Genomic DNA, 107,598 nt, shown 5'->3' with positions numbered 1-107,598 from the left:
CAGCATCGACTGGGCGGCTTCGGGGTGCTGCCAGTCCAGCGCCAGAGTGCGCAGGTCCCAATTCCACCAGGGGCAGGCGCGGATGCGCTCGACCAGTGTGTCGGGAAAGCGCTGGCGGATCACCTTGGCGGGCACGCCGCCCACCACGGTGAAGGGCGCCACGTCGCGCGTCACCACCGCGCCCGCGCCGATCACCGCGCCGTCGCCGATGGTGATGCCGCTCTTGAGGCTGACGCGCGAGCCGATCCACACGTCGTTGCCGATGGTCACCGGCGAGTGCGACGGAAACTGCCCGACGGACTGATGCCGGTACGGCTCCGGAAAATTCGGCGCATAGGCCAGCATGTGCGTGGTGAACCAGTCGGCCGGATGGTCCGACAGGGTCTGCACGCCGTCGCCGATGGAGCAATAGCGCCCCATGCGCACGTCGACGAGCAGCGCGCCGGGCGAGATGCTCGTATACGCACCCACGGAGCAACTCGCATGCAGCTGGGCCGAGTGCCAGATGCGCACCGGAGTCTCGAAGCGGAACGGCGTCGGCAGAAGGCAGCCGTCGGACAGGAAGAGCCCGTAGCTTTCGAGCCCCTTCGACAGTTCGGCGTTGATCGGCAGGCTCATGGGCTGGGCGCTCGGTTGCGTTGCTCAGGCCTCGGGCGCGATGGCCTCGGCGTATTCGTAAAGCGCGCCGAGGATCTCTTCTCCACGCTCGTCGGCGTTCTCGGAGAGCGCGTCGACTTCGCTGAACAGCATCTCGATTGTGCGCGCCCCGCCCTCGCCCTTGAAGAGCTTCGCGACACGCAGTGATTCCCAGCGCTCGGTCTCGTCCTCGTTCAGCAGCTGCGGCCAGTTGCGCGCGCGATAGCGGAAGAGGATTTCTTCCAGACGGCCATCGTCGAAGCCCGTGCGATCCTTGGCCAGCTCCTCGGGCGACAAGCCGCGCAGCTGGTTCAGGCGCCGCCGGTCGGCGTTGCCGACGAAGCCGCCGTACAGGTCTTCGTCGACATCGGGCGTGGCCTCCCTGGGCCGGGCGTAGACCTGCGACCAGATCGCGCTCATGTCGGGCAGGTCGCGCGCAATGGCCGCGTGGCGCATCGCCGCTTCGAGATCGACGCCCCAGCGCTCGGCCATGGGCGCCGCGAGCGTGCGCAGGTTGCCGACCACCATCGGCGACTTGTTGAGGTGCACGCCCTTGATCGGCAGGCGCACCACGCCCTCGGGCAGGTCGACCGTGCGGGTGAAGAGGCGCAGCCGCAGCGTCTCGACGTCGATGTCGCGCAGCTCGCTGGGGTCGTGGGCCAGGTCCCAGGCCAGCAGTTCGTTCTTGTTGGTGGGGTGGCTGGCCAGCGGCCACATCACTGCAAGGCAGCCGCGCTCGACCGGGAACATGCCCGAGACGTGCAGGAAGGGCTTGGCGGTCTCGCGCGTCGCGGGCAGGCCCAGCTCGGTGGCGACGCGGTCCTTCCTGTGCAGGCCGAAGGCGAAGTCGAACAGCTTGGGCTGCTTGCTGCGGATGAGGCGCGCCAGCGCGATGGTGGCGCGCACGTCCGACAGCGCATCGTGCGCCGATTCGTGCAGCAGGCCGTTGGCGCGCGCCAGGTCTTCGAGCTTGAAGCTGGGCTTGCCGTCTTCCTTCTTCGGCCACTCGATGCCCTCTGGGCGCAGCGCATAAGTGAGGCGCACCACGTCCAGCAGGTCCCATCGGCCGCATTCGTTCTGCCATTCGCGCGCGTACGGGTCGATCAGGTTGCGCCAGAACAGGAAGCGCGTGACTTCGTCGTCGAAGCGGATGGTGTTGTAGCCCACGCCGATGGTGCCGGGCTGCGAGAACGCCTTCTCGATACGGGCGGCGAACTCATGCTCGGGAATGCCGCGCTCCAGGCACAGCTGCGGCGTGATGCCGGTGATGAGGCAGGCCTCGGGGCTGGGCAAGTAGTCCGGCGCGGGCTTGCAGTAAATCATCAGCGGCTCGCCGACTTCGTTGAGCTCGGCGTCCGTGCGGATGGCCGCGAACTGCGAGGGACGGTCGCGGCGCGGCACCGCGCCGAAGGTTTCGTAGTCGTGCCAGAGAAAGGTGTGGTTCATTCAGAGCAAGGGTGAAAACAGGCGCGCGATGGCGTCGCCGAGGCGGCGCCAGAAACCCTGGCGCCGGTTGGCGCGCACCGCGCCGGAGCTGTGCAGGTCGGTCTCGAACTGCGCCGCCAGCGGGCGGGTCAGCTCGGGGCCGTAGACCACCGCGCAGACCTCGAAGTTGAGGCGGAAGCTGCGGTTGTCGAAATTGGCGGTGCCGATCATCGCGCAATGGTCGTCCACCACCAGGGTCTTGGAATGGAGCATGCGCGCCTTGTATTCCCAGACCTTCACGCCGGCGGCGATCAGCTCGTCGAAGTACGAACGCGCGGCGGCGCTCACGACGGCCGAGTCGCTTCGGCGCGGCACCAGCAGGCGCACGTCGACACCGCGCAGCGCGGCGCTCGTGAGCGCCATCAGCGCCGGCTCGCCGGGCACGAAGTACGGCGTGGTGAGCCAGGCGCGGTGCGTGGCCGAATGGATGGCCTCGACGTGCATGCGGTGGATGGCTTCCATCGGGCTGTCGGGGCCGCTGGTGACGATCTGCACCGGGATGTCGCCGGCCTCGAGCTGCGGCAGCATGGCGTTCAGCGCGTCGTCCATGCCGCGCGGATCTTCGCCTGTGGCGTAGGTCCAGTCTTCGAGGAAGGTGGTCTGCAGCCAGCGCACCGCGCTGCCTTCGACGCGCAGGTGCACGTCGTGATACGCGTCGGGGTTGGTGCGCTTGTCTTCCTCGTCGGTGATGTTCACGCCGCCGGTGAAGCCTACGCGGCCGTCGCACACCACGATCTTGCGGTGGGTGCGGTAGTTGGTCACAGGGCGCAGGCGGCGTCCGATCTTGGTGTCGTGGAACAGCGCCACCTTGACGCCCGCGTCGAGCATCGGCGCCATGAACTTGCGGCCTATGCGCTTGGAGCCCAGCGCGTCGATCAGCAGGCGCACTGCCACGCCCTCCTTCGCGCGTTCGATCAGAAGGTCGCGCAGCGCGGTGCCGATGCGGTCGGGCTCGAAGATGTAGTACTCGAGGTGGATGTGGTTCCGCGCGGCGCGCACGGCGTCGAAGATCGCGTCGAAGGTGCGCGCGCCGCCGGAGAGCAGTTCGACATCGAGCGCGCTGGACACTGGCAGGCCGCAGGTCGCGGTGCCCAGCTTGGCCATCTGTTGCAGCGCTGGAGGAGCGTCGCGCGCCGCGTCGCGCAGCCGCGCCACGTCGGCCTGGGCGAAGGCACTGGCGCGGCTGCGCAGGCGCTTCAGGCGTTGCTTCTTCAGCCGCTGCGGCCCGAGGAAGTAGTAGACGACGAAGCCCGCGAACGGCAGCAGCGCCAGCGAGAGGATCCAGCTCATCGTCGAGACCGGCGCGCGCTTCTGCATCACGATCCAGACCGACAACACCGCGATGTAGCCGCTCCATGCCAGGGAGAGGCCGGTTTTCCATTCGTGGCTGAGTTCGGGGAGGATCAAGGCGGAAAAACGGTTGGTGCTGGTGCGCGGTTCGATACGCGTGGCCGCAAAGAAAAAGGCCGGTAGCGATGCTACCGGCCTTTGACTTCATTGCAGAAACCGCTGCGGGCTCATTCAGCCTGCCGCTGCTTCCTCTGCTTCGGGTTTCTGCTTGCCTTCCTTCTTCGGAAGGGGCTGGATGTCCAGAAGCACTTCGTCCTTGTCGTCGAGGTCGACTTCGAGGCGGCCACCGTCGGTCAGGCGTCCGAACAGCAGCTCGTCGGCCAGCGCACGGCGGATCGTGTCCTGGATCAGGCGCTGCATCGGGCGTGCGCCCATCAGCGGATCGAAGCCCTTCTTCGCCAGGTGCTTGCGCAGCTTGTCGCTGAAGGTGACTTCCACCTTCTTCTCGCCGAGCTGGGTTTCCAGCTGCAGCAGGAACTTGTCGACCACGCGCAGGATGACCTGTTCGTCGAGCGCCTTGAAGTTGACGATGGCGTCCAGCCGGTTACGGAACTCGGGCGAGAACAGGCGCTTGATGTCGCCCATTTCGTCGCCGGCCTGCCTCGGGTTAGTGAAGCCGATGGTCGCCTTGTTCATGGTCTCGGCACCCGCGTTCGTCGTCATGATGATGATGACGTTGCGGAAGTCGGCCTTGCGCCCGTTGTTGTCGGTCAGCGTGCCATGGTCCATGACCTGCAGCAGCACGTTGAAGATGTCCGGGTGCGCCTTTTCGATCTCGTCGAGCAGCAGCACCGCGTGCGGCTTCTTCGTAATGGCCTCGGTCAGCAGCCCGCCCTGGTCGAAACCGACGTAGCCAGGAGGCGCGCCGATCAGGCGGCTCACCGCATGGCGCTCCATGTATTCCGACATGTCGAAGCGGATCAGCTCGATGCCCATGATGTAGGCAAGCTGCTTCGCGGCTTCGGTCTTGCCCACACCGGTGGGGCCGGAGAACAGGAACGAGCCGATCGGCTTGTCGCCCTTGCCCAGGCCAGAGCGCGCCATCTTGACCGCCGAGGCGAGCACTTCGAGCGCCTTGTCCTGGCCGAACACCACGCTCTTGAGGTCGCGCTCGATGGTCTGCAGCTTGCTGCGGTCGTCGTTGCTGACGTTGGCCGGGGGAATGCGCGCGATCTTCGCGACGATTTCCTCGACCTCGGTCTTGCTGATGGTCTTCTTGCGCTTGCTCGGCGGCAGGATGCGCTGGGCGGCGCCGGCTTCGTCGATGACGTCGATCGCCTTGTCGGGCAGGTGACGGTCATTGATGTACTTGGCGCTGAGCTCGGCCGCGGCCTGCAGGGCCGCCACGGCGTACTTCACGCCATGGTGCTCCTCGAAGCGCGACTTCAGGCCCTTCAGGATGTCGACGGTTTCCTGCACCGACGGCTCAACCACGTCGACCTTCTGGAAACGGCGCGACAGGGCCGCGTCCTTCTCGAAGATGCCGCGGTATTCGGTGAAGGTGGTCGCGCCGATGCACTTGAGCTGGCCGCTGGAAAGCGCCGGCTTGAGCAGGTTCGACGCGTCGAGCGTGCCGCCCGAGGCTGCGCCCGCACCGATCAGGGTGTGGATCTCGTCGATGAAGAGGATGGCGTTCGGCTTGTCCTTGAGCGACTTGAGCACGCCCTTCAGGCGCTGCTCGAAATCGCCGCGGTACTTGGTGCCGGCCAGCAGCGCGCCCATGTCGAGCGAGAACACGTTGGACTCGGCCAGGATCTCCGGCACGTCGCCCTGCGTGATGCGCCATGCGAGGCCCTCGGCGATGGCGGTCTTGCCCACGCCGGCTTCGCCCACCAGCAGCGGGTTGTTCTTGCGCCGGCGGCACAGGATCTGGATGACGCGCTCGACCTCGTACTCGCGGCCGATCAGCGGGTCGATCTTGCCGTCCTTGGCCATCTGGTTGAGGTTCTGGGTGAACTGCTCGAGCGGCGAAGCCTTCTCGTTGCGCTCGCCGCCGCCCTCTTCACCTTCGCCCGAGGGAGCTTCGCCGCTGCCCTTGACGGCTTCGGGCGGATCGCTCTTCTTGATGCCGTGGGCGATGAAGTTGACCACGTCGAGCCGGGTGACGCCCTGCTGGTGCAGGTAGTACACGGCGTGCGAGTCCTTCTCGCCGAAGATCGCGACCAGCACGTTGGCGCCGGTGACTTCCTTCTTGCCGTTGCCGGTGGACTGCACATGCATGATGGCGCGCTGGATCACGCGCTGGAAACCCAGGGTGGGCTGGGTGTCGACATCGTCGGTACCCGCCACCTGGGGCGTGTTGTCCTTGATGAAGTTGGTGAGCGACGCCCGCAGGTCGTCGACGTTGGCCGAGCAGGCGCGCAGAACTTCCGCGGCGCTCGGGTTGTCCAGCAAAGCGAGCAGCAGATGTTCCACGGTGATGAACTCGTGGCGTTGCTGCCGGGCCTCTACGAAGGCCATGTGCAAGCTGACTTCCAGTTCCTGGGCAATCATGTGATTTCCTTTTGCCTTGCTGTAAATAAGTTCTCAGATGGGTTGGAGCTTGCGCAATTCAACTGGTTCATGCAACAGGTTCACTGACGCACTGGAGTGGATGCCCCGCCTGCTGGGCGGCTTCCATTACCTGGTTGACCTTGGTGGCCGCCATGTCGCGGGAATAGACCCCACAGACGCCCCGGCCATCGAGGTGGATCTTGAGCATGATCTGGGTCGCGGTTTCGCGATCCTTGCTGAAATATTCCTGGAGCACGACGATCACGAACTCCATGGGCGTGTAGTCGTCGTTCAGCATCACCACCTGGTACATCTGGGGCGGCGCGGTTTTCTGCGGCCGGCGCTCCAGGACGACCGAATCCCCGTCGTCCCCAGCCGGTTTCTGGGCCGGTGGAGCGCTGGGAGTTTTTGGAATTCTCGTTGCCATGAAAATCATTCTATAGAGCGTGCCAGCGCCGTGCCGAGCGAAAAAAACGTGGTGGCGCGTATCCGACAATTCAAGGGGTTTGCGGCCGTTGCGACAGTATTTCCGCAACGGTGCCCCAGGCAGGAGTTTTAGGCAAAAAAGTCCGCAGCAATTGACTGAAGAAGCAGCAAAAAGCCCTTGAATTCCTTCCGGAAAGTTCAAGGGCTCCTCGTTTACCGCAACGCCGCCATGGACGTCGAAGCGCAGCAATTACATGTTGTCGATCATCACCTGGCCGAAGCCCGAGCAGCTCACCTGCGTGGCGCCGTCCATCAGGCGGGCGAAGTCGTAGGTGACCTTCTTGCTGGCGATGGATTTTTCCATCGAACTGATGATCAGGTCGGCGGCTTCCTTCCAGCCCATGTGACGCAGCATCATCTCGGCCGAGAGGATCTCTGAGCCGGGGTTCACATAGTCCTTGCCAGCGTACTTGGGGGCCGTGCCGTGGGTGGCCTCGAACATGGCGACGGTGTCGCTCAGGTTCGCGCCCGGGGCGATGCCGATGCCGCCGACCTGCGCGGCCAGGGCGTCGGAAACGTAGTCGCCGTTGAGGTTGAGCGTGGCGATCACGCTGTATTCGGCGGGACGCAGCAGGATCTGCTGCAGGAATGCATCGGCGATGCTGTCCTTGACGGTGATCTCCTTGCCCGTCTTCGGGTTCTTGAATTTCATCCACGGACCGCCGTCGATCAGTTCGGCACCGAACTCCTTGGCCGCGAGGCCGTAGCCCCAGTCACGGAAGCCACCTTCGGTGAACTTCATGATGTTGCCCTTGTGAACCAGGGTGACGCTGGGCTTGTCGTTGTCGATTGCGTACTGCAGCGCCTTGCGCACGAGGCGCTCGGTGCCTTCCCGCGATACGGGCTTGACGCCGATGCCAGAGGTGTTCGGGAAGCGGATCTTCTTGACGCCCATCTCGTCCTGCAGGAACTTGATGAGCTTCTTCGCCTTCTCGCTTTCGGCCTCGAACTCGATGCCGGCGTAGATGTCTTCCGAGTTCTCGCGGAAGATCACCATGTTGGTCTTGTGCGGCTCGCGCACCGGGCTGGGAACGCCCTCGAAGTACTGGATGGGGCGCAGGCAGACGTAGAGGTCGAGCTCCTGCCGCAGCGCGACGTTCAGGGAGCGGATGCCGCCGCCGACCGGCGTGGTCAGCGGGCCCTTGATGGAAACAACGTAGTCGCGCACGGCGTGCAGCGTTTCCTCGGGAAGCCAGACGTCGGGGCCGTAGACCTTGGTCGACTTCTCGCCGGCGTAGACCTCCATCCAGTGGATCTTCTTCTTGCCGCCGTAGGCCTTGGCCACGGCGGCGTCCACCACTTTCAGCATCACCGGGGTGATATCCAGTCCGGTACCGTCGCCCTCGATGAAGGGGATGATCGGTTGGTCAGGCACATTGAGGGAGTTGTCGGCGTTGACCGTGATCTTCTGGCCTTCGGTCGGGACTTTGATGTGCTGATAACTGGTCATGAGAGGGGACGGCTCCGGGATTGACGTACTTTTGACGACTGTCAGCGAATTCAGACACGGCGCGTATTCAGCTGTACAGCCGGCGAACAAATCGCTGTACATTTTAGACGCAACCCATCAGCAAGCGTTTGTCAACCGGCGGCCCGACGGCGTCGTTAGTGGCTGACCTTCTGCTCGCCGGGAGGCGTTTCCAACCAATTCTCGATAGAGGAATCATCAATGAGCAAAATTCTCGCAGTCATGATCGCCGGCCTGTTCGCCGCTGGCGCCTACGCCCAGAACCCGGCCGGTACGACGCCCGAGCAAGGCAACGCCACCAACAGCAAGTCGCAGCAACGCGCCGAAGCCAAGAAGGCTGCCAAGCCCGCTGGCCAGGTCAAGGCCCCGGCTGGCGACGAAGCCAAGACCCCCGAAGGCGGCGCCATCGGTGCCGACAAGGCTGCTGCCTCTGGCGAGAAGCGTGCCGAAACCCGCGACCAGCGTCGTCGCAACAAGGACGGCAGCGTCAAGCGCAAGTCGACCCAAGGCGGCACCCCGAAGTAATTCGGCCTGCTCCGCAAAAGAAGCGCTCTTCGGAGCGCTTTTTTTCGCCCGAGGCTCCCTCGTTGCTGTCAACCGGGTGCAGTGGCCTCCGTTGAATGTCTACCTTCCGCAGGGAGGGCAATCCAGATCAACGAATTTCAAAGGATATGTTCATGAACAAGCTGCTCGCAGCCCTGGTCGCCGGTCTCTTCGCAGTCGGCGCTTTCGCTCAACAAGCCGAACCCGCTCCGGCTGCTCCCGCTCCCGCCGCCAAGGCTGCCAAGCACGCTTCGGCCAAGAAGCACGCAGCCGCCAAGAAGCACAAGGTTCGCCACGTGGCCAAGGCCCACACGGCCGCTGCCAAGAAGGTGTAAGCTTCCACGCTCACCGGCAATGCCCGCATCAGCGGGCATTTTTATTGGTATTTTTAAATCCAGGCCGGGCCCTGGCCCCGCCCTGAAAGAGTCGTCCGATGCTCAAGCGCCTCGCCGCCCTGCTCCCCCTGCTCCTTGCATCCGCGTCGTTCATGATGCCGGCGCATGCCCAGCAGCAACCCCAGACCGATCTGTCGCGCACGCAGCTGTCGATCGGGCTGTACAAGATCGACGCGCAGGTCGCGCAAACCCCTCTGCAACGTGAAATCGGCCTGATGTTCCGTAAGGAAATGCCACAGGCCGAGGGCATGATCTTCGTGTTCGAGCAACCCGCCACGCAGTGCTTCTGGATGCGCAACACGATCCTGCCGCTGACCGCCGCCTTCGTTGCCGACGACGGCCGCATCGTCAACCTCGCGGACATGCAGCCCATGACCGAGAACACGCATTGCTCCCAAGAACCGGTGCGCTACGTGCTCGAGATGAACCAGGGGTGGTTCGCCAAGAAGAACATCAAGAAGGGCGCGAAGCTCGGCGGCGAGCTTTTCGCGGCCGGCAAACGATGAGCACCTGCCGTCCATAGCCAGCAAAAAGCCAAAAAAAGAGCCGACCCATGGTCGGCTTTTTCGTTTTCGGCAGAACGCGGGATCAGCCGAAGTTCTTCGCTGCGAAGTCCCAGTTGACCAGCTTGGCCAGGAAGGTCTCGACGAACTTCGGGCGCAGATTGCGGTAATCGATGTAGTAGGCGTGTTCCCAGACGTCCACCGTCAGCAGCGCGGTGTCGGCGGTGGTCAGCGGCGTGCCGGCTGCGCCCGTGTTCACGATGTCCACCGAGCCGTCGGCCTTCTTCACCAGCCAGGTCCAGCCCGAACCGAAGTTGCCCACGGCCGACTTCACGAAGGCTTCCTTGAAGGCGTCGTAGCTGCCCCACTTGGCGTCGATGGCCTTGGCCAGCGCACCGGTGGGAGCACCGCCGCCTTGCGGCTTCATGCAGTTCCAGAAGAAGGTGTGGTTCCAGATCTGGGCGGCGTTGTTGTAGATGCCGCCGCTGGACTTCTTGACGATCTCTTCGAGCGTCATCGACTCGAACTCGGTGCCCTTCTGCAGGTTGTTGAGGTTCACCACGTAGGCGTTGTGGTGCTTGCCGTAGTGGTACTCGAGGGTTTCCTTCGAATACTCGGGTGCCAGTGCGTCGAGTGCGTACGGCAGGGGTGGGAGCACATGTTCCATGGTTTTTTCTCGTGGGTTGGTTGTGGGAATGAAGGATTCTAGGAAGTAATTATTGGGGCGACGTCGGACGCGTTCCCGTCGCGCCGCCCGGTGCGACGGTCAGGTCGACTTCACCGTCGGCCAATCGCGCCTTCACTGCATCGCCAGGCGCAAGTTGCTTTGCGCTGACGATCGCATGACCGTCTGTATCGGTCAGCCATGCATAGCCGCGCTGCAAGACCAGTGCCGGATCGAGCAGCCGCATACGAAGAGCCACACGTTCCAGCCGATCTCGCCGCTGCACAACCGCGCGGCCCAGCTTCTGCGGAAAGTCGGCGGCGATCAGGCGCGGCGCCTGCGTGAGGCGCTCCCTTCTGGCCAGCACCATGTAGCGAAGACGCTGCGCATGGTGTGCCAGGCGCAGTTGTTGCCGATTCACGAGGCCCGAAGGCCGGCCAAGGCGCCCCGCAGCCTGGTCCAGACGTTGCCCGAGCACATCGAGGCGTCCGCCCAGCGCCTCGCCCAGCCGCTCCTCGATCAGATCGAGCGCGCCCAGCCACACGTCGCGTGGCGCGCTCACCAACTCCGCTGCGGCAGTCGGCGTGGGTGCGCGCAGGTCGGCGCAGAAGTCGGCGATGGTGAAGTCGGTTTCGTGCCCCACGCCGCTGACCAGCGGCACCGGGCTCTGCACGATGGTGCGCGCCAGCGCCTCGTCGTTGAAGGCCCAGAGGTCCTCGATGGAGCCGCCTCCGCGCACCAGAAGAATCACGTCGACGGCAGGCGTGAGCTCATACAGCGACTGCAGCGCCCGCACCAGCTCACCCGGTGCGTTGACTCCCTGCACAGCCGCGGGGGCCAGTACGACCGGAATGTGTGGAACACGCCTTCGCAGCGCGGTGACTACGTCGTGCAATGCGGCGGCGCCGAGCGAAGTGACGATGCCGATCGAGCGCGGCATGGTCGGCAGCGCCCGCTTGCGCGCAGGATCGAAGAGGCCTTCGGCTTCCAGGCGCGCCTTGCGCTGCAGGAACTGCTCGAACAGGGCCCCCTGCCCAGCCCGGCGCAGGCTTTCGACCACCAGTTGCAGATCGCCGCGCGGCTCGTAGACGGCAAGGCGCCCGCGCACCTCGACCTGGTCACCATCGCGCGGCGAAAAATCGAGAAGGCCGGCGGCCCGGCGGAACATCGCGCAGCGCAGCTGGCCCGACTCGTCCTTGAGCGCGAAGTAACAATGTCCACTTGAGGCGCGCGAAAAGCCGGAGATCTCGCCACGCACGGACACCGGATTGAAGCGCGCGTCGAGCGCGTCGGCCACCGCCCGGCACAAGGCGCCGACGGCCCAGACGCGCGGCCCCGGCGCGGAATTCTGTTCACGCACGCTCACAAAATGCACGCTCGGCCAGATGCCACTCTTCCACAACACGCGGCAAGGCCCCGGCCCTGGCCCCCCGAGGCGAGACAGGCGCACGGTTTCTCGTGCAACCCATTGATTTCATTGAAAAAAGTGCTGCTCAAAATTCAGTCGATCCAGCGAAAAGGCCGTCCCATGCGGGTCCGGACGCGTTGCGCAGCGGGTTAATCACAAAGTTATCCACAGAATCTGTGCGTCCTTGCTGACACAAAAACAAGGCGCGTGACGATGGTGACCTCAGTGGATAATCGCCGCGCATTTGCAGTCTACGGGCCGGAGGATTTTCTTGTTTTCCATCATAGTTGCCGCGGGTTGGCCGATCTGGCCCTTGCTTGCTTGTTCGATCATTGCGCTCGCGCTGGTTATAGAACGTTTCACGAGTCTCAAGACCGTGAGGGTACTTCCGCCGAAGCTGCTCGACGAAACCATCACAGCGTCGCACGGAGCCATTCCCGGTCCGGATGTCGTGACCAAACTCGAACGCAACTCGATGCTCGGCCAGGTCCTGGCCGCCGGCCTGCGCGCGCTGAACGCCAATCCGCGCTGCACCGAAGACGACCTGCGCGCCGCCATGGAAGCCTCGGGCCGCACCGTCGCCCACAAGCTCGAGCGCTACCTGCCCGCGCTGGCCACCATCGCTTCGGCAGCCCCTCTGCTGGGCCTGCTCGGCACCGTGATCGGCATGATCGAGATCTTCGGCTCGCAATCGCCCGGTAGCGGCGCGGTGGGCTCGGGCAACCCGGCGCAGCTGGCGCACGGCATCTCGATCGCGCTCTACAACACCGCCTTCGGCCTGATCGTGGCCATCCCGACACTGATCTTCTGGCGCTATTTCCGCAGCCGGGTCGACGAGTACCTGCTGAACCTCGAACTCTCCGGCGAGCGCTTCGCCCGCCATCTCAACGCACTGCGCAAATGAGCCGCGCCCGCATGCAGTTCCGCCACGGCGCGCGCGACGAGCCGGAGATCAACCTGATCCCGTTCATCGACGTGCTGCTGGTGATCCTGATCTTCCTGATGCTGTCGACCACCTACAGCAAGTTCACCGAGATGCAGCTGCGGCTGCCCACGGCTGACGTCGACGCCCAGCGCGACTATCCGAAGGAAGTGATCGTGGCGGTGTCGGCGGACGGCCGCTATTCGGTCAACAAGAATGCCGTGGCCGACCGCAGCGTGGAAACCGTGACGGCCGCCCTCGCCGCCGCGGCCACCGGGGGCAAGGACAGCGTGGTGATCATCAGCGCCGACGCGACGAGCCCGCACCAGGCCGTGGTGACGGTGATGGAAGCCGCGCGCCGCGCCGGCCTGATGCAGATCACCTTCGCGGCCCAGTCGACGGCGCAAGCCGGGCACTGAGTGCCTTCGGACGGCGGCAGCAACAGCGGCAACCCGGGTTCGCGCCTGCAGGAGGCCTGGCTGCACCGCGGCCTCCTGGCCTGCATGCTGTGGCCGCTGTCGCGCGTCTACGCCGCGCTGTTCGCCGTGCGCGGCTTGTTCTATCGCATGGGATGGCTGCGGACCGAGCGCGTGCGCGTACCTGTGATCGTGGTCGGCAACGTGATCGCTGGCGGCGCGGGCAAGACGCCGGTCGTGATGGCCGTCGTGCGCCACCTGCAGGCGCGGGGCATTCGGGTCGGTGTGGTGTCGCGCGGCTATGGCCGCCGTACCGATGACTGCCGCGAAGTGCTCGGCGACAGCGATCCGCAGGATGTGGGCGACGAGCCGGCACTGATCCACCATGCGACCGGGGTCCCGGTGTTCGTGGCGCGCCAGCGCATCGATGCGGCCCGCGCGCTGCTCGAGCGGCATCCGGCCACGCAGGTCATCGTCAGCGACGACGGGCTTCAGCACCTGGCCTTGGGGCGCGACATCGAGATCTGCGTATTCGACGACCGGGGAATCGGAAACGGCTGGCGGTTGCCTGCCGGCCCGCTGCGCGAAGCCTGGCCGCGCCGTTGCGATCTGGTGCTGCACAGCGGATCGCGGCCGGCCTTCGCGGGGGGCCATACCGCCACGCGGACCCTCGCGAACGATGCCCTGGGCAGCGACGGAAACCGCGTGTCGTTGGCATCCCTCGCAGGCAAGCCCTTGACCGCACTGGCGGCGATCGCTCGGCCGGAAGCCTTCTTCGAAATGCTGCGCGCCCGCGGCCTGACGCTCGCCGACGTCATCGCCCTGCCCGATCACTTCGATTTCGAGAGCTGGCCACGCCCGTCCGGCAAGGAGCAGATCCTCGTCTGCACCGAAAAGGACGCCGTCAAGCTGTGGCGCAAGGCGCCCGATGCGCTGGCCGTGCCGCTGGAGTTCGTGCCGTCCGCGGAATTCTTCGCCGCACTCGACGCAAAGCTATCATCGCTCGATGGATACCAAGCTGCTTGAACTGCTCGTCTGCCCCGTCACCAAGGGGCCGCTGACCTGGAACCCCGAGAAGCAGGAGCTGTGCTCGCGCAGCGCCCGCCTGGCGTATCCGGTGCGCGACGGCATTCCGGTGCTGCTCGAGAACGAGGCACGCACGCTTTCCGACGAAGAGCTCGGGCTGTGAGCTTCACCGTTCTGGTTCCGGCGCGGCTCGCGTCGACACGGCTTCCCAACAAACCCCTGGCCGATATCGCCGGCGTGCCCATGGTGGTGCGCGTGGCGCAGCGCGCCAGCGAGTCGGGCGCTGCACGCGTGGTGGTCGCCGGCGACGATCCATCCATCGTCGAAGCCTGCAAGGCGCATGGCGTCGAGGTTGTGCTCACGCGGCAGGATCACCCCAGCGGCACCGATCGGCTGGCCGAAGCCTGCGAGCAACTGGGCCTGGATGGTGAGGACATCGTCGTCAACGTACAGGGCGATGAGCCGCTGATCGACCCCGCGCTGATCGACGCCGTGGCGTCCACGCTCGCCACGCACGCCGAGGCGGCGATGAGCACCGCCGCCCACGAGATCGACTCGGTCGGCGACTTCATGAATCCCAATGTCGTGAAGGTCGTGCTCGATGCGCAGGACAACGCGATGTACTTCAGCCGCGCGCCGATCCCTTGGTGGCGCGACGGCTCCGCCAATGGCGCCGCGCCTGCAATGCTGCCTGCCACCCCCGCGGCACTGCGCCACATCGGAATCTACGGCTACCGCGCCGGCTTCGTACGGCGATTTCCTTCGCTGCCCCCTGCGCCCGTCGAGTCGACGGAGGCACTCGAACAGCTGCGCGCGCTGTGGCACGGACATCGCATCGCGGTGCATGTGAGCCATGTGGCGCCGGGGCCCGGCATCGACACGCCGGAAGACCTGGCGCGCGTGCGAGCCGTCTTCGCGGCGGCCGGCGCCTGAGCCTGCGCGTCTCCACGGCCACCGACAGCGGGATTTCCCGAAGGGCACGCATGCTATCCTCGAAGCAACTCCGCCCAGCCCAGCCATGGGGCCGACGCTCGGCGCGACACAAAATCTAAGAACCGTCCGAGGACACCATGAGACTAATTTTGCTGGGCGCGCCCGGGGCGGGCAAAGGCACGCAAGCGGCCTTCATTTGCCAGAAATACAGCATTCCCCAGATTTCGACCGGCGACATGCTGCGCGCAGCCGTCAAGGCCGGCACGCCCCTCGGGCTGCAGGCCAAGGCCATCATGGACGCCGGCGCACTGGTCAGCGACGACCTGATCATCAATCTCGTGAAGGAACGCATCGCGCAGCCCGACTGCGCTAGCGGCTTCCTGTTCGACGGCTTCCCCCGCACCATTCCCCAGGCCGACGCCATGAAGGCGGCAGGCGTCAAGCTCGACTACGTCCTCGAGATCGACGTGCCCTTCGGCGACATCATCGAGCGCATGAGCGGCCGCCGCTCGCATCCGGCTTCGGGCCGCACCTACCACGTCAAGTTCAACCCGCCCAAGGTGGAAGGCAAGGACGACGTGACCGGCGAGGACCTCATCCAGCGCGAGGACGACAAGGAAGAAACCGTGCGCAAGCGGCTCGACGTGTACAGCCAGCAGACGCGTCCGCTGGTCGACTACTACTCCGCCTGGGCCAAGGCCGATCCGGCCGCCGCGCCCAAGTACCGCGCCATCAAGGGCGTGGGCACGGTCGACGAGATCACCCAGCGCGCCTTGGCCGCGCTGAGCAGCTGATCGAAAGATCGACCGATCATCCGACTCGCAGCAAACCGCCCCTCCAGAGGGGCGGTTCTGCTTTCAGCCCAGCAATTCGAGCATCAGGGCGATGCGGGCCTTCACGGGCGTCAGCGAGCCTGCATCGCGAAGCGGATCCCCCGCCTTCGGCAGGATGCGCCCGCTCGAGCAGCGCGTGGCTCGGAGCACCTCGATGCCGGCGTCCCGGGCCTTGAGCGCGGCCGCTTCCAGCGCATGGTGCAAGGTGCCGTTGCCGGTGGCGGCAAGCACCAGCCCGCGCAGAGGATCCACTCCGCCCGCCTGAAGCAGCGCCTCGATCACCGCACCGCTGGCACCGGCGTGGCTCATCACGATCTCCACGCGTGGCCACTGCACCTCGGTAGCACCGAAGAGCTTCACTACCGGCAGCGTTCCGCCTTGCGGCCACGACCGGACAAGGCGTACCTCGCCCTCCTCCACATAGCCCACGGGGCCCGCATCGCCCGAAGCAAAGGCGTCCAGCCGATAGGTATGGACCTTCTGAATGTCGACGCCGGCATGGATCGCCCCCGCGCACACCACGGTGACTCCGTGCGCACCCCGTGTGGCGGCGACGCTGATCGCATCACGAACGTTCTGCGGACCGTCCGGCGACAGCGCAGTGGCCGGGCGCATCGCGCAGGTCAGCACGACGGGCTTGGACGGCACCAGCACAGAATGCAGGAAGAACGCGGTTTCCTCGATCGTGTCGGTGCCGTGCGTGATCACCACGCCTGCCACATCGGCCTGCGCCAGCCAGTGCGCGCAGCGCCGGGCCAGCTGCTGCCAGATGGCGAAGGACATGTCCTTGCTGTCGACCTGAGCCACCTGCTCGGCCTCCAGCATCACGCCGTCGGGTGCCTCGATGGCACCCAGCAGGTCGGCCACGCCCACCTGCGCGGCGGTGTAGCCGATGTTGTCGCCGCTGCTGGCGGCCCGGCCCGCGATGGTGCCGCCGGTGCCCAGAACCACCACGCGGCGCGGCAGTTCGGGCGAAGAGGAATTGACCATGGCTTGTCAACTTCTAAAAACTGGTTAAAAATACAGGCACTGGATATCCAACCAGTGCCGCAAGGAACCACACATGCAGTTCGCCGTGAAGCTTACAGCCCGCCAGCAGCAGATCCTGGACCTCATCCAGAGCGCCATCGCACGCACCGGTGCGCCACCCACGCGCGCCGAAATCGCCAATGAACTCGGATTCAAATCGGCCAATGCCGCCGAAGAGCACCTGCAGGCGCTGGCGCGCAAGGGCGTCATCGAGCTGGTCAGCGGCACTTCCCGCGGCATCCGCCTCAAGGGCGACGCGTTGCGCTCGCTCAACGAAACGCGCCATCGCGAGGGTGGACAGTTCTCCCTCTCGCTGCCCGGCATGGCCCAGTTGGCGCTGCCGCTCATCGGCCGTGTCGCAGCCGGCTCGCCAATCCTGGCTCAAGAGCACGTCGACCAGACCTTCTACGTCGAGAACACGCTGTTCCAGCGCCAGCCCGACTACCTGCTCAAGGTGCGCGGCATGTCGATGCGCGACGCCGGCATCATGGACGGCGACCTGCTCGCGGTGCAGGCCACCAAGGAAGCACGCAACGGCCAGATCGTTGTTGCGCGCCTGGGCGACGAAGTGACCGTCAAGCGCCTGAAGCGCAACAAACAGGTCATCGAGCTGCACGCCGAGAACCCCGATTACCCGACCATCATCGTGCAGCCCGGCGAGCCTTTCGAAATCGAAGGCCTCGCGGTCGGACTCATTCGGAACACCATGCTGATGTAGGCCGCTGCGACCTGCTTTCCAGAGCAACAGCACCCCATCCGGCAGCGACAGGTGGCGGGCGTATGGCGAAGAGTCGCCATCACCCTGTCGCGGCCGATTCAAGAAATCCTGCCTGTGTTCAACCTCGTACTTTCTTGGAGTTCACATGGGAATCGCCCTCCTCGCCATCGCCGACATCTGGATGCCGCTGCAATCGCTGGCCAACCGGCTGATGCCGGCACGCCGCCCCTCCCATCGCAGGGATCATCTCGATTCCGCAGAGTCCTCCGCTGGACTGCGCTACGTGGCCGTGCGCACCGCCTGTGCAGCCCGCACCGGCGGCACCGCCCCCTCTGAAACAGCCGCTGCGGCACGCCCGCTGCGCGTGGTCCGCGTGATCGACGGCAAGGGCCAGCAGCGCAACAACAACCGGGTGCTGATCTCCGGCCGCATGGCCGACGTCTGCGCAGAACTCGACCGCCTGGCCGCTCTGGAAGCCGCCGAAACCGTGGCCGCGGCCCCTCGCTCGACGCGTCTGCATTGAACCTGCACTGAGCCCGGCATCGGGTCCTGTACCGGGCCCGAACCGCTCTGCAAGCGGCTGCAGGGCGGGTATCCAAACGTTCGCCGGCGCGACATTCCAATGCTGCGAGGCACAATGGCACGCCATGAACATTGTGATCCTCGACGATTACCAGGACGCCGTACGCAAGCTGCGCTGCGCTTCCAAGCTGGACGCCTACGCGGCCAAGGTCTATACCAACACGGTCAAAGGCATTGGGCAGTTGTCGGTCCGACTCAAGGACGCCGACGTGATCGTGCTGATCCGCGAGCGCACCCAGATCTCGCGCCAACTCATCGAGAAGCTGCCCAAGCTCAAGCTCATTTCCCAGACGGGGCGCGTCGCCGGACACATCGACGTCGCGGCCTGCACCGAGCGCGGCGTGGCCGTGGCAGAGGGTTCCGGCTCTCCCCAGGCGCCCGCCGAACTCACCTGGGCGCTCATCATGGCCGCCATGCGCCGGCTGCCGCAGTACATCAGCAACCTCAAGCACGGAGCTTGGCAGCAGTCCGGGCTCAAGTCGGCCTCGATGCCGCCCAATTTCGGCATCGGCTCCGTACTCAAGGGCAAGACTCTGTGCATCTGGGGCTACGGGCGCATCGGCCAGCTGGTGGCGCGCTACGGGCAGGCCTTCGGCATGCAGGTCGTGATCTGGGGCCGTGAAGCCAGCTGCGCCAAGGCGCGCTCCGACGGCTTCCAGGTGGCCCAGAACCGCCATGAGTTCTTCGCCGCGGCCGACGTGCTGTCGGTGCACCTGCGGCTCAACGAAGAGACCAGCGGCCTCATCACCCTCGAGGACCTCTCGCGTATGAAGCCGACCGCCCTGTTCGTGAACACCTCGCGCGCGGAGTTGGTCGAGGCCGATGCCCTGCTCGCGGCTCTCAACCGCGGCCGCCCGGGGCTCGCGGCCGTCGACGTGTTCGAGAGCGAACCGCCGCTGCAGGGCCACGCGCTGCTGCGCCTCGAGAACTGCATCTGCACGCCGCACATCGGCTACGTCGAGCAGGAAAGCTACGAGAGCTATTTCGGCCAGGCCTTCGACAACGTCGTGAGCTACATCAACGGCAACCCCACGAACATCGTGAATCCCGGCGCGCTGCAGGTCCGTCGGTGAGCCAGCCGGCGCCACGGAGGGCGCTCTGGGCGCTGCTTGCCGGCAATTTCGTGATCGGAACGGGCGTGATGGTCGTGCCCGGCACGCTCAACGAGATCAGCGCCTCGCTCTCGGTCACGGCCGCCACGGCGGGGCAGCTCATCACTGCCGCCGCGACGGTCATGTGCGTAGGCGCACCGTTGCTGGCCGCCGCAGTGGCCGGATGGGACCGCCGCCAGCTTCTCGCCCTCACCCTCCTCTGGTACGCCATCGGCCACGTTCTCTGCGCGCTGATGCCCACCTTCGGCGCGCTGCTGCCGGTGCGCATGCTCACGGTGATCGCGCCCGCAATCTTCACGCCCCAGGCCGCCGCCTGTGCCGGCCTGCTTGTGCCGCCGGAGCATCGCGGGCGGGCCGTGACCTTCGTCTTTCTCGGCTGGTCGATGGCCTCTGTGCTGGGCCTGCCCATCGGCGCGCTGATCGGCGGGCACCTGGGCTGGCGCATGGCTTTTGCGGCGATTGCGGCGCTCAGTGTCGCGAGCGCGACATCGGTGTGGCTCACCTTGCCCAACGGCATCCGCCCCGCCGCGCTGACGGCCGCCGCATGGTCGCGCGTGCTGCGCAGCCCGGTGCTGATGGGCATCGTCTCGGTCACGGCGCTGCAGGGCGCGGGCCAGTTCGTGCTGTTCAGCTATTTCGGCCCGATCCTCAAGCAGAGCTTCGGCGCCGACGCCACCACGCTGAGCGTGATGTGGGCGCTGTTCGGTGCCTGCGGGCTGGTCGGCAACATGGTGGTCAGCCGCTTCATCGACCGCGTGGGCGCCGGGCGCATGGTGCTCGTCACCACGGTGCTGATCGCCTCCAGCCTGCTGCTCTGGCCGCTGGCCTCCACGCTGGCGTGGCTGGCGGTGGTGCTCGTTCCCTGGGGACTGGGTTGCTTCGCGACCAACTCGGCGCAGCAGGCCCGCCTGGTGGGCCTGGCGCCCGCGCTGGCGCCGGGCTCGGTGGCGCTCAACAGTTCCGGCATCTACACCGGGCAAGCCATTGGCGCAGCGCTGGGTGGCTGGCTGCTCGCCAACGATGCGGGCGCATGGATGAGCTGGGTCGGCCTCGGCCTGCTGATGGTCGCCATCTCGCTGAGCGTGGCCATCGACCGCAGCCGTCGTGCGCCCTGAAAGCGCGCCCCCGCGTAAAACCCGTCACGCCCCGCCCGCGCGGGGCTGCAAAATCGAAGACTTCGACGGCGGTGCCGATGCGTACGGCACCTGTGTCGAGGCCTGCCCCGCAGGTCCGGATACCACCCAACCAGTGAAAATCTCCAGCAAATGACAGTGAACTACTCCCGAATCGGCGTCGTCGGCGCCGGCGCCATGGGTCGCGGCATCGCGCAGATCGCGGCGCAGGCAGGCAGCGAAGTGCTGCTGCTCGACAGCTTTGCGGGCGCCGCCGAGCGCGGGCGCGAAGCCCTCAGTGCCCAATGGAACAAGCTGCACGAGAAGAACAAGATCGATGCCGCCATGCGCGACGCGTACATCGCCCGCGTGAAGGCTGTCGATTCGATCCAGGCGCTGGCGGGCTGCGACCTGATCGTCGAAGCCATCGTCGAAGACCTGGAAGTCAAGCGCAAGCTCTTCAGCGAGCTCGAAGGCGTGGTGGCGGAGACTGCCACGCTGGTCACCAACACCTCGTCCCTCTCGGTGACGGCCATCGCGGCCGGCCTGAAGCATCCGGCGCGCGTCGCGGGCTTCCACTTCTTCAACCCTGTGCCGTTGATGAAGGTGGTCGAGGTGGTCGCGGGCTTCAAGACCTCGCCCGATGTGTGCAAGCAGCTCGCCGGCTACGCCACGCAGATGGGCCACAGCGCCGTGCAGGCGCAGGACACGCCCGGCTTCATCGTCAACCACGCCGGCCGGGGCTACGGCACCGAGGCGCTGCGCATCGTCGGCGAAGGCGTGGCCGACTTCGCGACCGTCGACCGCATCCTCAAGGACCAGGCCGGCTTCCGCCTCGGCCCCTTCGAGCTGCTGGACCTGACGGCGCTCGACGTGTCGCACCCGGTGATGGAGTCGATCTATCACCAGTACTTCGAGGAGCCGCGCTTCCGCCCCAGCGTGATCACCGCGCAGCGCCTTGCCGCCGGCGCGCTGGGCCGCAAGACCGGTGAAGGCTTCTACCGCTACGACGACGGCGTGATGCAGCAGGCGCCCGAGGCGCCCGCGCCGGTGGTCGAGGGCACGCCTTCGGTGTGGGTGTCGCCGCGCGCGGCACGCCGTGCCGAGCTGCTGCGCCTGGTGAACACGCTGGGTGCGCAGATCGACAGCGGCGCCACCGCCGCGCCGCATTCGCTGATCCTGGTGGCGCCGCTGGGCTTCGACGTGACGACGGTGGCCGCCGTCGAGCGCCTGGACGCCACGCGCACCGTCGGCATCGACATGCTGATCGACGACGCGGCCACCAAGCGCCGCGTGCTCGCCACCAACCCGGCCACGCGCCGAGACATCCGCGATGCCGCGCACGCACTCTTCGCGCGCGACGGCAAGGCCGTCAGCGTGATCCGCGACAGTGGCGGCTTCGTCACGCAGCGCGTGATCGGCACCATCGTCAACATCGCCGCCGACATGTGCCAGCAGCGCGTGTGCACGCCGGCCGACCTCGAGACCGCCGTGCAGCTGGGCCTGGGCTATCCGCGCGGCCCGCTGGCCATGGGCAACCTCTACGGACCGACCAACATGCTCGAGGTGCTGTTCAACCTGCAGACGGTGTATGGCGACCCGCGCTATCGCCCGAGCCCATGGCTGCGCCGCCGCGGCGCGCTGGGCCTGAGCCTGCTGCACGAGGAAGAATGATCACGAAATGAACGAGGAGCACGGAAGCGAGCCATGAGCACCGCAGAACTCAAGAGCACGAGCGAGGGCAGCACCATGGTGCTGACGATCTCCAACCCGAGCCAGCGCAACGCGCTGGGCCCCGACATCTACGCAGCGGGCATCGAGGCGCTGAACAAGGCCGAGAACAGCGCGGAGATCCGCAGCGTGGTCATCGTGGGCGAAGGCTCATGGTTCTGCGCCGGCGGCTCGCTGCAGCGGCTGCTGGCCAACCGGCAGCTCGACCGCTCGGTTCAGGCCGAGAGCATCGAGGGCCTGCACAACTGGATCGATTCGATCCGCACCTTTCCCAAGCCGGTCATCGCCGCCGTCGAGGGCGCGGCTGCCGGCGCGGGCTTCTCGCTCGCGCTGGCCTGCGACTTCGTGGTGTCGGCGCGCGATGCGGTCTTCGCGGCCTCTTACAGCAACGTGGCGCTGTCGCCCGACGGCGGCCTGAGCTGGCACCTGGGCCGGCAGCTGCCGCGCCAGCTTGCGAGCGAATGGCTGATGAACGGCGAGCGCATCGAGGCTTCGCGCCTGCATGCGCTGGGCCTCGTCAACGAGCTCACCGAAAGCGGCCAGGCCCTCGCGGGCGCGCTGGCGCTGGCGGGCCGGCTCAATGCGCGCGCACCGAACTCGCTGGCCAGCATCAAGGAGTTGCTGAGCGAGGCCCGGGGCGCCACGCTGGCATCGCAGCTCGCGCAGGAGCGAGACCATTTCGTGCGCAACCTGCACCACGCGAACGCAGGCATCGGCATCGCCGCGTTCCTCGAGAAGAAGCCGCCGCAGTACGAATAGCCGAGTACCCGAGCAACGCCGCAGAGCGTCGCTCCCGTGACACCCACCAGCCTTCCAGTCGCCGAGAGGACAGACCAATGGACGACCCCATTCTTACCATCGAAGAACGTGAAGCGATCAACAGTGGTCGCTGGTTTTCTTCCCTTTCTCCATCGCTGCGGCACGACATCCTCCGATGCGCCTTCGTCAAACGCTACAAGGACGGCGACCTCATCGCTGCCCGCGGCGATCCGCCCGAACACTGGATCGCCTGCGCCAAGGGCGCGGTGCGGGTCAGCTCGACGGCCGTCTCGGGCAAGCAGGTGACGCTGACCTACGTGGAGCCGGGCATCTGGTTCGGCGACGTGGCGATGTTCGACGGGGACCGGCGCACGCACGACACCTACTCGCATGGCGACACCACCATCCTGTGCGTGGCGCGCGCCGACTTCCAGAAGATCCTGGCCTCGCACGTGGAGCTGTACGAGGCGCTGATGCGGCTGCAGGCGCGGCGCATCCGCACGCTCTTCGGGCTGGTGGAAGACCTCAACACCCTGCCGCTGCGCGCGCGGCTGGCCAAGCAGCTCATCCATCTGGTGCGCAGCTACGGCGTGCCGAACCTGGAAGACGGCAGCCAGATGCGCATCGGCCTGCAACTGGCGCAGGAAGAACTGGCGCAACTGCTGGGCGCATCGCGCCAGCGGGTCAACCAGGAACTGAAGACCATGGAGCGCGAGGGCACCATCCGCATCGAGCCGGGCGGCCTCGTAGTGCTCGACCGCTCGGCGCTGATGCGCGTCTCGGAAGCTGAAAGCTAGAACGACAACGACAGGCAGATAGACATACCGACATGAGCCAGGACTTCTCCTCCTTCATCGGCACCCGTGCCGTCTCGCAACAGCACGCCTTCGACGTCGACGCGCTCGCAGCCTGGCTCGGGAAGAACCTCGACGGCTTCAAGGGCCCGCTGACGGTCGAGATGTTCAAGGGCGGCCAGTCGAACCCGACCTACAAGCTGGTCACGCCCACGCAGAGCTACGTGATGCGCGCCAAGCCGGGCCCGGTCGCGAAGCTGCTGCCCTCGGCCCACGCGGTGGAGCGCGAATACAAGGTGATGAGCGGCCTGGCGGGCACCGACGTGCCCGTGCCGCGCATGTACTGCCTGTGCGAGGACGAGAGCGTCATCGGCCGCGCCTTCTACGTCATGGAGTTCATGCAGGGACGCGTGCTGTGGGACCAGTCGCTGCCCGGCATGAGCAATGCCGAGCGCGCCGCCCACTACGACGAGATGAACCGCGTGATCGCCGCGCTGCACACCGTCGACTTCGCCGCCCGGGGCCTGGCCGACTACGGCAAGCCCGGCAACTACTTCGAGCGCCAGATCGGCCGCTGGAGCAAGCAGTACAAGGCCTCGGCCGACGGCGCGGGCGAACTCTCGCAGCCCATCGAGGCCATGGAGCGGCTGATCGACTGGCTGCCCGCGCACATGCCCGCGAGCGCGCGCGACGAGAGCAAGGTGTCGATCGTCCATGGCGACTATCGCCTCGACAACGTGATGTTCCACGCCACCGAGCCGCGCATCATCGCCGTGCTCGACTGGGAACTGTCGACGCTCGGCCACCCGCTGGCCGACTTCAGCTACCACTGCATGTCGTGGCACATGCCCCCGACCACCGGGCGCGGCATCGGCGGCGTCGACGTCGCCTCGCTGGGCATCCCCACCGAGAGCGAATACATCCGCCGCTACTGCGAGCGCACCCGCATCAGCACGCCCGAGGCGCTGGCGCCGGACTGGAACTTCTACCAGGCCTACAACCTGTTCCGCATGGCCGCGATCCTGCAAGGCATTGCCAAGCGGGTCGAGGCCGGCACCGCGTCGAGCGAGCAAGCCGTGGCTTCGGCCCGCGGCGCCCGCCCCATGGCCGACATGGCCTGGCAGTTTGCCCAAAAGGCATAAGCCGCCCCACCCCACCAGGAGAGACAAAGATGGACTTCGAATACTCGGCCAAGACCAAGGACCTGCAGAAGCGCGTGCAGGCATTCATGGACGACCACATCTATCCGGCCGAAGCCGAGTACGCCGCCGAGTTGGCCGCGAACACCGCCGCCGGCAAGCGCTGGACGGCGCTCAAGACGGTCGAGAAGCTCAAGGAGAAGGCCAAGGCCCAGGGCCTGTGGAACCTGTTCCTGCCGGTCGACAGCGCCGCCGCCTCGGGCTATGACGGCGCGGGCCTCACCAACCAGGAATACGCCCCGCTGGCCGAGATCATGGGCCGCGTGCCATGGGCTTCGGAAGCCTTCAACTGCTCGGCGCCCGACACGGGCAACATGGAGACCATCGCCCGCTACGGCTCCGAAGAGATCAAGGCCCGCTGGCTCAAGCCGCTGCTCGAAGGCCAGATCCGCTCTGCCTTCGCCATGACCGAGCCTGAAGTGGCCTCGAGCGACGCCACCAACATCTCCACGCGCATCGAGCGCCAGGGCGACGAGTACGTCATCAACGGCCACAAGTGGTGGATCTCGGGTGCGGCCGACCCGCGTTGCGCGGTCTTCATCACCATGGGCAAGAGCGACCCCGAGGCGCCGCGCCACTCGCAGCAGAGCATGATCGTGGTGCCGGCCGACGCCAAGGGCATCCGCATCGTGCGCCCGCTGAACGTGATGGGCTATGACGACGCGCCGCACGGCCACGTCGAGATGTACTTCGAGAATGTGCGCGTGCCCGCCAGCAACATGCTGCTGGGCGAAGGCCGCGGCTTCGAGATCGCCCAGGGCCGCCTCGGCCCCGGCCGCATCCACCACTGCATGCGCCTGATCGGCCTGGCCGAGCGCGCGCTGGAGCTGATGTGCAAGCGCGCCTCCTCGCGCGTGGCCTTCGGCAAGACCGTGGCATCGCAGACCGTGACGCAGGAGCGAATCGCCGAGGCCCGCTGCAAGATCGACATGGCTCGCCTGCTCACGCTGAAGGCTGCATGGCTGATGGACGTGGCTGGCAACAAGGTCGCGAAGAACGAGATCGCCATGATCAAGGTCGTCGCGCCGTCGATGGCCTGCCAGGTGATCGACTGGGCCATGCAGGTCCACGGCGGCGGCGGCATGTGCGACGACTTCCCGCTGGCTTCGGCCTACGCCGGCGCGCGCACGCTGCGCTTCGCGGACGGTCCGGACGAAGTGCACCGCAATGCGATCGCCAAGTGGGAACTGGGCAAGTACGCGCCGGGCAAGGCCGACGCCGAAATGCCGGTGACGCGCTTCTGATCTGGCGGTAGAGAACAAAGGGCCGGTGGCGAACGATTCGCCCCGGCCCTTTTCCCTTGGTTGCTTGCGCTCAGAGCTTCTTCTGCAGGAAGACTGCGGTGCCGAATGCCGGATCGAGCTGGTAGCCCGCGAAGCCTTCGCGCTCGTAGGCGCGCAGCGCGGGCGCATTGCCCGAGAGCACCTCCAGCGTGAGCTTGCACGCGCCGCGGCGGCGAGCTTCTTCCTCTACCAGCGAGAACATCTTCTGCGCCACGCGCCGCCCGCGATGGCTGGGCAGCACGACCACGTCGTGCACGTTCACCAGCGGCTTGCAGGCGAAGGTCGAGAAGCCTTCGATACAGTTGATCAGGCCCACAGGCTGCCCGCCGTCGAAAGCCAGCACGCTGAAGGCCTGGGGACGCGCGGCCAGCGCCGAGGGCAAGCCTGCGAGCACCGCGGGATCGAGCGGTGTGCCGCCGCCGGCCGGGTCACCGGCATAGGCGTCGAGCAGACCGACCAGGGCGGTCGCGTGGGCGGCGTTGCGGTAGTCGGCGATGAAGACTTCGATCGGCTGCGCGCCGGCCGCTGCTGTCATCGCGCAGGCTCCAGCGTGGCCGCGAGGCGCCTGGCGCACGACTCGGCCTGCTTCGCATCGCGAGCCTCGACCATCACCCGAACCAGCGGCTCGGTACCGCTCGCGCGGATCAGCACGCGGCCCGAATCGCCGAGCTCGGCCTCGATGCGCGTGGTTTCGCTGGCCAGCGCCTTGTTGGCCTTCCAGTCCTGGTCGGGCGAGATGCGCACGTTGATCAGCGTCTGCGGGAACAGCGTGACGCCTTCGAGCAGCTGCGCCACCGTCTTGCCGCTGCGCACGCAGGCCTGCAGCACCTGCAGCGCGCTCACGATGCCGTCGCCGGTGGTGTGGCGGTCCAGCGCCAGCAGGTGGCCGGAACCCTCGCCGCCCAGCAGCCAGCCGCGCTTGTCGAGCTCTTCGAGCACATAGCGGTCGCCGACCTTCGCGCGCACGAATTCGATGCCCTGCCCGCGCAGGGCGACTTCGACGGCCTTGTTGGTCATGAGCGTGCCGACCACCCCCACCGGCTTGTCGCCGCGCGCGATGCGCTCGGACACCATCAGGTAGAGCAGCTCGTCGCCGTTGAACAGGCGCCCGCTCGCGTCGACCAGCTGCAGGCGGTCGGCGTCGCCGTCGAGTGCGATGCCGTAGTCGGCCTTCTGCGCCGTCACCGCGGCGATCAGCGCCTCGGGGTGCGTGGCGCCGAAGCCCTTGTTGATGTTCAGCCCGTCGGGCGCGACGCCGATGCTCGTAACTTCCGCGCCCAGCTCGTGGAACACGTTGGGCGCCACCTGGTAGGCCGCGCCGTGTGCCGCGTCGACCACCAGCTTCATGTCGCGCAGCGTCAGGTCGTTGGCGAAGGTGCTCTTGCAGAACTCGATGTAGCGGCCGGGCGCGTCGTTGAGGCGGCGCGCCTTGCCGAGGTTGGCGGAATCGACCCAGACCGGGTCTTCCTCCAGCGCGGCCTCGACGGCCAGCTCCCAGGCGTCGTCGAGCTTGGTGCCCTGCGCGCTGAAGAACTTGATACCGTTGTCCGGATAGGCGTTGTGGCTCGCGCTGATCACCACGCCGAGGCTCGCGCGCTGCGCGCGGGTGAGGTACGCCACGCCGGGCGTCGGCAGCGGGCCGAGCAGCACCACGTCGACACCGGCCGAATTGAAGCCCGATTCGAGCGCGGATTCGAGCATGTAGCCCGAGATGCGCGTGTCCTTGCCGATCAGCACCGTGGGGCGAGACTGCGTCTTCTTGAGCACGCGGCCCACGGCGTGCGCGAGGCGCAGGACGAAGTCGGGAGTGATGGGCGCCTTGCCCACGGTGCCACGGATGCCATCGGTGCCGAAATATTTGCGGGTCATGGTGTGGGTGCCTGTCCTTGTGGTTGTAGTTGTGACTTTTCCTGAGCCTTCATTGCGCGCCATACCGCGAGCGAGGCGACCGTGTCGCGCACGTCGTGCACGCGCACCACGGCAGCGCCCCGATCCGCCGCCAGCACGGCAGCAGCAACGCTGGGCACGATGCGCTCGCCCGCCATCTCGATGCCGGTGACGGCACCGATCGACGACTTGCGCGACCAGCCCAGCAGCAGCGGATAGCCACCGGCGAGCAACTCGCGCTGCCGCGCGAGCAAGGCGAAGTTCTGCGCGACCGTCTTGCCGAAGCCAACGCCAGGGTCGAGCGTGATGCGCGCAGCGTCGACGCCGAGGTCGTAAAGAAGCTGCGCCTGCTCCCGCAGGAAAGAAAGGACTTCCGGAACGACGTCGCCCGCCATGGGCACGGCCTGCATGGTCTGCGGATCGCGGTGCATGTGCATCAGGCAGATGCCGCAGGAAGGATGCGCCGCGACCGCCTCGCGCGCGCCCGGCTGGCGCAGCGCCCAGATGTCGTTGACGATGTCCGCGCCCAGGTCGAGCACGGCGCGCATGACCTCGGGCTTGTAGGTGTCGATGGAGATGGGCGCATTGAGCTTCACCGCCTCGCGCACCACCGGCACCACGCGCGCCAGCTCGGCTTCGAGCGGCACCGCGGGGCTGCCGGGGCGGGTCGATTCGCCGCCGATGTCGAGGATGTCTGCGCCCTCCTTCAGCAACTGCTCGCAGTGCCGGAGGGCGGTCTCGGTGGAGGCATGAGCGCCGCCGTCGGAAAAGGAATCGGGCGTGACGTTGACGATGCCCATCACGCGCGGCTGCGCGAGGTCGATGCGGAAGCGGGAGGTCTGCCAGAAAGCACCGCCGGCCGCCGCGTGCTCGCCATCGAAAACGGGGCCAGAGGCCCCGTTGTGGTTTGACGCCGGATTCGCGCTCACGCTGCGTTGGGAGCCGGGTCGGTCGTCACGGCCGGCGTGCCGCCGCTGCCGCCACCGCTGCCCGAAGGCGGGATGCGCGGCGTCCAGTCCTTGGGCGGACGGGGCGCGCGGCCGGCCATGATGTCGTCGAGCTGCTCGGTGTCGATGGTTTCCCATTCGAGCAGCGCCTTGGCCATGGCGTGCATCTTGTCGCTGTTCTCTTCGATCAGGCGGCGCGCCAGGGCGTATTGCTCGTCGATGATGCGGCGGACTTCCGAGTCGACCTTTTCCATGGTCTGCTCGCTCATGTTCGTGGTCTTGGTGACCGAGCGGCCCAGAAACACTTCGCCTTCGTTCTCGGCGTAGACCATCGGCCCAAGGGCATCGCTCATGCCGTACTTCATGACCATGTCGCGCGCCAGGTTGGTCGCACGCTCGAAGTCGTTGCTGGCACCGGTGGTCATCTGGTGCATGAACACTTCCTCGGCGATGCGGCCGCCGAACAGCATGCTGATCTGGTTCAGCATGTACTCGCGGTCGTAGCTGTAGCGGTCCTGCGAGGGCAGGCTCATGGTCACGCCGAGGGCGCGGCCGCGCGGAATGATCGTGACCTTGTGGACCGGGTCGCACTTGGGCAGCAGCTTGCCGATGAGGGCATGGCCGGACTCGTGGTAGGCCGTGTTGCGGCGCTCTTCCTCGGGCATGACCATGCTCTTGCGCTCGGGGCCCATGAAGATCTTGTCCTTGGCCTTTTCGAAGTCCTGCATCTCGACCACGCGCGCATTGCGGCGGGCGGCCATCAGGGCAGCTTCGTTGCAGAGGTTGGCCAGGTCTGCGCCCGACATGCCGGGCGTACCGCGGGCGATCACGCTCGGGTTCACGTCCTGGCCCAGCGGGACCTTGCGCATGTGCACGCCGAGGATCTGCTCGCGGCCGCGGATGTCGGGCAGCGTGACGTAGACCTGGCGGTCGAAACGGCCGGGGCGCAGCAGCGCGGCGTCCAGGATGTCGGGGCGGTTGGTGGCAGCCACCACGATCACGCCGAGGTTGGTTTCGAAGCCGTCCATCTCGACCAGCATCTGGTTGAGCGTCTGCTCGCGTTCATCGTTGCCGCCGCCGAGGCCGGCACCGCGCTGGCGGCCCACCGCGTCGATTTCGTCGATGAAGATGATGCAGGGCGCGTTCTTCTTGGCGTTCTCGAACATGTCGCGGACGCGGGCGGCCCCCACGCCGACGAACATTTCGACGAAGTCGGAACCGGAGATCGAGAAGAAAGGCACCTTGGCCTCGCCGGCGATCGACTTGGCCAGCAGCGTCTTGCCGGTGCCAGGAGGGCCGACCAGCAGCAGGCCGCGCGGGATGCGGCCACCGAGCTTCTGGAAGCGCTGCGGGTCCTTCAGGAAGTCGACCACTTCACGGACTTCCTCCTTGGCCTCGTCGCAGCCCGCGACGTCGGCGAAGGTGACCGTGTTGTTGTTCTCGTCCATCATGCGGGCCTTGCTCTTGCCGAAGCTGAACGCCCCGCCCTTGCCGCCGCCCTGCATCTGCCGCATGAAGTAGATCCACACGCCGATCAGCAGCAGCATCGGCCCCCAGCTAACCAGCAGGGTCATGAGCAGGGAGCTTTCTTCGCGCGGCTTGACGTCGAACTTGACGTTGTGGTCGATCAGGTCGCCCACGAGGCCGCGGTCGAGCACGGTTGCAGTCGTGCGGATCTTGCGGTCGTCGTTCGTGACGGCGACGATCTCGCCGCCTGCGGCGCCTTCAGGAATGACGGCGCTCTTGATCTGGTTGTTGCGGACCTGGTCCAGAAACTCGGAGTAGCTGACTGTCCCCGAGCCGACGCCGCCGCGGGTGTCGAACTGCTTGAAGACAGTGAACAACACCATGGCGATGACGAGCCACACGGCAACTTTGGAAAACCACTGATTGTTCAAACGAAGCTCCAGGCTAAAGCGCGTGACAGGTGAATGAAAAAACGCGCTGTGGGTACGCAATTGCGCCCCATTTTAGGCTTTTCAAGCTGCGAAAAGCTGGCATTTCCCTAATGCGGCCATAGCCTGACATGGGTTTGCGCCGCAAAGGATGTTGCTCGGGCCGGTATCAAGGCGTATCCACGGCCTTCAGTCCTACCCCGACCAGGAAGGTCTCGGCCGATTTGTCCCGCGACGCCTTGGGTTTGAAGGGTTTCACGACACGGAAATTGGCCTTGAAAAGCTTCACCAGCTCGTCATAGCCGCTGCCATGGAAAACCTTGGCCACCAGCGCGCCCTCGGGCTTCAGGTGGTTCTGGGCGAAGTCGATGGCGAGCTCGATCAGGTGCGAAACGCGGGCTGCGTCGGCCGAATGGATGCCCGACAGGTTGGGCGCCATGTCCGAAACCACAAGATCGGCCTTGCGCCCGGCCAGCACGCCCAGCAGTTGCTGCAGCAGCTCGTCTTCGCGGAAATCCCCCTGCAGGAAGATCACGCCCTCGATGGGCTCCATCGGCAGCAGGTCGAGCGAGACGATGGTGCCGTTCAGTTCACCGGCCGCGGCTCCGCCCGGCGACATGCGCCGGCGCAGGTACTGGCTCCATGCGCCCGGGGCGGAGCCGAGGTCCACCACGAGTTGGCCTGGCTTGACCAGGCCGAGGGATTCGTCGATCTCCTTGAGCTTGTAGGCGGCGCGAGCCCGGTAGCCCTCCTTCGTGGCGAGCTTCACGTAGGGGTCGTTGATATGGTCGTGCAGCCACGCCTTGTTGACTTTCTTGCTTTTGGCTTTGGTGCTCATGGGGGGTCTTCGTGTACGGGTCGATAATACGGGGATGCCCGCCATTCAACTTACCCCTGCCGAGCGCAAGGTGCATCGCGCCGAAGCTCACCACCTGGATCCGATCGTCATGGTCGGTGGAGACGGGCTCACCCCTGCCGTGAAGAAGGAAGCCGACGCGGCGCTCAAGGCCCACGGCCTGATCAAGATCCGAGTCTTCTCCGACGACCGCCTGGCCCGCGACGCCATGCTGCGCGAACTGGCCGAAGAACTCGACGCCGCCCCCATCCAGCACATCGGCAAGCTGCTCGTGCTGTGGCGCCCCAAGGCCGAGAAGGAGCGCGTGGTCGACGAAGATCGCATGCCCGGCCCACGCGACGTGAAGATCGTCAAGTACAGCAAGCGCGGCGGCCAGCGCCCTGAAATCAAGACCCTGCGCGTGCTCGGCAACCAGCGCCTCACCCCTGGCGGCACCATCAAGCGCGCCAAGGCGAAACGGCCCCTGTCGGTCAAGAAACGCAACCAGGCGGATTGAACTTGGCGCCAGCGCAAGGCGCCCAGCGCCATATCCTCTGCATGAAGTGGGGCACGAAGTACGGCCCCGAATACGTCAACCGGCTCTACGCGATGGTCCGCCGCAACCTCGGCGGCGACTTCAAGTTCGTCTGCCTGACCGACGACGGCAACGGTATTCGCCCCGAGGTGACCTGCCTGCCGATTCCCCCGCTCAACCTGCATCTGGCCCCCGGCCAGCGCGATGGCGCCTGGAAGAAGCTCACCACCTTCGAGAAAGACCTGCACGGCCTGAGCGGCCCCGCCCTCTTCCTCGACCTCGACGTGGTGGTCGTCGGCAGCCTGGACGCGTTTTTCGAGCAGCCGGGCGAGTTCCTGATCATTCACGACTACGACCGTCCCTGGCGACGCGGGCGCATCACAGGCAACTCGTCGGTCTACCGCTTCGAGCTCGGCGCCCATGCCGACGTGCTGGCCTATTTCCGCGCCAACATGGACAAGGTCCAGGCGGAGTACCGCAACGAGCAGACCTACCTGTCGGACGTGCTCCACAAGCAGGGCAAGCTGTCCTACTGGCCCGACGGCTGGTGCCCCAGCTTCAAGTACCACGGCATCCCGACCTGGCCGACCAACTACTGGGAAGAGCCCTTCGTGCCCGAAGGCGCGCGGATCATGGTGTTCCACGGCGAATGCAACCCGCCCGACGCGCTGGCTGGCCGCCGCAACCGCGCCTTCCGGTTCATCAAGCCTGCGCGCTGGGTCGCGAAATACTGGAAAGAGTAGGAAGCGCCCTGCAGAAACAGAAAAGGCGGCCCGCGAGCCGCCTTTTTCTTTGCCGTGCGTTCCGTCGTTGCCTTCAGCCCGCCGTGCGGCCTCCCACGCGCCACAGCACCGCGCCGGCACAGAGCCACTGCACGAAGTACATGCCCGTTCCCATGGCATGCCACAGTTTCAGGTTCTCCCGCGCCACAATGCGCGGCGCCACCGCGTACTGCTGCAGCAGCGCCAGCAGCAACGCGCCCAGGATGAAGAAGATGGTCGTCATCGCCGGCCCGCTCATGCGCTCGTCGGCCTTCGAGCGGAAGTGGATCAGCAAGATCACCCCGCAGGCGATGGCGATCCAGCTCTGTGCCTCGAACAGCTGCGCCGCGAAATTGCCCGCCACCGCCGGGTTGCCCAGCTTCGCGAACAGCATCGGCACGACGAGAAAACCGATCGTCGTCAGGCTGCCCCACCAGAAGGCAGCCAGCATCAGCGCAATACGGTCTTTCAGGTCGTTCATGCGCGCGGAGATCAGAGGTAGCTGACCGCCACGATCTCGTAGCGCTTGAGGCCGCCGGGCGTCTGCACCTCGGCGGTGTCGCCCTCTTCCTTGCCGATGAGCGCGCGGGCGATCGGGCTGGAAACGTTGATCAGGCCCTGCTTCAGGTCGGCCTCGTCCTCGCCCACGATCTGGTACTTGACGGCGTCGCCGCTGTCTTCTTCCTCGAGTTCCACGGTGGAGCCGAACACCACCTTGCCGCCGGCATCGAGCTCGCTGGGGTCGATCACCTGCGAGGCGGAGAGCTTGCCCTCGATCTCCAGGATGCGGCCTTCGATGAAGCCCTGGCGGTCCTTGGCGGATTCGTACTCGGCGTTTTCGCTGATGTCACCCTGCGCGCGCGCTTCGGCGATCGCATTGATGACGGCGGGGCGGTCCACCGACTTGAGCCGGCGCAGTTCTTCGCGCAGCTTCTCCGCGCCGCGCTTGGTGATGGGGATGGTCGCCATATCTAGTTCTCCATAAAGCGAAACCGCCGAACGCTGCCGTTCGGCGGTCGATGGGGGACTGCGCTCAGACGAGCGTCCGTCCTGTCAGCCGGCTCAGGATGGCGAGCGGGCTCGAAGCGGGATTGTATTGCTTGGAAGCGTCCAGGTGGAGGGTCTGCTCCAGCATGTACTGGCCCGCCATCACGGCGTGCGAAGTCTGGTCGGAGAAGCAGACCCACACCGAACCCGGCGGGAACTTCGCGGTTTCCTGCGGCGAGTTCTCCTGATAGGCCATGTCCGACTTCATGCCGTCGTGCAACTGCAGCATGAGGTGGTCGTACTCGCTGCGGAACGACTTGGTCACATGCAGCGCCTGCAGCAGCTTGGCCTGCCAGCGCGAGTAAGGCTTGGCGCGCGGCAGGAAGCGCTTCGCGATGTCCTCGAAGGGTTCGCCCACGCGCCACACGCGCGGCGCGCCGTCGGGATTCACGTTGGTGAAGACGCGCAGGATGCGCTCGCCGTAGTTCGGCCGCGACGGGAATGCATCGACATGCAGGCGCCGGTCGTCGGCGCGCCACGACTGCACCCGCGTCTCGACCTGCGCAGGACGGTAGCTGGTCGGCGCCAGCCGCAGCGCCGGCGCGTAGTGCGGCAGCAGCCCGTGGATGAGCTGCGTGGCCTGCGCCCTGAAGCGCCCCACCATCGCGGCAGCCGTCCGCTGTACCGTCTCGTCGCCCACGGCGCCCTTGAGCTTGCCGTTGGCGTTGAGGCTGATGTTGCGCACATCGGGCGACAGCAGGCTGGGCGTGAGCAGGCTGCGCTCTTCGGGCAGCAGCTCGAAACCCAGGCGCGGAAAGTACAGCACCTTGCCCGCCTCCAGCTCCGCGATCCACGCCTCGTTGGGCGTGGCCGCGTTCCAGTCGGTCAGGCCGAGTTCGACGAGCTGCGTTTCCATGATCGCGATGACGCTCAGGCCGCGGCCAGTTGCGCGTGCATTTCCTGCACCGAGATCACGCCGAGCTCGTCCATGAAGCCCATGCCCTCGACCGCGGCTTCGGCGCCGAAGATCGTGGTGAAGGTCGTCACGCGCGCCTGCAGCGCCGAGGTGCGGATCTGGCGCGAGTCGGTGATCGCGTTGCGGCGCTCTTCGACCGTGTTGATGACCAGGGCAATCTCGTTGTTCTTGATCATGTCCACGATGTGCGGGCGGCCTTCCGTCACCTTGTTCACCGTCGCGCACTCGACGCCGGCAGCGTTGATGGCGGCGGCCGTGCCCTTGGTCGCGATCAGCTCGAAGCCCAGCTTGGCCAGGCCGCGAGCCACTTCGACCGCGCGCGCCTTGTCGTTGTTCTTCACCGAGATGAAGACCTTGCCCGACTTCGGCAGGTGCGTACCGGCACCCAGCTGCGACTTCACGAAGGCTTCGCCGAAGGTCTTGCCCACGCCCATGACTTCGCCGGTCGACTTCATCTCAGGGCCGAGGATCGTGTCCACGCCCGGGAACTTGACGAACGGGAACACGGCTTCCTTCACGCTGAAGTACGGCGGCGTCACTTCCTTCGTGATGCCCTGCGACTTCAGCGACTGGCCGGCCATGCAGCGGGCCGCCACCTTGGCGAGCTGGATGCCGGTGGCCTTGCTCACGTAGGGCACGGTGCGCGAGGCGCGCGGGTTCACTTCGAGCACGTAGATGACGTCCTTGCCGTCCTTCTGCTGGATGGCGAACTGCACGTTCATCAGCCCGACCACGTTCAGCGCGGCCGCCATGGCGGCGCTCTGGCGCTTGAGTTCGGCCACCGTCTCGGCGCTCAGACTGTAGGGCGGCAGCGAGCAGGCGGAGTCGCCCGAGTGCACGCCGGCCTGTTCGATGTGCTCCATCACGCCGCCGATGAGAGTCTGGCCCTCGGCGTCGCGCAGGCAGTCCACGTCGCATTCCACGGCGTCGTTCAGGAAGCGGTCGAGCAGCACCGGCGAATCGTTGCTCACCTTGACCGCTTCGCGCATGTAGCGCTCGAGGTCACGCTGCTCGTGCACGATTTCCATCGCGCGGCCGCCCAGCACGTAGCTCGGGCGCACCACCAGCGGATAGCCCAGTTCGGAGGCCTTCTCGAGCGCCTCGGCTTCGGTGCGCGCGGTGGCGTTCGGCGGCTGCAGCAGCTTGAGCTCGTGCAGCAGCTTCTGGAAGCGCTCGCGGTCTTCGGCAGCGTCGATCATGTCGGGCGAGGTGCCGATGATCGGCACGCCGTTGGCCTCCAGGTCGAGCGCGAGCTTCAGCGGCGTCTGGCCGCCGTACTGCACGATCACGCCCAGCGGCTTTTCCTTGTCGACGATCTCGAGCACGTCTTCCAGCGTCAGCGGCTCGAAGTACAGGCGGTCCGAGGTGTCGTAATCGGTCGACACGGTCTCGGGGTTGCAGTTGACCATGATGGTCTCGTAGCCGTCCTCGCGCATGGCGAGCGCGGCGTGCACGCAGCAGTAGTCGAACTCGATGCCCTGGCCGATGCGGTTGGGACCGCCGCCGAGCACCATGATCTTCTTCTTGTCGCTCGGGTCGGCCTCGCACTCGTCCTCGTAGGTCGAGTACATGTAGGCCGTGTTGGTGGCGAACTCGGCCGCGCAGGTGTCCACGCGCTTGTAGACCGGGCGCACGCCCAAGGCGCGGCGCTTCTCGCGGATGGCGGTGTCGGTGGTGCGCAGCTGCTTGGCCAGGCGGCGGTCGGAGAAGCCCTTCTGCTTCAGCAGGCGCAGCGTGGCGGCGTCGATGTCGTCGAGCGACTTGGTTTCCAACTCGAGCTCGATCTTCACGATCTCCTCGATCTGCACCAGGAACCACGGGTCGATCTTCGTGAGCGCGAACACTTCATCGACGCTCATGCCCTGGGCGAAGGCATCGCCCACGTACCAGATGCGCTCGGGGCCGGGCTCGCCCAGTTCCTTCTCGAGCACTTCGCGGTCCTGCGTCTTCTCGTTCATGCCGTCGACGCCGACTTCGAGGCCGCGCAGCGCCTTCTGGAACGATTCCTGGAAAGTGCGGCCCATGGCCATCACCTCGCCCACCGACTTCATCTGCGTCGTCAGGCGCGAATCGGCCTGCGGGAACTTCTCGAAGGCGAAACGCGGGATCTTGGTGACCACGTAGTCGATCGAGGGCTCGAACGACGCCGGCGTGGCACCGCCGGTGATCTCGTTGCGCAGCTCGTCGAGCGTGTAGCCGACGGCCAGCTTGGCCGCGACCTTGGCGATCGGGAAGCCCGTGGCCTTGGAGGCCAGCGCCGACGAACGAGACACGCGCGGATTCATCTCGATGACGACCATGCGGCCGTCCTTCGGGTTGATGGAGAACTGCACGTTCGAGCCGCCGGTGTCCACGCCGATCTCGCGCAGCACGGCCAGCGAGGCGTTGCGCAGGATCTGGTATTCCTTGTCGGACAGCGTCTGCGCGGGCGCCACGGTGATCGAGTCGCCGGTGTGCACGCCCATCGGGTCGAGGTTCTCGATGGAGCAGACGATGATGCAGTTGTCGGCCTTGTCGCGCACGACTTCCATCTCGTACTCCTTCCAGCCGAGCAGCGACTCTTCGATCAGCAGCTCGTTGGTCGGCGAGGCTTCGATGCCGCGCTTGCAGATGGTCTCGAACTCTTCCGGGTTGTAGGCGATGCCGCCGCCGGTGCCGCCGAGCGTGAAGCTGGGGCGGATCACGGTCGGGAAGCCGACATGCTTCTGCACCGCCCAGGCCTCTTCCATCGAGTGCGCGATGCCGGAACGGGCCGAGCCCAGCCCGATCTTGGTCATCGCGTCCTTGAACTTCAGGCGGTCTTCGGCCTTGTCGATGGCCTCGGGCGTGGCGCCGATCAGCTCGACGGGCCTGTTGGTGGCAGCGCCCGTGTACTTGTCGAGCACGCCGTTGCGCCACAGGTCGAGCGCGCAGTTCAGCGCTGTCTGGCCGCCCATGGTCGGCAGGATCGCGTCGGGGCGCTCCTTGGCGATGATCTTCTCGACCGTCTGCCAGGTGATGGGCTCGATGTAGGTGACGTCGGCCGTGGCCGGGTCGGTCATGATCGTAGCGGGGTTGCTGTTGATCAGGATGACCTTGTAGCCCTCTTCGCGCAGCGCCTTGCAGGCCTGCACGCCGGAGTAGTCGAACTCGCAGGCCTGGCCGATGATGATCGGGCCGGCGCCGATGATGAGGATCGATTTGAGGTCTGTGCGCTTAGGCATTCTCTTTCTCCGTCTTTTCCGTCTTGTTCTTTTCCATGAGTGCCGTGAAGCGATCGAACAGGTAGCCGATGTCGTGCGGGCCAGGCGAGGCTTCGGGGTGGCCCTGGAAGCAGAACGCGGGCTTGTCGGTGCGAGCCAGGCCCTGCAGCGTGTTGTCGAACAGGCTGATGTGGGTCGGACGCAGGTTGGCCGGCAGCGACTTCTCGTCGACCGCGAAGCCGTGGTTCTGGCTGGTGATGCTCACGCGGCCGTTGTCGAGGTCCTTCACAGGATGGTTCGCGCCGTGGTGGCCGAACTTCATCTTGAAGGTCTTGGCGCCGGAGGCCAGCGCCATGATCTGGTGGCCCAGGCAGATGCCGAAGGTGGGAATGCCGGTCTCGATCAGCTCCTTGACGGCGCTGATGGCGTAGTCGCAGGGCTCCGGATCGCCAGGGCCGTTGGCCAGGAAGATGCCGTCCGGCTTCAACTTGAGCACGTCGGCCGCGGGCGTCTGCGCCGGCACCACGGTGATGCGCGCGCCACGCTGGGCGATCATGCGCAGGATGTTCTTCTTGACGCCGTAGTCGAAGGCCACGACGTGGAACTTCGGCGTGATCTGCACGCCATAGCCCGAGCCCAGCTTCCACTCGGTCTCGGTCCATTCGTAGGTCTGCTTGACCGACACCACCTTGGCGAGGTCGAGGCCCGCCATGCTCGGCGCGGCCTTGGCGGAGGCGATGGCCTTGTCGATCAGCGCCTGCGTCACGGTCTCGCCCGCGGCCAGGCCCAGGATGCAGCCGTTCTGGGCGCCGTTGGTGCGCAGGTGGCGGGTGAGCTTGCGGGTGTCGATGTTCGCGATGGCCACGGTGTTGCCGGACACGAGGTACTCGGTCAGCGTGGCGGTCTTGCGGAAGTTGGAGGCGACGAGGGGCAGGTCCTTGATGATCAGGCCCGCGGCATGGATCTTGTCGGCTTCGATGTCCTCGCCGTTGACGCCGTAGTTGCCGATGTGCGGATACGTGAGCGTCACGATCTGCTGGCAGTAGCTCGGGTCGGTGAGGATTTCCTGATAACCGGTCATGGCGGTGTTGAACACCACTTCACCGGTCGTGGAGCCGGTGGCTCCGATCGAGTTGCCGAGAAAGACCGTGCCGTCTGCGAGCGCCAGGATGGCGGGCGGGAAACTTCCCTTGAGAGACAAAAGCACTGGGTTCTCCGGATGGTTACGGTCGCCCGGAGCCTCAGGCGTATAGCCTGGGGACTGCTGCTTAAGGGGAAGATGGCGTTGTAGGCGGCCGGGCGACGCTGATTTGCGAGTAAGCCCCCGATTGTAGCCCGGACTGGGTGTGTTATTCGGCCAGCAGGGCTGCTCCGCTCGCATGCAGGCAGATCGCCGCGGCCGCGGCCACGTTCAGCGACTCCTCTCCGCCCGGCTGCGCGATGCGGATATGGTGCGAGGCCCGGGCTTCCAGCGCCGCCGAAACGCCCTGCCCCTCGTGCCCCATAAGCCAGGCGCAGGGATGCGGCAGATCGGCCTTGTGCAGCCAGTCGCCGCGGTGCGAGCTGGTCGCCACCAGGGGCACTCTCAGGCTGTCGAGCACATCTGCGTCCACACCTTCGATCAGCCGCAGGCCGAAATGCGCCCCCATGCCGGCGCGCAGCACCTTGGGCGCCCACAGCGCGGCCGTGCCCTTGAGCGCGATCACCTGCGCGAAGCCGAATGCGGCGGCGCTGCGCAGGATGGAGCCGGCATTGCCGGCGTCCTGCAGACGGTCGAGCACGACGCTCGGGGCATCGGGCAGCAATTCGGGGCGGGCCGGTACGTCGAGCACGAAGCCCATCGGCGCTGGCGACTCGAGGCCGCTGACGTCGCGCAGCAGGCTGTCCGCGACAACTACGGTTTTGATAGCACCGATCGACCACTCCGCCGGCGCTTTCGGCCAGAACGACTCCGAGAACACGGCAATGGAGGGCTTCACGCTCCGCGCCAGCGCCGCCCGGCACAGATGGTCGCCCTCGAGCCAGATGCGGCCCAGCTTGCGATAGGCGCCCGGATCCTGGGCAAGCTTGCGCAAGTCCTTGAGCAGGGGGTTGTCGCGCGAGCTGATGTGGCTGGCGCCGGTATCGGAAGTCATCGGGCCGGGTTCAGGGAGCAGCGCGAAGCTCGGACCGCGCGACCTCGATGGCACCGATGCCCATCGCCGGCTGCCCATCGGATTCGGCCGGAAGCATCACGTTCAGGACGCCGCCGGTGCGGAGGAGCGCCGCCGCCACCGGGCTGAAGGACTTCCGGTGATGCACGCAGGCACCGTGGCGCTGCAGCGCCTCCAGATGCTCCGGCGTGCCGTAGCCCTTGTGGCCCGCAAAGCCGTAGTGCGGGAATTCGACGTGCAGTTGCTCGCACAGCCGGTCGCGGTGCACCTTCGCCAGGATCGACGCGGCGGAAATCGCCTTGACCCGGGCGTCGCCCTTCACGATGGCCTCGGCGAGCACGTCGAGCGTGGGCAGGCGGTTGCCGTCGACCAGCACCTTCACCGGCTTGAGCCGCAGCCCCTCGACGGCCCGGCGCATCGCCAGCATGGTCGCCTGCAGGATGTTGTGGGTGTCGATTTCCTCGACGGTAGCCTGCGCGATGGAGCAGCACAGCGCCTTGGCGAGGATCTGGTCGTGCAGGCGTTCGCGCTGCAGCGCGGTCAGCGTCTTGGAGTCCGCGAGACCGCGGATGGGCCGCATGTCGTCGAGGATCACGGCTGCAGCCACCACGGGCCCGGCCAGGGGCCCACGGCCCGCCTCGTCGACGCCCGCGATCAGGCCGGGTGCGTCCCACACCAGCGGGGCCTGCTCAGCCTTCAAGAACTTTCTGGATCGCATCGGCGCAGAGTGTGGGCGTATCGCGCTGCAATTGCACATGCAGCTCTGAAAATCTTTGTTGCAGCGCCCGGGTCTTTTCAGGCGCGTCCAGCCAGTCGAGCGTGGCCCGGGCCAGCGCCTCGGGGGTGGCCGCCTCCTGCAGCAGCTCGGGCACCACGAAATCGCGGCACAGGATGTTGGGCAATCCCACCCAGGGCTGCAGCTGCTTGCGCCGCATGAGGCGCCACGAAAGCGCGTTCATGTTGTAGGCGATGACCATCGGCCGCTTGAACAGGGCCGCCTCGAGCGTGGCGGTGCCGCTGGCGATCAGCGTGGCGTCGCAGGCGGCCAGCACCGCATGCGACTGGCCGTCGAGCAGCCTGACGCGCCCGGCCATGCCGCTGGCCTGCAGCAAGGCTTCGACTTCGGCGCGAAGGCCCGGAATGATGGGCGCCACGAACTGCAGTTCCGGCCGCGCCTTGTGCATCAGCGCCGCGGCGGCGAAGAAACGGGCGGCCAGGTAGCGGATCTCGGAACGGCGGCTGCCCGGCAGCAGCGCGACGACAGGCGCATCGGGCGCCAGGCCCAGCGCGGCGCGTGCACCAGCCTGGTCGGGCACCATCGGGATCACGTTCGCGACGGGATGGCCCACATAGCTCGCGGCCACGCCCTTCTCCGCCAGCAAGGCGGGTTCGAACGGGAAGATGCACAGCACGTGGTCGGCGGCTGCCCGGATCTTCTCGATACGCTCCGGCCGCCAGGCCCAGATCGACGGGCAGACGAAATGCACCGTCTTCATGCCCTGGCTGCGCAGGCCGGCTTCGAGGTCGAGGTTGAAATCGGGTGCGTCGACGCCGATGAAGAGCTGGGGCCGCTCCTGCAGCAGCCGCGCCTTGAGCTGGCGGCGGATGCCGGCAATTTCGGCGTAGTGCCGCAGCACCTCGATGTAGCCACGCACCGCGAGCTTTTCCTGCGGCCACCAGCTCTGGAAGCCGTGGGCCAGCATGCGGGGCCCGCCGATGCCGACGGTCTGGAGATCGGGCCAGCGCGCCAGCAGGCCGTCGAGCAGCAGGCCGGCGAGCAGGTCGCCGGACGCTTCGCCTGCGACCAGCGCGAAGCGTCGCTGTCCGTCGTTCTGCATGGCCGTCACTTCAGCGCGCGATGCCGCGCGTCGAATTGGCCAGGAAGGATTCCATCAGCGCGACGTCGCCGGCCGCCTCGGGCATTTCGGTGGCCAGCGCGGCGATGCCTGCGCGCGCCTCGTCGAGCGTCTTGCCCTGGCGGTACAGCAGGCGATGCATCTGCTTCACCGCTGCGAGCCGCTGCGCGGAGAAATCGCGCCGGCGCAGGCCGACGATGTTGAAGCCGCGCACCGCCAGCGGATTGCCGTCGACCAGCATGAAAGGCGGCACGTCCTGCGTGACCGCGCTCGCGAAGCCGAGCATGGCATGGGCTCCGATGGAGACGAACTGGTGGATGCCCGTGAGCCCGCCGACCGTCACCCAGTCGGCCAGGTGCACATGGCCGGCCAGCGTGGTGTTGTTGGCGAGCGTGGTGTGGTCGTCGACACGGCAGTCGTGGGCGATGTGCGTGTACGCCATGATCCAGTTGTCGTTGCCGACACGCGTGACGCCCCCTGCCCCCGGCACGCCGAGGTTGAAGGTGCAGAACTCGCGGATCACGTTGCGGTCGCCGATGACGAGCTCGGTAGGCTCGCCGGCGTATTTCTTGTCCTGCGGAACGGCGCCGAGGGACGAAAACTGGAAGATCCTGTTGTCGCGCCCGATGGTGGTGCGGCCCTCGATCACGCAGTGCGCGCCGATGGTGGTGCCCGCGCCTATGCGCACATGCGGGCCGATCACGGTATAGGGTCCGACCGACACCGAGGCGTCGAGCTGTGCCTGGGGGTCGACGACGGCCGTCGAATGAACCTGGGTCATGCCTTGTGAAGAAGCAACTGGCTGCGGCCGGCCATCAGTTGATCTGGCGCATGGCGCACATCAGCGACGCCTCGCAGGCGAGCTCGGTGCCCACCAGGGCCCGGCCCTTGAACTTGGAGATGCCCGCCTTCATGCGCTCGATCTCGACTTCGAGGGTGAGTTGGTCGCCCGGCTCCACCGGACGCTTGAAGCGGGCGCCGTCGATGGCAGCGAAGTAGTAGACGGTGTTGTCGTCCGGCACGATGTCCAGCGAATGGAACGACAGCAGCGCCGCCGCCTGCGCCATCGCTTCGAGCATCAGCACGCCCGGCATCACCGGGCGGTGCGGGAAGTGGCCGTTGAAGAACGGCTCGTTCATCGTCACGTTCTTGAGCGCCGTGATGCGCTTGCCCTTTTCCATGTCCAGCACGCGGTCCACCAGCAGGAACGGGTAGCGGTGAGGCAGCAGCTTGAGGATTTGATGGATATCGAGCGTCGTCATGATTTTCTGTTCCTGCATCGTCGTCATTTTTTCGAGGGAGCCTTCTCCAGCGCCTTCAGTCGTTCGCGCAGGCTGTGCAACTGCTTGAGCGTTGCCGCATTCTTTTCCCAGTTCGCATTGTCATCGATGGGAAACATGCCGGTGTATTGGCCGGCCTTGTGGATGGACCGGGTGACCACGGTCGCGGCCGACACATGCACGCCGTCGGCGACCGTCAAATGACCCAGCACGATGGCGCCGCCACCGAAGGTGCAGCCGGCCCCGATGATGGCGCTCCCGGCCACGCCGACGCAACCCGCCATGGCCGTGTTCTTGCCGACCCGGACGTTGTGGCCGATCTGGATCAGGTTGTCGAGCTTCACGCCGTCTTCGATGACGGTGTCGTCCAGCGCGCCGCGGTCGATGCAGGTGTTGGCACCGATCTCGACGTCATTGCCGATGCGCACGGCTCCGAGCTGCTCGATCTTGACCCAGCGCCCCTCGTGCGGGGCGAGCCCGAAGCCGTCGGCACCGATCACCACGCCGGGATGCAGCAGGCACCGTTCGCCGATGACGCAATCCTCGCTGACCGTCACGCGCGACTTCAGCACGGTGCCAGCGCCGATGCGGGCGCCCCGCTCCACCACGCACAGCGCGCCGATGCGCGCCGTGGCGTCGACCAGCGCTTCAGGATGGATCACCGCGCTAGGATGGACGCGGTCGGCCTCCGGGCGCGCATGGTGCGCCTTCCACAGCTGCGTGAGACGGGCGAAGTAGAGGTACGGATCGGGCGTGACGATGTAGGCGCCACGCGCAGCTGCCGCCCCGCGCATGGCGGGCGACACGATCACGCAGGCGGCCTTCGAAGCCGCCAGCTCCTGCTGGTATTTGGGATGGCTCAGGAAGCTGAGCGCATCGGGCTGTGCATTCTGGAGAGGCGCGAGCCGCTCGATGGACAGCGCCGCATCGCCATGAAGCTCGCCCCCGAGGGCGTCAACAATGGCTCCGAGCTGCAGTGACACGCCGGTTCGCGGCGTTACTTGCCGGCCGCGGGCGCAGGAGAAGCGACGGACGCGTTCAGCGCCTTGATCACCTTGTCGGTGATGTCGTGCTTCGGATTGATGTAGATCGCTTCCTGCAGGATGGCGTCGTACTTCTCGGCCTCGGCCACCTGTTTCACCACGCGGTTGGCGCGCTCGTAGACCTGCTGGAGCTCTTCGTTCTTGCGCGCGTTCAGGTCTTCCTGGAACTCGCGGCGCTTGCGCTGGAAGTCGCGGTCCTGATCGACCAGGGCGCGCTGGCGGGCAACGCGCTGGGTTTCAGAGAGGGTGGGAGCCTCGCGCTCGAACTTCTCGGAAGCAGCCTTCAGGGCATCGCCCTGCGCGGTCAGGTCTTTCTCGCGCTTCAGGAACTCCGCCTCGAGCTTTGCCTGGGCAGTCTTCGCGGGCTGCGCTTCACGCAGCACGCGGTCCGGATTCACAAAGCCGATGCGAAAAGTTTCCTGCGCCTGTGCCTGGGCAGGTGCCGTGGCAAGTGCGAAAGCGGGAATCAACAACGCGCCGGCCGCGGCGCGGATCAAATGCTTCATTTAGAAAGACGTTCCGATCTGGAATTGGAGGCGCTGAATTCTATCCTTCGGGATATAGCCTGCCGTGAACGGTTGCCCCACTTCCTTCTGGGACTTGATCGGGAAGGCGTAGGCAAGGCGCAGCGGGCCCAGCGGCGAGATCCAGCTGACGCCAAGGCCGACCGAGGCGCGCAGCTTCTTCTCGGCCTTCCATTGCTCGTCGGTCACGCCGGCGGCACGGGTGCCGAAGACGTTGCCGACGTCGAAGAAGCCGTACAGACGCAGGGTGCGGTCGTTGCCGGCGCCGGGGAACGGCGTGCTCAGCTCCGCATTGAAGATCGCCTTCTTCGTACCCCCGATGGCCGCGCCTTCGCTCTGCAGGAACAGCGGCGCATCACGCGGACCCAGCGAGTTCTGCTCGAAGCCGCGCACCGAACCCAGGCCACCCGCGTAGAAGTTCTTGAAGATCGGATAGACCTTGTTGCCGAAGGCCTTGGCGTAGCCGACCTCGCCGTTGATCGAGAAGGTGTACTGCTTGTTGATTGCGAAGAACTGCTGGTACTGGTAGTTCGTCTTGACGTACTTCATGTCACCGGCGGCACCCACCTCGAGGTTGGCGCGTTGCAGGCGGCCGGTGGTCGGGATCAGCGCGCTGTCGCGGCTGTCGCGGCCCCAGCCGACGCTCAGCGGAATGCCCCAGACGCTCTTCTGGTCGCAGCCGGTCACCAGCAGGCCCGTCGGGTCCTTCTTGCACTGGAAATAGTTGAGGTACGACGGCGGCGTGTACAGGCCGGAGAAGGCGGTCGAGCTGTTGGGATCGAACGCATAGCGCTCGATGCCGACGCCGAAGAAGACGGTGTCGACCTCGCTGAACGGCACACCGAAGCGCACTGATGCGCCCTGGTTCACCAGCTTGTAGTCGCCGTCGGTCGAGGTCTGGTACGGACGCGTCGTGGTGTGGTAGATGCTGAAAGTACGCGAGATGCCGTCGGCCGTGAAGTACGGGTCGGTAGCCGTCAGCGACAGCGTGCGGTTGTACTTGCTGGTGTTGACCTGCACGCCCAGGAAGTTGCCCGAGCCGAACACGTTCTCCTGCGAGATGCCGAAGGTCAGCGCGACCTTTTCCGCGCTGGAGTAGCCCGCGCCGAGCTGCAGGCTGCCAGTGGGTTTCTCAACCACGCTGACGGTCAGGTCCACCTGGTCCGGCGAGCCGGGCACTTCCTGCGTATCGACGTTCACTTCGGTGAAGAAGCCCAGGCGGTCCACGCGGTCGCGCGAGAGCTTGATCTTGTCCCCGTCGTACCAGGAGGCCTCGTACTGGCGGAACTCGCGACGGATCACCTCGTCGCGGGTCTTGTTGTTGCCGCCGACCGAAACGCGGCGCACGTACACGCGGCGCGAGGGCTCGGCCTGTAGCGTGAGGGCCACGCGGTTGTTGACGCGGTCGATCTCGGGGCGTGCCTGTACGCGCGCAAAGGCGTAGCCGAAGGTGCCGAAGTAGTCGTTGAACGCCTTGGTGGTCTCCGTGACCTGCTCGCCGTTGTAGGGCTCGCCCGGCTTGATGGTGATGAGCGACTTGAACTCGTCGTCGCGGCCGAGGTAGTTGCCATCGAGCTTGACGCTCGACACCACGAACTTCTCGCCTTCGGTGATGTTCACCGTCACCGTCAGGTCCTTGCGGTCCGGGGAGATCGCGACCTGCGTCGAGTCGATGCGGAACTCGAGATAGCCGCGCGTGATGTAGTACGAGCGCAGGGTTTCGAGGTCGGCGTTGAGCTTGGCGCGCGAATACTGATTCGACTTCGTGTACCAGCTCATGAAGCCGCCGCTGTCCTGGTCGAACAGGCTCAGTAGCGTCGATTCGCTGAAGGCCTTGTTGCCCACCACGCGCACTTCGCGGATCCGGGCCGACTCGCCTTCGGTCACGGTGAAGGTCAGGTTGACGCGGTTGCGCTCGATGGGCGTGACGGTGGTCACGACCTGCGCGTTGTAGAGGCTGCGGCTCACGTACTGGCGCTTGAGCTCCTGCTCCGCACGGTCGGCCAGAGCCTTGTCGTAGGGGCGGCCATCGGCCAGGCCCACTTCGCGCAGCGCCTTCTGCAGCGCAGCCTTGTCGAATTCCTTGGTGCCGACGAAGTCGACATCGGCGATGGTCGGACGCTCTTCCACGATGACCACCAGCACGTTGCCGTTCACGTCGATGCGCACGTCCTTGAACAACCCCAGATCGAACAGCGCGCGAATCGCAGCGGAGCCGCGCTCGTCGCTGTAGGTATCGCCCACGCGAAGCGGCAGCGACGCGAAGACCGTACCGGCCTCGACGCGTTGCAGGCCTTCGACGCGGATGTCGCGCACCGTGAAAGGTTCGACTGCCCAGGCGGCCGAAGCCGCAAGCGCACTGGCAACCACCGCAACAACGCTACGCAGGCGAAAGCGACTGAAGTTTTTGTTCATCTGTGAATTGAGCCGGCACGGAAAGGGCCGGCAGAAAGTTAACCAAAGAGCCGCGTGACGTCGTTGAAGAGTGCGACCGACATCATGACCAGCAGCAGGGCCACACCCCCGCGCTGAAGCCGTTCCATCCAGGCGTCAGAGACGCTCTTGCCGGTCAGGCCCTCCCAAAGATAATACATCAGGTGTCCTCCATCGAGGACCGGCAGCGGCATGAGATTGAGCACCCCGAGGCTCACGCTGATGAGCGCCAGGAAGACCAGGTACTGGGTGAAACCGAGGCTTGCGGACTTGCCCGCGTAGTCCGCGATGGTGAGCGGACCACTGAGATTCTTGATCGACGCCTCGCCGATGACCATCTTGCCCATCATGCGCACGGTCAGCGCCGAAACCTCCCAGGTACGCACCACGCCGCGCCAGATGCCGTCGACCACGCCCTGACGCACGGTCACCATTTCGGGCGGCGCGCCAACATAGGCGCCCACGCGCCCCACCTTGACGCCGCCCTCTTCCCGCACTTCGGGCTTCACGTCGATGGTGAGCGCCCGGCCGCCGCGCTCGATCTGCCATGCCTGCGTGCGCGGCTGGCCACCGTCGACCGACGCCCGGATCGCCTCGCGCAGCTGCTGCCCGTCGATGATCGGCGTGCCGCCGATGGCGCGCACCACGTCGCCGTCGAGCAGGCCCGCCGCTTCGGCCGCGCTGCCCTTCATGACTTCGCCGATCTCGGGGCGCGTCAGGGGCGCCAGCACGCCGATCTTGCGGAACATCTGCGGATCGGCGTCCTTGGTCTCCATGCGGCTGAGCGGGAGCACCAGCTCGCGAGCGGGCCGACCGCCCTCGCCCGCGACCTCGAGCTTCAGGTCGCGACCATCGAGCGCTCCGCGCGTCATGCGCCAGCGCAGGTCCTCGAAGGACTGGACCGGCGTCAGCTCGCCGTCGAACCCAGCCCGGGAGATGTGCTCGCCGCCCTTCAGGCCCGCCGACTCGGCAAGGGAGCCTGCCACCGGCCGCGCCAATGTGGCGACCGGCTCCTGCACGCCGATCCAGTTGACTGCCGTGTAGAGCGCCACCGCCAGCAGCAGATTGGCGATCGGCCCCGCGGCCACGATGGCCGCGCGCGAACGCAGCGGCTGCGTGTTGAAGGCGCGGTGGCGTTCCTCGGGTGCCACGGGGCCTTCACGCTCGTCGAGCATCTTGACGTAGCCGCCGAAGGGAAATGCGCCGATGACGAACTCGGTCTGCTGGCCCGGATGCTGGCGCCTGGGCTGCCAACGGAAAAGCGCCTTGCCGAAGCCGACGGAGAAGCGCTCCACCTTGACGCCACAGGCCACTGCCACGCGATAGTGGCCGTATTCGTGCACCGCGATCAGGACACCGAGCGCAACCACAAAGGCTATGACAGTAAGCAGCATCGGAGTCCTTGCTTTACGAGGGAGGCGTCAGGCAGCGAATCGCAGCGCCGCGGCATTGGCTGCCGCCCGGGCGCTGGCGTCGATCGCCAGCAGGTCGGCCAGCGATGCCGGCTTGGAGGGGGCGACTCTTTCCAAAGTTTCCATGTTGACCGCGTGTATGCAATCGAAACGCAGGCGGCGGTTGAGGAATGCTTCAACTGCGACCTCGTTGGCGGCATTGAGCACAGCCGTCGTACCGGGCGCGGCGCGCAGCGCGTGCCATGCAAGGCCCAGCCCGGGGAAGAGAGCCGCATCGGGCGATTCGAAGGTCAGCGAGCCCATCTGCCGGAAGTCGAGCCGCGCGGCGCCGCTTTCGATGCGCTCGGGCCAGGCCAGGCCCACCGCGATCGGCACCCGCATGTCGGGCGTGCCGAGCTGGGCGATGACCGACGCGTCGGTGAACTGCACCATCGAGTGCACCACGCTCTGCGGATGGATGACCACCTCGATCTGCTCGGGCGAGACGCCGAATAGATGACGCGCCTCGATCACCTCGAGCGCCTTGTTCATCATCGTGGCCGAATCGACCGAAATCTTGCGGCCCATGACCCAGTTCGGATGGGCGCAGGCCTGCTCGGGCGTCACCGCGCCCAGGGTTTCCGGCGCACGGGTGCGGAACGGGCCTCCCGAGGCAGTCAGGATGATCTTGTCGATGCGCCGCGCCCAGGTGGACGGGTCCTCGGGCAGCGACTGGAAGATGGCGGAATGCTCGCTGTCGATGGGCAGCAGCGTCGCCCCACCCTCGCGCACGGTGCGCATGAAGAGTTCGCCGCCGACGACCAGCGCTTCCTTGTTGGCCAGCAGGAGCCGCTTGCCGGCGCGCGCGGCAGCCAGGCATGGCCCCAGGCCGGCGGCACCGACGATGGCGGCCATCACGGAATCGACCTCGTCGTGCGACGCTATCGTTTCGAGAGCATCGCCCTCCATCAACACGACCGTCTTCAGGCCATTCTGCTGGAGCTTCTCGGCCAGCAGCGCGGCGTGCGGCGCGCTGGCCATCACGGCGAACCTGGGCGTGAACTGGGCGCACTGCGCCAGCAACTCGTCGACCTTGGTGGCCGCGGAAAGCGCGAAAACCTCGAAGCGCTCGGGGTGGCGCGAAATGACGTCGAGCGTGCTCACGCCGACCGAACCGGTCGAGCCGAGCACCGTGACGCGTTGTCTTCTGGGTGAATTCACAGGAAAGCCAGCATCATGGCAATGGGAAGCGCCGGCAAGAGGGCATCCACGCGGTCGAGGACGCCGCCGTGGCCGGGCAGCAGCCTGCTGCTGTCCTTGGCGCCGGCGCTGCGCTTGATGAGAGATTCGACGAGGTCGCCCACGACGCTCATGGCCGCGAGGAACAGCGCGGCCAGCAACAGCAGCCACCAGCCACGCTCGGCGAGACGGGTATACAGGCTGGCCACCGTGGCGCCCGCGGCCTTGTCGGCCCAGACCCAGGCGAAAGCCAGCACCACCACGCCGACCATGCCGCCCCAAACGCCCTCCCAACTCTTGCCGGGACTGATCGCCGGAGCGAGCTTGTTGCGGGTGAACTTGAGGCCGAAGGCCCGGCCGGCGAAATAGGCGAATACGTCGGCCACCCACACCAGCACGAGGATCGACAGCAGGAAGTTGATGCCGATCATGCGCGCCTGCACCGCAGCCAGCCAAGCTACCCACAGCGCCAGCAGGCCACCGACCAGTCGAAGGCCGCGCGGAATGCGGGGCCAGCCCGGCACTGCCACGCGCAGCAAAGCCGCGCCGCCCAGCACCCAGGCAGCGCTCGCCAGGGTCCACATCACGACCAGGGGTTGCTCCAGCAGCCCGAGCCACCAGGAGAGCCCGCACAGCACCACCGTCTCGGCACCGAGGAACAGCGACACCCCCTGCCCATAGCCGTTCAGACGCCCCCACTCCCAGGCGGCGGCGCCGATCAGCACCAGCATGACGCAGCCGAAGGGGATATAGCTTGGGTAGAACAGCGCCGGCAGCAGGATCGCGAGGAGCACGATCGCCGTGATGATGCGTTGCTTGAGCATGCGGAGGCTGCCTGGCCGTCAGGCCGCGGCGGTGGAAGAGACTTGCGCCGAGGTCTGTCCGAAACGCCGCTCGCGGCCCTGGAACGCGGCAATGGCCTCGTCCAGCGCTGCCTCGTCGAACTCGGGCCACAGCTTGTCGCTGAAGAAAAGCTCGGCGTAGGCACTCTGCCAGAGCAGGAAGTTGGAGAGACGCTGCTCGCCGCCGGTGCGGATGAACAGGTCGGGGTCGGGCACGTGGGCCAGGGCCATGGCGCGATCGAGGCTGAGCTCGGTGATCGCTTCGCCCTGTGCTGCAAGCTTGGCTGCAGCCTGTGCGATGTCCCAGCGGCCGCCGTAGTTGAAGCAGACGTTGAGCACGAGCCGGGTGTTGTGCGCCGTGGCGGCTTCGGCGTCGAGCAGGCCGTTCACCATCTTGGGCGACAGACCGGCGCGCTCGCCGACGAAATGCAGCCGCACGCCGTCGGCGCTGAGCTTGGGCACCTCGCGAGCAAGCGCACCGACCATCAGTTCCATCAGCCCGGAAACCTCCTCGACGGGACGGTTCCAGTTCTCGGACGAGAACGCGAACACGGTGAGCACACCCACGCCGCGCTCGGCGCAGGCCTTGACGCAGCGGCGCAGCGATTCGACGCCCTGCTTGTGCCCCGCGATGCGTGGAAGAAAGCGCCGCGTCGCCCAGCGGCCGTTGCCGTCCATGACGATGGCAACGTGGTGGGGAATGCGCGGCGCCGACGAGGCCATGGCGGGCCTCAAACGGCCATGATCTCCGCTTCCTTGGCCGCGACCAGGCGGTCGATTTCCGCGATATGGCGGTCGGTGACCTTCTGGATCTCGGCTTCGGCGCGCTTCTGGTCGTCTTCCGACGCCAGCTTTTCCTTGACCAGCTTCTTGACCGCTTCGTTCGCATCACGGCGCAGGTTGCGCGTGGCGATCTTGGCGCTCTCGCCTTCGTTGCGGACGAGCTTGGTCATTTCCTTGCGGCGCTCTTCGCTCATGGCCGGCAGCGGCACGCGGATCAGGTCGCCCATCGAGGCGGGGTTGAGGCCCAGGTCGCTTTCGCGGATGGCCTTCTCGATCTTGGCGCCCATGCCCTTTTCCCAGGGCTGCACGCTGAGCGTGCGCGAATCGAGCACCGACACGTTGGCCACCTGGCTCAGTGGCACCTGGGAGCCGTAGTACTCGACGTGGATCGCGTCGAGCAGCGCCGAGTTGGCGCGGCCGGTACGGATCTTGGTGAGGTTGTTCTGGAATGCGGCGATCGACTGGTTCATCTTCGCGTCGGTCGCACTGCGGATGTCTGCAATGGTCATCTCAAATACTCCTAGGCATGCACCAGCGTGCCTTCGTCCTCGCCCATGACGACGCGCTTGAGCGCGCCATTCTTGAAGATCGAGAACACCTTGATCGGCAGCTTCTGGTCGCGGCACAGCGCGAAGGCCGTGGCGTCCATGATGCCGAGGTTCTTCGCAATCGCCTCGTCGAAGGTCAGCGTGGCGTAGCGGGTCGCGTCGGGGTTGGTCTTGGGGTCGGCGGTATAGACGCCGTCGACCTTGGTCGCCTTGAGCACCAGCTCGGCGCCGATCTCGGCACCGCGCAGCGCGGCGGCCGTGTCGGTGGTGAAGAACGGGTTGCCTGTGCCGGCCGCGAACACCACGACCTTGCCCTCTTCGAGGTACTGCAGCGCCTTGGGGCGCACATAGGGCTCGACCACCTGCTCGATGGCGATGGCGGACATCACGCGGGCCACGAGGCCCTGCTTGTCCATCGCATCGGCCAGGGCCAGCGAGTTCATGACCGTGGCCAGCATGCCCATGTAGTCGGCGGTTGCGCGGTCCATGCCGACGGAACCGCCCGCTACGCCGCGGAAGATGTTGCCGCCGCCGATCACGACCGCCACCTCGACACCCATGTTCACGACCTCGGCCACCTCCTGCACCATGCGCACGATGGTCGCACGGTTGATGCCGAAGGCGTCGTCACCCATCAATGCCTCTCCCGACAGCTTCAACAAGATTCGCTTGTGGGCTGGGCGGGCATCAGACATGGGCAATTTCCTTTGGTTGGGTCGGGACGAGTGTAAAACGTGGCGATGAAAAAACGACGGTGCGCGCGAACGCACCGTCGCTGGAGCCGTAAAGGCTTAAGCGGCAGCCTTGGCTGCGGCGACTTGGGCTGCGACTTCAGCGGCGAAGTCGTCAACTTTCTTCTCAATGCCTTCGCCGACCACGTACAGGGTGAAGCCCTTGATCGTGGTGTTGACGGCCTTGAGCATCTGCTCGACGGTCTGCTTGTCGTTCTTCACGAAGGGCTGGTTGTGCAGCGAAACTTCCTTGAGGAACTTCTGCACGCCGCCTTCGATGCGCTTGGCGACGATGTCGGCCGGCTGGGGCTTCTTGCCTTCGGCTTCGGCCGTCTTGCGGTCTTCCTCGGCCTTGCCGGCGGCAACTGCGCGTTCCTTCTCGATCAGCTCGGCGGGCACGTCCGAAGCGGCAACCGACACGGGCTTCATGGCGGCGATGTGCATCGCGACGTCCTTGGCGGCGGTGTCGTCGCCCTCGAACTCCACCATCACGCCGATGCGCGTGCCGTGCAGGTAGGAGGCCAGCTTGCCGTTGCCGGCGAAGCGCTTGAAGCGGCGGAACGTCATGTTCTCGCCGATCTTGCCGATCAGGCCCTTGCGCACGTCCTCGAGCGTGGGGCCGAAGCCGTCCTGCTCGTAGGCCAGGGCGCCCAGCGCGGCGATGTCGGCGGGGTTCTTCTCGGCGATCAGCTTGGCGGCGGCATTGACCAGGGCCAGGAAGCTGTCGTTCTTCGAGACGAAGTCGGTTTCGCAGTTGACTTCGATCATCGCGCCGGCGTCACCGCCAACGTATGCGGCCACCACGCCTTCGGCGGTGATGCGGCTCGAGGCCTTGCCAGCCTTGTTGCCGAGCTTGATGCGCAGCAGTTCTTCGGCCTTTTCCATGTTGCCGTCGGCCTCGGTCAGGGCCTTCTTGCATTCCATCATCGGCGCGTCGGTCTTTGCGCGCAGTTCGCCCACCATGCTTGCGGTGATTGCAGCCATTTCGTATCTCCGTGAATTCAAAAATCAGGTTAAAAAAAAGGGGCACCAAAGCCCCTTCTTCAGGCTCGCGGGCGCGCCAATCAGGCCGAGGCGCCCTCTTCGACTTCGACGAATTCGTCATTGCCTTCGGCGATGGCCTTGACCACGTCGCCGGTGGCGCTGTTGCGGCCTTCGATGATCGCATCGGCGATGCCGCGGGCATACAGCGTGACAGCCTTCGACGAGTCGTCGTTGCCGGGGATCACGTAGTCGATGCCTTCGGGCGAGTGGTTGGAGTCCACCACGCCGATCAGCGGAATGCCGAGCTTCTTGGCTTCGGCCACGGCGATCTTGTGGAAGCCCACGTCGATCACGAAGATGGCGTCGGGCAGAGCGGTCATGTCCTGGATGCCGCCGATGTCCTTCTCGAGCTTCTCGATCTCGCGCGTGAAGGTCAACTGCTCCTTCTTGCTCAGGCTGTCGAGGCCGGCTTCCTGCTGGGCCTTCATGTCCTTCAGACGCTTGATCGAGGTCTTGACGGTCTTGAAGTTGGTCAGCATGCCGCCGAGCCAGCGGGTATCGACGAAGGGCACGCCGGCGCGGCGGGCTTCCGCCGCCACGATCTCACGGGCCTGGCGCTTCGTGCCGACCATCAGGATCGTGCCGCGGTTGGCGGTGAGCTGCTTGGCGTACTTCATCGCCTCCTGGAACATCGGGAGCGACTTTTCCAGGTTGATGATGTGGATCTTGTTGCGATGGCCGAAGATGTACGGAGCCATCTTGGGGTTCCAGAAGCGGGTTTGGTGACCGAAATGGACGCCTGCTTCCAGCATTTCGCGCATGGTGGTGGACATTGAAATTACTCCAAAGGTTGGGTCTAAAATCCAGCCCGTTTTGCGCTCTTTGAATCGAGTCACAACACCTTGATTGGGCCGGTTTGCGGATGTGTCTGGCTGGATGCAACGGGAGCCGTTGCCCGACCAGCGAAACCCAAAGAGTATAGCACGGCCGTCGCCCCTCCCTCTGAACCCGAGCCGTCCCGGCGGCACCCGCAGCCTTCCATGAACGACCTTCACGCCACCCGTCTCAACCTTCTGGCAGGTGGCACCGATGCACGCACCGAAATGGAGCGCGCCATCGACATCTCCAGGTCCGCGGTCTGCCAGCACGTCTTCACCCGCACGATGTTCGACGAGGCCCTGCAATCCGCCTCCACGTCGGCCCCGGCCAGCCGCCTGACCGGCCTCGCCTTCACCGCCAAAGACCTTTTCGACGTCGAGGGTCAGGCCACGCCCGCCGGCTCCGCCGTCCTGGCGCACGCCCCGGCCGCCAAGGCCGACTCCCCCGCCGTGGCCCGGCTGCGCGCCGCCGGCGGCGTACTGACCGGCCGGACCAACATGACGGAATTCGCCTTTTCAGGCGTCGGCGTCAATCCGCATCATGGAACGCCAGCCAACGCCGGCGACCCCGCGGTACCGCGCATTCCGGGCGGTTCGTCTTCCGGCGCCGCGGTTTCGGTCGCCAGCGGCGCTGCCTTCATCGGCCTGGGCTCCGACACCGGCGGCTCGATCCGCATTCCGGCAGCGCTCAACGGCATCGTCGGCTTCAAGAATACGGCCCGGCTGACGCCCACCGCCGGCGCGCTGCCGCTCTCGACCACCCTTGATACCGCCTGCGCCATGACCCGCTCGGTGCGCGACGCCATCACCGCGCACGAGATCCTCGCCGCCCGTCGCGTGACCGCCGGCAACGCCCCGCTCGCCGCCTACAGGCTCGCTGTGGTGAAGAACGTGTTCTTCGACGGCATCGAGCCCGCCGTGGCCAACGCTTTCGAGCGCTCGCTGAAGATGCTTCGCGCCGCCGGCGCCCGCATCGTGGAGATCGAGTTGCCCGAACTCGCCGAGCTGGGCGCCATCAACGCCACCGGCGGCTTCTCCGCCGCCGAGTCGTACGCCTGGCACCGCCTGCTGCTGGAACGCAGCGGCGCGGGCTACGACCCGCGCGTGGCCCAGCGCATCCTGCGCGGCGCCACGATGAAGGCGCACGAGTACATCGACCTGATCAACGCCCGCCGCGACTGGATCGCCCGCGTCGAAGCCGTGCTCGCGCCCTTCGACGCCGTGCTGTCGCCGACGGTGCCGATCACCGCGCCGTCCATCGCCAGCGTGGCGCCGGGCGCGGAGCGCGACGAAGAATTCTTCCGCGTCAATGCGCTGCTCCTGCGCAATCCGTCGATCGTCAACATGCTCGACGGCTGCGCCATCTCGCTGCCCTGCCAGGCTCCAGGCGAACTGCCGGTGGGCCTGATGCTGTGGAACGCGGCGCTGCACGACGACGCCGTGCTCGCGGTGGCGCTCCAGACCGAGCGCGCGCTGCAAGAATAACGGCCGACGGCGCCCGTCCCGCGGGCGTCAGCCATCTCTCTCATCCTGAACATTCAATGAAAATCGCGATCGTGGGCGCCGGCATCATAGGCGTCACCACCGCCTGGGAACTGGTTTCCGACGGCCATGAAGTGACCGTCTTCGAGCGCCGCGGCGCCGCCGCCGAGGAAGCCAGCTTCGCCAACGCCGGCGTGGTCGCTCCCGGATACGTCACGCCGTGGGCCGGCCCCGGCATGCGCGGCAAGGTGCTGCGCTCCCTGCTCTCCTCTCACGGTGCCATCAAGCTGCGCTGGCCCCTGGGCTCGCGCGACCTCGGCTGGCTCTCCCGCTGGCAGAAGGCCTGCAAGCTCGACACCTACCTGGCCAACCGCGCCCGCATGCAGCGCCTGGCGTTCTACAGCCGCAACCGGCTGCACGAGGTGACCGAGGCACGCGAACTCAGCTATGAGCGCAGCGACGGTTATCTCGTGCTGCTTCGCTCCAAGCGCGAGAAGAAGCTGGTGCAGCCCGGGCTCGACGTGCTGCGCGCGGCTGGCAGCGTCTTCAAGGAAGTCGACGCCGACGAAGCGCGGCTCATCGAACCCGCCCTGAACCCCGACACCCCGCTGGCAGGCGCCATCCACCTGCCCGAGGACGAAGTGGCCAACTGCCGCCAGTTCGCGCTGCTGCTCAAGTGGGAGGCCGAGTCGTTCGGTGCGCAGTTCCATTTCAACTGCGACATCGCGCCGCTGAGCCGCGCGGCCCCCACCTCGCTGTCGCTGGCGAGCGGCTCCGACCCGGTGCGCTACGACGCCGTGGTGGTTTGCGCCGGACTGGAATCGGCCTCGCTGCTGCGGCCGCTGGGCCTGCGCATTCCGATGGCGCCGGTCTACGGCCATTCGGTGAGCGCGCCGATCCGCGAGCCGCTCAATGCGCCGCGCAGCGCGGTGATGGACGAGCGCTTCAAGGTCGCCATCTCCCGGCTGGGCCAACGCGTGCGCGTGGCCGGCAGCGCCGAAATCGGCGGCTCGCTGGACACGATGAACCCAGCCGCGGTGCAGACGCTCTACAAGGTGCTGCACGACTGGTTTCCGGGAGCCGCCACGCTGCAGTCGGGCATCCAGCAATGGAAAGGCGCGCGGCCGATGCTGCCCGATGGCCCGCCGGTGCTGGGCGCGAGCGGCATTCCGGGCGTGTGGCTCAACCTCGGGCATGGGTCGAGCGGCTGGGCGCTCTCGTGTGGCAGCGCGCGCGTGCTGGGCGACCTGATCGCCGGACGCGAGCCGGACATCGACCTCGAAGGGCTCGGGGCCGAACGGCTCAGTCTTTAGGGCCCCACCGGCGCAAGGCTTCGGGGCTTGCGGGCTTCTCGACGGGAAACCCCGGCTCGGGCGGAGGCCGCAGCCTGCCGGCGCCCCAGGCCAGCAAGCCGGGGCAGATCAACGCGAAGAAGATCAGGCACAGCACACCGGCGCCCAGCAGCGCCAGCCGCGCCAGGCCGGAGGCACCCTCGGCCGGCAGGTCGAACCAGCGGATCACGCTGATGCCGAAACCGACATTGGCGGCCCAGGCCACATCTCGCAGAGGCACCCATCGCCTGAACTCCGCCAGCAGGAAGACGCCCCACACGAGGCACAACAGGCCCAGCACCCACCCGAATCCCGCGATCCACGCCATCGTCGCGGCCAGGAACGAAACAAGCGCCGCGAGAAGCAGGACAAGCAGCCAGCCGACGCCTTTGAAGTTCATCCCCCGGATGATAGGGAGGCAAGCAGCGAGCCGGGCCAACGGCACAATGCGCCGATGCAACGCATCACCTCCGCCACTGCTGCCGACCTGTTCGACATCGCCGCCACGCGCCGCATCGAGCAGGCAGCGTCGGCCGCCCTGCCCGCCCACACGCTGATGCGACGCGCAGGCCTTGCGGTGGCGAGGCTCGCGATGGCAATCGCGCCACATGCGCGCACGATATGGGTGGCTTGCGGGCCGGGCAACAACGGTGGCGACGGGTTCGAGGCTGCCGCCCAGTTGCGGCACCGGGGCTTCTTTCCGGTGGTCACGTCCATCGGCGATGAAGGCATGCTGCCGCCGGACGCCAAGGCATCGCTGCAACGAGCGCGCGATGCCGGCGTGACCTTCGCATCGACGCCGCCTTCGGACTACGAACTGGCGATCGACGCATTGCTCGGCATCGGCTCGACGCGGCCACCCGAAGGCGCGATGGCCGACTGGCTGGAGAAGATGCACGCCAGCGGCCAGCCCGTGCTGTGCGTCGACGTGCCATCGGGCCTGAACGCGGATACCGGCACGCTGGCCCAAGGCGTCAGCCCTGCGCAGGCGTCGACTCGCACCTGCATCACCTTCCTCACGCTGAAGCCCGGCCTGTTCACCGCGCAGGGTCGAGACGCCGCGGGCACCGTCTGGTTCGACGACCTGGAGTGCGGCGCCTTCAAGGACCAGCCCACGGCACGGATCGCAGGAGCACCCGAAGCGCAGCCGCGCAATCACGCCTCGCACAAGGGCAGCTATGGCGACGTCGCGGTGATCGGCGGGGCCGCCGGCATGGCTGGCGCTGCCTTGCTGGCTGGCTCAGCGGCGCTGCACGCGGGCGCGGGGCGCGTATTCGTCGGCTTGCTCGATCCGAGCGCGGCGCCTGTCGACACCGCGCAACCCGAGTTGATGCTGCGCGACGCCCAAACGCTCGATCTCTCGAACATGACGGCAGTCTGCGGGTGCGGCGGAGGAGAAGCCGTGAACGAACTGTTGCCGCGCGTGCTTTCGACGGCGGCCGCCCTGGTGCTCGATGCCGATGCGCTCAACGCCATCGCGGCCGACGGCGCGCTGCAAGCCCAGCTGGCATCACGCGGAAAAGACGGGTCGCCCACTGCGATCACGCCGCACCCGCTGGAAGCAGCGCGCCTGCTGGGCCGATTGGTCGGCGAAGTTCAGGCAGATAGGCTGGCCGCAGCCCAAGAGCTTGCCGCACGCTTCAGCGTGGTGGCTGTACTCAAGGGCTCGGGCTCCGTCATCGCCAGTCCCGGCGAAGCGCCACCGATCATCAACCTGAGCGGCAACGCCCGCCTCGCAACCGCCGGAACCGGCGACGTGCTGGCCGGAATGATCGGCGCGGCGCTGGCCGCGGGCCGCCCCGCCTTCGAAGCCGCGCGCGAAGCCGTCTGGCAACACGGCCACATCGCAGACACCTGGCCGGCCGACGCAGCCCCGCTCACGGCTGGCACGCTGGCCCGCCGCGCGCCGGTCTGAAGCGCCTCAGCCGCGCCCGACGAAGGGCATCTTCGTCGCCATGATGGTGTGGAAGAGCACGTTGGCTTCCAGCGGAAGGTTCGCCATGTAGAGCACCGACTGGCCGACGATCTTCACGTCGATCAGCGGCTCGATGGCCAGTTCGCCGTTGGCCTGCGGCACGCCCTTGGCCATGCGCGCGGCCAGCTCGGTCATGGCGTTGCCCACGTCCACCTGCCCCACGGCGATGTCGTACTTGCGGCCATCGAGGGACGCCGTCTTGGTGAGCCCCTCCACCGCGTGCTTCGTCGCGGTGTACGCAGCCGAGTTCGGACGCGGCGCCGTGGCCGAGATGGAGCCGTTGTTGATGATGCGCCCGCCCATCGGCTTCTGCGCCTTCATCGTGCGGAAGGCCTGCTGGATGCAGAAGAACATGCCTGTCAGGTTGATGTCGACCACGCCCTGCCACTGCTCGGGCGTCCAGTCCTCGAACGGGCCCGGCGGGTTGCCGACGCCGGCGTTGTTGAACAGCAGGTCGACGCGGCCGAAGCGCTCGACGGTGGCAGCGAACAGGGCTTGCACCGAGGCCGCGTTCGATACATCGGTAGGCACCGCGAAGGCGCGCGCGCCGGCGCCCGACTCTTCCGCCACCTGCTCCAGCGGCTCCAGGCGGCGGCCCGCCAGCGCCACGCTCCAGCCGTCGCCCAGCAGCGCCAGCGCGGCGGCGCGGCCGATGCCGGAGCCGGCACCCGTGACGATGGCGATACGGCCCTTGTTGTCTTCAGCGCTCATGCTGTCTGTCTCTTTCTTTTCGGTTGTCGATGGTTCGTTCGATGGCGTGAGGCCCGGTCAGCGGCGCGGCTTGCGCCCCTTGCCCTTCATCTTGCTGGCGGCTTTCTTCACCGCCGACTTGAAGGCCTGCATCGCCGACTGCGCCCCGGCCGTGGCCGAGGTGGGTCGCTCGCCGCGCGGCTCGGCCTTGCCGGCTTCCGCCTTGTTGCGCGTGCTGCGCTTGGCCGAGGCCTTCACGGGCACGCCCGATGATGCCGCACCCTTGTCCTTCATGGCCCGCGTCGTCAGCTCTTCGCCTTCGCGCACGAGGCGGAAGTCGATCTTGCGGCCGTCCAGGTCGACGCGGCTCACCTGCACCCGCACTCGCGTGCCGATGGCATAGCGGATGCCGGTGCGTTCGCCGCGCAGCTCCTGGCGCATCTCGTCGAACTTGAAGTACTCGCCGCCGAGCTCGGTGATGTGCACCAGGCCCTCGACGTACATCGCATCGAGCGTGACGAAGATGCCGAAGGTGGTGGCCGCGGTGACCACGCCGCCGTATTCCTCGCCGAGATGCTCGCGCATGTACTTGCACTTGAGCCAGGCCTCGACGTCGCGGCTGGCTTCGTCGGCGCGGCGCTCGTTGGCGCTGCAATGCAGGCCCGCGGCCTCCCACGCCATGACTTCCTTGCTGGGCGCGACGGTGGCCTTCTGCGGCTTCGCCGTGGGCGCTTTCACGCGCGAGGCGAGTCGCTTGGCCAGCTTGGCATGCGCCTCACCGGGGGTGGGCAGCATCGGCAGCTGATAGCGCGTCTTGCCGAGAATCGCCTTGATCACGCGGTGCACCAGCAGGTCCGGATAGCGCCGGATCGGACTGGTGAAGTGCGTGTAGGCCTCGTAGGCCAGGCCGAAGTGGCCGCTGTTGATCGGCGTGTAGATCGCCTGCTGCATCGAGCGCAGCAGCATGGTGTGGATCTGCTGTGCGTCGGGGCGGTCCTTGGTGGCTTCGGCGATCGCCTGGAATTCACCGGGCCTGGGGTCGTCGGTGATGCTCAGGCCGACACCCATGGCCTTCAGGTAGCCGCGCAGGATCTCCTTCTTTTCAGGCGTGGGGCCTTCGTGCACGCGGTACAGGCCCGGGTGCTTGCCCTCGGCGATGAAGTCGGCGCTGCAGACGTTGGCGGCGAGCATCGCTTCTTCGATCAGGCGGTGTGCCTCGTTGCGCGTGCGCGGCACGATCTTTTCGATGCGGCCTGCGTCGTCGCAGATGATCTGCGTCTCGGTGGTCTCGAAGTCGACGGCGCCGCGCTTGCCGCGCTGCTTGAGCAATGCCTTGTATACGTCGGCGAGGTTCAGCAGGTCGTTGACGCGGTCCTTGCGCTTCGCGGCCTCGGGCCCGCGCGTGTTGCCCAGGATGGCCGCCACCTCGGTGTACGTGAAGCGCGCGTGGCTGAACATCACGGCCGGATAGAACTGGTAGGCGTAGATCTCGCCGTCGGCGGCGACCAGCATGTCGCACACCATGCACAGGCGCTCGACCTCGGGGTTGAGCGAGCACAGGCCGTTCGAGAGCTTCTCCGGCAGCATCGGAATCACGCGGCGCGGGAAGTAGACGCTGGTGGCGCGGTCGTAGGCGTCGATGTCGATGGGCGAGCCGGTCTGCACATAGGCGCTGACGTCGGCAATGGCCACCAGCAGGCGCCAGCCCTTGCCGCGGCCCACCTTCGCGGGCTCGCAGTAGACGGCATCGTCGAAGTCGCGCGCGTCTTCGCCGTCGATGGTGACGAGCGGGACGTCGGTGAGGTCGACACGGCCTTTCTTGTCGGCGGGGCGGACCTTCTCGGGCAGCGCCTTGGACGCGGCCAGGCACTCCGCGGAAAACTCATGCGGCACGCCGTACTTGCGCACGGCGATCTCGATCTCCATGCCGGGGTCGTCGATCTCGCCCAGCACTTCCTTCACACGGCCCACGGGCTGGCCGAACAGGGCCGGCGGCTCGGTGAGCTGCACGACGACGACCTGCCCCACCTTCGCGGGGCCGGTGGCTCCCTTGGGAATCAGGACGTCCTGGCCGTAGCGCTTGTCTTCCGGCGCGACGAGCCAGATGCCGCCTTCGTGCAGCAGGCGGCCGATGATGGGCTGCTCAGGACGCTCGACGATCTCCACCACGCGCCCTTCGGGGCGGCCACGGCGGTCCTGACGCACGATGCGCGCCTTGACGCGGTCCTTGTGAAGCACCGCACGCATTTCATTCGGGGGCAGATAGATGTCTGCTTCGCCATCGTCGCGCTGCACGAAGCCGTGCCCGTCGCGATGTCCTTGGACAGTTCCTTCGATTTCATCCAGCAGTCCGCTGGAAGTGACGTTATTTTTGATATGATCTCCTTCTTTCCTGAAATTCAAAACGCAGTTGCTTCTGCAACTACGTGGGCCCAGATGGCGGAATTGGTAGACGCACTAGTTTCAGGTACTAGCGAGTAACATCGTGGAGGTTCGAGTCCTCTTCTGGGCACCAAGTTTAAACAGACCTTTACCAGGTCATTCGATTCAAGCCACCGGTCTCCGGTGGCTTTTTTCATTGCCGATCGAATCCACATCGAACGGTCGGCGCAACCGGACAGGCAAGAGCCGGACCAGTGCCAATTTTTTTGCGCGCGACCCGTTTTTTTCAGGCCGCCGCGGCAAATTGTGTATACTCGCAGTCTTTGCTGAAAAGCAGAGAAAGCCCAGATGGCGGAATTGGTAGACGCACTAGTTTCAGGTACTAGCGAGTAACATCGTGGAGGTTCGAGTCCTCTTCTGGGCACCAGATCCAAATTGACCCCCGCCAGGTCATCCGAAACAAGCCACCGGTCTCCGGTGGCTTTTTTCATGGTCGATCGGATCCGCATCAAACGGGCAGCGCGATCAGATCGTGGCCCTCTGCACCCACGATGCGCGCGCGGGTGAACTCACCTACCTTCAGCGTCTTGCTGATCTTCTCGGGCGGCAGCAGACGGACCGTGCCGTCGATCTCCGGTGCATCGGCATACGTGCGCCCCACTCCGCCCTTGCGGCCCATGGCGGGCGCCGAATCGACCAGCACCTGCATCGTCGAGCCGATGCGCCTTTGCAGCTTGGCGATCGACACAGCCTCCGCCACTTCCATGAAGCGCGCACGACGCGCCTCGCGCTCCGCCTCGGGCAGCATGCCGGGAATGTCGTTGGCGGTGGCGCCTTCGACCGGGCTGTAGGCAAAGCAGCCGGCGCGATCGATCTCGGCCTCGCGGATGAAGTCGAGCAGATGCTCGAACTCCTGCTCCGTCTCGCCAGGGAAGCCCGCGATGAAGGTACTGCGGATCACGAGCTCGGGACACACCTCGCGCCAACGCGCCAGCCGCTCCAGGTTCTTCTCACCACTGGCCGGGCGCTTCATGCGTTTCAGTACATCCGGGTGGCTGTGCTGCAAGGGCACATCGAGATACGGCAGCACCTGCCCGCTCGCCATCAGCGGAATGATCTCGTCCACGCTCGGATACGGGTACACGTAGTGCAGGCGAACCCACGCGCCATACGGCTCGGCGATTTCACCCAGCGTGCGCACCAGCTCGAGCATGCGCGTCTTGACCGGCTTGCCGTCCCAGAAACCGGTGCGGTACTTCACGTCGACTCCATAGGCCGAGGTGTCCTGGCTGATCACCAGCAGCTCCTTCACGCCACCTTCGAACAGGGCCTTGGCCTCGCTCAGCACATCGCCGACCGGCCGTGACACGAGGTCGCCGCGCATCGAGGGAATGATGCAGAAGGTGCAGCGATGGTTGCAGCCCTCGCTGATCTTCAGATAGGCATAGTGGCGCGGCGTCAGCTTGAGACCCGCGACGCCGAATGTGTTGGGCACGAGATCGATGAATGGGTCGTGCGGCTTCGGCAGATTGGCATGCACCGCATCCATCACCTCCTGCGTGGCATGCGGGCCGGTCACGGCCAGCACGCTCGGGTGCATCTGGCGCACCAGGTTCCCGCCCTGGTCGCCGGTCTTGGCACCAAGACAACCGGTGACGATCACGCGGCCGTTCTCGGCCAGGGCTTCGCCGATGGTGTCCAGACTTTCCTTCACGGCATCGTCGATGAAGCCGCAAGTGTTGACGATCACCAGATCGGCGCCTTCGAAGGTCTTTGCGGTCTGATAACCCTCGGCGCTCAGCTGGGTCAGGATCAATTCGGAATCGGTAAGGGCCTTGGGGCACCCGAGCGATACCATTCCTATACTCGGCACTTTTCGGCGTTCGGCTACGTCGGTCGTCATGGGGGAACTCATTGTCAGGTCTCGTTTATAGCTACAGCCGCTTCTCAGATCCACGCCAGGCGAAAGGCTCGAGCCTCGAGCGCCAGGCCGCCTACGCGGCGCGCTGGGCGGCCGAGCACGGCCTCAAGTTGGATGACTCGCTGACGCTTCAGGATGAGGGGCTTTCCGCGTACCACCAGCGGCACGTCAAATCGGGGGCGCTGGGTGTCTTTCTGGCTGCTGTTGAAAGCGGGAAAGTACCGCCGGGCTCTGTCCTCGTCGTCGAGGGGCTAGACCGGCTCTCTCGCGCCGAGCCCATCCAGGCTCAAGCGCAACTGGCCCAGATTGTAAATGCCGGCATCACCGTCGTGACTGCGAGCGACGGAAAAGAGTACAGCCGCGAGCGGTTGAAGGCGAACCCGATGGACCTTGTCTATTCGCTGCTCGTCATGATCCGCGCTCACGAGGAATCGGACACGAAGAGCAAGCGCGTGCGCGCCAGCATCATTCGGCAGTGCCAGAACTGGCTGGCCGGCACCTACCGAGGGCTGATCCGCAACGGCAAAGATCCCGTCTGGGTCCAGCTGGTCGACGGCGAGTGGCAGCTGGTCCCCGAGCGCGTCGAGGCCGTCCGCACTGGCATCGACCTGTACAGACGTGGGTACAGCGCGACCCGCATCCTCGCGGCGCTGACCGAGCGGGAGCTGTCCCTCACCGGCCGAGGCCCCCAGGCACTGCAGATCTACCGCCTCATCAAGCAGCGCGCGCTGCTGGGCGAGAAGGAGATTGAGGTCGACGGCGAGACATTCCGGCTGCCCGGCTACTACCCGGCCCTGCTGACCGAGGCCGAGTGGAACGACCTGCAGGCCCTCGCGGCAGGACGCGGGCGCCGCGCCGCCGCCGGCGGAAGCGTGCCGGCCATCGTGACGGGCCTGGGGATCACGGTCTGCGGATACTGCGGCCGGGCACTGGTCGGCCAGAACATCGGCACGAGAAACCGCCGGCCCGATGGAGGCATCCAGGACGGCCACAGGCGCCTCCACTGCACCAGCTACAGCCATGGCGGTTGCCCCGTGCCCGGCTCGAGCTCGGTGGCCCCCGTGGAGCGCGCCCTGATGGCCTACTGCAGCGACATGCTCAACCTGCAGGCGCTCTATGGGGGCGATCGCGCAGCAGGCCCACGCGCAAGACTGGCCAAGGCAAGGGCCGAGCTGGCGGATCTCACCACCAAGCTCGAGCGCCTCACCGACGCCATGCTCGAGGCGGCCGAAGACGGCGGCACGCCGGCGACCTTCGCCAGGCGGGCACGTGCACTCGAGGTCGACCAGCAGCGCGCGGCCGCCGACGTCGCCAGCGCGGAGCGCGAGCTGGCATCGGTGGCCAGGACCGACCTGCAGGGCGTCGACGAGACTTGGCGCAAGCTGGCCGCCGGCGTCGAGGCCCAGGACGTCGACGCGCGGCTGCAGGCGCGGCAGCTGGTCGCCGACACCTTCGAGCAGATCATCATTTACAGGCGAGGCGCCCTGCCCGCTGAAACGCCGAAAGGGATGATGGACGTCACGCTGCTGGCAAAGGGTGGGACCTCTCGCACGCTCCGCATCGACGCCAAGGGCGGATGGGTCGACGCCGAGGAAGCCCTCGGCGAGGCTCCCGAACAGACCGACGTCTAGGCGGGCTCGTCCGGAAGCATCACGGGCTCGAGGAACAGCGCAGCTGCCGCGATCGGCGACAGGGCGCGCAGGCTCGCGTCTCCCGCTAGGTCGGCCGCCAGCTCCTCGAGCTGCTCAGGATCGACCGTGCGCCAGTGCTGCTTGAGCCGCTTGGCGCAGTAGAAGACCCAGATGTCGGTCGGGATCTCTTGATCGTCCACGAATCACCCTCGGAGAGGCAGCTCTTCTTCCTCAGCGCTATCGAGCGCTCGCTGGTTCTCGCGAGGTTCCTCATTCTCAGCCGGTCCTGCATCGATAACGTCCATGTCGGGCAGCATCAGCATGCCGCGCGCCTCTTCCACGGTGCACGTGAGCCAGCGGTCGAAGTCGTGTTCCTCGAGCGGCACCACAGAACGCTTGTCGAAGATCTCCAGCCCGGTCGCCTTGTCGATCTCGATCCGGTGCATACGCGACATCAGCGGGTGCAGGTTCGCGTTGATGGTCAGCATGGTGTAGCTGTCCCAGACCTCGCCGGTCTTGAGATCCGTCCAGGTATCCCACAGGCCTGCGATGCCCCATGGCCTGCCGTCGACGCGCTTGAAGCGCCACCACTGGTTCTTCCCGGCCTCCCAGTTCGGCTCGTCGAAGCTGCTGGCCGGGATGATGCAGCGCTGCCCCTTCTTCCAGGCGCTGCCGTAGGTCGGCGACTTCTCCATGCGGTCAGTGCGCGCGTTGACCGTACTCAGACGCTTTCCCTTCACCTCCCCTTTGCGCGGCTTCGTCTGCGGGATGTTCGAGGTCGACCAGGGCGGGATCATCCCCCACTGCCCGACCACTAGCTCTCGCTCGTACTCGGTGACGTCCCGCGCGCGGCGCATGAATGGCCCCTTGCGCAGCGGGTTCATGCTGCGCAACCAGCGCTCCGCGGTGCGGGCGCCGATGTACCAGGCCGCCTCGATTTCACGGTCTTCGGGAGAGATGTAACGGGTGCACATGGTGTCCAGATTCTGCGCTCAGGAACCCGTTGACGTGCGAATACCCCCAGGTAGATACTGTATTTCCATACAGTTATTCTCAGGAGCCCGTCATGGAATCTGCAGCCACCTCCGTCGCCCTTACAGCCACCACCCCAATCCCCGGCACACCCCATGCACAGAAGCGATCAGTGCGGCAGGAATGGATTTCCCGCTTCATCGAGGAATCGCACACCCTCGCAAAGGGAAAGATCGACATCGAGATCACGTCCATAGAGGCCGATGCACTCCAGCGCGTGGTCGGCCATCGGCAGCCTGAAGACGTCGCACGCCAGCACTACAGCTCCTACACCGGTCCCGATACCAACTCCGGCTTCGTCCGAGTGGAGGAGGAGTTCCAGACGCTGGCTGTCACGGCCGGGATCACCAAAGACGGACAGCGGCTCTCGAAGGAGATGCTGGAATTTGCGTACGGCGTGGCCACGCTTTGCGCCAGCGCTGCAGATCGCGTCAGCGGTGCGCGTGAAAGCAGCGCGGGCGACCAAATCCGCAGCACGTTCGGTCCGGTGCCGTTCTAGGGAGCAACGCCATGGAAAGGAAGGAGGAGGAGGAGTTCTTCTTCTTCATGATGCCGCCCAGTATCTGGAGCAAGAAGCCTAGCCCGTCGCGTTTCAAGATGACCATCGAGTACGCGGCCGAACGCTATCCGGATGCCACCCCAATCCTCTCGAGCCGCGAGGTTCGCGCGCCTCTCAGCACGATCCCGGCCGATGCTCCGTATGCAGGTCGCCGGCAAAAGACGCCCGCCGAGGAGAAATATCAGGAGTGGCTCATTTCGCGCATCGGTCGGCGAAGTGAGGACGAGGACAATCAACCCAATGAGCCAAGCTGAATTCTTCCCTTCCGAACCTGCAGTCCTCTATGTGCCGGCCTGGTACAGCGACACCGAGCGAGAGGTGCAGCTCTTACCGCTGAGCCCGGGCGACTACAAGATCACGCCTGGCCACGGTACCGCGCGTTGGACGGTCACGTCGCTGAAGGACGGCAGCATCGTCTACAGCGGGATCGGGCCTGTCGAGATCCGCAGACCGCCCGCCGCGGGTTGAACTTGGGCACGCCGCGCCAAGCCGCCCTTGAGGCGGCTTTTTCCTGGGCGCTCGCAGGCCTCGATCGCCCAAGTTCAACGGCGCTTGAATCGCTCCGGCGGCACGGCGCCCTTTCGCTTGATCTTCACCCAGTCGCTCGAGCGGACACCCGGCTGGTAAACACTGGCCGCCCGCTTCGCGACCAGGCCCTCGAGCTTCAGCGGGATCACCGCCTCATCGAAGATCCTGAGCGGCTGGTCCTTGAAGTGCCGCACCACCAGGATGCCCGGCCGGGCAGGCTTGAACAGCCTCGCGAGCGCCGCCTTGCGCTGGACCAGCGGCTGCTGGGTAATGTCTTCCCCGCGGTCCACCAGCAGGTCGAATACGCAATACACAACGGGCGAGGCGCCCTCGTACCAGCGACGGCGGCGGGCTCGGTCCTGCAGCCTGTCGAAGTCACTGCGGCCGAGCTCGTCAAGCACGCACATCTCACCGTCGACGACGTACTGGCCGCCCTTCACCCTGGCCAGCGCCTGGGTGACCTCCGGGAACCACCTGGTGGCGTCAGCACCGTTGCGGCTCCGCAGGGAAACCGCACCGCGGTCAAACTCAGCCCCCACGCGGTAGCCGTCGAACTTGATCTCGTAGATCCACCCGGGCTCGTCAAAGTCCAGCGGCCGCTCATCGAGCAGCATGGGCGGGAAGTCGACGAGGTGCGGCATGGCTGGACAGTCCCGCCGGCGTAGGAGAGTCCCTGTCAGACGGAATCGCCTTTTGAGGATGGCCGTCAGGCCGCGGTGGCGCGAAGTTGAGGCACGGCTGGCGCGGTGCCGGCGCTCTACAGGAGATCCACATGGCAGACGACACGAAGAAGACTGGCCTCGACCGAAAGCTCATCTCGCTCGATGAGCCGCACGAGGTGCGTTCCTGGACGGAATCGCTCGGCGTCACCGAGGCACAGCTGCGGGAGGCCGTGAAGGCTGTAGGCCATTCTGTCGAAGCGGTGCGCCGGTACCTCGCAGACGGGAAGCGCTGATGACCCACGTACGCCGAATCTCAGTGCATGTCGACGAGCCCGATCCGGGGCATTTCTATTGGGTGCTCATGGAGGAAGGCGATGACGCAAGCCAGTGGCTTGAACTCCAGTCCGCCGAAGAAGGCTACGACATGTGGATCGATGCGCTGCAGGCGGGCATGTGGGCCTTAGAAAGGCTGGCCGAGGACGAGCGGATCGGGCCTCGCATCGACCGTGACGACGAGGGCAGCAGCCCAGTGGGGATGCCGCTGCGGTAAGCCCGCCCACGGTTTCCCCGTATGGGTTAACCTGCTTCGCTCTCGGCCGACTGGCTCGCGGCGTCTGCTTCGGCCTCTCGCCTTTCGATCCAATCGATGCATTTTCGCTTCAGCGCCTCGTCGCCTTCAGGCTGAGTCATTAGCGGAGCAGCCAACACAAGCTTGCATTCCTGCAGGCCGTTCAGGCGGATGTCGGCGACCGCCGAATATCCGCCTTCTGGAGGCTTCATTCGAAGCAGATAAAAGACCCATTCCCCAGTCTTGCCGAGGTGGACGTGTGCAACACCATCCATGCTCACCTCCGTGTACTCGGCGCAGGAGTGGCACCCCCATTGATGATTGGCGCGAGCAGCGAGAAAGAAACCATACTCGCTTTTTCAAATCACCCGTGACAAATGTCACGCCGAGGGTTTTTTGACGCTTGTCACGACCGTCCGCCTCATCCTTTCAAGGGTAGTTGGCGTCCTCCCATGTGTTTGGTCCGGATGTCTGCACTTGCACGCACCGACGTCGCCTCGTTGCCCAGGAGCCCCTCGCGCCCACTCACGTCAGAACAAGCCGGTTGGCTCGGACTCCACGTCCCAGCTGAAGACGAGCAGCTCTCCCCGCTGCGCGGGCGCCCCAGCTTTGCTGTTTAGCGAATAGCCGATCTCCAGGCTTTCCATGTGGAAAGCTGAGAAGCACCGCCGAATGTCCGGGTGGTCGTTGATGCTGAGGATTGCCTTGCCCTGCAGTGCCTTCAGCATGCTGGCCATCGCCTCGTATTCCGCCCATGGGAAAGGAACGCCATAGCCTTCGGTCTTCCAGTATGGCGGGTCGAGATAGAACAGCGTGTGCGGACGGTCGTAGCGGCGCATGCATTCCCGCCAGTCGAGGTGCTCGACGTGCGTGCTGGCCAGCCGCAGGTGCGCGGCGCTGAGTTGTTCCTCGAGGCGCAGCAGGTTGACTGGCGGCGCGGTGGTGGCCGTGCCCCAGGTCTGCCCGTCGACCTTGCCGCCGAACGCATGGTGCTGCAGGTAAAAGAACCGGGCCGCGCGTTGGATGTCGGTCAGGCCGGCAGGCGGCGTGTCCTGCAGCCACTTGAACACTTGGCGGCTCGACAGCGCCCATTTGAACTGGCGCACGAACTCCTCGAGGTGGTGCTGGACTACCCGGTACAGGTTGACCAGCTCGCCGTTCACGTCGTTGATGACCTCGACGTCGGCCGGCGGCCGCAGGAAGTACAGCGCCGCGCCGCCGGCGAACACCTCGACGTAGCAGGTATGCGGCGGGAACCGCGGGATGATGATGTCGGCCAAGCGGCGCTTGCCACCGAGCCAGGGAACGATTGGGTTGGCCATGATGGGTCCAGAGGTGTGGTTACACTCGGCCCGCCTGTACAGGTGGGCGGGGCCTCGGCTGGGCTCACAGGCTTGGTCTGTGGGACTGGCGGCTCGGGGAGGTGCTGCAACACCAATCCGGGTCGCCTCGTTCTTTATTCAGGGGTGCTCGGCGTCCTCCCCTGTGGTTTGTGCAGATGTCTGCACCGGTGCGATCAGTTGCCGATCGTTGCGCACAACGCCAAGCAGAACGCTCACTTCGGCGTCGCGCTGCTCAACAAGTCGTCGACCTCCCGCAAGTAGCTCTCGACCTCTCTCAGCCAGGCCTGCGAGGCGCTCGGATCGATCCTTGACACGCTGGCAGGCAGCGGGGTCGGTTGAGGGCTCGTCGCGATCACGGGCACGGTAGGCGGCGAACTGCTGGCGCACGCGCTCAGCATCACGGCGATCAGCATCGCGCCCAGCTTGGACGGTCTGCATGGCTGTATCGAACTCATCGACTTTCTCCTGTTGATCCTTCGCGTGGGCGGCCGAAAGCGCGACGACGCGCTGCAGATCTGCCAGCGCTGCCAGCGCGCGGTCGGCATCATTCCTGGCCACGGACGCCTGCAGGTCGTGCAGGCTGTTGACGGCCCCATCTCGTTTGTGACCGACCCAGCAGCCATGCAGCACGCTGGCCGCCACAAGGCCGGCCCACAACCAGCCGGGAAGCAAACCGAACAGACCGGTGATCGCGCTCATGGGAACTTCGCCTCGCCGGCCACGATGGCCGAACGGGCGTCCATACCGAGGAAGACCAGCCGGGTCGCTTCGCGCCGTCGATCGAGGCCCTTAAGCACCTTGCCGCCAGACTTGTTCCACTTCGGCAGCTCAGCCGCCGCGCCAGCGTAGTCGCCGAGATTGAGCTTGCGCAGGAACGTCGACGGCCGGCCGTCGGCCAGCTGAAAGATCCCGTCGCGATCGGCGCTGCCGGGCCCGATGTTGTAGACCGTCGAGACGACCGCATCGAACTGGCGCTGGTTCAGCGGAACGCGCACAGCTGCACGCACTGCGGGCTCGAAGTCACGCACCAGGCGCTTCGCGTACCGAGCATCGGCCTCGGCCAGACTGATCGTCATGCCGACGCTGACCCCCTCGGTGTCGCCCCAGCCGATCGTCCATGGCCTGCCGCTGAGGTGCGCGAACTGCTGCGGCACCGAGGACAGGTTGTAGGGGTCGATGCGGGCCCCCTGCAGGGCCCTGAACAGCGGCGAGCCCGGATCCGGGTACGCCCGCAGCCTGCACGCCTCGTAGTGGTGGTTCAACTCGTGGCCATCGGGTCCGGTGGACAGCTGTTCGTTCATTGACGGATCTCCGGAAGATCAGAAAGTGGCGCCGGTGCGGTTGCCGAAGCCGGCGGCCGGTCGCGGCGCCATGCATGACCACTGAACAGCAAGCCGAGCAGCAGTGCGCCGGCGATCGCCAACGATCCCCACTGCGGCCACTCGTTCCACCAGGGCTGCAGCGCCGAGGCGATCGCGCCGCCGATGTAGCCGGCGTACTCGCTCTGCACACGCACGAGCACGGTGCCCTGCATGGTGTTGAGGCGACAGATCGAGATGAACACGATGCCGGCGCACAGCCCGGCGTTCACCAGGGCGAACAGGTAGAGCTCGTTCATGGCAGGTCCTTTCCATCCTTCGGGCCCGGTCGCGCCAGGTCCATGAGGGCATAGAGCATCTGCACCGCCTTGGCGAGCACCCGCGGCCAGCCGTCACCGATGAAGCCGATTAGCAGCGCAATCGGCGCCAGGAGCACGCGCGGCGACAGGTCCGGCCGGTAGGCGCTGACGGCCGCAGCCGCGCCGGCGGTCAGCAGCACAGCCAGGCCCACCACGCGCGTGAAGAACCACAGCGCGCGGCCCCGGGTGGACTTCTCGCGTCGCGCCAGGGCGAACGAGGCGCCGATGGCCGAGGCCACCACGATCACCAAGTACGGGCCGACCGCTTCAGCCACCGCGCGCGAGAAGAAGGCCGCCGCGATCAGGATGGCCAGCGCGACGATATCGGTCAGGGGTTGCTGATTCATCTGCTTCAGGCCTGGCCAGGCCAACCGGTTGCCACGTCATAGGCCTGCGCGTCCGCCAGCGTCGCCAGCGCTGCGATGGCTTCGTAGTGGGCACGCTCGGCGTTGAAGCAGGCCTGAACGTGCAGGCCGACGGCGTCGGCAATCGCCACGAGGTCGGCGATCGGCGTCGTGAAGAACTCCCCATCGGCGCTCTTGAAACTCACGCCCGCAAGGCCGAGACGCAGCGCGTTCGTCACCGCGTTGCTGATTCTGTTTTGATCTTCAATGCGCGTGAGGACTCGAGAACCGTTGGGAAGCGTGAGGCCGCCGGTTTCGACCTCCCAGCGCTTTGCCGTGGCTGCATCGCGCAGCGCTGCCTGCACGCCCGCCAGCGTGGGCGTGGGCACCGGCGGCTCCACGGGATCGAGGGGGATGGGCTCCATCGCCCATTCACCGTTCAGCTCGACGACGCGCATGTCGGCAGGCGGCTCCGGCGGCGCCAATTCGAGACAGTTCCCGGGAATCAGGTAGACGGGCGTCTCCTCGGTCGATTCGAGGGGCGACAGATCCCCTTCGTCGAGCTCCACAGGCCCCAGGTAAATGCGCGTGTGCGCATCGAAGGAATAGACGGTCTTGCTCATGTGGGGGCCTCAGTACTTGATGATTGGGAGGTAGGCGACGTTGCGCGGCCGGGTCTCCGCGCCGCCGGTCAAATTGGTGGTCCCGCTGGCGGGGTCCACCGGGCCGGCACCGCCGCCGAAGGACGCGCTCAGACCCGCCTGGTTGGGCTTCAGGTAGACGTGCGTATGCGAACGGATTTCGTCCGCCTGAAAGGACCCGCGGACACGGCCCGCATCGACGCCGCGGCCGTCGTCCCAGCCGCGATCGAACTCGCCCCGCGCTTCGGGTAGGTTGAAGGTGGTCGAGCCGTCGCCGGCGCCGTATGTGGTGCCGATGGCGGCGAAAAGAGCCGCATAGGTCGTGCGAGACACCGCGGCCCCGTTGCGCTTGAGCCAGCCAGGAGGCGGGCTGGCCGCGGCCGTATAGCCGACGATCCCCGGCTCAAGTTGAGCCCCCAAAGCGGCACGGGCGTCGATCGGCAGCCCGGTCGAACCGAGGAGGCCCACGGCGCCCCACAGGTTCTCCCACAACGCCCCAAAGCCCGAGCGAGCCTGCGCGTTGCTCGGCGTCGCACCGCTGCCGGAGATGTCGTTCTTACTGGGTGGTGCTGGCATAGCTGCTCCTTTCGATGAGCGAAGAGTTCGTGATTGGTGGTTGGTCCGCTGAGATCGCTGCGGGTTAGTAGCCTTTGAGGACGATGTCTACTGAGGCACCGCCAACGGAAACGTGCGCTGCGTTGTAGGCCGTGACCCGAGGGGACAGGTTGGGCGTCTTGGTTGCCTCGGCAGTCACTGCGGTGCTTGCGCCCGACTGCAGCGTGATCTGAATGTTCTTGATGACAGAAAAAGGCGCGGAATGAGGGATCAGCGTTCCGCCAATCGGTACCGCCAGGTCGTTCACCTGCTCCTCAATGTCGGGAGCATCAACGGTCACGACGAACTGCCGCAGTGCTCCTCGTGTCGCGCCAGCGCCCAACGTGACTCGGAACTGGTACACGTCGTTTGCCACTGCGATCTGCCCCGGCCAAGGCATCCAGTCGCCAGCGGGTCCATAGAAGGTTTCGGCATCGGGGCCGTAGAAAGAATCGTCGTCCGGCCCATAGAAGACGCCGGGGCCCGCGAACCGATACTCGATCCGCAAATCGATGCCCTCCACATCCGCAGTCACCGTCATCTTCGACCCGGCCAGTGCCGAGATGATCGGCAGAAGAGGCGTCACATACGCCATCTCGGCATAAGCCTCGTCCTTGAAAAACCGAGTGGTATCCGAACCGTAGAACGCTTGGTTGTCCGACCCATAGAACGAATCGAGGGGGGCGGCAGTCGGATCGCCACTTGCGAATGCCCAACCGTATGAGGCGGAGGGGTCATAGGGCCACCCCATCGTCCTGTAGTTCCACTCCTCGATCACGTTGGCGATGGGCGGATCTCCGATGTTCATCGTGATGCTGCCGGCCGCGAATGACTGGTTGCCACTCGTGTCCTGAGCCTTCACCATGATGGTGACCACGCCGCCAGGTCGCATCTCCGGCTCCCACGGACTCTGCGTCACGAGACCATCATGCAGCGGTGCCGCCGAGTTCCAATCCAGGTTCTGGCCGTAGTGGAAGCGAAAGACATAACCCGCCAAGTCAGGGACACGGCGCGGCATGCTCCATGAGAGGACGCTGCCTGATATGGTCAGGTTCTCGATGTTTGGTGGCGGCTCGGTCTTGCCGATGACCCGGTGGAGCACCTGCGCTCCCCAATCGCTAACAGCCACGCTGTTGCGTACCCGGACACGAACCAGAATCATGGCGAGATCTTCGACGCCAGCGAACTTGGCTTCGGTCGCTGTTCCGGGGACGAGAACGCTTGTCCATGGGCCCGACGGAAGCACCATGTACTGCAGCTCCACAGTTCCCCCATTCGTGATCGATTGATCCGCTATAGGGCCCCAGGTCACTCGAATGCCGTTGACGATCGTGCCGTCCGTCTGGACGATCAATTCGCCCTCGCCGCTACTTATTGAGAGGATCGCCGGCGGGTAGATGTCCCACGGCTTTGGAAGCCCGGTGTTCGGCGCGTAGCCGCCCGGCAGGAACCCGGCCCCGTACTGGAAGATCGCGGCGGTGGTCTCTTTCAGGGTCAGCTGCACCACCCCGTTCGGCGAGAAGGTCCGCCCGACGATTCGGAACTCCTTGTTCACAATGCCGTAGCGGCTGAGAGTCAGTCGGATGCCGTCGAAGATCTCCAGTGGGTACGCCCGCATCTTGAACGGCAGTACCGCCGTCATCGGATCGCGCCCGTCCCGCAACATGATTCCTGCGATGTGCCAAGCTTGGCCCGCATAGAAGACCGCCGGCATCGTGACTTCCTGCGACAATTCGGCGCCGTCCACAGCTACTAGCGCATCCGCCCGCAATGGCCGGATCGACGTCTCGACGTAGTTGGCCGCCTGGTCCCAGATCCGGATGGCAACCATGTTCACCTTCTCGGCGCGAGGGCGATGCGGGCTGATGGTCATCGGCAGCTGCGTCACCGAGCCGTCGGCCGCGCGCTGCTCTACGGCCAGGTCTTCGTCGCTCAGGTTCAACACCGGCAGTTGGTAAACACCAGCGCGCACATACACCTCGCCAGCCGCATACGCCCACTCTCCGCCCATAGCTTGAGCGAGGTCATCGAGGACGTCGCGAGCGGGCGAACCGAATGGAAAGACGGAGGCGGCGCGGAACATCGGCACCCAATCCGAGCCGGTGTAGCTGATGCCGGTGTCGCAGGCGTTCGCGGCCGCGATGAATCGCGCGTCTTCGGCCGAAGTGATGGAGGTGCGCTTGCCAAACTGAGGATGGGTGATCACGTGCCGCATCAGCAGCGCGGGGTTTTCCGAGAAGCGAGTGACGCCGTCGCGCGGGTCGTAGACCCGCGCGCCTCGGATGCGAGCCGTCACGGTCGGAATGCCAGATGGCAGCGCGGTGTCGTTGTAGGCGAATTGGCATACCAGGTAGGCCACGCCTCGCGCGCGGTGGTCCCAGGTCCAGACGCCAGGCAGCATGGCGGTCATGCCGCCATCTGCCGTCTGATCGGGCGAACCCAGATGCCAACGGATGTTGACGAAGGAATTAAAGCCCGCGTACTGGTAGTACACGGTGAAGTACCAGCCCGGCAGCGGGTTGATGATGGTCACCACGCGGCCGCTGACGCTGCACTGGACCTCGTGCCCCCCGACCATTCCCCAAGGCGATTCGATCGCAGACACCGAACCAGGCAGCGGGTCATGATCAAGGATGACGGTCGTCGTGAACGAGATCTTCTGATCGCTGATCGTTGAGGCTTGTCCATACGGCGCCGTAGTGACCTGGCCGACCTCATTCACGTCGACCGGCTGATCGTTGAGGTAGATCTGCTCGATGCCGTCGATCTCGTGCTCGGCCAAGGCCACGCACATGATGAACAGCTCCTTGAACTGCCCCACGCTGGTCTTGTAGAACACATGGCCGCCCTTGCGGATCCTGCCCAGCACGAGCTCGCGCGGAACGACCGTGCCGGGCACGTTAGCCAGGCGGTCGACCTGGGCGGCGTCGAACTGCGAGCGAGCGGCGCGCTCGGCCTTGTTCTTCTGGTAGCTGCTTAATGCGAGCGTGCCCACGATGGTGATGGCGTAAGCGGCTACCAGGATCCCGGTGGTCACTGTCGCGGAACCGACGACGCTCGCGATACCCCATGCAATTGCCTGTGGCATCAGATCCTCCAAGCCACGAGGGCGTCTTGCATCGACAGAGCGACCATGCCGTCACGGCCGGGGCCCATTGCGTTAACACCATTGCAGACGGTAAGCAGCTCACGGCCTTCGTTGCGGACCAGCACCACGTCGCCAACTGTCGCCATCACCGGCTGAATCGGCTCGCCCATATGCGCTGTCACAAGAGCCTGCAGACCACCGGCATTGTCCAACTTGCGCAGGAGCCTTCGAAGCGCCTGTCGCCGTGGCCCTGCCTCGGTTCCGTAAGGTTCTAGTGCGGCCATGGGATTCGCGCCCGTGATCGCCTCGACCGCCGCGGCGGCATGCGTGCAGCAGTCGTTCGTGCCCCACACGAATGGAGCTCGAGCTCGCTCCTGACCGAAGTGTGAAAAGCGGGTTTGCCAGTCGGGGAGCCTCATCACCGCATCGCCATGAAAAGTTGTTTGGTCGGCCACACGATCGGCACATTCGCCTGGCTCTCGACGTACTCGAACGCCCTGTCGCCGGGATAGAGGAACTGCTGGTCCGCGTTGCTCGTCGTGAGCGCGTTGCCGCGTAGAAAATCGACGGCCGAACTCTCCGCCGTGACGGCGACCGTGCAGTTGTCGCCCGTTTCTTCAACAGGCATCGTGTCGAGGGTGCCCTCCCAGTCGATGGGGGCGTCGAGGACCACGCCGTCATCGCTCAGGATGGCCAGGCGAATCACGACCGGCGCTCCCTGCACGATGGACGAGTCCGAAAGCGCCAGTCCGATGGCCTCGCTGGTCACGCCCGACATTTCGAACTGCAGGCCCTTCACCTCGCCAGGCGAGTCGGCGATTTCGCTGATCGCACCTAGCCCGGCGGCGCCCCGGTACGTCACACCTGCATAGACGATGTCGTGGTTTGCCGAGGTCAGGGCAACGATGCCAGTCGCGAAGGTCATGAGCACCAGCTGCGCGATGCTCAGCCGGGGCGCGCTCAATGCAGCGAGGACCGAGGGCGAGTACGACCTCATGCCACGTACTCCATGAAGTCGAACGTGGCCTCGGGCGTGTAGCCGGGCACATAGCTGATCGGCTCGGGAACGGCGCGGAATCGGAAGAGCGCGGTGGGCCTATTCCATACGACGGCCGTACCACTGGCCAGCGCCCGGCGCAGCCGGTTGACGATCGGCGCGATCAGAAGCCCCGTGCCGTCTGCCGTGCATGGCTGCTGGACCTGCAGGAGCAGACCACCGATGCCGATCATGTCGCCGGCAAGCAGCGTGGCGCCGGCCGTCGTGTTGATGCGCACCGTGCCCGCGCCCGCGGCGACGGCCTGCACTGTCGGCGCGCCGCGCATGGTGCCGCGCGGCTCCGGCCGCTGCAGGTGGTACATCTGGATCCAGTTGGTCATGCCGCGCATCGAGGCCGCCCAGGCTTCGAGGTCCGCCGCCTCATCGTGCGTTCTGGGCGAAACGCTCACGGTGGCAAGCCAACGCTCGTTGCGCTTGTCGATGACCTGCTCCGAGCCGCCATATGGCGATGCGTTGGCGAGCTGGTTCACCATGGGCTGCAACGAGAACTCGGAAGGGTCCTCGAAGAAGTCGGGAAAGGCGATCTCGCTCATCAGTTGCCGCCCCCGTAGCGCTCGCGGCGGTACAGCGCGCCCGCCGAGCGGCGCTCTGCCATGGCGATCTCCTTCTGGACGGACCGGCCCGTAGCCAGGTCGCCGACGATCAGCTGGCCGATGCGCGGGCCGCGATCGCGTGCCGGGCCTGTGTTGTCCGCGGCACGCACGATCGCCTCGCCCTTGTGGATCTTGGCGATCATGTCGCGCGGGACGAAGTCGGTGCCGACGTCGAAGCCTCGCATGGTGCCGAAGCCACCCGTCAGATTAATGAGGTTGTCGAGGGAATCGCCGGGCATGGCGTTGGCCACGCCGGTCAGCAGGCCCATCGAGCCCAGCCCGCTCGCGGCAGAACTCGCGCCCAGTGATGCCGCCGCGTTGGTTGCTGCGGTGGCGAGGGTCTGCAAGGCCGTGGAGACCACCGTCGCTCCAGTCGTGAGGGATGCAGCGAAAGTGCTGGTAGCCGTGGCCGCACTGGCCTCGCCTACGCCCTTGGCCGACCCGAAAAGACCCGTCGACTGCATCCACTGCGCCGCGGGGCCCAGAATGTCCTGCCGCACGAACTGACGCACGCCCTGCGTGGCCAGGCTCTTGAGCAGCTCCCCGCCGTTGAGCTTCCCGGTCGTGAAGAACGACGTCAGCGCGTCCTCCGCCCCCCTGAATGCGCTAGTGAACGCCTCCTCGGTGCTCTTGGCGACGTTCCTCACGTCGTCGAGGTAGTTCTGCAGCGCCGCGCTGGCCCCGTTCGTCCAGTCGGCGCGCTTGGCATCGAGCTGGGCGTAGTAGTCGGCGTTGCTCTTCAGCGCCTCCTGCAGGCTCTCCTGGATCTTCTCGACTTCGGCCTTGTAGTCCTCCGAACCGAGCATGCCCTTCTTCGCCGCCGCAACGGTCAGGCCGGCTTGCAGGGTCGAGAACTCCTTGTAGATGGACTTCTCGCTCTGCAGCCGCTCGGCGGCCTCCCTGCCGAGACCGAAGACACCCAGCTGGCGGTCGTACTGTTCGTTGCGCCCCTTGGCCGCCTCGGCGATCCGGATATTCGTGGCCTCGACCAGGTCGCGGAACTCTTTCGCGGCCTGCAGCTGCTTCTTTTCCTCGTCGGCCGCGGCCTTCTTCGTGGCGAGCTGCTTCTCGAGCGCGACGTTGATGTCCAGCTGCGCCCGGATGGCGTCCTGCGCATTGACCAGGCTCTTCTGCTCGGCGGTGAGCTGGCCCTTGCCCTTGAGATCCGTGATGAGCTGATTGAACTTCGCGCGCTGCGACTCCGCGTCGGTGAGTTTCTCCGCTGTCTCGAGCTGGGCCGACGTGGCGGCGCCCTGCTGGCGCAGCTGCTCGAGCATCTTGGTGCCGGCGTCGTCGCTGAAGGCCTTCGGCTTCGCGCCCTTCGGGCCTGCGAACTCCTTGCGGATGGCGGCCTCGCCAGCCTTGATGGCCGCGTCTGACAGCAGCTCGCTGTTGGGGTTGACCTTGCGGATGTCTTCGAGACCGGCCCGATACTTCTTGAGCTCGCGCGTGACAGCGTCGATGCCCTTGGCCTTGTCCTGCCACTTGTTGACCGCATCGGTAGCCGCGATAGCGGCTTCCTGATCCTGTTGGCGTTGCCCTTCCATCTGGGCATTGGTGGCGGCGCGCTCGAGTTGACGGGCCAGGGCGGTTTGACGGGCTTGCGCCTCCTGCAGCTTCGCCGGATCTCCGCCGTTCGTGCGCAGGTACTCCACGACGCGGGTGGCGTCCTTCAGTTGCTCGCCAACCGTGGCGGCGCGCCCGAGGCTGCCCACGCCCTGGGAGATGTACTCCCACATGTTCTTCGCGGCCTTGCCGGTCTCCGACAGGGCACGAGAGAGGATGCCGGCCTGCGACTGGACATCCTTCATCCGGTTGATCGAGCTCGATGCGTAGGCGTCTTCGGCGACAGCCGCGGCTGCCTGCTTGTTGCCCTGGTCCTCCAGGGACTTGATGCGCTCGTAGGTGGCCTGCGTGAGGTAGTGCAGCGACTCGTTCAGCTTGGCCGAGGCCTTCGTGGGCTCGTCGCTGAGCTTCACGAAGTTCTCGACGGTTTCCTTGATCGCGACGCCGGCCTGCTGGTTGAGGGCCACGGCGGCCTGCGCGGCCTGGCCGAGGCTGTCGCCAGACACGCGCCCGGAGCCGGCCAGGGCCGTCAGCGCGTCCGAGGCCTGTCCCGCGGAGCCGGTGGCCGCGGCAACCTGCGCCGTGAGCTCCTGCAGCCGGCTCGTGGTGATCCCGGCGTAGTTGCCCGTCGTGACGATCGCCTTGTTGAACTCCGAATTGCGCTCCGAGGCCTGGTAGTACGCATACGCCAGGGCCGCGACGGCCGCCGCGGCGAGCGTGAGCGGGCTCACCAGGCCGCCGATGTAGCTGCCGAGGGCGCGGGCGGCCGGGCCCGCGCCGCCGAACATGTCCTTGAGCTGGCCACCCTGCTGCAGGAACACCGTGAGCGGCGCTTGGCCGCCCTGCAGGCTTGTGACGATGTCGGTGAACTGCGCGGGAACGCCGCGCATCGCAGCCGCGGTCTGCGCAGCCGACACGCCAAGTTTCGCGGTGCCCTGCTCTGCCTGGCGCAGCTTCGCGATGAAGGGTTCGGCCGCGGCAGCAACGCCCAGCTGCTGCGCCTGGAAAGCGGCGATCTCCGAGCGCGTCTTGCCGACCTGGTCGGACTGACGCTGCAGGGAATCGAGGAACGCCTTGCCCGAACTCGTCAGCTTGGCGCTGGTAGCGTCCGACTGGGCGCCCAGCTGCTGCAGGCCGATCTTGGCCGAGCTGAAGGCGGCCCCGGTCGCGTCGGTGCCGTTGATGACGATGCTGGCTGAGCCGGTCTCGTTCATTTAAACCGCCCGTTCCAAAGCGCAATCTGCTGTGCCAGCGGCAGCTGGGCGATTGCGGGTTGCGGCTCCGGCCATGCGTCGACCTGCGTGAAGTCCTCGAAGGACCACGCGACACGGCCACGCGGCGGCTGGACTCCGCCGGCGTTGAACACCGTAGCGCGCATCTGGGCATGCCGGATGCGTTCCGCGACCGGGAGCAGCTCCTCGTGCGACAGATAGACGAACCACTCTGCGAACTCCTGGGCACTCATGCGGCGCCCCAACTCTTCGACCGTGCTGCCCAGCCGGTCCGCCAGCGCGAAAGCGAACCGGCGTTGCGGCTGGGACCTCAGTTTTTTTCGATGGCCTTGGTGTCGCCGCCGGAGAAGCTGTTGCCGAGGTTGTAGAGACGGAAGGCATCCTGCGGGTGTTGTTGCCCGAACGCCCTCCATTGCTCCGCAGTCCACAGCGGCTCGCCGTCGGCCAGCACGACCATGCGAGCGAGCTGACGTTCGACGAGCGTCGCCCTGCTGCGCTTCGCTGCGGCCTCGGTCGTCTCGTCCTTGCGAGGTTGCTCCTCGTCCCACAGCGCGAGGCGATCGGCGAGCATCAGCCCGCGGACGATCACCGGACCGCCAATGGCGTCGACGGTGATCTCCTCTTGCCGAAGCTCCGGGGGCGCGTAGACCTGGTCGCGTTCGATGGCCATCGAATCAGGCTCCCGCGTAGTTGGTGAGACGGCCCCTGACCGACAGCTTCACGGGCGTGGTCACGACGGCGCCGGCGCTACCGCCGGGCGCCAGCGAGGCGCTCGGCGTGGCGGCGAAATACACCTGGTCGCCGGTGGCGAAGTTGAAGACCACCGCACAGGGCGACTTCTTGGTGTCGAAGGCCTTGAGCGCCTGCAGAACCGGGTCGTGCGGGTCCCAGATGGAGCCGAAGTTGAAGACCAGCGGGGTGCGATTGCCGGGAATCGAGGTGTCCTGGTCGTTGTGGATGGTGCTCACGTTCACGTCGGCCGCTTCGCCGCCGTTCGCGCTCACGTCCTGGAAGGTCTCGGCGCTCGTGCCGAAGGTGATCTTCTGGGCCGTGCCCGACACGAAGGTCTTGAAGTCGGTCGAGTCGATGCCTTTGAGCTCGAAGGTGTCGGTCGTCTTGTTGTCGACGCGCACGACGGCCCAGTCGAGCTGACGCATGCCCTTCGTGCGCAGGAGGATGATGTCGCCGTCCAGGAAAGGGTGCGCATCTGCACCGGCCACGGCGGGATTCGCCTTGCTGATGGACTCGAGCGGCACAGCAGCGGCCAGGGCGGTCTGCACATCGACGCCTACGTTGCTCCAGATATTGACGTTCATGATGGTCTTTCGAAAAGTTGTTCAAACAGCTATGTCGGGGGCGGTCGGGCGCACGAGGTAGGTAAAGAGCCACGTCTGTTCGCGCGCCGCCCTTGCTTCTTCGGCATCGCCGCTCAGCGTCAGGCGGCTGGAGGCGATGCGCGCGCCGCCCTTGGCCAATCGGAGAAGCGCTGCGTTGCCGCTGAGTGCCTTTTCCACCTGTAGGCCGAGATCACGAGCACGTGCGCCATATGCGGATCCGTGGCTGACGACACCAGCAATTCGCACCGCGTACTGCCGCTGCTCGATGCCGCTGACCGTGTAGGGCTGGGCACTCTCCCCCTGCGGCGCCTCGAAAACCAGCAGAGCGGGCAGCTCATCGTCTTGCAGCGGGTCCACGCGATCGAGGAACACATTGGCTCCCGCAGCGGTTCCCGCATCGATCAAGCGGTCTACGACGGCGGTGAGGATCTGCTCCTGGACGTGTGCCATGCTCAGGCCTTCCGCAAGCGCAACGTCTGCCAGCCGGTGCCATCCGGCATCGGCTCCACGACCTCATAGGCCACGCCCCGAACCGTGACTGAATCGCCACGCTTTGCACCTGGCGCATCCGCCACGGCGCAATGCAATGCGGGGCCCGATCCGCCGACGAGGCCCTCAAGGTCCGTCTGGTACTCAAGGTCCAAGATCGCACGCACGGCAATGGGCGAGCCGCCGCCCGCTGGGGCGTACAGCACCTCGTCAGCGAACTCGCGCTCGCTGAGGAATGGCGTGAAATCTTCGACGAAGGGCATGGCGGTCAGGCGGCAGGCGGCGCAGGCGCGGGAGACGGCGCAGGCGGCGCGGGAGGCACCGCCGTCTGCGCTTCCTCGGGCTCGACAAGCTCGGCCAGGTTCTTCGGCAGATCGCCGTCGACCTTGAACGACTCGCCTGCCTTGAACTCGATGCGCGAGGTCACGAGGAACGTGTTCCCCTTCCCTTGCTTCTCGAGCGCATGCGCGCGAATACGCGCTTGCGCCGTGGTGAGATGCACCACGGTGCCCGGGAACAGGGCAACGGGTGCGAGGGCCTTGTAGCTTTTCATGAGCGTGCTCCGATCTCGTTGCGCGCGCTCAGGTCAGCTCGGTCAGCACAGAGCGCTGCCAGTAGCCGTAGCCGACGTTGCGCTGGGCGCTCACGCCGTACCAGTGCTTCTTCTCCTTGAACTCGAGCTCGGAGCCTTCAGCGATCGCCTCGACCTTGATGCCCTCCTCCTCCTGGCGGATCAGGGCTTTCGCTTCCGAGCCCGTGTTGAATACGGCGAACTTCGTCGTCCACGGCAGACGCGCATTTGTGGCCAGCTTGAAGTCGAGGCCGCCCAGGCTGCCAGCCGTCAGGATCAGGTTGGAGCGCGCCGCGCCACCTTCCATGACAATCTGCGAACCCAGCGCGCCAGCGGCAGGAGCCATCAGGTTGATCGGAACCATCACGAGGAACTGGCTGGCATCCTCGTTCAGTGGTTCGCCCTGATCGTCCTTGATCGCGAGCAGCTGCTGCACGGCAGCCAGGATCGCGCCCTCCATCTCGCCGGCCGTCGGCTTCGCGGGGACGGCCACGTCCGCAGTGATGCGATTGCTCTGCGCTCCGCTGTCGCCCTCGACGTGGTCGGTGTCGTAGAAGTACTGGCCGTCATAGCAGACCGCGCTTTCGCCGTTGGCGATGAAGGCGCTCAGCAGCTTCGCCCAGTGGCTGTTCGCGCGGGCGGCGAGCTCGCGAACACGGATCATGACCTGGCCGGTCTTGTCGCGGCGGATCTCGTCGACCAGCACCTCGAGCGTCGCTTCGAAGCTCTTGTTGCGGATGTCCAGGCCGTTCTCACGCAGGCCCTTGGCTTGGCGACCGCCGATCCACTCGCGCATGGCCGGCACCATGCCGAGCCATTTGTACGTCTCCATCTCCTGGTTGGAGTCGAAATAGTTGGAGATCAGCGGGATCCAGGTAGCGCCCAGGTTCTGCTGCAGCGTGTTGTAGAACTCGCCGATGATGGCGCGGCTCGAAAGGGATGAAGCACCCATGATGTGATTCCTCGTTGGGGAGTTGTGAGTCGCCTATGAATCAGGCGTCGCCGGCGATACGCGCCGCGGTCTCCGCGGCCAGGGAAGCGTCGAAGTCGACGACGCACAAGCCGCTCTCGACCCAGCGGGAGACGCGCCCGATCGGCGAGTTCGCGCCAGCGGTGAGCGTGAAGGTGTCATCGTCGCTGGCGTACACCAGCGGTCCGTCGTTGGCGGTGATCGCAGCTGCGCCCACCACGGGGACCTGCACCTGGCCCCGGCGCTTCACGCGCACGGTGCGCTGGCCAGCGACGCCGGCGCTGTTGTCCACGATGGTTTCAGCGAAGCCGAGGAAGGTGTCACCCGCCACGAGCGGGCGGGCGAAGCCGGCGCCGTTCTCACCGACGGCGGCCCCTTCAAAGATGATGTCGGCGGCGATCACAGGGTATTCCTGGATCGTGCCCAGTTCGAAAGCGCGCGGCTTGTTTGCAGCGAGAGTCGTCATGCTGATTTACCTCAGAGGGATGAATGGGCGGTCGGATCAGGACGCGCTCTTGACGCGCGCGAGACCCTTGCTGCTCGCCTTCTCGTAGGCGGTGTACGCGGCCAGGCTCGAGAACTCCTCGTGCAGGCTCGCGTCGGCTTCCCAGTCGGCCTTGCAGCGCTCTTCGAGCGGCAGCTTGGCGCGCGCATCTGCGTCGGCCTTGGCCTTGGCCGCGGCGTCGTCAGGAACCGAGCTCGCCGGCTTCTGCTGCACGGGCGCAGGAGCGTCCTTGGCCAGGTTCGAAGCCTGCGTTTCGCGCACCTTCTTCTCGGCCGCGAGCACGGCAAGTGCCGCGTCGCCGCCTGAGGTCTTGCCGTCGAACTTCAGCGAGTTGACGAGTGCTTCGTGGCCTGGGATGAGGGCGCCCTCCACGGCCTGGATACGGGTGCGCTCCTCGGTCGCGCCCTGCGCGCGGCCTTCGTTGAGGATGGTCTGCAACAGCTCCGGGCTTTCGGCCGCGAGCTGCTCACGAGTGATCTTCATGGATGAAGCTCCTGGGTTGGTTGGAAGGAAAACGGAGCGGCCCGACGCAGCACCGGCGCGGTCGCGATTCAGCTGCTCGACCAGCTCGTCGAGGGTGGAGACACCGTCCACCAACCCGGCATCGATGGCCTGCTTGCCGATGAAGAGACGGCCGTCGGCCATCTCCTTCAGAACCTTCTCTTCGCTGACACCGCGGTGCGATGCGACGTCTGCCACGAAGAGGGAATACGTGTAGTCGACCTGATCCTGGATGGTCTCGCGGCCTGACTCGGTCAGCGGCGCGTACTGGCTGGAAATGCGCTTGTACTTGCCCGCGAAGATCTCGGTGGTCTTGATGCCGCGCTGCTCCTCTGCCTTGGAGATGTCGACGTGCGTGGCTACCACGCCGATCGATCCGACCAGCGTGGTTTCGTCGGCGATGTACACCTTGCTCGCGGCGGACCCGACCCATACACCGGCGCTCGCCATGGTCCCGCTGGCCAGTGTGACGATGGGCTTGCGTTCGCGTGCCTTCCGCACAAGGTTCGCGTAGCTCTGCGTCCCATCGACGGTCCCGCCGGGCGTATCTGTGAGCTGGATGATGCTGTGCACGGACGAATCGGCCAGCGCGGCCTGCAGGTCGCGTGCGAGCAGTTCGGTGGACACACCACCCGAGATCTGCATGAAGAGGTTGGCGCGCTTCGCCATCACCCCCTCGACGTAGAGGATGGCCACACCATCGCGGATGTCGTAGCCCTTCGGCTCGTTGGCCAACGGCCTGCCGAGCTTTGCCTCGACAGCTCCGATGTCGATCTTTTCGCCACGCAGATGCGTGGCGTAGATCGCCTGGATTTCCTGCAGCTTGGCCGGCTCAATGGCCCAAGGTGCGGTGAGTACGTCGAGGATTTTCATGCGGCACTGTGTGAATCAGTGCCGGAAATTTATGGAATATCGGCTGTCGCAAATAGGGCAAATTGCGACTACTCGGAATCGTCGTCCGCGGTGTCGTCGGGTTTGCTCTTCGACTCCGGCGCCGGCGCGGTACCGGCCGGCGCGACGAACGTTCCATCCCGCTTCTGTGCTTCGACTTCGCGCTTGCGCTGCCGATGCTTGACCTCCCACGGAATGCCGTCGTGCAGGATGCTCTCCGCGTCCAGCGTGCTGATCTCCATGTCCACGCGCTTGCGCGCTGCGTCCACCTCCTTCACCGGGTCGATCGATCCCGGACCATCGCCGGTCCAAACAGACTGGCTCCACGCCGCGCGCACCAGTTCGTTGGCGAAGAACCCCGGCGCCGGAATCCTGCCCTCTGCCACCTCATCGGCGAGCCACAGCTCGTAGATCGGCTGCGTGTAGTTTGTCACCATGTGATCGCGGCGCGCACGGAAGAACTTCCAGGCCGTGAGCAGTGCGGCCCGGGCCGCGGTGTAGCTGCTCTGGAAGTGCATGACCAGCACCTCGTACGGCAGCTCGAGCGCCACCCCGATCTGACGCAGGATCGCCAGCACGAACGGATCGAACTGCGGATTCGGGCGGCCTGGCGTGTGGGTCTGGATCTCCTCGCCCGGCAGAAGGTTTACGGCCTTGCCGGTGTCAAGATCGTCGGACCCGCCGAATTCGCCATTCCAGTCGGCTCCTCGCTTCGCGATCGCCTTCTGCGCGTCTTCGTCGAACAGATCCTGGAACGCCGTCGGGTCCATCTTGACGAACACGCTGATGATGGCGGAGTCGACAGCGGCCTTCAGCTCGGCATTGGTGTATCGGCTGAGCTGCTTCAGCGGCTCGAGGATGGGAGCGATCCATGGCACGCCGCGAACTTGGCCAGGGCGCAGCGGCTTGAAGATGTGGAGAACGTTGCGGCGCCCGGTGCTGTCGCCGCGAACCGGCACACGCTCCCAGGTGTTCACGAGCTGCAGATCGCCTGGATGATGGCGCGCAATATGAACCGCGACCGTCTCGCCTGTCTCCTTCGATAGTTCGATGCCGTCGATCAACGTTTCGGTGTCGGCCATCCGGTTTGGATTGCACACTCGGTCCGCTTCGATCGTCTGCAGCGCCAGGCGAGGCGGCCGCCCTTCGCGCGAGATCCGCGGGGTGATCACGAACGCGTCGCCGCTTTCGAAGTAGGTCCGGAACGTCAGTTCCGTCTGCGCGTAGAAGTTGAGCCGTCGCCCGACATCGCAATCGACCGACTCGCACCAGACCCGGAAACGCCGTCCCGTATCTGCGCACCAGGCCGTGGCTTCGTCCTCGCTCAGGCCCAGCGCGTCGAAGTCGATCGAAGGCGTGCAGCTCAAGCCGGTACCGATGGCATAGCTGACTGCGGTGTTGAGCGCGCCGACCGCGATCGGCGCATTGCGAAACTGATCCCGGCTTCGGGCGCGAAGCATCGGAAGATCCGCGATGATGTCCGTCGTGGGTGATCCGCCGTTGACTCGCCAGTTGGAGAGCGATTTCTTGTCGATGCGTGCGCCGGTGTAGCCGCCGGCGAGTGCGAGTTGCCCTCGCGCCGCCAGCCGGCGCGCGCCTACCTTCGGAGCGAAATACGTGATGACCTTGTCGAGGACGTTCTGTTGCACGAGCGGGTGGCCCGCGCGCTTCAGGGGTTGTTCGGCCATTTAGCGACTCGTGATGGTGATGGCGCGGCTTCGTCCCGATGCGGCCTCGGTCGCGTTGTCGACCCTGGCGCTCCAGATCTTGATTCCCGCCTGGATCGCATCGAGGTCGGCGAGCGTGAGCTTGCGCCCTTGGATCTCATATGACTGTTTGGCTAGCACCGCGGCTTCGGCTGCGAGATAGAGCTCGAGCTGGGCCTGGGCTCGTTCAAGGCTGATTGCTGGCATGTGTACTCCGATGCGGTCTGCAGTCTATGAATCCTTCGCTGTCGCAAATAGGGCAAATTGCGACAGTACTCAAGCAGCCAGCGGTCTCATGAAGTCCAAAAGACGGGCAAGTCGCCTCAGGTACATTGCTCAATATTTCGACAACTATGACGAGGAGATGAGATGTCCACCAAACGCCGACTGCAGGTCTTTGTTTCGAGTACCTACTCGGATCTGAAGGAAGAGCGACAAGCAGCCGTAGCTGCAATACTGAAAGCTGGACACATTCCGGCCGGCATGGAGCTTTTTACTGCGGGCGACGAATCGCAGATGACGATTATCAAGCGCTGGATAGATGAGTCAGACGTCTACATGCTCATCCTTGGAGGACGCTATGGATCGATCGAGAAGACCAGCGGTCTAAGCTACACAGAGTTGGAGTTCGACTACGCAGTAGCCAATAGCAAACCTCTATTCGCTGTTGTAATGACAGACGAAGCTCTGGAAACAAAGGTGAAGAAGCATGGTCGGGTCGTCCTTGAGCTGGATGCGCCGGCCGAGCTCAAGGCCTTTCGCTCGAAAGTCTTGAGCAACATTTCGTCGTTCTTTGAAGATCTTAAAGACATCAAGCTCAGCGTTCATGAAAGTCTTTCTGACTTCGCAAGCAACAGGGATCTGAAAGGGTGGGTCGCAGCTGGCGATGTCCAAGATACAGCACCCTTGTTTGACCAGATCGAGCGACTCTCTGAACAGAACTCACAGCTTCGAGAAAGAATTTCCTATCTAGAGCGCTCGATATCCACTCGCACTGATAAGGCGGACGACTTCGATGAAATGTATGAAGTCCTAAGGGGGGTCTTGATTTCGGTGCCGGAAGACCTCCGCGCTGAGGAAACCCCTGCGGAGATGGACTTGTTCAGTGTGTTCTGGAGCGCGCAAGACCGGCTTCTTACTGGGTTCACAAATCATCCCCCAATGGAGGCCATGGAAGAGTTCCTGTATTACGTTGCCGGCCCAAAACTCATGATTCAAGGCCTTGTCGAGCTGGAAAAATCAAACGGGGCATATCGCCGAATGATTACGACACGAGCCGGCCAAGCATTTCTGGCCCACAACCAAAAGCGGATGGTCGCAGAAGCGAAGCTCAACAATGTGCCCGCCGACGCAACGGACGCTGACTCCCCGCCTGCCGCTCAAGGAAAGGCAAAGGGCTCTCAGGGCGGCGCTCGTAAAGGATCTCGTCAGTAGGTCCGACAACTTGTCCGTCGCGAGCAGTTTCGTTCATTTGCCTCCCCGCTTCATCAATCGATACAGCGTGGATCGGTCGATGCCGTGCTTTCGCGCAATGTCCTCCGTCGACGCTCCGCCCAGTCCGTCGACGAACGCCTGGCGACGCTGCTCGGGCGTCAGCCTGGTCTGCTTGCCCTTCGCGACGAACCAGCGGCGGCCGCCGAAGCGCTGGCGAACATCGAGCTCGATGCGACGCATCACGTCTGGGCTGCACTGCGGCGCCACCTCCGCGACCTGGCGCAGGATCTCCCGGACGATGTCTGCATCGTCGTATGCCGCCGAGTCGTTTCCGTGCGCCATCAGCTTCCTCGGCGCGTGCCGGTGAGCGAGATCTTTCCCATGCCACCGCCTCGAGGGACGATCGGCGAGGCGGCCGGCGTAGCAGGCGCAAGGGCAGAGGGTGCAGACGTCTGCACGCCGAACAGGTCTGGCTCGGATGGGCAATACCGTTGCTCCCTTTTAGCCCAGCTCGGCTCCCGGAACGTCTGGATTCCGAGGTAGCACGCCGCCGCGTACGCGTACACATGGCAGTCGCCCGCCTCCTCACGCTTGCCCTGCGGCGTGATCCACCGCATGAAACGCTTGCCCTGAACCACGGTGGGCAAGAGCCGGGCGGCCGTCATCTGTTCGAACTCGTCGGTTTGTGCATAGGCCTTCGGCACATGCACGAAGCCGGGCCCGGCCACAGTGAGACGCATCCGGCCGTACAGCAGGTGCTTTGCCGTGTCCGTCCCGACCTGCCACAACTTCACGCCACGGGGAATCGTCTTGCCGCGCCAGTTGACGTCCATTGGCTTCGGCTTGTCGAGCACCGGCCGCCCGGCCTGGCTTGCACCCTTGATCGCGAGGACGTTGGCATGGGCATGGTTGCGACAGTAGCTGTAGACCGCGTGCGTGTTGTGGCCGCCGCTGTCGACGCACGTCGCCTCGATCAGCATCTGGGCGCCGCTCGCGTGCATGATCGGCGTGCGCCGGATCTCGCTCAGTCGAGTCCAGGGCGATCCTTCGACACCCTCGTCGATGTTGGGATCGCCGTAGATGATGTGGCGCTCGACAAGCCAGCTCTCCTCGCCGCGACCGAACGCCCACACGCGAGCCTCGAGACGATCCGGCTGCGTGTCGGTCCCCATCGTCAACATCAGCCCTCGCATCGGGACGATGCCGGTGGTGTATTCCTCGGCGCGGCGGCGCAGGCTGTCGCTGTCCGCGCCAGTGCCCTCCTCCTCGAACGTTTCCGCCAGGCTCGAATTCTTGAACTCCTTCAGCGGGCTGCTGTTGCCCAGCTTCAGCGCCTTCTGCGCGGCGTCCCACTTCTCGACAAGCGATGCCCATGAACGCCAACCCATCGGGCTGTAGAGCTTGTTTAACGTGAAACCAGCACGGCGGCCACGGCCCGCTCCGGGGTTCTCCGGAATCCAGATGCCCTCGGCCAGCATCGCGGTCTTGTGGTGCTCCTCGATCGCACTGCCGCATTTGCAGCAGATGTAGACGGCCGTCTCGGGTCGCGGCTCACCGGACGCGGTCTTGAGCCAACGCAGTCCGAACTCCGACTGGGCACCCCAGATCAACACCTGCCGCTCTCCGCAATGCGGGCATGGCACGTGGTACCGGCGCATATCGCTGGCCAAATACTCGGTCTCAATGACACTGAAGCCCTTGACGGTGGGCGTGCTCGCGATAACTAACTTGCGGCGGCTGAAGTTGCTCATCCGCTCATCGAGGAGTCCGAGCGGCGGCCCTTGGTTGTCGACGTCGGCAGGCCACTTGTCCACCTCGTCGGCTGCCGCAAAGCCAAGCGGCTTCGACGCCAGCGAGCTCGCGCTGTTCGCTCCGCCGAAGAACACGGCGAACCCTCCTTGAATGCTCCGCGCCCGCCAACTGCTTGACTCGTCGCGGCTGCGCTGCACAGCAACCAGTCCAGCCATGATCGGTGTCTGCATGATCGTGGGCAGGAACCGCTGCCCGCTATGGTCCTGCGCGTCCTGCAGCGTCGGCTGCACCATCATCATGTCCTGCGGGTCCGTGTGGATCCGCTGCATGATGGCGTTGTATAGCACCTCGGTCTTACCGAGCTGTGTCGCGAACATGAGCACGATCCGCTCATAGGGAGAGAAGGCGCTCACGCACGTCATCGGCTCGACCAAGTACGGGGTGCGCTCGTTGCGCCACTGGCCTCGCTCGGAGCCCTTCGCGATGTAGCGATACTTTGCCGCCCATTCCGCCGTGTCGACCCGCGGGGGCGGCGCGAAGTAGCGCGCCTTCATCCGCCCGAGGATCTCGATCGCGCGGGCGTGGTCGTCGGGAAGATCTCTCGCGCTCACGCGTCCCCTTCCGCTTTGCGCACTTCTGCGCCCGCGAGCAGCTGCAGCGCCTTGCTATGTTCTTCGTCGAGCAGCTGCTCGATCTTGAAGACATCGGTTTCAGCCGCTAGCAGTGGTCCAAGCCGGGCTCGCACTTGCAGCAGGTGCTCGCGCGCCGCAGCCAGAGAAGCGGCCCACACCAACTCGACAGCCGACACGCGAATCAGCTCGCGCCGCTGCTCGGCAACCTTGAGCTCTGCGAGTTCAGCCTCTGCCGCTTCCCGCCGGCCTCGGGAATCCCAGTAGTCATCCCCTCCGCCGCTCGCGCCACCCGCAGCAGGCCCGGCCGCGCCGGCCTCCGCCGCCGGCAGGCCGGGCTCATCGCGCGCAGCGCGAGCCGCCGGCAGGCCGGGCTCATCGCGCGCAGCGCGAGCCGGAATTCGCGCACGCGTATTCGCCTTCCATTGCGCGTCGGCGATCATCGGATCGATCTTCCCGTCGATGAGAGTGATCCGACCAGCCTGCGCAGCCTTGGTGACCGCCGCTTTCGAGCAGCCGCGATGCAGTGCGTAGTCGGCGAGTGAGATGAGGTTGACTTTGGACACGGTTCACCTACCCGTTAACTTTTCCGCCGCCCGCACCCTGGCGCGCGAACGGGGTTTGAATTACCCGTACGTGGCCCTTTTCCGGAAGGACCCATTGACGGGGGGGTGGGGGCAGGCCCCCTGCCCCTGATGGCAGCCCGCATCACGCACCTCCCCCTGGGCGAGCCGTTCGCAGCGCATCGGCGAAGGTCGTATCGAAGTGGCGAGCAAACACACGCGTGATCGTGGTCTGTGCCACCTCATCGAAGCGGTATCGAGGCGTGTAGACGGCCCTCGACACGAACAGCAGCACAGGCATCACCGTGGTGCCCGTCGCACCGAACGCGATGCGGGCCCAGATCCCTCGCTGCAGGTGCTGGAGCTTGCGACCCTTGCTCCACGAGTGGCGACCGAACGTGGCCTTGCCTGGACCCTGGCTCACGAAGAACGCCTCGCGCTGTCGCTTCGCCTTGCTGCGCCGGCTGTTCGTGGCGTTGGCATCGGAGCCCGCCAGGTTGAACGCCTGCAGCTGGCTCAAGATGCGAACGATCTGCCCTCGGCTCATGTTGCCGTACGCATCGAGCTCAGCGCCCAGCGCTGGCACCGCGCGCTCATCGGCCCGCATCACTCCGCGCTGCACCAGCAGCTCCTCGAAGCGCTTCTGCAGGCGTGCACCGCCGTGGATTTGCGGCAGGATGAAGTGATTCGGGCGCTGGCTGTCGCGCACCTCCACCACCGCGGTCAGGTCTTGCTTCGTGGCCGGCCTCAGCCGCAGCGAGTTGAGCGTGAAGGGCGTGGGCCGATCGAAGACGTTCGACATCTCGTCGCGCTCAGCGGCAATCACGTCCCTGCCCGTGAGGTTCATGGCCCGGGCCAAGGCGAACGGCACCTGCCGCTGCGCGATGTTGAGCGCTGCCTCGACCTGGTCGAAGTTGTTGCGAATGTCGATCCTCATGGCCGTGCCCCCCGTGCAGGCGTCTGCACCTGATGCGCCGCTGTCTCCGGGTTCGCCGGATCGTCCCCGGGCCGCAGCATGAACACGGCGAACTCGCAGGCGTTGAGCACGGCGTACTCCTGCCACTCCGACACCGGATCGGAAGCAGGGAACGGCGTGCCCAGCACCTGCCCGGCCTCCATCGCGTAGAAGTAGCCCGGCTCCTTCTTCACCGTCGCCCGCCGGAGGCAGGCATCGACGTGCTCGCGGCCCCATTCGAGGCGCATGCGGGCGATCCACTGCGCGGTCATTGGCATGCGTTCGCGCATGTCGGGTGCTTTGGCTGGCTGATTCATGGTGCTGGTCCTCCGATTGCGGACGGGGCTGGACGAGGGGTGGACGGCGCAAACCCGCATGGCTGCTGGATCCGTCCATCCGTCCACCCCGACCACCGTGTGTGGGTAAGCCGCGCCCGCGTGCGCGCGCACACACCCGCCCGCCTACCCGCGCGCCTGCGCATGTGTGGGGGGTGAAAACCCGCCGAGGGGTGGACGGGTGGACGGATGGGGTATTTCCCCAACAAGATCAACAACTTGCGCCGTCCACCCCCCCTGGACGGAGGGTGGACGGGGCTGGACGGCGGTGGCGTCAGGACCGGCTTGACAGACGCGTAGACGCCTGCTCCGCTGGGGCGAGACCATCCCGCTTGGCATCCAGCCAGGCGCGAAGTGTTGAGATCAGAACGGCAGGTCATTGTCGCTGTCGTCCTCGAAAGGTGGCGGCCCCTCATCAGGCGGGGGAAGCGGCGCCGCGGCGGCCTCCGGCTTGGGCAGGCGTCGGTAGCCGCGCCGTCGCTTGCCGGTGGTCTCCCGGAAGCGCTCGAAGCCGAGCGCCTTCATCGCGTTGACGATCCGGGTATCCATCTGGCCGTTACCGTCGATGCGGTCGGCCTTGATGTTGAGCGCCTTGTCGTAGATCTCGGTGCTCGGGAAGAAGTCGCGATCGATGCGGGCCATCTCGTTGATGGACGGCCGGTTTGTATCGTTGACGTACTCGTCGAGCACGTTCTCCCATTCGTCCACACGCTTGAACGGCGCCTGCTCGGGGAACACAAGCTCGCGCTCCTCCTCGCGGGTGGGCCAGTAGCGCTCGCCCGCGTTGACCCTGTGAAGCGCCTCGGCCAGCAGCTGCGAGCGCATCGCCATCAGGGCCTCAACGTTCACCGAACGCACCTCCAGCGGCCAGAAGCGGCGATCGCCCGTGGCGTCCTTCAGGAATGTGTCGGCGTTCGTCGTGCCCACGTTCACCGAGTGGCGGGGCTGCTTGCGCATCTGCCCGCCGTAGGGTGGCCGGTACCAGTCCTCCTGGGCGGACAGAAACTGCTTGATCAGCGTCGTCTCGGACTTGTTGAGCGACTCGAGCTCGGCCGACTCGACGATCCAGGCCAGCTGCATCGCCATCAGGCTGTCTTTGTCGCCGACGCGGATCGCGTTGTCCGTGAAGTACGGAAAGGCCAGCGCGCGGAATGCCGTCGACTTCGCCAGGCCCTGCTCGCCCTTGAGGATGAGCATGTAGTCGAACTTGCAGCCGGGCTGCATCGCCCGCTTCACGAGGCCCATCATGAAGCACTTGCCGATCAGCCTGGTGTAGGGCCGGTCCTCCACACCATAGACGTCGACCAGCCAATGCTCGATGCGGTCGACGCCGTCCCACTCCTCGGCCTTGATCCAGTCGTGGATCGGGTTGTACTTGCTCAGGCGCGCCGCCATGAGCACACCGTCTCGCAGCGTGCCCTTGCCCTTGATCCCGAGGCGATACGTGCGCAGCAGGTACTCGCCGAGCATCAGATCGTCCTCTTCATCCCACTCGCCCGCCGGACGCCCCCACGGTGCATCCTTGGTGCGCTCGAGCAGCTGGCTGAAGTCGTTCTTCTTGATCAGGCCCTTCAAGGTCGGATCGTTCAGCACGCAGTACAGGACGTTCTCGCGACAGTCCTCCGGACGCCCGCCCTTGCCCTTCACGAGCATGGCGACCACGTCGTCGCGGCTGAAGTCGTCGCCAGGATCATCCGGATCCAATGGCGGGCCGCCATCACCGCCGCCCCCTCCGCGACCACCCTGCCCCCCAGCGGGAGCCGGAGCGCCGCGATTTTTGGCGCTCCGCGCTGGCTTCGCGAGTTCCACGCCGACGAGGGACGCCAACCACTTCAGCGCGTCGGCCGGCTTGGCAGCTGGCAGCCACTCCATGACCAGGTCGATTGGCGTGCGTGCGCCGGCGCGCGCATCACCCATGTCGGCCACGCCGAAATCGACGATGCCACCCGGCGAGATCGAGAGATCCTCCTGCAGATTTCGACCCAGCGCCTTCGAGGTGACGCGATAGCCGGGGCCCGAGTCGAAAGTCTTGGCGTGTTCCTTGCCGCCAAACAGCTTCGGCACCCAGGCGGCGAGATTCGCCATGGCCGCGTCCTTGACGCGCTGGAAGTCATCGCCTGCCTGCCCCGGCGGCGCCGCGCCGGCTGCAGCTCGCGCCGGCGCAGGAGATGCCACCGGGCGCTTCGCTGCATGTGCAGCCGCTTTGGCATCGTCGATCGTCTTGTGCAGACGTCGCAATGTCGTCTCATCGATCGGCCGAACCTCGGCCGGCGTATTCGGAAAGCGCCGGCCGGTGCAGATGAAGTACTGGCTCTGGCAGAAGACCTCGACGCCGATGTCGTTGCTCTTATTCGTGCTGGTGTGACCCAGCACGATGGCGTGCACGCCCTTGCCGCTCACCGAGATCTCGGTGTAGGTGTCGCACGCGGCCACGATGTTTCGGCAGCGCTCCGACCAGGATCCGTCCGCCTCGAGCTGGTCATCGAGGTCTACGCCGACCAGGCCGTCGTCCGGCAGGAAGCCAAACCCGATCCCGTGGTATCCGCCACGCTCATAGGCCCTGCGAACGACCTCCAGCGTCGCGAGGCGCATGCGATCGCGCTCGTCGCCCTGCTTGCCCGCCCGCCGTCCACCCTGCACGTAGTACGGCATCTTCACGGGCTTCTTGGCGCCCTCCTTGTGCTCGAACTTCCACAGCACCCACTGCTGGCGAGTCGCGAGCGACGCCGGGATCTCGTCCCACAGCGGCGGCTCGACTTCGGGGAACACGGGGGCCTCGCTCATCCGCGACGTGAGGCGTAGCCAGTCATCCAGGCCGCAGCGTGCTGCGCCTGGTCAATGCGCGGCACCTGGATCATTTGAGGGCCTTCAGGTTGCCCATGGCGAGCTGCAGCTCGGTAGCCAGCGCTTCCACGCGCTCGATCGCCCGGGTCTGCCGGGCCTCGGGCGATTCCAGGAACTTGGCTGCGAGGTAGGCCATCACGGACGCGACGTCCCCCGTCGCCTTGAGGTAGCCCTCCAAGTCGTCGCAGTTGAAGCGCTGCGTGTCGCCCTCGGGCTGGTTGAGCTTGCGAGACAGCACCGAAGGGCTCAGATCCATCTTGCCGGCCAGGGCCGACGCATTCAGCCGCTGCTCCTGCACACGGAACGCGATGTAAGCCCTCAGACTCGGCCAGTGCTCGGGGAGAGCGTGGTCGATCGTGAGGTTCAGGTTGGCATGCGCAATAGATGACATTTCGAATTACCGTCTGTTGCCATCTCGAAAATGGGCAAAAAAAAGAGACTGCTGGCCATGAACCGCAGCACGAAGAAAAGCCCCCGCCGCCTCGACGCGCCCAACACCGCATACCTGCCCGCATGCGGCGTAGGAGGAGGGAGTGAAACGAACACGGGCGCGCCGAAGTGGTCGGCGGCGGAGGGGAAAGGCGTCCCGCTCAAGGGCGGGCAAGTTCGCATTTCAGGCCCCCACCCTCAGCTCAACAGGGCCTCGCATGGACCGAATGGAGTGCTGCTGCCGCGCTCTTTCGGTCAGCGGCAGATCGCCGAGGGTGAGTCCAGGGCACAGCGCCACCAGGCAGTCGGCGAGGCCGAGCTCGATGTGCTTCCCGCCATAGACGATCTGATTGAGCGTTCCGCGAGTCGTGCCGGCTTGCTGGGCCAACAGGTCGCGCTCCTTCACCGGGAGGGTTAAGTAGTGCTGCTTGAATCGATCCATAGGCCCCATACAGTACCCAAGGGTACTGTTTCAGTCAATACCCCAAGGTCATTTACCTTCGGGTATGACTGGGCGACGATCCCAGGCATGGAAAAGTACGAGCGCCTGCAGGCGCTGCTCACCTTCATCAAGAACCGCTTTTGCGGCGGCAAGGCTGCCGAGCTGGCCCGCCGGATCGGGCGCAGCGACAGTTATGTGAACCGTCTCTTTTATCCCCAAGAGAAGAACGGTGCCAAAGGCATCGGGACCGAGATCATGGACGCCTGCACCGAGGCGTTCAGTCTGCCTCGCGGTTTTTGGGAAATGACACCGGAGGAAGCAGTCATCGAGGTATCGGGTCCGGTCGACGGGACCCCCGGACCGGTTGTCGCCGCCGCGCCAGGCACGCCCGAAACGGAGACGCTGGATGTACTTTATGCCCGAGGAAGCTGCGGAGGGGGCATTTTGATCACCGAATACGGAGACGAGGTACGAGAGCAACTCGTCAAGGAAGCGTCCTGGTTCAGAAAATACAATATTCGCCCTCACCAAGCGTTGGTCTTTTATGCCGATGGAAACAGCATGGCTGAATTCATCGTTGACGGCGACATCGTGATTTTTCGCAAGGGCGTCAATGAACTGGTCAACGGGCAAATCTATGCCATAGAAACGCCAGACGGTCTGCGAATCAAGCGGGTGCTGAAGCGCGCCGACGGCTCGATCGTCTTAGCAAGCGACAACGAGAATAAGAGAAAGTACCCTGACGAAACCTACTCCCCGGAGCAAGCCGCCCGCCTTCAATTCAAAGGCTCTTTCGTTTACCGCCAGGGCGGATAATTGTCAGTCTTTCTACTCTGAGGAAAAAATGTTAAGGACAATTGCCTTTTGCATCGCATGCATCGCAATTGGTGGATGCGCCACCCCGCTGGGACCCGATAACTCGATCACTATAAGCGTCGCGTCGCCCCATAGCTCTGAACAGACATTCCGCAATCTATTGAAGGTCATGAAGGATTGCTATCCGGATTCACTGACCATCCGGGCGAACTATTTCCCTGAAGCGAAGGAAGGGGAGATCGATCTCTATACCGCCAATGATTTTGGGAACATCCCCTTTGGGACGTGGACGGTCAAACCAGCCTCCGCCGGCTCAACTGTGACCCAGGTGCGGAGCACTCGCACCGGAAAGCAACTGGACGCCACTCTGCCGGAATGGATCGAAGGCAACGCTCAACGGTGCCCGCACGGCACACGCTCCGAACCACGCCCGCCCGGTTCAGAGTTGAATCAGAACCACATGCCGGTTCGATAATCTTGGCCTCGGCTTCCGACTAGGGATAGTCCGGACGGCCACAACTTACCCAAGGGTATTGACACAACAATACCTATAGGTACCATGCACCCCAGCGCGCTGCATCCCGCAGCGCTTCCTTGGAGTGCACGATGCCCCTTAGAGCCGCGAATCCCACCCGCGCCCGCCGCAGTCGCCGGGCCCCCTCCCCTGTCACTCGCCCCTACCGGTGCTTCTACGCACCGCTCGATCGCAACGGCGTCCCCACCAACACCGATGCCGGTGTCCTCCCCTTCATCGACCTGAAGGCGGCGAACGGCGAGGCGGCCCAACGCAAGGCCCACCAGCGCACCGGCTGCCCGGTCGCCAGCGTGGAACGCCTGGAGCACGCGGAGTGACCTCCGTGGCCACCGCGATCAACTCGTCGGGCCAGGCAGAGATCTGGATCCGCGAGGTCCGCTCACGCCGGCAGGCCTTCTACCGTTGCCCCACCCTCAAGGGCCGGGAGTCGTGGCAGAAGCTCTATCTCACGACCGCCGATAAGGCCCTGCGCGTCGGTACGCTCGACGTCGGCAATGGTCTCGTGCTGCCCGTCGTTGTTTCACGCGAAACGACGACCGCGCAGAACCCGCAACAGGCGCGCTTCGCCGAACAGGCCCGCGAGCTCAACCAGGAGCTCGATGACCTCATGTCCTCGCGAGGTGCAGCATGAGCTTCGCGCCGAACCTCCAGGACGTGAATGTCCAACCGTGCCCTGTGCACGAGCTGCTCACGCTCGAAGGCAGGCTGTTCGTCGAATCCTGCGATGTGACGATCACCGAGCACATCGATCGCCACGATGCCATGGCCTTCGTCGCCATCGTTCTGGCCGGCGACGAACTGGAGCTCGCATCGTGACCGCAACGCATACATCGGCCTTCGGTGTCGAGATCTCGCTGCGAATCGGGCAGCACGTTCGCCATTGGGATCACCGCGGGCAGCGCGTCACGGGCGTTGTGCATGGACTCTGCCTCGACCACGACAGTGTGCTTCAGGCCGACATCGTGCTCGACGCCCCGATCGTCATCCCGGCGGTCAACGCCGAGGATCACGAACTCCGCATCTGGCGACAGTACTCGCCCGCTCATGAACTGGCGCCGTTCGATGACCGCGACGAGCTGATCGATGCCGCTCAACGGTTGGAGCAGCGCGGGTTCTTCGCCCCAAGCACATGCGCAGACGACGAGACAGCAGCCGACATGGCCCTGATGCGCGCCGCCCTCGCCAAGGTCACCGGGAGAGCTGCATGAAGGCGCGCACTTGGTTCGAAGCACAGGGCCGCAGCGCCGCCTCACGGGGCCTCACGCTGCAGTGCGGCCGCAACGCTCGCACGCTCTGGCCGACGTGGGCACGCCGCGCGTGGGCTCGCGGATGGCTGCTGCAACGGCCCCTCAACGGTCGAGGCGCGTCATGAGCCACGAGAACGAACAGCTCATCGCCCTCCAGCTGCGCGACCACGTCCGTGGAGAAGCCGCCAAGCTGCCCGACGCGGACCTCCAGCTCGTCGAGTCCCTCGCCTGGGCCATCCGGGGCGCGGTCGCCAAGGGCGAAGCGCAGCAGCCCGGACTGGGTCAGCTCGCGCTCGCCCTGGCCAGCGTCGAACTGCAGGCGATCGTCTCGGAAGAGCCTGCTGCGCAGACGGGGAGCGGCACATGAACCGCCTCTACACGTATGGGATCGTCGCGACGCTTGTCGTCGCGTGGCTCGGCGGCGGAGCGCTGCTCGACGGCCCGAGCGAGACCGACGCGAGCCAGGCCTCGGCGCTCGCCCACCATGACGCCGTGCAAGCGGCTCGCCGCGCTGCAGATCCTCGCATCGCCGCGGCGACGGGAGACCAGCCATGAGACGCCAGCTCGATCCGCTCCAACTCGAGGCCCTCGCTCACGACAGCGAAGAGCAGCCCACGATGACGCCGATGGAGTGGCTGCAGGCCGCACTCAAGCAGTTCCTCGTGCTGTTCGTCCTGGCTGTTGTCGTTCTCACCGCACTGGCGCTTGCGCTGGGCGACGTGCAAGGGGTCAAGCCATGACCGGCGCCGCCGTACAGACGTCTGCACCGGCCGGCGACGACGACCTGTTCGCGACGCCGGCGCACGATTCGCACGCCTTCGACGGCACGATTTACGAGCTGCATGGAACCATGACTGCCGCGGCCGAGGTGCGCGTGAAGATGGCCGGCGACGGCCTCACCGCACTGCCGGTGCTGTGCATGGAGGTGCGCCCCATCCACGGTGGGCACGGCCGCACGCTGCATGCCGAGCAGACCTACCCCGAGGACGGCCGGGAGGCCGCACAGGCGAAAGCCGCAACCCTGAAGAAGGGCGCCCCCGTCACCCTACTCACCAGCCTGAGAGACATGCGCACGATCCTGCCGCATGTCCAGGCGGTCGAGCGCACAGCAATCGCAGAGGCACCCCGATGAAGTCCGTGATCGTCCACGCTCCGCAGGGCAGCGGCAAGAGCCTGCACGCCGAAGAGATGCGCAAGCACTTCCGGCTCGATCGCGTCGTCGAGGAATTCGAGGCGCTGCGCGCCAACGAAATCCACGCCACTGGCGAGTTGTACCTCGCCTCGATGAACCCCTTGCAGACCTGTCGAGCCGTCAACGTGAAGGCGCTCGGAATCCGAGTCATCGCCCTGAAAGACGCGCTGCAGCAGTGCAGCAAGTAGCGCGCACCACTCCACCCTCTCACTCACCGAGGCAACTCCCATGAAAAGAATCGTCGTCGCCATGACGGGCTTCGCCGGCACCGGCAAGGACACCGTCGCCGACCTGCTGGCCGAACATCTGGGCTTCCGAAAACTCGCCTTCGCTGACGCCCTTCGCGCCGAGGTCTCCAACGGATTCAACGTCGAGCTGAGCTACCTCACGCACCCGAGCACGAAGGGCCATCCGATGAGCGCTCTCGCCATGCGCCGGGCCCCGATCGGCTTTCTCGCTGCCGTGGCGTTGGCCACGAACAGCGTGCCACGCGATGGCGACGGCCAGGTCTCTGCCGAATGGCTCGACCAGCCCAGGTCGCCCCGGCAGATCCTGCAGTGGTGGGGCACCGAGTACCGCCGCCGACAGCATGAGCACTACTGGTCCCGCCAGCTGATGCAGCGAGTGCTCGACGACATGCACGACGGCGTGCATCGCTTCGTGATCACCGACTGCCGATTCAAGAACGAGGCCGACACCGTGAGAGCCCTCGACGGCAAGATCTGGCAGATCAAGCGCCCGGGCATCGACGATGCCACCACATCGGAGGGCTCGCATGTCAGCGCCACGGATGGCCGCGAGTTCTCCCCGGACCTGGTCATCAACAACTGCCACGACATCCGCCACCTGCAGCAGTTGGTGCTCGGCGAGTTCCTCTCGCTCGAAAGCGGCATCGCGGGCACGACGGTCACCGTGCCGGCGATCGATCTGCTCGAGCCGGAGCGCGTGGGCCACGCGATACCCGCTGAAGCGCACGACGGGGCCTCAGCACGCGGGAGGCGCTCATGAACGCACTTTTGCTGCTGATCAGCACCTTCGTCCTGGTCTTCGCACTGGGCCTGCAGAGCCAGTTGGTGAACAACGGGCACTTCGTCGCGGCCTTTCTCAACAGCGCCGTGATCGGCATCTGCAACCTCATGCTCTTCAAGCTGGCGCCCGAGGCGAGCGGCATCGAGATCGCTGCCTACCTGGTGGGCGGGCCCTTCGGCATCGTGGCGAGCATGTGGGTGTATCGCTGCTCACGCGACGCCCTGCAGGACCTCACGGACCTCGGGCGCTCGATCAGCGGAGGCGGCAAGCCATGAGCGAGCGATACACGACCGCACGCAAGCCCTCGGCGCGCCCCCTGGGCGCCCGCAGCGTGATGGAGGGCACCTACACGGGCACGGAACTCGCGCACACCTCGGCTCGACGTGGTGCCTACGACGCCATGAAGCTGCCGAGTCTCATCGGCGGCCGCCAGGTATCCCGGGAGCAGCAGTGCGCTGAACTCCTCGCGCCGCTGCAGGCGACTCCGATGCCCGAAGGCCTCAGTGCCTCGGCTGCCGCAGAGCACGCCACCGTGCAACAGCCACAGCCGCTCACGCCCACCATGACCCCGCCAGCGCCTGCAGCGACCGCGCTCGGCCGCGCTCCCTCCTCCTACCGCCCTCGCGATGGAAGCGGGCCTCATCGTGTCCTGCAGCACCTGCAGGAGCACGGCGGACATCTGCTGTACACGGACATCTGCCGGCAGTTCGACATCCCGACCCATTCGCTGACTGCGATCTTCAAGCCGGCGCTTGCGAAGGGAGCGCTCATCCAGGTGCGGGTTGGCGACGCGCGCAGACGCGCCCTGGCACTGCCCGGCTATGTCTTGCCGACGGGCGTGAAGGCCGTCCGGGTGGGCGACGTTGCCGACGGGAGGCTGATGCAGCGCGTCCCGGAGCCACGCCCCACCGCCCCGTTCGCCGCGGCATCGCCCGATCTGGGCCGCGCTTTTGAGCAAACCGCTGGCGAACTGCGCCACGCCCCTTGAGCACGCAGCACGACTGCTTCAGCAGTTTGCAGCCGCGATTCCTCCCTCTCTTTACCCGTAAGCGACCATCATGTCCACCAACGAATTCGCATCCGACAGCGGCGCCGCCCTCACTGATGAGCCCGGTACCGACAGCCAGTTCGCCATGCTGGATCTGGCGTTGATCACGCCCAGCCCCACGAACCCACGCAAGAGCTTCGACGAGGCGAAGATGCTCGACCTGGTCGAAAGCATCGTGGCCAGCGGCGTACACCAGGCGATCCTCGTTCGGCCGCTTCCCGCCCACCGCCTTGAAGACACCTTCCGCAACCGCGGCGACGGCATGCCGCTGCCGACGCACGAGATCGTCTCCGGCGAGCGCCGCTTTCGAGCGAGCCAGCAGGCGGGCCTGAAGACCATCCCCGCGATGATCCGCCAGCTCAGCGACCAGGCCGTGCTCGAGATCCAGATCGTCGAGAACCTCCAGCGCGACGACCTCACCGAGCTCGAAGAGGCCGAGGGCTACCAACGTCTCTGCGACGAGACGGGTATCGCGAAGGAACTCGTGGGCGAGCGCATCGGCAAGAGCCGGAGCTACGTGTATGGGCGCATGAAGCTGCTCGACCTGTCCAGCGCTCCACGGGAAGCATTGCGGTCCGGCGAGATCGACGCCAGCAAGGCGCTTCTCATCGCTCGCATTCCGGACGAGAAGCTGCAGATCAAGGCGCTTACCGCAGCAATGGAGAAAGACTACCAGGGCTCTCCGGTCCGAAGTTACCGCGCCCTGCAGAGTTGGGTCCAGCAGAACGTGATGCTCAAGCTTTCCGGCGCCAAGTTCTCGATCAAGGACGCCAGCCTGGTGCCCGCGGCCGGCGACTGCACAAGCTGCTCGAAACGCACCGGCGCAAACCCCGATCTCTTCACCGATGTCGACGGTCCAGACGTCTGCACGGACCCACCCTGTTTCCACGCGAAGGCGGCGGCCCACTCGGAACAGATGATCGCCCAGGCCAGAGCCAAGGGCATGGAGGTCATCGAAGGGAAGGAAGCGCTCGAGCTGCGTCCGCACCACTGGCAGAGCTCGATCGAGGGATACGCCGCTCTCGATGAAGACATTCGCGGTGCGCTTTCTGAGCGTGAGCTGAAGGGCAAGGTGAAGCTCTTCGTCGATCCGCACAACAACGAGATCTCGGAGGTCATTCCCGAGGACCTCGCCGAGAAGGCCTATGCCAAGGCTAGCAAGAGCGAAACGAACGAGAAGTTCAACAAGCAGATGCAGAAGGATCGTGCCCGCCAAGCCGAGCACGAAGAAAAGCGAAAGCGCGCTGCGATGGCCGAGGACTATCAGCGCCGCTGGCGCAAGGCCGCAGTTGATGCGATCGCGCCCCGAATCCGCGCCGGCGAGATCCAGACACTGAGCGCGAACCTGTTGCGCCGCGTGCTTCTCGAAATCTCGCTCGTGGACAACCGGTGTGACGAGGGAACTCTGTTCGATGTACTCGAGCTCCAGGGCAACCGCTACGACGAGGAGCTGACAGCTTCTTCGGTTCGTTCGCTCGACGACAACGAGGTGGGATTCACGCTTCTCCTGCTGCTTCTCCAAGGCGACCTCAGCCCGGAATGGGACTATGTGGATAGCGAGTGCGTCTATAGCGACTCTGCGCCTGCGATCGAGGAACTCGCGGGCCTTCTCAGCATCGACATCGACTCGATCAAGGGTGAGATCCGAGCACAGATCCGCGCTGAACAGACGCCGCAGTCGCCCTCCCGCGAGGACCTGGCTGCGCAGCCGGAGGGAAGTGCGAAGGGAGAAAAATTGAAATCGAAGCCTGCGGCGCCGGCGAAGAAGGGCAGGACCTCGAAAGAAGAGGCCTCGGCAAAGATCGCCGAGGCCCTTCAAGAGCTCGAGGAGCGCGAGCAGGGAGAGATCCAGGCGCCTACCGGCGCAGGGCTGGACGAAGGCGCGGCACCTGCCGCGCCGGGTGACGCCCCCGCCGCGCCCCAAGTAGGCGATCGCGTTGCCGTCGACCAACTCGGCGACATGGATCACGAGCGAGAAGGCAACGTCCTGCACGTCCTGGCCAGCGGGAAGGCCCGCGTTCTATTCGACGGTGACGAAGAAGGAAGGCTGATTCCCATTGGCTGGCTGCGCGTGACCGCGACGGGCCTGTGGCCATTCCCACTCACCGCCCGTCAGGCGGATAAGGCGCAGACGCCTGCACTGAAGGCCGGCGACCGTGTGAAGGTCAAGGGCAGCATGGCCGCGGGCTTCCTGAGCGAATACATCGGCAAGGAAGGCATCGTGAAAGCGGCCGTCGATGGCACCTCGAAATGGGTCGTCAACCTGGCGAAACCGAAGAAGGCCGCGAAGCTGGTCGAGCTGGACGCCGGCGTGCTGGAGGTGCTGGCATGAACCGCCTCCAAAACATCATCGATATCGCAATGGATCCGCAAGGGCCCAATGCGATGGCAACGATCATCAAGCTCGCCCGCGAACTCCAGGCCAGCGAAACGGAACCGGGCCCCGTCACTCAAGCCTGGACGCATCGCATTCCAATGATGCAGCAGAGCGTGCTGCTGGCCGCGATCCGCGGCCCCGATGGCCAGCCCAAGTACGGCGGCGGCGCCAAGATGCTACTGCGCTGGCTCCGGCGCTGCGTGCTGCTGTCTGCAATGGATGGCAGGGTGATCGACAACCCGATCGACGAGAACGGTGGCTCGTTCACCGGTCCCTCGCTGAACGGCCACGACGAGCTCGAGCCATGGCCAGAACGCATGCAACTGCATGTCAATGAGTACCTGCGCCAGGTCGACATGCTGCCGCATCACTACCAACTGCATTTCATGCACGCAGTCGAGATCCTCGGCTACAAGCATCCCGACCACGAGATCCGGCACTTTTGGCACTCGCTCTACGTGCGCCTCGTCCATGACCTGCACCTCTGGCCAGAGACGGCCGAGCAACTCGATGACCGCCTCGGCGACACCCGGAGCGGGTGGCTCAAACGCGCAGATCCTGCGACGGTGGCCTGACATGACGCACGGCCGCCCTCCCCGTCAACCACGCCGCGTGTCGCTCGCACCGATGCGCCTGGCCAGGAACGGCGCCACGATGCTGACGCCCGCAGAACTCGCGAACACGCTCGACCCGCTGCGCGCCGCTGCTAGAGCGCTGCGAGAAGGCGTGGCCACCGAGCTCGACTGGTCGATCGTTGCCAGCGCATTCAACGTGGCCCAAGCCATTGAGCAACAAGGCGTCGTGCGAGGCCTCGGCGAGCACTTCCGCAGCGCGGAGCTCGCCTTGCACGGCATCGAGCAGCGAGCAATGGCCAGCGGCGAGTGGAAGGCCACCGCCCTGTACTACCAGGAGCTCGACCACATCAACACGGCCGTCGACCTCCACGAGTTCCAGCTCAGGCGGCTGAGCTTCAGCGAGGTCAACTGGGCGGTGAAGAAGGCCGTCAGCGAAGTCCGGTCGACCGGCGGCCGGATCATCACGCCGGCGGCGCAAAAGGCAGAAATGCTACAGGAGGCATTCAAATGATCGGCACGCAACCTACCGGAGCCATCGAGGGCGTCGTGATCAGCGCGGTATCGCACGAGGGATTGACTGTCACCGTCAACGGCAAGCCGGCCAGGCTCGCCGTCGTCACAGAAGATGGCCAGGTCATCGCCGCAGGCGATGACGTTGCGCGCGAGGCCCAGGCGGTGGCGGTCAACTGCTACCGCGGATTCTTAAAAGGCAAAGGCTTTCTGCGAGTGCTTAGCAAGCCAATCGAACACGCAACAAAAACGTAACTACCGCGTTCAGTGCTGGCCTTTCCACGCCCTTGCGCGAGCCTTGGACTTTTCGTGCTCTTCAATTGGCCCGCTGAACGGGGGGATCAGCTCATGAAAACCGTTGTGAAGATTTCTGACCACGAGTACCAGCGGAGTCAGGATCTTCTCGATCTCCGCCGGCGCTTCGCGTAGCACCTGCTTGAGCCTGAACT

Annotated in this window: 123 protein-coding genes and 2 tRNA genes (2 of these 125 running past the window's edge); 50 read left to right on the top strand and 75 right to left on the bottom strand. The window is 65.8% G+C overall.

The window, feature by feature from the left end; genetic code table 11:
• From ACAM57_RS14880 to icd, 6 genes are all read right to left on the bottom strand, one after another.
• Positions 1-618, bottom strand: the 5' portion of a protein-coding gene (locus ACAM57_RS14880) for a CatB-related O-acetyltransferase (protein ID WP_184637614.1). 117 nt of this gene lie to the left of the window's left edge; the window shows 618 of its 735 coding nt (coding positions 1-618); the start codon lies at positions 616-618; the stop codon falls past the left edge of the window.
• Between the two features lie 24 nt (positions 619-642).
• Entirely contained in the window at positions 643-2,082 is a 1,440-nt protein-coding gene (sbcB, locus tag ACAM57_RS14875) for an exodeoxyribonuclease I (RefSeq protein ID WP_369662188.1), read from the bottom strand.
• Entirely contained in the window at positions 2,083-3,528 is a 1,446-nt protein-coding gene (cls, locus tag ACAM57_RS14870) for a cardiolipin synthase (RefSeq protein WP_369662187.1), read from the bottom strand. It abuts the gene before it with no gap.
• A 114-nt stretch (positions 3,529-3,642) separates the two neighbouring features.
• Positions 3,643-5,964, bottom strand: coding sequence for an ATP-dependent Clp protease ATP-binding subunit ClpA (gene clpA / locus ACAM57_RS14865; protein WP_126020299.1), 2,322 nt, complete (start codon positions 5,962-5,964; stop codon positions 3,643-3,645).
• Positions 5,965-6,031: 67 nt separating this feature from the next.
• Positions 6,032-6,391 (bottom strand): ATP-dependent Clp protease adapter ClpS, encoded by a 360-nt coding sequence (clpS, locus tag ACAM57_RS14860; protein ID WP_126020469.1) that lies wholly within the window; start codon positions 6,389-6,391, stop codon positions 6,032-6,034.
• A gap of 249 nt (positions 6,392-6,640) precedes the next feature.
• Positions 6,641-7,900 carry an NADP-dependent isocitrate dehydrogenase gene (icd, locus tag ACAM57_RS14855; RefSeq protein ID WP_126020302.1) on the bottom strand — a complete coding sequence of 420 codons (1,260 nt, stop codon included), beginning with the start codon at positions 7,898-7,900 and terminating at the stop codon, positions 6,641-6,643.
• Between the two features lie 219 nt (positions 7,901-8,119).
• Between icd and ACAM57_RS14850 the strand changes: the two genes are divergently transcribed.
• The 3 genes from ACAM57_RS14850 to ACAM57_RS14840 all read left to right on the top strand — a co-directional run bounded on the left by ACAM57_RS14850 (position 8,120) and on the right by ACAM57_RS14840 (position 9,362).
• Entirely contained in the window at positions 8,120-8,443 is a 324-nt protein-coding gene (locus ACAM57_RS14850) for a cell envelope biogenesis protein TolA (protein ID WP_126020304.1), read from the top strand.
• Between the two features lie 152 nt (positions 8,444-8,595).
• Complete coding sequence (locus ACAM57_RS14845; protein WP_184637613.1) at positions 8,596-8,796, top strand: hypothetical protein; 201 nt, start codon at positions 8,596-8,598, stop codon at positions 8,794-8,796.
• A 98-nt stretch (positions 8,797-8,894) separates the two neighbouring features.
• Positions 8,895-9,362: a DUF192 domain-containing protein gene (locus tag ACAM57_RS14840; RefSeq protein ID WP_184637610.1), complete on the top strand. Its 468-nt coding sequence runs from the start codon at positions 8,895-8,897 to the stop codon at positions 9,360-9,362.
• Between the two features lie 82 nt (positions 9,363-9,444).
• On the opposite strand, the gene ACAM57_RS14835 is transcribed toward ACAM57_RS14840, so the two are convergent.
• A complete protein-coding gene (locus ACAM57_RS14835) occupies positions 9,445-10,026 on the bottom strand; it encodes a superoxide dismutase (RefSeq protein ID WP_369662186.1) in 582 nt (193 codons plus the stop codon).
• Between the two features lie 49 nt (positions 10,027-10,075).
• On the bottom strand, positions 10,076-11,389 hold the full coding sequence (gene xseA, locus ACAM57_RS14830; RefSeq protein WP_369662440.1) for an exodeoxyribonuclease VII large subunit: 1,314 nt from the start codon (positions 11,387-11,389) through the stop codon (positions 10,076-10,078).
• A gap of 313 nt (positions 11,390-11,702) precedes the next feature.
• Here xseA and ACAM57_RS14825 point away from each other — a divergent pair, with 313 nt between their 5' ends.
• From ACAM57_RS14825 to adk, 6 genes are all read left to right on the top strand, one after another.
• The gene (locus tag ACAM57_RS14825; protein WP_126024055.1) at positions 11,703-12,335 is read left to right on the top strand and encodes a MotA/TolQ/ExbB proton channel family protein; all 633 of its coding nucleotides are present in this window, start codon (positions 11,703-11,705) and stop codon (positions 12,333-12,335) included.
• A complete protein-coding gene (locus ACAM57_RS14820; RefSeq protein ID WP_125951535.1) occupies positions 12,332-12,772 on the top strand; it encodes a biopolymer transporter ExbD in 441 nt (146 codons plus the stop codon). The genes ACAM57_RS14825 and ACAM57_RS14820 overlap by 4 nt, the downstream gene beginning before the upstream one ends.
• Before the next feature lie 84 nt (positions 12,773-12,856).
• Complete coding sequence (lpxK, locus tag ACAM57_RS14815) at positions 12,857-13,795, top strand: tetraacyldisaccharide 4'-kinase (protein ID WP_369662439.1); 939 nt, start codon at positions 12,857-12,859, stop codon at positions 13,793-13,795.
• On the top strand, positions 13,776-13,958 hold the full coding sequence (locus tag ACAM57_RS14810; RefSeq protein ID WP_007836935.1) for a Trm112 family protein: 183 nt from the start codon (positions 13,776-13,778) through the stop codon (positions 13,956-13,958). Before lpxK ends, ACAM57_RS14810 begins: the two co-directional genes overlap by 20 nt.
• Entirely contained in the window at positions 13,955-14,728 is a 774-nt protein-coding gene (gene kdsB, locus ACAM57_RS14805; protein WP_369662185.1) for a 3-deoxy-manno-octulosonate cytidylyltransferase, read from the top strand. The genes ACAM57_RS14810 and kdsB overlap by 4 nt, the downstream gene beginning before the upstream one ends.
• A 137-nt stretch (positions 14,729-14,865) precedes the next feature.
• The gene (gene adk / locus ACAM57_RS14800; RefSeq protein WP_184637605.1) at positions 14,866-15,522 is read left to right on the top strand and encodes an adenylate kinase; all 657 of its coding nucleotides are present in this window, start codon (positions 14,866-14,868) and stop codon (positions 15,520-15,522) included.
• A gap of 63 nt (positions 15,523-15,585) precedes the next feature.
• On the opposite strand, the gene ACAM57_RS14795 is transcribed toward adk, so the two are convergent.
• A complete protein-coding gene (locus ACAM57_RS14795; protein WP_369662184.1) occupies positions 15,586-16,551 on the bottom strand; it encodes an asparaginase in 966 nt (321 codons plus the stop codon).
• Between the two features lie 73 nt (positions 16,552-16,624).
• On the opposite strand from ACAM57_RS14795, the gene lexA reads away from it, so the two are divergent.
• The 9 genes from lexA (at position 16,625) to ACAM57_RS14750 (ending at position 25,841) form a co-directional block, all read left to right on the top strand.
• Positions 16,625-17,308, top strand: a complete 684-nt coding sequence (lexA, locus tag ACAM57_RS14790; protein WP_126024049.1) for a transcriptional repressor LexA — start codon at positions 16,625-16,627, stop codon at positions 17,306-17,308.
• A 145-nt stretch (positions 17,309-17,453) separates the two neighbouring features.
• Positions 17,454-17,831 carry a hypothetical protein gene (locus tag ACAM57_RS14785; protein ID WP_369662183.1) on the top strand — a complete coding sequence of 126 codons (378 nt, stop codon included), beginning with the start codon at positions 17,454-17,456 and terminating at the stop codon, positions 17,829-17,831.
• Positions 17,832-17,955: 124 nt separating this feature from the next.
• Positions 17,956-18,963 (top strand): D-2-hydroxyacid dehydrogenase family protein, encoded by a 1,008-nt coding sequence (locus ACAM57_RS14780; RefSeq protein WP_369662182.1) that lies wholly within the window; start codon positions 17,956-17,958, stop codon positions 18,961-18,963.
• Positions 18,960-20,117, top strand: a complete 1,158-nt coding sequence (locus ACAM57_RS14775; RefSeq protein WP_369662181.1) for an MFS transporter — start codon at positions 18,960-18,962, stop codon at positions 20,115-20,117. Before ACAM57_RS14780 ends, ACAM57_RS14775 begins: the two co-directional genes overlap by 4 nt.
• Before the next feature lie 150 nt (positions 20,118-20,267).
• Positions 20,268-21,788 carry a 3-hydroxyacyl-CoA dehydrogenase gene (locus ACAM57_RS14770; protein ID WP_369662180.1) on the top strand — a complete coding sequence of 507 codons (1,521 nt, stop codon included), beginning with the start codon at positions 20,268-20,270 and terminating at the stop codon, positions 21,786-21,788.
• A 33-nt stretch (positions 21,789-21,821) separates the two neighbouring features.
• The gene (locus ACAM57_RS14765) at positions 21,822-22,604 is read left to right on the top strand and encodes an oxepin-CoA hydrolase, alternative type (protein WP_184637595.1); all 783 of its coding nucleotides are present in this window, start codon (positions 21,822-21,824) and stop codon (positions 22,602-22,604) included.
• A 77-nt stretch (positions 22,605-22,681) separates the two neighbouring features.
• Positions 22,682-23,401, top strand: coding sequence for a Crp/Fnr family transcriptional regulator (locus tag ACAM57_RS14760; protein ID WP_093202289.1), 720 nt, complete (start codon positions 22,682-22,684; stop codon positions 23,399-23,401).
• 32 nt (positions 23,402-23,433) lie between these two features.
• Positions 23,434-24,540, top strand: a complete 1,107-nt coding sequence (locus ACAM57_RS14755) for a phosphotransferase (protein ID WP_126024044.1) — start codon at positions 23,434-23,436, stop codon at positions 24,538-24,540.
• A 29-nt stretch (positions 24,541-24,569) separates the two neighbouring features.
• Positions 24,570-25,841: an acyl-CoA dehydrogenase family protein gene (locus ACAM57_RS14750; RefSeq protein WP_019652449.1), complete on the top strand. Its 1,272-nt coding sequence runs from the start codon at positions 24,570-24,572 to the stop codon at positions 25,839-25,841.
• A 70-nt stretch (positions 25,842-25,911) separates the two neighbouring features.
• Here ACAM57_RS14750 and ACAM57_RS14745 read toward each other — a convergent pair whose 3' ends face one another.
• The 5 genes from ACAM57_RS14745 to ACAM57_RS14725 all read right to left on the bottom strand — a co-directional run bounded on the left by ACAM57_RS14745 (position 25,912) and on the right by ACAM57_RS14725 (position 31,447).
• Positions 25,912-26,415: a GNAT family N-acetyltransferase gene (locus tag ACAM57_RS14745; RefSeq protein ID WP_369662179.1), complete on the bottom strand. Its 504-nt coding sequence runs from the start codon at positions 26,413-26,415 to the stop codon at positions 25,912-25,914.
• A complete protein-coding gene (glmM, locus tag ACAM57_RS14740) occupies positions 26,412-27,749 on the bottom strand; it encodes a phosphoglucosamine mutase (protein ID WP_126024041.1) in 1,338 nt (445 codons plus the stop codon). The genes ACAM57_RS14745 and glmM overlap by 4 nt, the downstream gene beginning before the upstream one ends.
• Positions 27,746-28,567, bottom strand: coding sequence for a dihydropteroate synthase (folP, locus tag ACAM57_RS14735; protein WP_369662438.1), 822 nt, complete (start codon positions 28,565-28,567; stop codon positions 27,746-27,748). Before folP ends, glmM begins: the two co-directional genes overlap by 4 nt.
• A gap of 125 nt (positions 28,568-28,692) precedes the next feature.
• A complete protein-coding gene (ftsH, locus tag ACAM57_RS14730) occupies positions 28,693-30,612 on the bottom strand; it encodes an ATP-dependent zinc metalloprotease FtsH (RefSeq protein WP_019652445.1) in 1,920 nt (639 codons plus the stop codon).
• A 166-nt stretch (positions 30,613-30,778) separates the two neighbouring features.
• The gene (locus tag ACAM57_RS14725; RefSeq protein ID WP_369662178.1) at positions 30,779-31,447 is read right to left on the bottom strand and encodes an RlmE family RNA methyltransferase; all 669 of its coding nucleotides are present in this window, start codon (positions 31,445-31,447) and stop codon (positions 30,779-30,781) included.
• A 34-nt stretch (positions 31,448-31,481) separates the two neighbouring features.
• Between ACAM57_RS14725 and ACAM57_RS14720 the strand changes: the two genes are divergently transcribed.
• The gene (locus tag ACAM57_RS14720) at positions 31,482-31,961 is read left to right on the top strand and encodes a YhbY family RNA-binding protein (RefSeq protein WP_093202307.1); all 480 of its coding nucleotides are present in this window, start codon (positions 31,482-31,484) and stop codon (positions 31,959-31,961) included.
• Positions 31,962-32,002: 41 nt separating this feature from the next.
• Positions 32,003-32,722 carry a glycosyltransferase gene (locus tag ACAM57_RS14715; RefSeq protein WP_369662437.1) on the top strand — a complete coding sequence of 240 codons (720 nt, stop codon included), beginning with the start codon at positions 32,003-32,005 and terminating at the stop codon, positions 32,720-32,722.
• A 73-nt stretch (positions 32,723-32,795) separates the two neighbouring features.
• Here the strand turns inward: ACAM57_RS14715 and ACAM57_RS14710 are convergent, their stop codons facing one another.
• The 21 genes from ACAM57_RS14710 to rpsB all read right to left on the bottom strand — a co-directional run bounded on the left by ACAM57_RS14710 (position 32,796) and on the right by rpsB (position 54,525).
• Positions 32,796-33,221, bottom strand: coding sequence for a DUF4149 domain-containing protein (locus tag ACAM57_RS14710; protein ID WP_369662177.1), 426 nt, complete (start codon positions 33,219-33,221; stop codon positions 32,796-32,798).
• Between the two features lie 11 nt (positions 33,222-33,232).
• Positions 33,233-33,709 (bottom strand): transcription elongation factor GreA, encoded by a 477-nt coding sequence (gene greA, locus ACAM57_RS14705; RefSeq protein ID WP_126024038.1) that lies wholly within the window; start codon positions 33,707-33,709, stop codon positions 33,233-33,235.
• A 64-nt stretch (positions 33,710-33,773) separates the two neighbouring features.
• Positions 33,774-34,643 carry a Kdo hydroxylase family protein gene (locus ACAM57_RS14700; RefSeq protein ID WP_369662176.1) on the bottom strand — a complete coding sequence of 290 codons (870 nt, stop codon included), beginning with the start codon at positions 34,641-34,643 and terminating at the stop codon, positions 33,774-33,776.
• A 14-nt stretch (positions 34,644-34,657) separates the two neighbouring features.
• The gene (carB, locus tag ACAM57_RS14695) at positions 34,658-37,906 is read right to left on the bottom strand and encodes a carbamoyl-phosphate synthase large subunit (protein ID WP_369662175.1); all 3,249 of its coding nucleotides are present in this window, start codon (positions 37,904-37,906) and stop codon (positions 34,658-34,660) included.
• Entirely contained in the window at positions 37,899-39,092 is a 1,194-nt protein-coding gene (gene carA, locus ACAM57_RS14690; protein WP_184637582.1) for a glutamine-hydrolyzing carbamoyl-phosphate synthase small subunit, read from the bottom strand. The genes carB and carA overlap by 8 nt, the downstream gene beginning before the upstream one ends.
• 142 nt (positions 39,093-39,234) lie before the next feature.
• A complete protein-coding gene (locus tag ACAM57_RS14685) occupies positions 39,235-40,020 on the bottom strand; it encodes a TrmH family RNA methyltransferase (RefSeq protein WP_369662174.1) in 786 nt (261 codons plus the stop codon).
• A 10-nt stretch (positions 40,021-40,030) separates the two neighbouring features.
• Entirely contained in the window at positions 40,031-40,756 is a 726-nt protein-coding gene (gene rnhB, locus ACAM57_RS14680; RefSeq protein WP_260319257.1) for a ribonuclease HII, read from the bottom strand.
• Positions 40,728-41,876, bottom strand: a complete 1,149-nt coding sequence (gene lpxB, locus ACAM57_RS14675; protein WP_126024032.1) for a lipid-A-disaccharide synthase — start codon at positions 41,874-41,876, stop codon at positions 40,728-40,730. Before lpxB ends, rnhB begins: the two co-directional genes overlap by 29 nt.
• A gap of 10 nt (positions 41,877-41,886) precedes the next feature.
• Positions 41,887-42,675, bottom strand: a complete 789-nt coding sequence (lpxA, locus tag ACAM57_RS14670) for an acyl-ACP--UDP-N-acetylglucosamine O-acyltransferase (RefSeq protein ID WP_184637578.1) — start codon at positions 42,673-42,675, stop codon at positions 41,887-41,889.
• A gap of 34 nt (positions 42,676-42,709) precedes the next feature.
• On the bottom strand, positions 42,710-43,183 hold the full coding sequence (fabZ, locus tag ACAM57_RS14665) for a 3-hydroxyacyl-ACP dehydratase FabZ (RefSeq protein ID WP_184637576.1): 474 nt from the start codon (positions 43,181-43,183) through the stop codon (positions 42,710-42,712).
• On the bottom strand, positions 43,180-44,157 hold the full coding sequence (gene lpxD, locus ACAM57_RS14660; RefSeq protein WP_369662173.1) for a UDP-3-O-(3-hydroxymyristoyl)glucosamine N-acyltransferase: 978 nt from the start codon (positions 44,155-44,157) through the stop codon (positions 43,180-43,182). The genes fabZ and lpxD overlap by 4 nt, the downstream gene beginning before the upstream one ends.
• A 14-nt stretch (positions 44,158-44,171) precedes the next feature.
• Positions 44,172-44,723 (bottom strand): OmpH family outer membrane protein, encoded by a 552-nt coding sequence (locus tag ACAM57_RS14655; RefSeq protein WP_126024027.1) that lies wholly within the window; start codon positions 44,721-44,723, stop codon positions 44,172-44,174.
• Positions 44,724-47,156, bottom strand: a complete 2,433-nt coding sequence (gene bamA / locus ACAM57_RS14650; protein ID WP_126024025.1) for an outer membrane protein assembly factor BamA — start codon at positions 47,154-47,156, stop codon at positions 44,724-44,726.
• A 38-nt stretch (positions 47,157-47,194) separates the two neighbouring features.
• Entirely contained in the window at positions 47,195-48,568 is a 1,374-nt protein-coding gene (gene rseP / locus ACAM57_RS14645; RefSeq protein WP_369662172.1) for an RIP metalloprotease RseP, read from the bottom strand.
• A 27-nt stretch (positions 48,569-48,595) separates the two neighbouring features.
• A complete protein-coding gene (ispC, locus tag ACAM57_RS14640; protein ID WP_184637569.1) occupies positions 48,596-49,786 on the bottom strand; it encodes a 1-deoxy-D-xylulose-5-phosphate reductoisomerase in 1,191 nt (396 codons plus the stop codon).
• Complete coding sequence (locus tag ACAM57_RS14635) at positions 49,783-50,628, bottom strand: phosphatidate cytidylyltransferase (RefSeq protein ID WP_126024020.1); 846 nt, start codon at positions 50,626-50,628, stop codon at positions 49,783-49,785. The genes ispC and ACAM57_RS14635 overlap by 4 nt, the downstream gene beginning before the upstream one ends.
• A gap of 18 nt (positions 50,629-50,646) precedes the next feature.
• Positions 50,647-51,369, bottom strand: a complete 723-nt coding sequence (gene uppS / locus ACAM57_RS14630) for a polyprenyl diphosphate synthase (protein ID WP_126024019.1) — start codon at positions 51,367-51,369, stop codon at positions 50,647-50,649.
• An 8-nt stretch (positions 51,370-51,377) separates the two neighbouring features.
• Entirely contained in the window at positions 51,378-51,938 is a 561-nt protein-coding gene (gene frr / locus ACAM57_RS14625) for a ribosome recycling factor (RefSeq protein ID WP_126024017.1), read from the bottom strand.
• Positions 51,939-51,949: 11 nt separating this feature from the next.
• Positions 51,950-52,672 (bottom strand): UMP kinase, encoded by a 723-nt coding sequence (gene pyrH / locus ACAM57_RS14620; RefSeq protein ID WP_093202350.1) that lies wholly within the window; start codon positions 52,670-52,672, stop codon positions 51,950-51,952.
• Between the two features lie 96 nt (positions 52,673-52,768).
• Positions 52,769-53,692, bottom strand: a complete 924-nt coding sequence (gene tsf, locus ACAM57_RS14615) for a translation elongation factor Ts (RefSeq protein WP_126024016.1) — start codon at positions 53,690-53,692, stop codon at positions 52,769-52,771.
• Positions 53,693-53,772: 80 nt separating this feature from the next.
• Positions 53,773-54,525, bottom strand: coding sequence for a 30S ribosomal protein S2 (rpsB, locus tag ACAM57_RS14610; protein ID WP_126024014.1), 753 nt, complete (start codon positions 54,523-54,525; stop codon positions 53,773-53,775).
• A gap of 207 nt (positions 54,526-54,732) precedes the next feature.
• Between rpsB and ACAM57_RS14605 the strand changes: the two genes are divergently transcribed.
• On the top strand, positions 54,733-56,055 hold the full coding sequence (locus tag ACAM57_RS14605) for an amidase (protein WP_369662171.1): 1,323 nt from the start codon (positions 54,733-54,735) through the stop codon (positions 56,053-56,055).
• A gap of 56 nt (positions 56,056-56,111) precedes the next feature.
• Positions 56,112-57,365, top strand: a complete 1,254-nt coding sequence (locus ACAM57_RS14600; RefSeq protein WP_369662170.1) for a D-amino acid dehydrogenase — start codon at positions 56,112-56,114, stop codon at positions 57,363-57,365.
• Here ACAM57_RS14600 and ACAM57_RS14595 read toward each other — a convergent pair.
• Positions 57,355-57,783, bottom strand: coding sequence for a hypothetical protein (locus tag ACAM57_RS14595; RefSeq protein ID WP_369662169.1), 429 nt, complete (start codon positions 57,781-57,783; stop codon positions 57,355-57,357). The genes ACAM57_RS14600 and ACAM57_RS14595 overlap by 11 nt on opposite strands.
• 54 nt (positions 57,784-57,837) lie before the next feature.
• Here ACAM57_RS14595 and ACAM57_RS14590 point away from each other — a divergent pair, with 54 nt between their 5' ends.
• On the top strand, positions 57,838-59,298 hold the full coding sequence (locus tag ACAM57_RS14590; protein WP_369662168.1) for an NAD(P)H-hydrate dehydratase: 1,461 nt from the start codon (positions 57,838-57,840) through the stop codon (positions 59,296-59,298).
• 6 nt (positions 59,299-59,304) lie between these two features.
• On the opposite strand, the gene ACAM57_RS14585 is transcribed toward ACAM57_RS14590, so the two are convergent.
• The gene (locus ACAM57_RS14585) at positions 59,305-60,069 is read right to left on the bottom strand and encodes an SDR family oxidoreductase (protein WP_126024007.1); all 765 of its coding nucleotides are present in this window, start codon (positions 60,067-60,069) and stop codon (positions 59,305-59,307) included.
• A 57-nt stretch (positions 60,070-60,126) separates the two neighbouring features.
• The gene (rnr, locus tag ACAM57_RS14580) at positions 60,127-62,424 is read right to left on the bottom strand and encodes a ribonuclease R (RefSeq protein ID WP_369662436.1); all 2,298 of its coding nucleotides are present in this window, start codon (positions 62,422-62,424) and stop codon (positions 60,127-60,129) included.
• A gap of 54 nt (positions 62,425-62,478) precedes the next feature.
• Here rnr and ACAM57_RS14575 point away from each other — a divergent pair.
• Positions 62,479-62,563: transfer RNA gene (locus ACAM57_RS14575), tRNA-Leu, on the top strand.
• Positions 62,564-62,772: 209 nt separating this feature from the next.
• Positions 62,773-62,857, top strand: a tRNA-Leu gene (locus ACAM57_RS14570).
• An 81-nt stretch (positions 62,858-62,938) separates the two neighbouring features.
• On the opposite strand, the gene rimO is transcribed toward ACAM57_RS14570, so the two are convergent.
• On the bottom strand, positions 62,939-64,333 hold the full coding sequence (gene rimO / locus ACAM57_RS14565) for a 30S ribosomal protein S12 methylthiotransferase RimO (RefSeq protein ID WP_369662167.1): 1,395 nt from the start codon (positions 64,331-64,333) through the stop codon (positions 62,939-62,941).
• 11 nt (positions 64,334-64,344) lie between these two features.
• On the opposite strand from rimO, the gene ACAM57_RS14560 reads away from it, so the two are divergent.
• Positions 64,345-65,982: a recombinase family protein gene (locus ACAM57_RS14560; protein WP_369662166.1), complete on the top strand. Its 1,638-nt coding sequence runs from the start codon at positions 64,345-64,347 to the stop codon at positions 65,980-65,982.
• Here the strand turns inward: ACAM57_RS14560 and ACAM57_RS14555 are convergent.
• Both ACAM57_RS14555 and ACAM57_RS14550 read right to left on the bottom strand, forming a co-directional pair.
• A complete protein-coding gene (locus tag ACAM57_RS14555) occupies positions 65,979-66,182 on the bottom strand; it encodes a hypothetical protein (RefSeq protein ID WP_369662165.1) in 204 nt (67 codons plus the stop codon). The genes ACAM57_RS14560 and ACAM57_RS14555 overlap by 4 nt on opposite strands.
• Before the next feature lie 3 nt (positions 66,183-66,185).
• The gene (locus ACAM57_RS14550; RefSeq protein WP_369662164.1) at positions 66,186-66,956 is read right to left on the bottom strand and encodes an SOS response-associated peptidase; all 771 of its coding nucleotides are present in this window, start codon (positions 66,954-66,956) and stop codon (positions 66,186-66,188) included.
• A 92-nt stretch (positions 66,957-67,048) separates the two neighbouring features.
• Here ACAM57_RS14550 and ACAM57_RS14545 point away from each other — a divergent pair, with 92 nt between their 5' ends.
• From ACAM57_RS14545 to ACAM57_RS14535, 3 genes are read left to right on the top strand one after another with little or no spacing between them, the layout of a single operon-like run.
• Positions 67,049-67,513 (top strand): hypothetical protein, encoded by a 465-nt coding sequence (locus tag ACAM57_RS14545; protein WP_369662163.1) that lies wholly within the window; start codon positions 67,049-67,051, stop codon positions 67,511-67,513.
• An 11-nt stretch (positions 67,514-67,524) separates the two neighbouring features.
• Positions 67,525-67,827 (top strand): hypothetical protein, encoded by a 303-nt coding sequence (locus ACAM57_RS14540; protein WP_369662162.1) that lies wholly within the window; start codon positions 67,525-67,527, stop codon positions 67,825-67,827.
• A complete protein-coding gene (locus ACAM57_RS14535; RefSeq protein ID WP_369662161.1) occupies positions 67,814-68,041 on the top strand; it encodes a hypothetical protein in 228 nt (75 codons plus the stop codon). Before ACAM57_RS14540 ends, ACAM57_RS14535 begins: the two co-directional genes overlap by 14 nt.
• A 74-nt stretch (positions 68,042-68,115) precedes the next feature.
• Here the strand turns inward: ACAM57_RS14535 and ACAM57_RS14530 are convergent, their stop codons facing one another.
• Positions 68,116-68,742, bottom strand: a complete 627-nt coding sequence (locus ACAM57_RS14530; protein WP_369662160.1) for a hypothetical protein — start codon at positions 68,740-68,742, stop codon at positions 68,116-68,118.
• Between the two features lie 131 nt (positions 68,743-68,873).
• Here ACAM57_RS14530 and ACAM57_RS14525 point away from each other — a divergent pair, with 131 nt between their 5' ends.
• Both ACAM57_RS14525 and ACAM57_RS14520 read left to right on the top strand, forming a co-directional pair.
• The gene (locus ACAM57_RS14525) at positions 68,874-69,056 is read left to right on the top strand and encodes a DUF3606 domain-containing protein (RefSeq protein ID WP_369662159.1); all 183 of its coding nucleotides are present in this window, start codon (positions 68,874-68,876) and stop codon (positions 69,054-69,056) included.
• A complete protein-coding gene (locus ACAM57_RS14520) occupies positions 69,056-69,313 on the top strand; it encodes a hypothetical protein (RefSeq protein ID WP_369662158.1) in 258 nt (85 codons plus the stop codon). The genes ACAM57_RS14525 and ACAM57_RS14520 overlap by 1 nt, the downstream gene beginning before the upstream one ends.
• A gap of 26 nt (positions 69,314-69,339) precedes the next feature.
• Here ACAM57_RS14520 and ACAM57_RS14515 read toward each other — a convergent pair whose 3' ends face one another.
• The 24 genes from ACAM57_RS14515 to ACAM57_RS14400 all read right to left on the bottom strand — a co-directional run bounded on the left by ACAM57_RS14515 (position 69,340) and on the right by ACAM57_RS14400 (position 88,644).
• Complete coding sequence (locus tag ACAM57_RS14515; RefSeq protein WP_369662157.1) at positions 69,340-69,606, bottom strand: hypothetical protein; 267 nt, start codon at positions 69,604-69,606, stop codon at positions 69,340-69,342.
• A 255-nt stretch (positions 69,607-69,861) separates the two neighbouring features.
• The gene (locus tag ACAM57_RS14510) at positions 69,862-70,653 is read right to left on the bottom strand and encodes a DNA adenine methylase (protein WP_369662156.1); all 792 of its coding nucleotides are present in this window, start codon (positions 70,651-70,653) and stop codon (positions 69,862-69,864) included.
• A 138-nt stretch (positions 70,654-70,791) separates the two neighbouring features.
• Positions 70,792-71,373 carry a hypothetical protein gene (locus tag ACAM57_RS14505; protein WP_369662155.1) on the bottom strand — a complete coding sequence of 194 codons (582 nt, stop codon included), beginning with the start codon at positions 71,371-71,373 and terminating at the stop codon, positions 70,792-70,794.
• Complete coding sequence (locus ACAM57_RS14500) at positions 71,370-71,975, bottom strand: lysozyme (protein ID WP_369662154.1); 606 nt, start codon at positions 71,973-71,975, stop codon at positions 71,370-71,372. Before ACAM57_RS14500 ends, ACAM57_RS14505 begins: the two co-directional genes overlap by 4 nt.
• Positions 71,972-72,292 (bottom strand): hypothetical protein, encoded by a 321-nt coding sequence (locus tag ACAM57_RS14495; protein ID WP_369662153.1) that lies wholly within the window; start codon positions 72,290-72,292, stop codon positions 71,972-71,974. Before ACAM57_RS14495 ends, ACAM57_RS14500 begins: the two co-directional genes overlap by 4 nt.
• Entirely contained in the window at positions 72,289-72,699 is a 411-nt protein-coding gene (locus ACAM57_RS14490; protein ID WP_369662152.1) for a hypothetical protein, read from the bottom strand. Before ACAM57_RS14490 ends, ACAM57_RS14495 begins: the two co-directional genes overlap by 4 nt.
• A gap of 5 nt (positions 72,700-72,704) precedes the next feature.
• Positions 72,705-73,319 carry a DUF4376 domain-containing protein gene (locus ACAM57_RS14485; RefSeq protein WP_369662151.1) on the bottom strand — a complete coding sequence of 205 codons (615 nt, stop codon included), beginning with the start codon at positions 73,317-73,319 and terminating at the stop codon, positions 72,705-72,707.
• A 9-nt stretch (positions 73,320-73,328) separates the two neighbouring features.
• Positions 73,329-73,913, bottom strand: coding sequence for a phage tail protein (locus ACAM57_RS14480; protein ID WP_369662150.1), 585 nt, complete (start codon positions 73,911-73,913; stop codon positions 73,329-73,331).
• Between the two features lie 64 nt (positions 73,914-73,977).
• Positions 73,978-77,019, bottom strand: coding sequence for a phage tail protein (locus tag ACAM57_RS14475; RefSeq protein WP_369662149.1), 3,042 nt, complete (start codon positions 77,017-77,019; stop codon positions 73,978-73,980).
• Positions 77,019-77,372, bottom strand: coding sequence for a hypothetical protein (locus ACAM57_RS14470; protein WP_369662148.1), 354 nt, complete (start codon positions 77,370-77,372; stop codon positions 77,019-77,021). Before ACAM57_RS14470 ends, ACAM57_RS14475 begins: the two co-directional genes overlap by 1 nt.
• Positions 77,373-77,437: 65 nt before the next feature.
• Complete coding sequence (locus tag ACAM57_RS14465; protein ID WP_369662147.1) at positions 77,438-78,016, bottom strand: hypothetical protein; 579 nt, start codon at positions 78,014-78,016, stop codon at positions 77,438-77,440.
• On the bottom strand, positions 78,013-78,609 hold the full coding sequence (locus ACAM57_RS14460) for a hypothetical protein (protein WP_369662146.1): 597 nt from the start codon (positions 78,607-78,609) through the stop codon (positions 78,013-78,015). Before ACAM57_RS14460 ends, ACAM57_RS14465 begins: the two co-directional genes overlap by 4 nt.
• Positions 78,609-81,449: a phage tail tape measure protein gene (locus ACAM57_RS14455; protein WP_369662145.1), complete on the bottom strand. Its 2,841-nt coding sequence runs from the start codon at positions 81,447-81,449 to the stop codon at positions 78,609-78,611. Before ACAM57_RS14455 ends, ACAM57_RS14460 begins: the two co-directional genes overlap by 1 nt.
• Positions 81,446-81,700 (bottom strand): hypothetical protein, encoded by a 255-nt coding sequence (locus ACAM57_RS14450; protein WP_369662144.1) that lies wholly within the window; start codon positions 81,698-81,700, stop codon positions 81,446-81,448. The genes ACAM57_RS14455 and ACAM57_RS14450 overlap by 4 nt, the downstream gene beginning before the upstream one ends.
• Positions 81,701-81,777: 77 nt before the next feature.
• On the bottom strand, positions 81,778-82,137 hold the full coding sequence (locus ACAM57_RS14445) for a hypothetical protein (RefSeq protein WP_369662143.1): 360 nt from the start codon (positions 82,135-82,137) through the stop codon (positions 81,778-81,780).
• Positions 82,138-82,141: 4 nt separating this feature from the next.
• Positions 82,142-82,783 carry a phage tail tube protein gene (locus ACAM57_RS14440; protein ID WP_369662142.1) on the bottom strand — a complete coding sequence of 214 codons (642 nt, stop codon included), beginning with the start codon at positions 82,781-82,783 and terminating at the stop codon, positions 82,142-82,144.
• 21 nt (positions 82,784-82,804) lie between these two features.
• Positions 82,805-83,254 carry a hypothetical protein gene (locus tag ACAM57_RS14435; protein ID WP_369662141.1) on the bottom strand — a complete coding sequence of 150 codons (450 nt, stop codon included), beginning with the start codon at positions 83,252-83,254 and terminating at the stop codon, positions 82,805-82,807.
• A 2-nt stretch (positions 83,255-83,256) separates the two neighbouring features.
• Positions 83,257-83,556, bottom strand: coding sequence for a hypothetical protein (locus ACAM57_RS14430; protein WP_369662140.1), 300 nt, complete (start codon positions 83,554-83,556; stop codon positions 83,257-83,259).
• Between the two features lie 5 nt (positions 83,557-83,561).
• Complete coding sequence (locus ACAM57_RS14425) at positions 83,562-83,846, bottom strand: hypothetical protein (protein ID WP_369662139.1); 285 nt, start codon at positions 83,844-83,846, stop codon at positions 83,562-83,564.
• Between the two features lie 28 nt (positions 83,847-83,874).
• Positions 83,875-84,816 carry a Mu-like prophage major head subunit gpT family protein gene (locus tag ACAM57_RS14420; RefSeq protein WP_369662138.1) on the bottom strand — a complete coding sequence of 314 codons (942 nt, stop codon included), beginning with the start codon at positions 84,814-84,816 and terminating at the stop codon, positions 83,875-83,877.
• A 40-nt stretch (positions 84,817-84,856) separates the two neighbouring features.
• Complete coding sequence (locus tag ACAM57_RS14415) at positions 84,857-85,300, bottom strand: hypothetical protein (protein ID WP_369662137.1); 444 nt, start codon at positions 85,298-85,300, stop codon at positions 84,857-84,859.
• A gap of 36 nt (positions 85,301-85,336) precedes the next feature.
• Positions 85,337-86,713: a signal peptide peptidase SppA gene (sppA, locus tag ACAM57_RS14410; protein ID WP_369662136.1), complete on the bottom strand. Its 1,377-nt coding sequence runs from the start codon at positions 86,711-86,713 to the stop codon at positions 85,337-85,339.
• Between the two features lie 68 nt (positions 86,714-86,781).
• On the bottom strand, positions 86,782-88,419 hold the full coding sequence (locus ACAM57_RS14405) for a phage portal protein (protein ID WP_369662135.1): 1,638 nt from the start codon (positions 88,417-88,419) through the stop codon (positions 86,782-86,784).
• Positions 88,420-88,644 (bottom strand): hypothetical protein, encoded by a 225-nt coding sequence (locus ACAM57_RS14400; RefSeq protein WP_369662134.1) that lies wholly within the window; start codon positions 88,642-88,644, stop codon positions 88,420-88,422.
• A 162-nt stretch (positions 88,645-88,806) separates the two neighbouring features.
• On the opposite strand from ACAM57_RS14400, the gene ACAM57_RS14395 reads away from it, so the two are divergent.
• Positions 88,807-89,871 carry a DUF4062 domain-containing protein gene (locus ACAM57_RS14395; protein WP_369662133.1) on the top strand — a complete coding sequence of 355 codons (1,065 nt, stop codon included), beginning with the start codon at positions 88,807-88,809 and terminating at the stop codon, positions 89,869-89,871.
• Between the two features lie 33 nt (positions 89,872-89,904).
• Here the strand turns inward: ACAM57_RS14395 and ACAM57_RS14390 are convergent, their stop codons facing one another.
• From ACAM57_RS14390 to ACAM57_RS14355, 8 genes are all read right to left on the bottom strand, one after another.
• The gene (locus ACAM57_RS14390) at positions 89,905-90,213 is read right to left on the bottom strand and encodes a hypothetical protein (RefSeq protein WP_369662132.1); all 309 of its coding nucleotides are present in this window, start codon (positions 90,211-90,213) and stop codon (positions 89,905-89,907) included.
• Positions 90,213-92,234, bottom strand: a complete 2,022-nt coding sequence (locus tag ACAM57_RS14385) for a phage terminase large subunit family protein (RefSeq protein WP_369662131.1) — start codon at positions 92,232-92,234, stop codon at positions 90,213-90,215. Before ACAM57_RS14385 ends, ACAM57_RS14390 begins: the two co-directional genes overlap by 1 nt.
• A complete protein-coding gene (locus ACAM57_RS14380) occupies positions 92,231-92,818 on the bottom strand; it encodes a hypothetical protein (protein WP_369662130.1) in 588 nt (195 codons plus the stop codon). Before ACAM57_RS14380 ends, ACAM57_RS14385 begins: the two co-directional genes overlap by 4 nt.
• A 142-nt stretch (positions 92,819-92,960) precedes the next feature.
• Positions 92,961-93,752 (bottom strand): hypothetical protein, encoded by a 792-nt coding sequence (locus tag ACAM57_RS14375; protein ID WP_369662129.1) that lies wholly within the window; start codon positions 93,750-93,752, stop codon positions 92,961-92,963.
• Entirely contained in the window at positions 93,749-94,087 is a 339-nt protein-coding gene (locus ACAM57_RS14370) for a hypothetical protein (RefSeq protein WP_369662128.1), read from the bottom strand. The genes ACAM57_RS14375 and ACAM57_RS14370 overlap by 4 nt, the downstream gene beginning before the upstream one ends.
• Before the next feature lie 381 nt (positions 94,088-94,468).
• Positions 94,469-96,889: a VapE domain-containing protein gene (locus ACAM57_RS14365; RefSeq protein ID WP_369662127.1), complete on the bottom strand. Its 2,421-nt coding sequence runs from the start codon at positions 96,887-96,889 to the stop codon at positions 94,469-94,471.
• A gap of 70 nt (positions 96,890-96,959) precedes the next feature.
• On the bottom strand, positions 96,960-97,340 hold the full coding sequence (locus ACAM57_RS14360; protein ID WP_369662126.1) for a hypothetical protein: 381 nt from the start codon (positions 97,338-97,340) through the stop codon (positions 96,960-96,962).
• A 222-nt stretch (positions 97,341-97,562) separates the two neighbouring features.
• Entirely contained in the window at positions 97,563-97,820 is a 258-nt protein-coding gene (locus ACAM57_RS14355; RefSeq protein ID WP_369662125.1) for a hypothetical protein, read from the bottom strand.
• Positions 97,821-97,907: 87 nt separating this feature from the next.
• Between ACAM57_RS14355 and ACAM57_RS14350 the strand changes: the two genes are divergently transcribed.
• The 18 genes from ACAM57_RS14350 to ACAM57_RS14265 all read left to right on the top strand — a co-directional run bounded on the left by ACAM57_RS14350 (position 97,908) and on the right by ACAM57_RS14265 (position 107,404).
• Positions 97,908-98,636: a helix-turn-helix transcriptional regulator gene (locus tag ACAM57_RS14350; RefSeq protein WP_369662124.1), complete on the top strand. Its 729-nt coding sequence runs from the start codon at positions 97,908-97,910 to the stop codon at positions 98,634-98,636.
• Positions 98,637-98,796: 160 nt separating this feature from the next.
• Entirely contained in the window at positions 98,797-99,111 is a 315-nt protein-coding gene (locus tag ACAM57_RS14345) for a hypothetical protein (RefSeq protein WP_369662123.1), read from the top strand.
• Positions 99,112-99,242: 131 nt separating this feature from the next.
• A complete protein-coding gene (locus ACAM57_RS14340) occupies positions 99,243-99,488 on the top strand; it encodes a hypothetical protein (RefSeq protein ID WP_369662122.1) in 246 nt (81 codons plus the stop codon).
• A gap of 5 nt (positions 99,489-99,493) precedes the next feature.
• Positions 99,494-99,802 carry a hypothetical protein gene (locus ACAM57_RS14335; RefSeq protein ID WP_369662121.1) on the top strand — a complete coding sequence of 103 codons (309 nt, stop codon included), beginning with the start codon at positions 99,494-99,496 and terminating at the stop codon, positions 99,800-99,802.
• Positions 99,799-99,987: a hypothetical protein gene (locus ACAM57_RS14330; protein ID WP_369662120.1), complete on the top strand. Its 189-nt coding sequence runs from the start codon at positions 99,799-99,801 to the stop codon at positions 99,985-99,987. Before ACAM57_RS14335 ends, ACAM57_RS14330 begins: the two co-directional genes overlap by 4 nt.
• Positions 99,984-100,379 carry a hypothetical protein gene (locus ACAM57_RS14325; RefSeq protein ID WP_369662119.1) on the top strand — a complete coding sequence of 132 codons (396 nt, stop codon included), beginning with the start codon at positions 99,984-99,986 and terminating at the stop codon, positions 100,377-100,379. The genes ACAM57_RS14330 and ACAM57_RS14325 overlap by 4 nt, the downstream gene beginning before the upstream one ends.
• Before the next feature lie 160 nt (positions 100,380-100,539).
• Entirely contained in the window at positions 100,540-100,785 is a 246-nt protein-coding gene (locus ACAM57_RS14320; protein ID WP_369662118.1) for a hypothetical protein, read from the top strand.
• Entirely contained in the window at positions 100,782-100,973 is a 192-nt protein-coding gene (locus ACAM57_RS14315; RefSeq protein ID WP_369662117.1) for a hypothetical protein, read from the top strand. The genes ACAM57_RS14320 and ACAM57_RS14315 overlap by 4 nt, the downstream gene beginning before the upstream one ends.
• Positions 100,970-101,158 carry a hypothetical protein gene (locus ACAM57_RS14310; protein WP_369662116.1) on the top strand — a complete coding sequence of 63 codons (189 nt, stop codon included), beginning with the start codon at positions 100,970-100,972 and terminating at the stop codon, positions 101,156-101,158. Before ACAM57_RS14315 ends, ACAM57_RS14310 begins: the two co-directional genes overlap by 4 nt.
• Entirely contained in the window at positions 101,155-101,550 is a 396-nt protein-coding gene (locus ACAM57_RS14305; protein ID WP_369662115.1) for a hypothetical protein, read from the top strand. Before ACAM57_RS14310 ends, ACAM57_RS14305 begins: the two co-directional genes overlap by 4 nt.
• Positions 101,547-101,798, top strand: coding sequence for a hypothetical protein (locus ACAM57_RS14300; RefSeq protein ID WP_369662114.1), 252 nt, complete (start codon positions 101,547-101,549; stop codon positions 101,796-101,798). The genes ACAM57_RS14305 and ACAM57_RS14300 overlap by 4 nt, the downstream gene beginning before the upstream one ends.
• 40 nt (positions 101,799-101,838) lie before the next feature.
• A complete protein-coding gene (locus ACAM57_RS14295) occupies positions 101,839-102,618 on the top strand; it encodes a hypothetical protein (protein ID WP_369662113.1) in 780 nt (259 codons plus the stop codon).
• Complete coding sequence (locus ACAM57_RS14290; RefSeq protein WP_369662112.1) at positions 102,615-102,914, top strand: hypothetical protein; 300 nt, start codon at positions 102,615-102,617, stop codon at positions 102,912-102,914. Before ACAM57_RS14295 ends, ACAM57_RS14290 begins: the two co-directional genes overlap by 4 nt.
• Positions 102,911-103,627 (top strand): hypothetical protein, encoded by a 717-nt coding sequence (locus tag ACAM57_RS14285; RefSeq protein ID WP_369662111.1) that lies wholly within the window; start codon positions 102,911-102,913, stop codon positions 103,625-103,627. Before ACAM57_RS14290 ends, ACAM57_RS14285 begins: the two co-directional genes overlap by 4 nt.
• Before the next feature lie 70 nt (positions 103,628-103,697).
• Positions 103,698-106,019 carry a ParB/RepB/Spo0J family partition protein gene (locus ACAM57_RS14280; protein WP_369662110.1) on the top strand — a complete coding sequence of 774 codons (2,322 nt, stop codon included), beginning with the start codon at positions 103,698-103,700 and terminating at the stop codon, positions 106,017-106,019.
• A complete protein-coding gene (locus ACAM57_RS14275; RefSeq protein ID WP_369662109.1) occupies positions 106,016-106,639 on the top strand; it encodes a hypothetical protein in 624 nt (207 codons plus the stop codon). Before ACAM57_RS14280 ends, ACAM57_RS14275 begins: the two co-directional genes overlap by 4 nt.
• 1 nt (position 106,640) lies before the next feature.
• Positions 106,641-107,150: a hypothetical protein gene (locus tag ACAM57_RS14270; protein WP_369662108.1), complete on the top strand. Its 510-nt coding sequence runs from the start codon at positions 106,641-106,643 to the stop codon at positions 107,148-107,150.
• Entirely contained in the window at positions 107,147-107,404 is a 258-nt protein-coding gene (locus tag ACAM57_RS14265) for a hypothetical protein (RefSeq protein WP_369662107.1), read from the top strand. The genes ACAM57_RS14270 and ACAM57_RS14265 overlap by 4 nt, the downstream gene beginning before the upstream one ends.
• 9 nt (positions 107,405-107,413) lie before the next feature.
• Here the strand turns inward: ACAM57_RS14265 and ACAM57_RS14260 are convergent, their stop codons facing one another.
• Positions 107,414-107,598, bottom strand: the 3' portion of a protein-coding gene (locus ACAM57_RS14260) for a hypothetical protein (protein ID WP_369662106.1). The gene runs 526 nt beyond the window's last position; 185 of the gene's 711 nt are visible here — the last part of the coding sequence; its start codon lies beyond the right edge, outside the window — the gene reads right to left on this strand; its stop codon occupies positions 107,414-107,416.

This window comes from Variovorax sp. V15, assembly GCF_041154425.1.
GTDB lineage: Bacteria > Pseudomonadota > Gammaproteobacteria > Burkholderiales > Burkholderiaceae_C > Variovorax > Variovorax guangxiensis.
Note: the sequence above shows the minus strand (reverse complement) of the source record. Positions and strands in the feature narration are given on the sequence as shown.

What these genes read in the sequence shown, in the direction of transcription:
- ACAM57_RS14485 (WP_369662151.1), bottom strand. Translation starts at nt 73,319, where the DNA reads ATGAGCAAGACCGTCTATTCCTTCGATGCGCACACGCGCATTTACCTG.
- ACAM57_RS14370 (WP_369662128.1), bottom strand. Translation starts at nt 94,087, where the DNA reads ATGAATCAGCCAGCCAAAGCACCCGACATGCGCGAACGCATGCCAATG.
- ACAM57_RS14315 (WP_369662117.1), top strand. Translation starts at nt 100,782, where the DNA reads ATGAACCGCCTCTACACGTATGGGATCGTCGCGACGCTTGTCGTCGCG.
- ACAM57_RS14590 (WP_369662168.1), top strand. Translation starts at nt 57,838, where the DNA reads ATGCAACGCATCACCTCCGCCACTGCTGCCGACCTGTTCGACATCGCC.
- tsf (WP_126024016.1), bottom strand. Translation starts at nt 53,692, where the DNA reads ATGGCTGCAATCACCGCAAGCATGGTGGGCGAACTGCGCGCAAAGACC.
- ACAM57_RS14365 (WP_369662127.1), bottom strand. Translation starts at nt 96,889, where the DNA reads ATGAGCGAGGCCCCCGTGTTCCCCGAAGTCGAGCCGCCGCTGTGGGAC.
- ACAM57_RS14305 (WP_369662115.1), top strand. Translation starts at nt 101,155, where the DNA reads ATGACCGGCGCCGCCGTACAGACGTCTGCACCGGCCGGCGACGACGAC.
- folP (WP_369662438.1), bottom strand. Translation starts at nt 28,567, where the DNA reads ATGGGCATCGTCAACGTCACGCCCGATTCCTTTTCCGACGGCGGCGCT.
- ACAM57_RS14475 (WP_369662149.1), bottom strand. Translation starts at nt 77,019, where the DNA reads ATGCCACAGGCAATTGCATGGGGTATCGCGAGCGTCGTCGGTTCCGCG.
- ACAM57_RS14425 (WP_369662139.1), bottom strand. Translation starts at nt 83,846, where the DNA reads ATGAAAAGCTACAAGGCCCTCGCACCCGTTGCCCTGTTCCCGGGCACC.
- ACAM57_RS14710 (WP_369662177.1), bottom strand. Translation starts at nt 33,221, where the DNA reads ATGAACGACCTGAAAGACCGTATTGCGCTGATGCTGGCTGCCTTCTGG.
- ACAM57_RS14525 (WP_369662159.1), top strand. Translation starts at nt 68,874, where the DNA reads ATGGCAGACGACACGAAGAAGACTGGCCTCGACCGAAAGCTCATCTCG.
- ACAM57_RS14290 (WP_369662112.1), top strand. Translation starts at nt 102,615, where the DNA reads ATGAACGCACTTTTGCTGCTGATCAGCACCTTCGTCCTGGTCTTCGCA.
- ACAM57_RS14725 (WP_369662178.1), bottom strand. Translation starts at nt 31,447, where the DNA reads ATGAGCACCAAAGCCAAAAGCAAGAAAGTCAACAAGGCGTGGCTGCAC.
- ACAM57_RS14605 (WP_369662171.1), top strand. Translation starts at nt 54,733, where the DNA reads ATGAACGACCTTCACGCCACCCGTCTCAACCTTCTGGCAGGTGGCACC.
- clpS (WP_126020469.1), bottom strand. Translation starts at nt 6,391, where the DNA reads ATGGCAACGAGAATTCCAAAAACTCCCAGCGCTCCACCGGCCCAGAAA.
- sbcB (WP_369662188.1), bottom strand. Translation starts at nt 2,082, where the DNA reads ATGAACCACACCTTTCTCTGGCACGACTACGAAACCTTCGGCGCGGTG.
- ACAM57_RS14480 (WP_369662150.1), bottom strand. Translation starts at nt 73,913, where the DNA reads ATGCCAGCACCACCCAGTAAGAACGACATCTCCGGCAGCGGTGCGACG.
- ACAM57_RS14445 (WP_369662143.1), bottom strand. Translation starts at nt 82,137, where the DNA reads ATGGCCATCGAACGCGACCAGGTCTACGCGCCCCCGGAGCTTCGGCAA.
- ACAM57_RS14515 (WP_369662157.1), bottom strand. Translation starts at nt 69,606, where the DNA reads ATGGATGGTGTTGCACACGTCCACCTCGGCAAGACTGGGGAATGGGTC.
- icd (WP_126020302.1), bottom strand. Translation starts at nt 7,900, where the DNA reads ATGACCAGTTATCAGCACATCAAAGTCCCGACCGAAGGCCAGAAGATC.
- ACAM57_RS14440 (WP_369662142.1), bottom strand. Translation starts at nt 82,783, where the DNA reads ATGAACGTCAATATCTGGAGCAACGTAGGCGTCGATGTGCAGACCGCC.
- ACAM57_RS14355 (WP_369662125.1), bottom strand. Translation starts at nt 97,820, where the DNA reads ATGGATCGATTCAAGCAGCACTACTTAACCCTCCCGGTGAAGGAGCGC.
- adk (WP_184637605.1), top strand. Translation starts at nt 14,866, where the DNA reads ATGAGACTAATTTTGCTGGGCGCGCCCGGGGCGGGCAAAGGCACGCAA.
- ACAM57_RS14265 (WP_369662107.1), top strand. Translation starts at nt 107,147, where the DNA reads ATGATCGGCACGCAACCTACCGGAGCCATCGAGGGCGTCGTGATCAGC.
- ACAM57_RS14835 (WP_369662186.1), bottom strand. Translation starts at nt 10,026, where the DNA reads ATGGAACATGTGCTCCCACCCCTGCCGTACGCACTCGACGCACTGGCA.
- uppS (WP_126024019.1), bottom strand. Translation starts at nt 51,369, where the DNA reads ATGGCCTCGTCGGCGCCGCGCATTCCCCACCACGTTGCCATCGTCATG.
- ACAM57_RS14820 (WP_125951535.1), top strand. Translation starts at nt 12,332, where the DNA reads ATGAGCCGCGCCCGCATGCAGTTCCGCCACGGCGCGCGCGACGAGCCG.
- ACAM57_RS14750 (WP_019652449.1), top strand. Translation starts at nt 24,570, where the DNA reads ATGGACTTCGAATACTCGGCCAAGACCAAGGACCTGCAGAAGCGCGTG.
- pyrH (WP_093202350.1), bottom strand. Translation starts at nt 52,672, where the DNA reads ATGTCTGATGCCCGCCCAGCCCACAAGCGAATCTTGTTGAAGCTGTCG.
- ACAM57_RS14655 (WP_126024027.1), bottom strand. Translation starts at nt 44,723, where the DNA reads ATGAAGCATTTGATCCGCGCCGCGGCCGGCGCGTTGTTGATTCCCGCT.
- rpsB (WP_126024014.1), bottom strand. Translation starts at nt 54,525, where the DNA reads ATGTCCACCACCATGCGCGAAATGCTGGAAGCAGGCGTCCATTTCGGT.
- ACAM57_RS14535 (WP_369662161.1), top strand. Translation starts at nt 67,814, where the DNA reads ATGAGCCAAGCTGAATTCTTCCCTTCCGAACCTGCAGTCCTCTATGTG.
- ACAM57_RS14760 (WP_093202289.1), top strand. Translation starts at nt 22,682, where the DNA reads ATGGACGACCCCATTCTTACCATCGAAGAACGTGAAGCGATCAACAGT.
- ACAM57_RS14520 (WP_369662158.1), top strand. Translation starts at nt 69,056, where the DNA reads ATGACCCACGTACGCCGAATCTCAGTGCATGTCGACGAGCCCGATCCG.
- ACAM57_RS14375 (WP_369662129.1), bottom strand. Translation starts at nt 93,752, where the DNA reads ATGAGGATCGACATTCGCAACAACTTCGACCAGGTCGAGGCAGCGCTC.
- ACAM57_RS14755 (WP_126024044.1), top strand. Translation starts at nt 23,434, where the DNA reads ATGAGCCAGGACTTCTCCTCCTTCATCGGCACCCGTGCCGTCTCGCAA.
- ACAM57_RS14810 (WP_007836935.1), top strand. Translation starts at nt 13,776, where the DNA reads ATGGATACCAAGCTGCTTGAACTGCTCGTCTGCCCCGTCACCAAGGGG.
- ACAM57_RS14270 (WP_369662108.1), top strand. Translation starts at nt 106,641, where the DNA reads ATGACGCACGGCCGCCCTCCCCGTCAACCACGCCGCGTGTCGCTCGCA.
- ACAM57_RS14500 (WP_369662154.1), bottom strand. Translation starts at nt 71,975, where the DNA reads ATGAACGAACAGCTGTCCACCGGACCCGATGGCCACGAGTTGAACCAC.
- lexA (WP_126024049.1), top strand. Translation starts at nt 16,625, where the DNA reads ATGCAGTTCGCCGTGAAGCTTACAGCCCGCCAGCAGCAGATCCTGGAC.
- ACAM57_RS14395 (WP_369662133.1), top strand. Translation starts at nt 88,807, where the DNA reads ATGTCCACCAAACGCCGACTGCAGGTCTTTGTTTCGAGTACCTACTCG.
- ACAM57_RS14495 (WP_369662153.1), bottom strand. Translation starts at nt 72,292, where the DNA reads ATGAACGAGCTCTACCTGTTCGCCCTGGTGAACGCCGGGCTGTGCGCC.
- ACAM57_RS14330 (WP_369662120.1), top strand. Translation starts at nt 99,799, where the DNA reads ATGAGCTTCGCGCCGAACCTCCAGGACGTGAATGTCCAACCGTGCCCT.
- ACAM57_RS14845 (WP_184637613.1), top strand. Translation starts at nt 8,596, where the DNA reads ATGAACAAGCTGCTCGCAGCCCTGGTCGCCGGTCTCTTCGCAGTCGGC.
- ACAM57_RS14795 (WP_369662184.1), bottom strand. Translation starts at nt 16,551, where the DNA reads ATGGTCAATTCCTCTTCGCCCGAACTGCCGCGCCGCGTGGTGGTTCTG.
- ACAM57_RS14360 (WP_369662126.1), bottom strand. Translation starts at nt 97,340, where the DNA reads ATGTCATCTATTGCGCATGCCAACCTGAACCTCACGATCGACCACGCT.
- ACAM57_RS14765 (WP_184637595.1), top strand. Translation starts at nt 21,822, where the DNA reads ATGAGCACCGCAGAACTCAAGAGCACGAGCGAGGGCAGCACCATGGTG.
- ACAM57_RS14435 (WP_369662141.1), bottom strand. Translation starts at nt 83,254, where the DNA reads ATGGCACACGTCCAGGAGCAGATCCTCACCGCCGTCGTAGACCGCTTG.
- ACAM57_RS14715 (WP_369662437.1), top strand. Translation starts at nt 32,003, where the DNA reads ATGAAGTGGGGCACGAAGTACGGCCCCGAATACGTCAACCGGCTCTAC.
- ACAM57_RS14280 (WP_369662110.1), top strand. Translation starts at nt 103,698, where the DNA reads ATGTCCACCAACGAATTCGCATCCGACAGCGGCGCCGCCCTCACTGAT.
- ACAM57_RS14840 (WP_184637610.1), top strand. Translation starts at nt 8,895, where the DNA reads ATGCTCAAGCGCCTCGCCGCCCTGCTCCCCCTGCTCCTTGCATCCGCG.
- ACAM57_RS14785 (WP_369662183.1), top strand. Translation starts at nt 17,454, where the DNA reads ATGGGAATCGCCCTCCTCGCCATCGCCGACATCTGGATGCCGCTGCAA.
- ACAM57_RS14430 (WP_369662140.1), bottom strand. Translation starts at nt 83,556, where the DNA reads ATGCCCTTCGTCGAAGATTTCACGCCATTCCTCAGCGAGCGCGAGTTC.
- ACAM57_RS14850 (WP_126020304.1), top strand. Translation starts at nt 8,120, where the DNA reads ATGAGCAAAATTCTCGCAGTCATGATCGCCGGCCTGTTCGCCGCTGGC.
- ACAM57_RS14540 (WP_369662162.1), top strand. Translation starts at nt 67,525, where the DNA reads ATGGAAAGGAAGGAGGAGGAGGAGTTCTTCTTCTTCATGATGCCGCCC.
- glmM (WP_126024041.1), bottom strand. Translation starts at nt 27,749, where the DNA reads ATGACCCGCAAATATTTCGGCACCGATGGCATCCGTGGCACCGTGGGC.
- ACAM57_RS14465 (WP_369662147.1), bottom strand. Translation starts at nt 78,016, where the DNA reads ATGAGGTCGTACTCGCCCTCGGTCCTCGCTGCATTGAGCGCGCCCCGG.
- clpA (WP_126020299.1), bottom strand. Translation starts at nt 5,964, where the DNA reads ATGATTGCCCAGGAACTGGAAGTCAGCTTGCACATGGCCTTCGTAGAG.
- ACAM57_RS14320 (WP_369662118.1), top strand. Translation starts at nt 100,540, where the DNA reads ATGAGCCACGAGAACGAACAGCTCATCGCCCTCCAGCTGCGCGACCAC.
- rnhB (WP_260319257.1), bottom strand. Translation starts at nt 40,756, where the DNA reads ATGCGATCCAGAAAGTTCTTGAAGGCTGAGCAGGCCCCGCTGGTGTGG.
- ACAM57_RS14545 (WP_369662163.1), top strand. Translation starts at nt 67,049, where the DNA reads ATGGAATCTGCAGCCACCTCCGTCGCCCTTACAGCCACCACCCCAATC.
- lpxK (WP_369662439.1), top strand. Translation starts at nt 12,857, where the DNA reads ATGCTGTGGCCGCTGTCGCGCGTCTACGCCGCGCTGTTCGCCGTGCGC.
- ACAM57_RS14700 (WP_369662176.1), bottom strand. Translation starts at nt 34,643, where the DNA reads ATGGAAACGCAGCTCGTCGAACTCGGCCTGACCGACTGGAACGCGGCC.
- ACAM57_RS14490 (WP_369662152.1), bottom strand. Translation starts at nt 72,699, where the DNA reads ATGAATCAGCAACCCCTGACCGATATCGTCGCGCTGGCCATCCTGATC.
- ACAM57_RS14510 (WP_369662156.1), bottom strand. Translation starts at nt 70,653, where the DNA reads ATGGCCAACCCAATCGTTCCCTGGCTCGGTGGCAAGCGCCGCTTGGCC.
- rseP (WP_369662172.1), bottom strand. Translation starts at nt 48,568, where the DNA reads ATGCTGCTTACTGTCATAGCCTTTGTGGTTGCGCTCGGTGTCCTGATC.
- ACAM57_RS14780 (WP_369662182.1), top strand. Translation starts at nt 17,956, where the DNA reads ATGAACATTGTGATCCTCGACGATTACCAGGACGCCGTACGCAAGCTG.
- ACAM57_RS14600 (WP_369662170.1), top strand. Translation starts at nt 56,112, where the DNA reads ATGAAAATCGCGATCGTGGGCGCCGGCATCATAGGCGTCACCACCGCC.
- ACAM57_RS14550 (WP_369662164.1), bottom strand. Translation starts at nt 66,956, where the DNA reads ATGTGCACCCGTTACATCTCTCCCGAAGACCGTGAAATCGAGGCGGCC.
- ACAM57_RS14310 (WP_369662116.1), top strand. Translation starts at nt 100,970, where the DNA reads ATGAGACGCCAGCTCGATCCGCTCCAACTCGAGGCCCTCGCTCACGAC.
- ACAM57_RS14635 (WP_126024020.1), bottom strand. Translation starts at nt 50,628, where the DNA reads ATGCTCAAGCAACGCATCATCACGGCGATCGTGCTCCTCGCGATCCTG.
- frr (WP_126024017.1), bottom strand. Translation starts at nt 51,938, where the DNA reads ATGACCATTGCAGACATCCGCAGTGCGACCGACGCGAAGATGAACCAG.
- ACAM57_RS14595 (WP_369662169.1), bottom strand. Translation starts at nt 57,783, where the DNA reads ATGAACTTCAAAGGCGTCGGCTGGCTGCTTGTCCTGCTTCTCGCGGCG.
- ACAM57_RS14530 (WP_369662160.1), bottom strand. Translation starts at nt 68,742, where the DNA reads ATGCCGCACCTCGTCGACTTCCCGCCCATGCTGCTCGATGAGCGGCCG.
- ACAM57_RS14390 (WP_369662132.1), bottom strand. Translation starts at nt 90,213, where the DNA reads ATGGCGCACGGAAACGACTCGGCGGCATACGACGATGCAGACATCGTC.
- ACAM57_RS14350 (WP_369662124.1), top strand. Translation starts at nt 97,908, where the DNA reads ATGGAAAAGTACGAGCGCCTGCAGGCGCTGCTCACCTTCATCAAGAAC.
- ACAM57_RS14685 (WP_369662174.1), bottom strand. Translation starts at nt 40,020, where the DNA reads ATGACTTCCGATACCGGCGCCAGCCACATCAGCTCGCGCGACAACCCC.
- ACAM57_RS14400 (WP_369662134.1), bottom strand. Translation starts at nt 88,644, where the DNA reads ATGCCAGCAATCAGCCTTGAACGAGCCCAGGCCCAGCTCGAGCTCTAT.
- greA (WP_126024038.1), bottom strand. Translation starts at nt 33,709, where the DNA reads ATGGCGACCATCCCCATCACCAAGCGCGGCGCGGAGAAGCTGCGCGAA.
- rimO (WP_369662167.1), bottom strand. Translation starts at nt 64,333, where the DNA reads ATGACGACCGACGTAGCCGAACGCCGAAAAGTGCCGAGTATAGGAATG.
- ACAM57_RS14745 (WP_369662179.1), bottom strand. Translation starts at nt 26,415, where the DNA reads ATGACAGCAGCGGCCGGCGCGCAGCCGATCGAAGTCTTCATCGCCGAC.
- ACAM57_RS14585 (WP_126024007.1), bottom strand. Translation starts at nt 60,069, where the DNA reads ATGAGCGCTGAAGACAACAAGGGCCGTATCGCCATCGTCACGGGTGCC.
- fabZ (WP_184637576.1), bottom strand. Translation starts at nt 43,183, where the DNA reads ATGACGACGATGCAGGAACAGAAAATCATGACGACGCTCGATATCCAT.
- ACAM57_RS14720 (WP_093202307.1), top strand. Translation starts at nt 31,482, where the DNA reads ATGCCCGCCATTCAACTTACCCCTGCCGAGCGCAAGGTGCATCGCGCC.
- ACAM57_RS14340 (WP_369662122.1), top strand. Translation starts at nt 99,243, where the DNA reads ATGCCCCTTAGAGCCGCGAATCCCACCCGCGCCCGCCGCAGTCGCCGG.
- bamA (WP_126024025.1), bottom strand. Translation starts at nt 47,156, where the DNA reads ATGAACAAAAACTTCAGTCGCTTTCGCCTGCGTAGCGTTGTTGCGGTG.
- ACAM57_RS14405 (WP_369662135.1), bottom strand. Translation starts at nt 88,419, where the DNA reads ATGGCCGAACAACCCCTGAAGCGCGCGGGCCACCCGCTCGTGCAACAG.
- ACAM57_RS14415 (WP_369662137.1), bottom strand. Translation starts at nt 85,300, where the DNA reads ATGACGACTCTCGCTGCAAACAAGCCGCGCGCTTTCGAACTGGGCACG.
- carB (WP_369662175.1), bottom strand. Translation starts at nt 37,906, where the DNA reads ATGCCTAAGCGCACAGACCTCAAATCGATCCTCATCATCGGCGCCGGC.
- ACAM57_RS14460 (WP_369662146.1), bottom strand. Translation starts at nt 78,609, where the DNA reads ATGAGCGAGATCGCCTTTCCCGACTTCTTCGAGGACCCTTCCGAGTTC.
- sppA (WP_369662136.1), bottom strand. Translation starts at nt 86,713, where the DNA reads ATGAAAATCCTCGACGTACTCACCGCACCTTGGGCCATTGAGCCGGCC.
- ACAM57_RS14295 (WP_369662113.1), top strand. Translation starts at nt 101,839, where the DNA reads ATGAAAAGAATCGTCGTCGCCATGACGGGCTTCGCCGGCACCGGCAAG.
- ACAM57_RS14285 (WP_369662111.1), top strand. Translation starts at nt 102,911, where the DNA reads ATGAGCGAGCGATACACGACCGCACGCAAGCCCTCGGCGCGCCCCCTG.
- ACAM57_RS14275 (WP_369662109.1), top strand. Translation starts at nt 106,016, where the DNA reads ATGAACCGCCTCCAAAACATCATCGATATCGCAATGGATCCGCAAGGG.
- lpxA (WP_184637578.1), bottom strand. Translation starts at nt 42,675, where the DNA reads ATGACCCAGGTTCATTCGACGGCCGTCGTCGACCCCCAGGCACAGCTC.
- ACAM57_RS14505 (WP_369662155.1), bottom strand. Translation starts at nt 71,373, where the DNA reads ATGAGCGCGATCACCGGTCTGTTCGGTTTGCTTCCCGGCTGGTTGTGG.
- ACAM57_RS14455 (WP_369662145.1), bottom strand. Translation starts at nt 81,449, where the DNA reads ATGAACGAGACCGGCTCAGCCAGCATCGTCATCAACGGCACCGACGCG.
- ACAM57_RS14420 (WP_369662138.1), bottom strand. Translation starts at nt 84,816, where the DNA reads ATGGGTGCTTCATCCCTTTCGAGCCGCGCCATCATCGGCGAGTTCTAC.
- ACAM57_RS14450 (WP_369662144.1), bottom strand. Translation starts at nt 81,700, where the DNA reads ATGAGTGCCCAGGAGTTCGCAGAGTGGTTCGTCTATCTGTCGCACGAG.
- lpxB (WP_126024032.1), bottom strand. Translation starts at nt 41,876, where the DNA reads ATGCAGAACGACGGACAGCGACGCTTCGCGCTGGTCGCAGGCGAAGCG.
- ACAM57_RS14300 (WP_369662114.1), top strand. Translation starts at nt 101,547, where the DNA reads ATGAAGTCCGTGATCGTCCACGCTCCGCAGGGCAGCGGCAAGAGCCTG.
- ACAM57_RS14770 (WP_369662180.1), top strand. Translation starts at nt 20,268, where the DNA reads ATGACAGTGAACTACTCCCGAATCGGCGTCGTCGGCGCCGGCGCCATG.